The organism is Aliikangiella coralliicola (assembly GCF_007004725.1).
In the GTDB taxonomy this organism is placed as follows: Bacteria; Pseudomonadota; Gammaproteobacteria; order Enterobacterales; family Kangiellaceae; genus Aliikangiella; species Aliikangiella coralliicola.
Genome location: NZ_ML660161.1, coordinates 235,122 through 350,464, shown reverse-complemented (window position 1 = coordinate 350,464; position 115,343 = coordinate 235,122). Strand labels below are relative to the sequence as shown.

Genomic DNA, 115,343 nt, shown 5'->3' with positions numbered 1-115,343 from the left:
TGCTAAATCTGCTAGCTTATCTAGAGCACCGGGTAAATAATCTATGGAATTAACCTGCCAGCCTTGTTGCGCCAGATAAACAGAATCACGCCCAGAGCCGCAGCCAATATCTAATGCACTTTTTATCAAAGGAGGCTTCAAAAAATCTGTCTCTAAAAATTGACGATGAAACCTTTCAACAATTGGAGCCGGCGACCATAGTCTTTTCGACTGTATTCCTTGTACCAGTAAATCGAGTTTTTGTAGCCTTGCTGTAATTATCGTATTCCATTCCAGCTTAGCAGCAACCTGAAAACCTTTTTTTTCTAGCAAATTCTCTGCCAGCCGCAATTGCTCGGCACTACCACAAAGCCTTATCGGATGATTGCGCTTAGGCAATTCATGTAATCTTGTCGCGATTTCTGCAGCCGGAAAGTGGCTACTATTTTTGATATGCGCTTTAACGAAATCAGCTTCCGAACGTAAATCAACAATCGGCAAATCTGAGTGCTGATTGAACGCTGTTAACTGACAATCGACTGTCGAAGCTGATGCCATTGTTCGTCCTGAATATCCCCATTTTCATCTAACATCGGGTAACGAATTTGATGCTTGTTGCAAAATGCTTTTACCTGAGGGTGCAACCATTCAAAACGCAATCGGTCAAAAACTTCCTGGTCAATTTGCTGAGATTGATAAAGATTGGCTAATTCTCTTTGGCGCTGAGCTTCATAAAGTATCAACGCAGAAGCAACAGAAACATTCAGTGACTGAACCATTCCTAACATGGGAATCAAAATATGTTCGTCAGCTAATTCAGCTGCTTTTTCACTGACACCATACTTTTCAGATCCAACTAGAATTGCTGTCGGCTGGGTATAATCAATACTTCGAAAGTCAACGGCTCTCTCTGAGAAATGTGCAGCGAGAACTTTCATCCCTTGAGATTTTAGAACTTTAATCCCTGACTCTAAATCAGGATGAGTATGTGTAGTCACCCATCGGTTACTTCCCATTGAAGTACCATGGCAAGCTTTGACCATTCCCTCGGGATAAACTGCATGTACATCACCGATACCGACTGCATCACAGGTACGCACAATTGCAGCAAGATTGTGTGGCTTATGGACTTCATCCATAAAGACAGTGAGATCTTTCTGGCGCCTTTTTAAAAGCTCAACAATTTTCTGATTACGAGAACTCATTAATACTCAATCAATATAAACACTGGGATTTAATATTCTAAAGCGTCACTCAATATCCCTTAGAAACTATCGAGTTCAACCGTCAGCTTCAATCAGACTAGCTGTTTAATTCCATAACACCATCCATTTCCACTTGCGCGCCTTTTGGCAATTCTTTAACACCAATAGCAGCTCGCGCAGGATAAGGTGCGTCAAAATACTCAGCCATGACTTCGTTGACGATAGGAAAACAGCTAAGATCAATCAGAAAAATATTTAATTTAACAAACTCATTCAAAGAACCACCTGCCGCGTGAGCAACAGCTTGCAAATTCTTAAAAACCTGATGAATTTGTTCTTTAACATCATCACTAACAAACTCCATGGTTTCAGGAACCAGCGGAATTTGTCCTGATAAATAAACAGTGTTACCAGATTTAACCGCCTGAGAATAGGTACCGATAGCAGCTGGTGCATTTTCGGTGCTAATAATTTGACGAGTCATAATTTTTCCTTGTTGATAAATAAGACCGGAATAATGAAGAATAGCCGACAATTAACGATGACGCGATACCTTAATCACAAAATCGTATAAACGAATTTTTCGGATAAGATTGGCTAAATGCAATCGATGTTTTACATCAATTAAGAAACTTAACAGGTTCGTGGTACCGTCTCTGGGATCGATTTCGATATTGGCAATATTAACCCCGTCGTCGGCTATCAGGCTGGTCACTTTTGCCAGCACACCATGTTGGTTAACCACTTCAACACGAAGCTCAACACGAAACTCACCAACAATATCTTTTTCCCATTGAACAGGAACAAATTTATCAAGCTGATCACGGTGATTCGCGACATTGTTGCAGTCTTGTCGATGAAGAATAAAACCACCGCTATTACTAACAGTTCCAACAATTGGATCGCCAGGAATCGGATGACAACATTTCGCATACTCGATCATCATCCCTTCAGTTCCCTTTATTGCTAACGGGCGATCAGAGTCTTCATGTTTCTTTTCTGCCGTCTCAACTTTCGGATCCAGGCGGTGGGCAATGATTACGCTGGCAGTTTGTCCTAAGCCAATCTCAGCCAGAATGTCGTCAAAATTAGTATGTCTAATTTCTGTCGTTACTCGCTTAATAATTGATTGATCAATGGTATCAAGACTTACACCCAGAGCTTTTTCGAGCAATCTTCGGCCAAGATTTATTGCATCGTCTCGTCTGAGATTTTTAATAAAGTGTCGAATGTTGGTTCTTGCTTTACTGGTAGTGACAAAACTCAGCCAACCTGGATTGGGTTTTGCGCCCGGCGCAGTGATAATTTCAACGGTTTGTCCGTTACTAAGTTCGCTAGAAAGTGCTGATATTTTTCCATCAACTTTACAGGCAATACAGCTATTACCGACATCGGTGTGGATAGCATAGGCAAAGTCGACCGGTGTAGCGCCTTTAGGCAATTCGATAATATTACCGTTGGGCGTAAACAGGTAAACTTCGTCGGGGAAAAGATCGACTTTAACACTCTCAATAAATTCTAGTGAGTCACCGGTATTTTTTTGTAACTCAAGTAAATTACGCATCCACTCACGAGCCCGGATTTCGGCCCGGTTAATGTTATTGCCACTTTTATACAACCAGTGAGCAGCAACACCATTCTCCGCCATCTGATCCATAACAGTTGTCCTCACCTGGACTTCAATATGTAAACCATGAGGTCCGCGTAAAGTGGTGTGTAATGATTGGTATCCGTTGGTTTTAGGAATGGCAATATAGTCTTTGAATCGTCCAGGTACAGGACGGTACAGGTTGTGTAATTGCCCTAAAATGCGGTAGCAATTATCTTCGGTATCGGTAATAACCCGAAACCCGTATACATCCATGATGTCATTAAAAACACGCACTTTTTCCCCAACTTTCTCAAGCATCTTCTGATAGATACTAAACGGGGACTTTTCTCTACCGCTGACTTCCGCATCGATATGTTCCGAGTCAAGACGGTTTTGAATATTGTCACAAATACTGCTGATAATTTCTTTGCGATTGCCACGCGCTTTTTTTACCGAATCTCTAACAACTCGGCATCGCATCGGATATTTGGCTGCAAAACCAAGCTCTTCAAGTTCCATTCGAATAGCATACATACCCAGACGATTAGCAATTGGCGCGTAGATCTCGATAGTTTCCTGGGCAATTCGGCGCTGTTTATCAGGTCTTAATGATCCCAGGGTGCGCATATTATGTAGGCGATCAGCTAGCTTAATGAGAACAACCCGTAAGTCCTCAACCATCGCCATCATCATCTTGCGGAAGTTTTCCGCTTGAGCTTCTTCGCGGGAACGAAACTTAATCTGAGTTAGCTTACTGACACCTTCAACTAACTCGGCAACCCTATCGCCAAATTTTTCCGCTAATTCATCACGGGTGACTTCACAATCTTCAATAACATCGTGTAATAACGCTGCCATTAAAGTTTGTTGATCAAGATGGAGGGACGCCAGAATTTTGGTTACAGCGACAGGATGAGTAATGTAGGGATCACCGCTGGAGCGAAGTTGCCCGTCATGTGCGTCACGGGCAAATACGTAAGACTCCTCGATTTCCTTAACTTGAGATGGTTCTAGATAGCTCTGAAGCTGTTGTTTAAGACCGCTAAAAAGATACACCAAACACCTCGAGGAAAACTGATTGATTAGTCTTCGATAATTTCGTTTGCGTCTTCAGTTGGAGCAGCGCCTAACCGATCAACATTAGAAACGTTAACCAATTTCTCTTCAATTTCCCGTAAAGCAACAACGGTTGGTTTATCATTATCCCAATCAACCATTGGGTCTTTACCACCTGTGGCCAATTGTCTTGCTCGCTTTGACGCGACCATAATCAAATCAAATCGATTACCTATTGCATCTACTGCATCTTCAACCGTAACTCTTGCCATTGGCTACTCCAAAACTGATTAACTTAAAATTCTAAAAGTTTAACTGCGCATTAACGACTATTTTGCCCGTTTCTAAAGACCAGGACGACATTTTTTCTGCCTAAATTTCAGCTAGCGCGCAAAAAGGTCGCATAGTTTACCCTAAATTATGCGCTACTCCAAAAGATTGCTCAACAAATGAGCGTATTTTTGTTGCTGACGTGACAAATTTTGACGTTCTGCCAACAAAATTGCCCTCAATTCATCCAAAGCCGTGGCAAAATCATCATTAATGATCAGGTAGTCATACTCTGAGTAGTGGGACATTTCGTCTTGCGCAGCCAGCATTCGCTTTGCGATAACCGCATCATCGTCCTGACCACGCCCAACTAATCTTTCTTCCAGCGCTTCTTTTGATGGGGGCAATATGAAAATAGAGCGACTTTCCGGTTGTTGCTGTCGGATCTGGCGGGCGCCTTGCCAGTCAATTTCCAGAATAACATCAATCCCTTGTTGGAGTTGCTCCTTAATAGACGCTTTTCCAGTCCCATAAAAGTTTCCAAAAACTTCGGCATACTCGAAAAACTCGTCTTGCTCAATAAGCGACTTAAAGGTTTCGGGAGAAACAAAATGATAATCAACGCCATCTCGCTCACCATCTCTTTTCGCACGAGTGGTGTGCGAAACAGCGGTTTCAATCTGACTAAAGTCTGACATCAACTTTCTCAGTAAACTGGTTTTACCTGCCCCAGATGGTGCCGAAACAACAAACAGGGTACCTGTACTCGTTTGGGTTTGATTCATCAATTACTCAATTCTCTACAAAATCAACACAACTATCATCGCTCTGTTAAAAACTAGAACAATATTCTATATCCGTGCAACTTCAAATTATCAATGTGTATCACAACAGATTTATCAACAACACACTAACATCGAAACGCTCAAAACTAACCCTGTCTGAAACAACAATATACGCGTAACTAACACTTCAATCAAAAGAATTTACGAGCTATTCGATATTCTGAATTTGCTCTCTCATCTGCTCAATCAAAACCTTCAATTCTACCGAAGCATTGGTAGTTTTCACGCTAATTGATTTCGAACCTAATGTATTGGCTTCGCGATTGAGTTCTTGCATCAAAAAGTCCAGGCGTCGCCCAACAGTGCCGCCTTTATTCAAAAGTCTCGCGACTTCTTTAACATGAGTATCCAGACGATCCAACTCTTCATCAACGTCTGCTTTCTGTGCCATTAAAACCAGTTCTTGCTCTAAACGCTGCTCATCAAACTCCAATTGAACTTCTTCGAACCGGGCCAAAATTTTATCTCTCTGGGCTTGTAATAAAGCAGGCATTTCTTGCCTGACGATTACAACTTGTTCTTCCATTCCCGATAATCGTTGCTGAATAATTTCTGTTAAACTCTCCCCTTCACGACGGCGCATGTTGATCAACTGGTCAATCGCCTGATCCAGTCCCTCAAGTAGCTCCGCTTCCATTTTGTCGCTATCAACTTCCGCCGACTTGTTGATCCCAGGCCAAAACATTAATCGGGAAAGATCCGGTTGCTGCTGAATGCCTGCAAAATTTTGCAGCTCTTCATGGGATTTTAATAATCCAGACGCCAATTGACGATTGATAGAAAACTCTCCTTCAGCGGCACAAGAAGTATCAATTCTCAAATTGCAATCAACTTTCCCCCGCTTTAATTTTTTTCTTAACTTTTCCCTTAATTGACCTTCGAGATATCGAAACGATTCAGGCAATCTGAAGTTAGTTTCCAAAAAGCGACTGTTAACCGAGCGTAATTCCCAGGTACCATTCCCCCAGGATTTTTCCACAGATTGGCGCGCAAAGGCGGTCATGCTTAGTATCATATTGGTACCTTTATAGACTTTGAAGATGCTTTAGAAATTACAAACTAGTAAATTGTAACCTGAGCGATGATTAATTTCGATAAATCATACAAAATCTTAGTTTAATTGGTTAAAATCTGCGACTAACTTAATGATCGAGAGATAGACCTATGCGTCCCAGCGGCAGAACAAGTAATCAATTACGGCCAATTCAAATTACCCGCCAGTTTACCCAACACGCGGAAGGCTCAGTGCTAGTTGAAATTGGCGATACCCGTGTTTTGTGTACCGCCTCAGTTGAAGATAGCGTACCGCGTTTTCTGAAAGGTAAAAATCAAGGCTGGCTTACCGCGGAATACGGCATGCTTCCTCGCGCCACACACACTCGTAACAATCGTGAAGCGGCACGGGGTAAACAAAGCGGGCGCACTCAGGAAATACAACGCCTTATTGGTCGCTCACTTAGAGCAGCTGTCGATCTTGAATTGCTGGGTGAACATACTATTACTTTAGATTGTGACGTATTACAAGCTGATGGCGGAACTCGCACAGCTTCTATCACCGGCGCCTGTGTTGCACTGGTTGATGCACTCAATCATATGTTGCGTAAGAAAATGGTTAAAACCAATCCACTAAAACATATGGTTGCGGCAATTTCAGTTGGCGTTTATCAAGGCACTCCTGTACTTGATCTTGATTACGCCGAAGATTCTTCTGCAGAAACCGATATGAATATTGTCATGGACGAAAACAAAGGCATTATCGAACTTCAAGGTACTGCCGAAGGCGCAACATTTAGTCAGCAAGAACTGGGGGAGATGATGGCACTCGCTCAACAAGGTATTTCGGAATTAATCGAAGCGCAAAAAACAGCGCTAGGATAACTTTTCATCAGCCATTAATTCTGATGATGTTTAATTAATTCGAATAACTGGTCAAATTTAACAGGTTTAGTCACGTATTCATCAAATCCGGCGGCTAAACCTTTTCTAATATCTTCAGACATCGCATTCGCGCTCACCGCAAATACAAATTGATAAGCGTGAGAAAAATCCTGTTGCATTTTTGACAGAATATCGTAACCACTCATATCGGGCAGCGTAATATCTAACAACACAAAATCAAATATATCCTGTCGTAAACAAGAGAGCCCAGCCTCACCATTAATTTCCCGTTGGTAGGTAATCTGTGGATATCGTTGCATCGCTTTGGCCATGACTAGCGCATTAACATCATTATCTTCAACATAAAGAACACGACAATTCGCGATTTCATCCGGCAAATCCATTGAGTATTTTGGCGCCAGCTCTTGTTCACTGGCTTCATTCTCAAAATATAACGGAAGCGAAATACAGAAACTTGAACCTTTACCGGTTTCACTTTCAACCGTGATCTGCCCATCCATTATTTCAACCAACTTTTTCGTCACTGCCAGACCAATACCATAGCCATCAATATTACTGCCTTCTTTGTCAAGCCGGTTAAAAGGTTCAAAAAGTTGTTGAATTTTTTCCGGCGAAATACCATCACCGGAATCAGACACTTTCATTGAGCAATAGTTATCTTCGGTATGTTGTAACTGGATATCAACAATTCCCTGCGGGCAATTGTACTTCACTGCGTTGGTGACCAAATTGATAATAATTTGCTTCACTTTCAAACCGTCAGCAAACACCATGATTGGCCTGTCCGGCTTTTTTATATTAATTTGAATTTGACGTGATTGAGCCTGATTTTTCACAAGTAACAAAGACTGCTCAAGAAGTTCACCTATATCAACCCGCTCCCGATTGAGTTGTAACTCTCCCGACTCTATTTTAGATAGATCGAGAATATCGCTAATCAACAACATTAAGTGTTGAGAAGCAATGTAAATTTCGTCGGCCAGTTCTTTTGTTTCTTCTGTCAACGAAAGATCTCGTTTTAGTAGCTGGCTAAACCCAGATATTGCATTAAGCGGTGTGCGCAACTCATGACTCATTGACGACAGGAAATCCGATTTTGCTTCATTTGCTTTTTCTGCATCTACGCGTTTTTCATGATGTAGTTTTTCCGTCTCATAGGCTATCCTCAAACGCCTTTCTGCCGATTCATGTGCTCTAACCAGGGCAACCATTTCTGCAGGAACATAAGGAGAAATTGGGACTGGGGATACATCTTTACCGGATACTTTTAAATTAACTGTTCTATTCAATAACCAACTTATCGGGCCGTTAACCTGGTTGGAAAGAAATGCAGCTAATAAACCAATCACTAATATCACGATCACTAAAACCACGCTCAGATTTCGATAGCGTACTCGGGCAACTTCGGTAAAGTCATTAGCCGAATAAACAGTGATGACCGACCAATTATTTTTTAAGTCAGAGCGCTGCGATACCAGTGCATAATCGGTATAGTAAGTATTATAAAATTGGGGAAAGTCGAATGAAGCGGTTTCGATCCAGTCAATCGTTTGCAGAAAATCCAGTTTAAAGCCTGAAGTCACAAAAACAACTTTTTTATCGCCGTCTAATACCAGGGTTTTGGGTGTCAATTGAAGCTTTGAAAACTCATTGATATCTTGTTCTTCAACTAATAAGTTAAATTCATATAAATTGAGTGACCCCTCGAGAATACCATCAACTTGATTACCACTTTGTCCATCTTCAGCGGCAGCGTATATTGGCGCACTAATGGCGACTATCGGCGCAACGCCATAGGCCCTCCCTTTAAATGCAGGAGAAACAAAGGTTTTTCCGGAAATTGCTGCTTGAAAATAGTCACGGTCAATAATGTTGGCATTCATGATTTCAGGCTGATCAGTCACTGGACTGAAAGCTTTTATCGAACCTTGTGAATCAGCGACCAACATGGTGCTAAATGCAGTTGTCTCGCGATGAAAATCGGCTAATTTAGTTGAAGAATTTCGCTCCTGGAGTACCCTGAGGCTCATTAGCTCAGCTTGCTTTTTGATCGCCAACGTATTGGTTTCAAGAAAATTTTCTAACCGATGGGCAATTTGATCGGCATTATTTTTGAGCTGCTGGTTAACTTGACGTAAATGGTTTTTTTGCTCGTGATGGGCGTTATAAAGTAGAAAAACCATAATTGGTAGCATCATTGAAACTAACAGTATGGTGAAAATCTGAGTCCTTAAAGTGTAAGGTCGTTGGTAATTTAAGTTTAGCCAACGGGGGATGGTAAAAAACCACATACCTGCTGAGGCAATCAACACATATAAAAAACTATTCAGTAAATATTTACCAACCAGATCGAGGGCAAGCGCCGGTTGCTCGCGAACAAAGATTAATCCGACTACAAGAGGAACAGCTACAACCAGCCAATAGACGAAAACTGCAGAAAACTCGTTCCAATCTCTACGATATAGCCAACCGGCTATAAAAGCTTCTGGTACAAAAAGTAAAAAACCATACGCATGCCCCCAACTGACCATTAGCGCACTGGAAACAATCATCGCAACCAGAGCGCCAGCCCAGGGACCAACACTAAAAGCAACAAGCAAACTCAGCGCAGGTCCGAAAACTAGCGTCAATTTGCCAAAAAGAAAGATAGGAAATAAATTGAGGGTAAAACCGAAAGATGCTGCCAACAGCAAAAAAATAATGGTCCTGCGATGACCGACTTTCCGAAGATCAAATTTCAACCATCGACTGACCATCTTGCTCAAGCGCTTACCGACTAATATTTAATGGCGAAAAAGACTGACAAGTCGGCATAATTTCAATTCGGTTGATATTCACATGGGATGGCAAACTCGCACTCCAGAAAATACTTTCAGCGATATCTTCTGCCGATAAAGGTTCTAGCCCCTGGTAAATAGAATCTGCTTTTTCCTGATCACCGTGAAATCGCACCACCGAGAATTCAGTTTCTGCTAATCCTGGTTCGATATTGGTTACCCGTATTCCAGTGCCTGCAAGATCAGCTCGCAAATTCAAACTAAATTGCGCAACAAACGCCTTACTTGCGCCATAGGTATTACCGCCGGGATAAGCATATGTACCAGCAATTGAGCCGAGGTTGATAATATGGCCTTTTTTCTTTTCAACCATCTGCGGCAGCAACGCCCGCGTCATAAATATCAGACCTTTAATATTGGTATCGACCATGACTTGCCAATCGTCGTGCAAAGCTTTATCTGCAGATTCCAAACCAAGAGCAAGTCCTGCATTATTAACTAATAGATCAATTGAAATACCTTGCTGATCCAAAAATTGAGCAAATTCATCAATTTGTTGTTGCTCACAAACATCAAGCTGTTTGACATAACAATATTGCTCGCCAACTTCTTGTTGCAATTCCGATAGCTTTTCAGCCCGACGCGCTAGCGCGATGACGTTCCAGCCGTTTGCCACAAACTTGATGACACTCGCTCGCCCAAACCCCGAGCTTGCTCCAGTAATTACAGCAATTTTTCTGTTATTCTCAAACATATAACTCATCCAATGATTTCGTATCGTTTTAGTTTTTGGGTAACCCAGCTTGCCAACATAAATTCAATAAGCTTTTAGGCCAACCGATAAAATTGAGGTAAACTCAGCAAATCTTATAATTTGAACTTATCTATCAGGTTTTCAGATTTATGGCGACTTATGCCATTGGTGACATTCAGGGATGTTACCAGACTTTGCAAAAGCTTCTCAACAGGATTAATTTTGACCCCAAAGACGATACATTATGGCTTGCGGGTGACTTAATCAACCGTGGCAAAGATTCTCTCGCCACACTAGAGTTTATTTATCGCTATAAAGAAAATATTCGCTGCGTGCTCGGCAATCATGATTTACACTTTTTGGCGGTGGAGTCAGGTGCCCACCAACCGCGCCGCAAAGACACTTTCACCGACATACTTTCGTGCGAGAATCGTCACCTGTTAGCCGATTGGTTAAAACAACAACCCTTGTTTCATTATGATAAATCGCTCAATTTTGCCATGGTACATGCTGGGATACCGGTTAGCTGGTCGTTACAACAATGTCTGGCATATTCACAAGAAGTCAGCGATTTTATCCAGTCAACAGAGTCTCAGTCATTCTTTCAGGCAATGTATGGCGACCATCCCAATCAGTGGGATGAGCAATTAACAGGCCTTGACCGACTCAGATACATTACCAATGCCCTCACCCGAATGCGCTTCTGCTACGCTGACGGCGCACTTGAGCTCACCAACAAACTAGCGCCAGGTCAGCAAGCTTCGGAATTACAGCCGTGGTTTTCTTCAAAAAGGTGGTCTCAAAATGACGAGTCACAAAACTTTAGTCTCATTTTCGGTCACTGGGCATCTCTGGAAGGAAAGTGTCAACAAACCGGCCTTTATGCACTGGACACAGGTTGTGTTTGGGGGCAGTATTTAACGGCTTTAAGGCTCGAAGATAAAACTTTGTTTCAGGTAAAATCAATCGAATAGAAAACCTTAATTGTGGTTAATATAATTAATCTAAGTTCGGGATCATTAATCATGGCGCTTGCTCACTCGGCATAAAGCCGATTAAATAAGCGCTATATCCAAATCGACTTTTGTGCCAATTTTTTATGTCAACATCAATCAGTGTTTACGCAGGATCAAAAGCTTTAAAACAGATTCAGTCCGACGGCATAAGCCAGCAGCAATTTGAAGTTCTCGCGGGCGCTTCAGGTGGACCTAAATGGTTTACTTTATTCGGTCTGGATTGTTACTTATTTGGTGAGTTTTTCACTAATCGAAAAGAACCAATTCACACCATTGGTTCCTCGGCCGGTTCCTGGCGGCTAGCCTGTTTCGCCCAGGAAGATCCAGTAGGCGCGATTAAGCGCCTTGCCCATTACTATTCCAACGAAACTTATTCCACAAAACCTGACGCCGATGAAATCAGTAGTAAAGCTATTCAAATGCTCGATAAAGTCTTAGGAACAACTGGCGAAGAAGAAATCGCCAACAGCCAATTGGTGCAAAGCCATTTTATCGTCGCTAAAGCAAAAGGCCTCAATCGTTCGGAGAACCGCTTTATTCAAATGTCTGGGCTAGTAAGCGCAGCGGCAGCTAACATGATTTCTCGCAGTAAAATCAGTCAATATTTTGACCGCTATGTCTTTCACACTCACAATCAATATTTCGACCAGAGCTTTTTCAAATTCGACGATATGCCAACGCACTTCGTTAATTTGTCTACCCAAAATATTCATCAAGTGCTTATCGCATCCGGCGCGATACCACTCGTGCTAAGAGGCGTTGGCGAAATACCGGGAGCGCCCGACGGCGTTTACCGTGACGGTGGAATTATTGACTATCATCTCGATCTTAACTTTAATACCGAAAAACTGGTTCTCTACCCACACTTTTTTCCATCAATCAAACCAGGCTGGTTTGATAAGAAACTCAAAAAACGTAATGCCAGTCATCAAAATTACGAAAATGTTGTCCTTATCACGCCATCACCTCAACACGTTGCATCTTTGCCGTATCAGAAAATATCTGATCGCACTGACTTTGAAAAGATGGATGAAAAAAGTAGAATTCAATACTGGCAAAAAGTGTTAGACGAAAGTCACAAAATGGCCGATGATTTTAAGCAAATGGTAGAGCAAGGGATTGGGTTGAATTCAATTATTCCAATAGAAAATATTCTCTAACTTAGCAAGCACATTATTTAATATCTTATCGCGACTGAAAGCGGACTTAGGTGGCAGAAAATAAACAGTCAATCACCTTTCAGCCACGACAAGATAGCCGGGGACAACACCGTTTTGCAAATAGGTTATTGACAACTATCTGCGATAACCAAAACGCTCTCTCATGCGCTCCTGACGCTTAGCTTTCATCTCATCCAGCTGCGCCTTTTGTTCGTCTGTTAGTAACGCTATGGCCTGCTTCTTTAAATTTGCAAATAAAATTAATTGGTCAGCTTTTTGTGCCGCAATTGTTGTGCTTAAACTCTTTACCGCAGCTTCGTCAATTGTTTCAGCCATTAGTAGTGCTTTCATTTCCTTTTTCAAGGAACGCATCGCTTCGCGACCGGCCTGAATCGTTTCTTTATTGCTGTTCTTAAGTGATTTTAATGCGCTCTTTTGCTCGTCGGACAAATCCAGGTGTGAAAAGGCATGTCGAAGTCCACGTAAGCCAAAGCCGGGACCATGGCGGTGCATTCTCTCTTTGCTTGCATTACTTCTAAAATTATCACCGTCAAAACCGTCCCCCTCAAATTCTGGGTGTGCCTGTGCCGTCGCACTCATTAACAAACCAAATAATGCACCGACAACGGCAGACTTTTTAACTAAAACATTCTTTGACACTAATCGATTAAACATAGTTATTTCCTCATTAACACCGATATTTCAAAATTAACCGAGATCTTTTGTGATAACGGCAGCAATTAGTGAATTTTGCATCTTGCGGATTTCACCAGACAAGACCGATGATTAATCTTCAACATATTGAATTAAATCAACTCACTGGCATCCAGTTTAGCGGCTTCAATGCAAAGTGGCGTCAGTAGAATGTAAAGTTTATGTAAAGACCGGTAACAGAAATCTCAGGATCATTTCAACTATGTTAAACTTAAAGTAAATGCAGCGTTCCTAAGCAGATATTTCAGAGAGTTTAGATTTACCATGATTAAGTTATTAATTGTCGACGATGATATTGAACTATGTCAGCTTCTCCAGGATTATTTATCTCAAGAAGGCTTTTTTGTCGACACGGTGCATAACGGACTTGAAGCGATAAAACAGGTTAATCAAATTAACTATGACCTTCTTATTTTAGACGTTATGATGCCGCAAAAAAATGGCTTCGAAACGCTAACTGAGATACGCCAAGATTCGCAACTTCCAGTCATCATGCTAACCGCGAGAGGAGAAAAAGTTGACCGGATTGTCGGGCTGGAAATGGGGGCCGATGATTATGTTGCCAAACCCTGTGATCCACGGGAGTTAGTCGCAAGAATACGCGCAGTCACCCGCAGAACTCAGCATCAAGTCAACTCGAACAACAACGGCGAAAATAAGCTTATTAATCATGTTTCGTTAGACCAGGCCAACCGTCAGGTCACCAAAGATGGTCAAGCCGTTGAACTAACCTCAACCGAATTTGATTTACTCAAACTACTGATGGAAAACGCAGGTAAACTGGTTACCAGGGAAACAATAAGCGAAACCTGCCTGGGTAAAAAACTGCAGCCATTCGACCGCAGCATTGATATGCATTTAAGCAATGTGCGTAAAAAACTCGGTGACTTTGCGAAAGGAAAACCACGTATCAAAACCATTCGTGGTAACGGTTACCAGTACTTAATCTGGTCCGAGCAACAACCTGAGCAATAATGAGTGTTAAAGAGTCATAATGAATCAATCAGTCACCAGCGACGATAGTAACCCTTCTCAAGCTTCGGCCAGCACTAACAATTCAGTGAGTACCGCAGGTGCCGGCAAAAATACAGCTTCAAAAAAACGGTTTCGAATTTCACTTTTCTGGAAAATTTTGGGATGGTTTTGGCTCAGTATGGTCATTATCATCACCATTAATCTTTTTGTCGGTTATATTAACGGTGGAAAAATTCATTACCGTCCGTTACCTCCACCCTTAGAAAATGAACTACGAAAAATAACTAACAAAACACAAAACTTGTTTGATGGTTTCAGACGGATTAACCGCTCCCCCAGGAAGCGTCAATGGGAGATTTATCTACTCGACGAACAAGGTCAGGAATTTTCAAATAAAACATATCCTGAATTATTAGCAGACTTACATAGTCGCGTTCGTCGCCATAAACAACCATTAGTTGCATTTCAACGCAAACAAGCCTTTTTTGGCGGCAGTCTTATTCAGATCAAAGAGAAAAACTACTGGCTCTACTCTCGTCAAAGAGCACCATTGATAAACCGCCACCTGGTTGAGAGCTTCTTTCGCGACATTGCCAAAAGCATACTTTTCTCTATTTTTATTCTGAGCTTCCCCGTTAGCTTTTTGCTTTCCTGGTTGATCACCGGTCCAATCCGTCGTTTACAGCAAACCACTCGAAAAATGCGCCATGATCTGAGTAACCGCGAAGATCTTGAAAAGCTAATGCGACGTCGAGACGAGTTTGGAGAATTAGCGACTGATTTCGACAATTTGGCGAACCATCTTTCGCACACATTAGATTCACAAAAACAATTATTGAGCGATGTTTCTCATGAACTTCGCTCACCGCTCGCTCGATTGAAAATCGCGCTAGGAATGGCGGAAAACCAGGCAACCAGCGCAACCCAAGATAACCTTTCCCGAATTAAATTAGAATGTGATCGAATGAACGATATGCTGAGTAACCTGCTGACGTTATCCAAGCTGGAAGCACAAGAAATGAGCTCAGAAAAAGAGACTTTCGATCTATGCCAGATTTTTCAAACGGTTATTGAAGACGGCCGATTTGAAGCGGAGCAGTCTAACACAGAAATTCAGGTGGATATTCCAGCCCTCTGTCAATTTCACGGCGTCAAAGATCCGCTCATTAGCGGTATCGAAAATATCTTACGTAACGCGATCCGCTACGCAGGAGACAATGGCCTTATAAAATGCAGTCTTCACCAACAAAACGATTCAATCACGCTGAGCATCAGTGATAATGGTCCCGGTGTTCCCCAAGCACAGCTCGACAAAATTTTTGACGCCTTTTATCGGCCTGATCTGGATAGAGCGCGAAATAGTGGTGGTGTCGGGCTAGGGCTATCTATTGCCAAACGCTCATTTGCATTGAATGGTGGCGTAATCTCAGCAGAAAACTTAGAGCCGAGTGGGCTGAAGGTTACCGTTAAATTTTCAACATAACGCGTAATTTGCGACCATTACATCTCGAGAATTAAACGTAATAGACTGTTGATGTCATCACTTTTGACATCAAACCCATCATTTTTTTGACTGGCCCTGGTAACTCGGCACCGCCAGCCGCCAATGCTGCGGTCGCATGTTCTAATTCATCTTCGCGCATTTGTATCAAAATGGCGCGACTCTCGTGATCATTACTCGGCAGTTTCTGTAAATGGTCATCCAGATGTCTTACTACCTGATGCTCTGTTTCTGCGACAAAGCCTAAACTCCATTTATCACCGACAGCGCCGGCAATTGCACCGATTGCAAATGAGCCCGCATACCAAACCGGGTTAAACCAACTGGTGTGGCTGTCTAGTTGTTTAAGTCGACCGGCACACCATTCCAGATGATCATTTTCTTCAGCAGCCGCCTGTTCCATTTTCTCGCGCACTTCAGGTAGCCGAGCTGTTAATGCTTGCCCCTGGTAAAGCGCCTGGGCACAAACTTCACCACAATGGTTAATTCTCATCAATCCAGCAGAATGTTTTGCGTCTTCGGTCGTTAGTTCACCAGCATCTGATTGGCTGACCGGTTTTTCCCTGGGCGTCGTTTGGTAACCACCTGCCAGCGTTTTTAACGCATTATCGGCAAGCATTATGACTTTATCAGCTAAGTTAAGATGGCGCATTGGCTAGACACTCGAAAAAATAAGATTACAATAGTTAGGTTTTGCAATAGGTCACTTTCTCAGTAACCATAAAGAATGGCATTGCAAACTCAGATATTGGCAAATAGCGATACTTTTTAGTAGCGCGATTCGACAAAGACAGTCTATTTTAAAGAATTGACTGTCGAAAACCAAATGGAAACGATTTAACAATTAAAGTAAATGAGATATGAGCGGTAAAACTGACTTTAATGACTTAAACCTGTTAATCAAATCAGGGAACCCGATAATTACTATCGAAACTCACGAAGAATTAAGAGCACTCAACCTTCTGGGTGAAATTGCTAATTTCCTCAATAAACCTTTGTTCGGCTGGGACCATGTGGATGGCATGAGACGTACCGACCTGTCTCACGATTTAGCTGAAATCGAAAACACGCAAGACCCGTTAGAAGCCCTGGCCCAGATAAAAGCTTCCAATCGTTCGTGTATTTTTGCGCTCTGTGATTTTCACCCACACTTTGAAGATGCCCCTAAAATTGTCAGGCTACTCAAAGAAATTGCCCAAAATCATACCAATGTGAATCACAACATCGTCTTTATTTCTCATTCCATTGATTTGCCGGCAGAGGTAAAACGCTATTCAGCCAGTTTTCAATTGTCGTTACCCAATGAACAGCAGTTAGAACAATTAATTCGACAAGAAGCGAAAAAGTGGTCGCAAGCTCACCAGGGACAAAAAGTCAAAACTGACAATGCGACTTTAAAAAAACTGGTAAGAAACTTAACCGGAATGACTTACGCAGACGCACGCACTTTAATCCGCAATGTGATTGGCGATGGCGCTATTACTGAAGCAGAGCTTCCCGCCATTAATAAAGCCAAGTTCGAGCTTCTGGACATGGATGGCGTACTAAGTTTTGAATATGAGACCTCGAAATTTAGCGAAGTCGGCGGGTTAAAAAACCTCAAGAGTTGGTTACAGCATAGAGAGCATGTGTTTTTAGATAGAGACATTCCATTAGACCCACCAAAAGGGTTAATGTTAGTCGGTGTTCAAGGCGGTGGAAAAAGCCTGGCGGCAAAGTCAGTCGCCGGTATGTGGGGATTGCCGTTACTTCGCCTGGACTTCGGCGCACTCTACAACAAATATCATGGCGAAACCGAAAAAAACCTGCGTGAATCACTTAAAATGGCGGAGTTAATGTCTCCCAGCGTTTTATGGCTAGATGAAATTGAAAAAGGCGTTTCCAGCGGCGACAGCGATGGCGGCACTTCGCAACGCGTACTAGCAACATTACTCACCTGGATGGCTGAAAAGCAAAAACAGGTGTTTATTGTCGCAACGGCTAATGATATTTCTCGCCTGCCGCCTGAATTAATGCGAAAAGGACGGTTGGACGAAATATTTTTTGTCGACTTACCAGACTTCGAGTCTCGCATTGAAATTTTTGCGATCCATATTAAGCGAAGAGATCAGGATACTGCCAAGATCAGGTTAGCGGAATTGGCCAAGGCCAGCGAAGGTTTTACCGGATCTGAAATAGAGCAAGCGGTGGTATCAGCACTTTACCGTGCATACGCCGAAAAGAAATTACTTTCCACTGACGCTATTCTTGAAGCGGTAAAACAGACTCGACCATTATCTGTTGTGATGGCCGAAAAAGTTCAAGGGTTAAGAGACTGGGCAAAAGACAGAACGGTGATGGCAAACTAGTCACCCCCAACTTGTTCAGATCCTATTTATCTCACCAGTCTGACAAAAAAACTTGATTTGTGATTATAAAAAAAGCCGGTAATAACTACCGGCTTTTTGTTAGTGAATTTCAATTTTTTTGAGTTTCTCTTTCGGCTCATGCTTAGGCAATGTCAGGTACAAAATACCATCTTTACTTTCCGCCTTAATACTTTCTTCGCTAACATTTTCTGGCAATGAAAAGCTTCTTGAAAAACTGCCGTAAAAAGTTTCAACACGATGATGTTTTTCATCGGTAATTTCAGACTTACGCTCTCCACTTATTGTCAAAATATTTTTATCGATTTGAACTTGAATATCATCTTTTGGAACGCCTGCAAGTTCAGCTTTTATAAGAAAGCTTTTGTCGCTTTCAACAATATCAACACTTGGCTTCCAGTCTGCTGACAAAGGGTTTTCTTTACCTTGATTAGCCAAAGAACGGTTATAAGCATTAAACCAGGAATCCAATTCTCTAAATGGATTAAAACGTATCATAGTCATGATGAATCTCCTCAGTATTCAGTCTGTTTCTCATTGAATTTTCTGAGCAAAATCTTAAACCGGTTCAAGTGTTTCGCTGCTGCTGATTTCTATATGGTGGTGGTGGAAAATAATTCAAGGGCGAACAACAAAATTTTTGGTTCATTTTTTATTTTGCTGAGAAGATAACCATTCAATCACTCGGTTAATAATCGGTTCCGGCTCTTTCATCCAATTGAAATGGCCAAGAGAATTTTTCTCAAAATCTTTTGCTTCCAGATGATGATAAGTCACTTGGCCATTAGTCAATTTTTTTCCGAGATTTTTAGCCGACGCAGGCGGCGCGAGGATGTCATCATCAATGGTAATCATCATGGCATTTTTATTCAGCCGGCCGCTAAGACTTTCAAAGTCATGGGAGCAACCTTCAACGTAATATCGGCCGGTTGCCACTGATTTTTCCCAATCACTGATCAACTGACGTGCTTCTCTTCCGGCAAATCCGAGCTTTCGTCCTGGAAAATATCCCACACTCAAAGCCACCGCTCGCATCGCTTTTGAGACAAACCACAAGCCCCAATTGGTTGGAAATTCCCACGCTTTATAAAATGGCAATCCTGATGCAATTCCAATCAGACCGCTAATTTCTTCAGGCTTTAGGCTCATGTAAAGCAATCCCAGTTGACCGCCAAGAGAATGCCCTAACAAATAGATTGGGTTTTGTGGGTAGTGCTGCCGAATAAAATCTATCGCTACCGGCAAATCCAGACTTAATATCTCCCGATAACCAAAATTAACTTTGCGCGAAGCTCTTACACTACTGGTATCGATCCCTCGCCACTCAAAAATAGCACTAGTAATACCTTGATTGTTAAGGCTTTCAGCCAGAAGTGAGTACTTGCGCGCAGGAACGCCCATTGCGGGCAGGCACAATACTATCGGCTGCCGCGGCTCAGCAGGTTTTTTGGTGAGCGACAGGTCGAAATGAACGCCGTCGGCGCTGCTAAGTTGATGAGTTAAAATAGACATTCATTATTTTAATTGTTGATTGCAATAACTCGGTATTCTAGAGTAAAACAGCAACTCATCCAACCAGTTGCTACTTTATTTGGCTAAGCGGTGAGTTGGTGATAATTCTGTTTCGCTCATTCAAGCTAGCCAAACAACAGACAGGACATGATCTCCACAAGAGAAACACTTGCATTATAGGGACTTGATCGGTAAGATCCGCCGTCCCATTAAATGGTGTATGGTATTTGACCACGTTGCTAGCGAAGACTAAATGCTGGTGAGGGGCTCAAATGGCGATGCACAAACAGTTGAGTAAAATCATGAAACAAGATATTCATCCAAATTACGAAACCATCACTGCAACTTGCAGTTGTGGTAACAAAGTTGAAGTCGGTTCAACTTTATGCAAAGACATCAACCTGGACGTCTGTTCAGCTTGCCACCCTTTTTACACTGGTAAGCAAAAAATGGTTGATACTGGTGGTCGTGTTGACAGATTCCGTAAGCGTTTCGGTGCACGTTCACTCTCAAAATAAGCTCTATTTGCTCAAACGAATAAATAGGACTGAAAAAAAAGACGCTTTACAGCGTCTTTTTTTATGCCCGATTGATTTAGCTAAATCCTTCAGGCATAAGTCATAGCGACTAATTCCAAATTTGAAAACTGCCTAAAAAGAAGTCCGTCGATAGTCACGGTATTCCGGTAACCAGAAACTCTGCTCAACAGCTCGCTCAAGCACTTCTCGGTCAACTTTGGTGGCAACCCCCTGCTCCATAGCTTTTAATCCAACCTGAACCGCGATATAGCGACTTACCTCACGAATTTCACACAAATCAGGCAATAACGTATCCCCAGTTCCCTTAACTAGCGGAGAACAAGCGGCAAGTGCGTCACTTGAGGTCATAAACATTTCTTCAGTCACACGAGTTGCGCCACTGGCAATTACGCCAAGACCAACGCCAGGGAAAATGTAGCTATTATTGCACTGAGCAATTGGATAAGACTTATCTTGATAAGATACCGGGTCAAATGGGCTGCCTGTTGCAACAATAGCATTACCCTCAGTCCATTCAATAACATCTGACGGTAGCGCTTCAACTTTAGAAGTAGGATTCGATAGCGGCAAAACAATAGGCTTCGGGCAAGAAGCATACATCGTTTTAATGACCTCTTCGCTCATCAATCCTGCCACACCAGATACACCGATCAAGATAGTCGGCTTACTTTCGCGCACCAAATCAAGCAGGCTAATATTCTGTACATTACTGCTCCAGCCGCCAACTTCAGCTTTAGCTTTTGCAAATTTTTGCTGGAAATCACGTAGTGGCATATCGTCGGTTAGTAATCCCTTACTACTAGTAAGGTAGACCTGACTGATGGCTTGTTCTTCGCTGATACCGTCTTCTTTCATATGCGCCACTATCTGCTCTGCAATTCCACAACCGGCAGAGCCAGCTCCCACAAATACGACTCGGTGGTCTTTCAACTGGGTTCCCTGAGCATGGCATGCTGCTAGCAATGTCCCCACAGTAACTGCGGCTGTTCCCTGAATATCGTCGTTGAAGCAGCAAAGTTGATCCTGGTATTTTTTTAACAATGGAGTTGCGTTAGCCTGCGCGAAATCCTCAAATTGAATTAGTGCATTGGGCCAGCGTCTTCTGACTCCCTGGATAAACTGATCAACAAACTCAAAATACTCATCACCAGAGATACGTTTCTGTCGCCACCCCATATAAATTGGGTCATCTAGCAGTTCCTGGTTATTTGTGCCGACATCTAATACCACCGGTAAAGTATAGGCAGGGCTAATGCCGCCGCACGCAGAGTAAAGCGCCAGTTTCCCAATCGGAATTCCCATGCCACCGATCCCCTGATCACCCAAACCTAAAATCCTCTCACTATCGGTCACCACAATCACTTTGACATTTTGCTTGGTGGCGTTTTGCAGCATATCATCAATTCTGTCGCGGTCCGGATAGGAGATAAAAAGTCCCCGCTTACGGCGATAAATCTGTGAAAACTTCTGACAGGCTAAACCAACGGTCGGCGTATAAATAATCGGCATCATTTCTTCAAGATGATCGTTGATCAATTTGAAGTAGAGCGTTTCATTGGTGTCTTGAATATTTCTCAGGTAAATGTGTTTGTCGAGATCATTATTAAACTGAGAATATTGTTGGTAAGCGCGTTGTGATTGCTCTTCGATGGTTTCAATCGTTGCAGGCAACAAACCTTCCAGGTTGAACGCACGCTTTTCTTCAACAGAAAAGGCACTACCTTTATTTAATAAAGGCGTTTCCAGCAACACCGGACCTGCATAACGAATATACAGGGGTCTTTTTTTCTCGCTTTGGCCGGTCGAACTTGAATTAGTCATATTGGTCTCAGTCGAATTTGAGTCGATTTGATTTGAATTGGTCATAGTAAAGTTTTTTATGAATGGTCCGTAAGAATTATCTTAATTAATAGGTGATCGATATTAGATGTTCTAATAATGGTCTTGTTTGGCGGTATTATTTCAAGAATTAGTTACCAGGATTTGATGATTGAATTCTAGTCTATCGCATTCACATAAACAAAGTTATTCGCAATAAATTAGACTGACATAACCAGATTTTATGATACAGGTTAACCATTCAGATGTTCCTCCAGTGTTCAGCACATAATTGCACTACCATATAATAATCAACCAAAGTAATTTTCATCGTTTGACTTGTTAAATAGGCAGGCTTCACTCACAATGTCTCGTCCATGTCTTTCATTCAATAAAACCAATAAGGCTAAATAGTGGCAGGTATTGAAGCGCCGCAATTACCACTTTCTTCCGAAAACTACTGCATTGTTAAAGTTGCAGTACCGGTGCCACTGCGTCGTGTATTTGATTACCTGCTTCCAGAAAATTATCCGATCACACCACAACCGGGAATGCGGGTTCAAATCCCTTTTGGCCGCACGACTAAAATCGGCATTATCGATGAAGTTGAATCCCTTGATCATTCCGACCTCGATACTCAGCTGGAAAAACTGAAGCCGATTACGCAAATTCTGGATGACTCTCCTTTGATCACCGAATCATTGATATCGTTGTACCGATGGATGGGCCAGTACTACCACGCACCTTTTGGCGAAATCTGGCAGACGTTGCTACCAACCGCATTACTCAAGGGGAAACCGGCAAAGTTGTCTCGAAGTAGCCGTTGGACTATTACCGATATTGGTCGTGAATCACTCGAGTCCGGTAAATTAGCGAAATCGGCAGTGAAACAAAAACTGATTCTTGAGCAGTTGATTAAAAACCCGACAGGCATTGCCCACGACAAAATTAAAGATTTTGATATTCCCTACAGCAGCCTGAAAAACCTCGCCGGAAAAAAATGGGTTTCACGGGACTACATAACTGACAATGACAAAAACATAGCATCTCAAGTTAATTTGCCGTCCGACATTCAGTTAAATGATGAACAGCTGTCGGCGATTGAAACGGTTTCACAACACTTAGATCGATATACCGCTTTTTTACTGTTTGGCGTGACAGCCTCAGGCAAAACGGAAGTTTACCTGCGACTGATCCAACAAGTCATTGAACAACAGCGTCAGGCGCTGGTGCTTGTTCCGGAAATCGGTCTGACGCCACAAACCTTGCGCCGGTTTGAACAACGCTTTAATGTCAGCGTCGTCACTCTCCACTCAGGAATGAGCGAACAACAACGCTTACAAAGCTGGTTAAAAGCCAAAAATGGTGAAGCAAAAATTATTATCGGTACACGATCAGCATTATTTGCGCCGCTGAAAAACCCAGGCATCATTATTATTGACGAAGAACACGATCTCTCGTTTCGTCAGCAGCAAGGATTTCGCTATTCTGCGCGAGATGTCGCCATGGTCCGCGCTAATCTGGAAAAGATCCCGGTTTTGCTTGGTAGCGCATCACCGTCTCTGGAAAGTTTGAGTAATGTTTCCAAAGGTAAAATCAAGCAAATTGAACTCACACAAAAAGCGCAAAACACAGCGTCACTAAAATACCGTGTTATCGACCTGAAAAATCAACCGATGAACCAGGGATTATCCGCTGATCTGATAAAGTCGATTAAACAGCATCTTCAACAAAAAGGGCAGGTTTTACTTTTTCTCAACCGCCGTGGTTATGCCCCGGTTTTGCTATGTCATCAGTGTGGTTGGAGTAGCAGCTGCCAAAGATGCGATACCCATTACACCTATCATCATCAAAACGATTATTTGCAATGCCACCACTGTGGTTCAAGCCGCAAAGCGCCTCACCAATGTCCGCAATGCCAATGTGACCAAATGGTTCCTGTCGGGCTCGGTACTGAACGCTTAACTGAAAGTATCAAACATTTATTTCCAGATGCTAAAACCGCACGCATTGATAGAGATACCACCAGACGAAAATCGGCAATGCAAGATTTCGTCAGTTCAGTAAAAGCAGGAGAAATTGATATTCTGGTTGGCACCCAGATGCTGGCGAAAGGTCATCATTTTCCTGACGTAACACTGGTAGCTCTGATTGATATGGATGGTGCTTTATACAGCGCTGATTTTAGAGCACCTGAATATGCTGCCCAATTAATCACCCAGGTCTCTGGCAGAGCTGGGCGAGCGGACAAGCCTGGTGAAGTCCTTATTCAAACTCACCACGCTGAACATTCAATGTTGCATCAGATTATTCATTCAGGCTACGGAGAATTCGCAAATTCTGCGCTCAATGAGCGTGTTGAAGCAGAATTACCACCACACACTTTTTTAGCGATGTTTCAGGCCGAATCGCCGCAAATGGCGCACGTTAAGTACTTTTTAGCCGACGTTAAACAAATTTTGGACAGGTATAGCAATCTAAAAGTCGAGTTGCTTGGTCCAGCGCCGGCAGTTTACGTCAAAAAAGCCGGTAAATTTCGATACCAGCTTTTCTTGCAAACCAGCAGTAGAAATCAATTACACCAGTTATTAGAACTGACTCTTGGCGATATTGAAAAATTGAAAAGCGCCAGCCGGGTGCGGTGGCGCGTTGAGATAGATCCTGTAGGGGATTCTTAACAATCAAAATAATATTGATCCAGCAATAACCGAAGAGCCATCACTGAATTTTGCTGTGATATTTCGTTAATCGATCACAATCAAATCATTTTCAAATCAAGCTTGAGTAATTTTTCTTTCTAACACAAACCCGAAGATACCTGATAGCAAGAAAAATAGCCCCGTCACCATCAAGTAGCGGTTTTGCACTGCAGACTCTTCCTTACGAGCACGTAAACGATAGGTCCGAGATCCGCCTTCCTCCGGAACATTAAAAATTTCTCCACGGTAGCTGGAGAGTAATAAATATTTTTCGTTGAACCGCTTCCTCATTTTCATCTCGGTTTCTTGTCTGTCCACATTTTTACCAAAACCTGCGTGATAGTTATGAAATATCTCTTTAGACTCCCCGGATAACACCACGCCTTTCGAAATATACGTGTATTGGACATTGGGAAATATCAGGCCAAAATGGCTGGAAACAGCGAGAACGATGCCAACTATCGTCGATAATGCTGACAACATCAGCCAGCGTTTTCTTTGCTTCAGGTTCGTTGCTTGCCTGACTGATAAAAAATTGGCCACTTCAGGGATTTGACGCAATTGGCGATGAACCACCGCAGGGTCAATACCATCAAGTAATTCTAAAGTATCGATTTCATAGGCTTTTAAGATAAGCTGGAAAATATCAGCTGACGGTGTTGATTTTCCATTCTCTAATTTTGAAAGATATGATTGTTCAATCCCTATTGCCTCAGCTGATTGGGGCTGAGTCCACTCTTTCGACTTTCTTAATTGCCTTAATTTATCACCAAAATGCATCTTCGATTTCTCCTAGCTAACTGTTTGATTCAGCTAAATATTCTTGGAGATTCCTGAATAACTGAAAAGATGAATATCGACGAATATTAAAGCATATCAGGAATTTATCATGGGATTCTGATTGATTTGACTGAAATGTCAGCGACATTATCCTATCAAGCTTTAACAGGAGTCGAACTTCGTCGCTCCCACTTCAATCTCTTGGTGAATTAACGTCGCTGATGTAAAAGAGGGTTATTTCTGTTCCCAGAGCTGATAGATGGTCTCAGTTTCCTCAATAGAACTCGTAGTCACATCCAAGTCCTTCAATACGCCATTTTCAATGCCGTAAATAACGCCATGTACTGAAAGTTTCTGACCACTCAACCAGGCTCTTTGGACCACAGGCGTACGACAAATATTACGAACCTGTTCGATAGCATTAAGCTCACACAACAAGTCAACCTGCTCACTTTCGTTGTTCACTTGATCAAACTGCTTGTGGTTAATTCGATAAATATCTTTGATAGAGCGTAGCCAATTGTCAACGAGCCCATGCTCAGAATGTTCTAGTGCAGCTTTCACTCCGCCACAACCATAATGGCCACAAAGGATAATATCAGTCACCTTAAGCACATTAACTGCATACTCCAGGACAGACAAAATATTCAGATCCGAATGGTTAACCTGGTTAGCGATGTTTCGATGGACAAAAACCTCTCCCGGTTGTAAACCAACAATGGTATTTGCCGGAACTCGACTATCTGAGCAACCAATCCACAGATAATCCGGGTTTTGCTGCTTTGCTAGTTTATCGAAGATACCAGGGTTTGCCTGCTCAAACTGTTTCGCCCAATTTTTATTATTCTGAATTAATTGTTCTATTCTTTCGCTCATTGTCACACCGAGATTGTTAAATTGGCGTTATTTTAACCCAAAACTTAAAAATAAATCGATGGTTTTACGAAGAGGAAAGGCGGTAAATTAATACTTATTTGATACAAGACAACTTGGTGGAAAGTTGGATTTGGCTGCAAAACAGAAGAGGGCGACCGAAGTCGCCCTCATATGCTTTTTCTCTCATCCAATGAAAGAATTGCTCCCTGCTACGTCCTTGATAATCTACTCCTTGATACGAGGATCCTGTCCCGTTAATCCTTCTATTCCGACGTCATCCGTAACGCTTGATTGATAGATTACGCTCATTAGAACTTTTGACAAGCCGGTATTTACCAACTTTTTTTACCCTTTTTGTCTCACTATATTTCGCCCTGAAATAAAATTTAACAAAATCATTACCTTAGAAAATGAACTAAATACCTTCAGTAAATATCTCCGATAACGAAGTGACAATTACCGCGGAAGAAGGCAGATATTACTCACAAAGTATGTAGGAGATGTCGCACAAGAAATAAACCTGAGTTTTGGAAAATGGGATAAAACTCAATCAAAATTCTCCTACAGAGATAAAAAGCACAATCAAAAATCTCTAATTAGGATAAAAATCGATATAACCGACTATTTGGGACTCGACAAAAGCACATTAGAGGGATTCGATAAATTCCTTTACCTGATCGCCTTTTCCCTGAAATACAATTCTCTCTCGCTTTTTACTCAACTGATAACGATACATAGGATCATAGTAGTTATCTAATAGAGGCCGGATCCAATCACAATGAATATCAAAACGCTGCCGAGATTGTTGATAATCGATCGCCTTCAAAATTGTCGTTTGCAATTGCCCATAGAGTTCCCCACCCAGCCGTTTGCGAATTTTGTCGATAGCGCCTAGCAAATAGCCTTTGAAAGCCTCCACCGGGTCAACTTCCGGCAGCTCGCAAAAACCGTGATACATATCAATGACATACTCATTGAGAATATTGTCAACGCGCTTGTCTAGTGACTCCTGCAAGATAACAATGGGCGCTTTACCCATTGCCTGATGTAGCTCGATGGGAATTGAGCGCGATCCAATAAGTCTTGACTCATCTTCTAAAATAACCGGTGACAATGCGCCTTGTTCAAGTTTTAACAGTTGAATCGCCAGTTCATTTTCAAAATCAATCTGAGTTGGCTGAGGTGTGAGCTGTTTTCCGAAACTTGAACCACGATGATTCGCTAACGCCTCGAGATTAACTGAATTAGTCAAGGTTTCAATTAAAGTGGTTTTAGCTGATCCAGTTAATCCCGACAATAAATAAAAAGACATCTGCTGAGAAAATCTGACCGTTTCATCGATTAAAAATCGACGCATCGCTTTATATCCACCTTTAATCAGGGGCAAATCCACCTGCGCTTGCGCCAGCCAGGCCTGCACGGTTTGAGATCTTAAACCGCCTCGAAAACAGAACATGTATCCATTTCTCGAATTTTGTTCTGCAAATTTTCGCCAAGCTTCAATTCGGGTTTGCCGAACTTCCCCACTAACTAATTGATGACCCAGCTCAATCGCAGCTTGCTGACCATTTTGTTTATAGCAGGTTCCCACCTGGCTTCTTTCTTCATCACTCATCAGCGGTAAATTAACCGCTCCCCTAAAAGAGCCCTGCAAAAATTCACACGGCGCTCTCAAATCAATCAAAGGCGCGCCGGAAAGAAATATTTCTCGATAATCAGCAGTATCGGCTCGCATCCCGGTTCCTTATTCCTCGTTTCTAATCGCTAACCAAAATCAGTTTTTCAGCAGGTTCAATCAATTTGCCGAAACTGGACAACTCCAACCCGTTAGTTTTGGCGTGCTCAATAAATTCACCAACCGCTTCTGCAGCAACTGCGACTAACAGTCCACCGCTGGTCTGAGGATCACAACCATAGTGCATTTGACGGTCTGTCAACTTAGCAATATCAGCCCGGTAGCTTTCAAAATTTCGAAAAGTACCGCCGGGAATAGCGCCTTCTAGTCGATATTTTTCGGCCTCGGCAATCACTGGAACCTTTCTAAAATTGACTTCAGCGGATACGCCACTTCCTTTACAAATTTCGAGTAAATGACCAAACAGACCAAAACCAGTTACATCGGTCATCGCCTGAACCCCGTCAATTTGAGAAAATGACTCTCCCGCTTTATTAAGTTCACACATGTAACGCTCAGCCAGACCCACATCAGCAGGTTGTAGACATTTCTTTTTCTGCGCCGTGGAAACAATCCCAACGCCAAGCGGTTTAGTTAAAAACAACTCGCTCCCAACAGCAGCAGTTGAATTTCGCAAAATTTTAGCCGTATCAACAACACCGGTAACTGCTAAACCAAAAATAGGTTCCGGGCTATCAATACTGTGACCCCCTGCCAAACTGATCCCCGCCTCTTTACAGGCAAAACGTCCGCCATCAACCACTTTTTGCGCGATATCCGGCGTTAGTTTATCCACCGGCCATCCTAATATCGCTATTGCCATAATCGGCTTTCCACCCATGGCATAAATATCGCTAATCGCATTAGTTGCTGCAATGCGTCCAAAGGTATGCGGGTCATCAACAATCGGCATGAAAAAATCAGTTGTGCTGATAACAGATGTGCCATTACCAAGATCAAATACTGCCGCATCGTCGCTGGTTTCATTTCCTACCAGCAACTGCGGATGCTGAAAAATTTCTGTTTCAGACGTCAGGATTTGCTTTAAAACGGCTGGTGCAATTTTGCAACCACAGCCTGCACCGTGGCTATATTCGGTCAGTTTCACGCTCATGATTAGAATGTCACTCTCGGTATTCAGTAATGATTATGGAAAACTCATTAGCCTGTGTTTCAAATCAGAACAAAAGAAACACAGCCAGTTAAACCAGTTTGACTAATCAAACTCTATCCCAGCAAGTCTGTCGATAGCAATATTTATATTCACAGTTGAGGAAGTTTTATTGTAGGGTTTATCGCCTGATCGCTGCGCTATTTTCCTATCTGGTCCTTTCGATATTTTAACAAGCTGATACCAATAAAAATCAACCCGAACGCAATTAGCCCCGAATAATATCCTGTTATTTCATAGAATAGAGGGACAACATAAAGTACCAGTCCGCAGATTAGTAAACACCAGCCAAGAATGTTGATTAATTGATTTTTAGCTTGAGACATAATTGATCGTATTAATTAAAAAATAGAGAACAAGCTCAATAAATCGCGATAGTCTGTAAATCGGCGAGAATTAAACTAAACACATTATCAGCATTGATGATATCACGAAGAGGTCACCCTAAACACTCGTCATCTCAAGCAAAGCCGAGAGTTATCCCAAAGGTTTAGACGCACATTAAAACGAATACTGAGCTGGTTGGCGAGATAGGATTCAGACATTATCAAAACTAACTTTCTTGGGCTAGAATCTTAGTGACTTCCTCGACCGGCATCGGTTTGTAAAAATAGTATCCCTGAATAAAATCGCATTGTCTTTCACACAAAAAAGCCACCATTTTTTTATCTTCAACACCTTCGGCTACAACACTCAAATTCAAATTATGACCTAAAGAAATAATCGTATTGACTATTGATTTGTTGTTCGGGTTTTCTGCAAGTTCGCGGATAAAAGAACGATCGATTTTGAGGCTATCAATAGGAAGCTTTTGCAAATATTTTAAAGATGAATACCCGGTTCCAAAATCATCAATGGCAACGGTAATATCCATTTTTCGCAATTCTAGTAGCACCTCTTTGACGTTTTCCAGGTCTTCCAGCAAAATAGATTCGGTAATTTCAAACTCCAGCAGCCGACCTTCAATTCCATATTTTTTTATCAGTTCCTTCACATCCTCAACCAACTTTTTGCCAACGAATTGTTGCGCCGACAGATTAACCGCGACTCTGATATTTTCAATCCCGACGCTTTGCCACTCTTTGACCTGAAGACACGCTTGCTCCAACACCCAGTAACCAATTTTCCCTATGAGATGGGCTCTCTCTGCCACAGGAATAAAATCTGAGGGCGGTACAGGTTTACCATCCTCAGGAAACCAGCGAAGCAAAGCTTCAACTCGTCTAACCTTAAATTCGCGAATATCAACCTGTGGTTGGTAATACACGGAAAGCTCATGTTTTTTTATCGCAGCTCGCAACTTATTCTCAAGCTCCAATTGAAAGTGAGCCATTCTCTCTAGCGGCTTATCAAAAAACTCAAAATGACTACGCCCATTCTCTTTCGCGTGATACATCGCCAGATCAGCCTTACGTATTAGTTCTTCCGGCTCATCGTCGTCTCGTGGATAAATGCTGACACCAATGCTGGTGGAGATATGGAATACCTGTCCTTCAAGGTCGAAGGGCTTTTTCAACTGGTGAATAATTCTCTGACAAGTTTGCGAGGCAAACTGATGCGACTTGATATTTTCCAGCAAAACGACAAACTCGTCACCGCCAAATCGAGCTAAAGTATCATATTCCCTTAAACAACTTTTTATTCTCCTTGAGACTTCTATCAACAGTTCGTCACCTAACTGGTGCCCTGCAGTATCATTGACCTTTTTGAAGTGATCGAGATCGAGAAACAAAATCGCGACCAGGTCATTGGTTCTCCGACTTAACGCTATCGCATGATTAATTCTGTCCAGCATCAACACCCGATTAGGTAATTGCGTTAACGCATCATGAAATGCCTGGAACTGTATGGTCGCCTCATTTTCTTTTAGTTGCGTTACATTGCGAAAGCACCAGACTCGGCCAACTAATTGGTCGTTAGATAATTGCGGCGAAGAGTGATACTCAAATAGTTGTTGATCTTTTAGCGCAACGACACCAAATAAATTAGTGGTAGGATTCGCATTCAGTTTTCTGAGTTCGAAAAAAAAATTAGCAGGCTCTTTCAGTAATTTATACAACAATAATTTAATCTTACTATTTCCATACACTTCGCCGACTTTGGGTAAACTTAACAAGGATTGTGCCGCCCGGTTAAACCGAATTAAACGCCCATTGTTATCGAATGCAAATATCGCCTCGCCGGTCGCATCAAAAATACTGTCAAGCACTGCCATTGAGCTGCCGAGTTGATGAAATGTGTCTTCAAGTTCTAACAATCGATTCCGCAATTCCGCATTGCGTTGATTGAGTTCATCGGAGACTAACTCTAGTGACCTTTCGAGCAAAGTGCGCTCATTATCAAAATCACTATAAGCATCACTAATTGCTTGCGTTAATTCTTGAAGTTCCTGCGGCAATTCTGCAACCGGGTATTTTCTCTTAATTTGCCTTTTAAGCAGCTTATGCATCTAGTACTTCACTAATGGTTGTAATTGTCATGGTCTGGTTATGGAGTCGGCACTGTGCGTGTTCAACTAAAGGAGAAATTTCACCATAAGAATAAAACCCACAAAAAGGACAATCTTCGCCAACCACATCTGCCACCGCTTCCAGTTCTTCATAAACACGCTGACTTAATACGAGCCTTCGTCCCACACAGGAAATGAGTAACGCTATTTTTGCCGAGTCGCTTTTTAAGGACGCAACGGCATCTTTTGCAGCACCATTTGCACCATCGATCAATGTTTCAAAATTCGCTTTCATTAATTTTGCGGACGCTCCCTCGGGCATATCGCCAGCAAAAATCATACACTTTTCTTTTTCATCAATATTCAGAATGGTTCTGACAACGCTTTCCGATTCTCCCGGTAATTGTAAACTGAGTGGAAACCTGAGCGCAGACGAAGGAAGTTGCTGAGAAAACTCTCCAAGGTAACTCTTATACAAATCCAATGCAGGCTGACCATCCAACTCGTATAAAATATTGCCACGAGATTTTGTTATCGTTCTTTGGGGACCAAAGGTATCCCAACCACCTAACGTTCCATGCCCTACGCGGATCGAGTCGCCGTAAAATCCACAAAGCACTATTTTTCCGGACTCAACGGATTCATTGTGCCAAACCACCGTTTCCTGAAATCTATCACTGTCGCCAGCCATCCCGCCGGTCACTAAAACATTCTTTGGAAGTGCTTGTATCACGCCATCGACCAGCTCAGTTCCATTAACCAGCTGACCGTCAGATAACAACAGGACATACTTGAGATTTTCTTTCAGTAAGGCATCGGCCAAAGCCAATCCGGCATCAAAACTTCTTTGAAAATCAGCAACATTGCCGTCTAAAACCTCGACTTGTGTCTTGTCAAACGTAATCGCTGTTACGACAAAAGTGTCGTCGTAAACTTCAGTCGCCAGTATTTCTCCACTGGTGGTACAGCCGATGATTTCAGCGATTGGAAATGCACTGCGAAGCTGCTGTGAAAATTCAGAATTCTGGATAAGCGCTCGATCGCCAAAGGTGAGTAGAAGCCCTGCATAGTCGCTTTTTGGGAGTTGCGGAAACCACTGTTGATCGCGAAAGTGAAATTGGGAAACCTGCATTTTCTAATACTCCTGAAAACCCGGTCAATCTTAACGCGTATCCATTGATAACATTAAAATTCACTTTATCCTAAATTGAATATCTCTAAGAATAGTACAAGTTTTACCAAAATCAGATAGCACCCCGCAATTATTTAGTCATAACAAAAAAGACTATCTAGCCGTCATTTTGATTTTGCGATTGCAATAATAACAACAAGCCATCCTGAAATAAATGCAGTACCGCCGATTGGTGCTATCGCGCCAAACCACTTAATATTACTCAGGGCTATCAGGTAGAGTGCACCGCTAAATAAAAAAATCCCGGCGGTAAATAAGTAGGCAGCTACTTTTATCCACGATTCAGCACACAGCCTTAGTTGAAGCAAGACACCGCAAAATAATAACGCAAGAGCGTGGTACATTTGATACCTTGCCGCGGTATCAATCAATTTTAACCCACCTTCATCCAGTACCGATTTCAATGCGTGTGCAGAAAAAGCGCCGAAAACAACTGACAACATGGCAAATGCTGCCCCGACTATAAAAACCCAACGGTAGCTGATCGATTGATTCATATGAACTGGCTATCTTAATTAGCGATTTGATTACTCGTTATTTTTCTGATTAATCGACTCGATTATTCCGGTGGTGGAAACACCATCAACAAATTGTAAAATTTCAACTTGGCCACCGTTTTCAAGAACTTCTTTCGCCCCTGCAATTTGCTCAACTTTATAATCCCCGCCTTTAACCAACACATCGGGCATTATTTCAGTAATCAGGTTTCGCGGTGTATCCTCATCAAAAGATACCACCCAATCAACCGATCCCAATGCTGCCAGCACTGACATGCGTCGTTCGCAAGGGTTAACTGGGCGACCATCTCCCTTTAATCGTCGTACTGAGTCGTCATCATTCACAGCAACAATGAGACGATGACCAAGCGCTTTGGCTTGCTTTAAGTAAGCCACATGACCCGCATGTAAAATATCAAAACAGCCATTGGTCATCACAATCTTTTCCCCGTGGGCCTGGGCTTCCTCAACTGCAATTTGTAATTGTTGAGCAGTCATCACGCCAGTACCAGAATCGCCTGCGGTGCGTAGTTTGCGTCGTAATTCGTGCGCGCTGACGGTTGCCGTTCCCAGCTTAACCACCACAATACCGGCGGCTATATTGGACAGTGCGACCGCTTCCTCTAGTGGACTACCCGCAGCCAAGGCGCTGGCCAGTGTCGCAATCACAGTGTCACCGGCACCGGTCACATCAAATACTTCACGGCTGAGTGCAGGTAAATGAAGTTCCGGCTGCTCTTTTCTGAGTAAAGTCATGCCATGTTCACCACGGGTGACTAACAAAGCTTTCCAATCGTATTGCTCGAGTAACTGAAGGCCTTTTTCAACCAGAGTTTGCTCGTCGCTGCACTCGCCGACTATCGCCTCAAACTCATGCAAGTTAGGCGTGACAAGAGTTGCCCCCCGGTAGCGGACAAAGTCAGTGCCTTTTGGATCAACCAACACTGGTATCTGATTATCATTAGCAATTTTAATCAACGCCTGCACGTTATCTAGCGTACCTTTGGCATAGTCTGACAAAATGATGGCACCGCAACCGTTAACATGCTTTGTCATTTTCTCACTCAGACCGCTGTTACCTTTTCCTTGCAAACTCTCTTCAAAATCAAGGCGGATCAATTGTTGCTGGCGACTGATAACACGCAGCTTGGTAATGGTCGGTACATCATTAACTCGCTCAAAATCACAAGTTACATTGGCAGCAGTTAACCGTGTCTGCAAACTATCAGCGGCTTCGTCATTTCCAGTAATTCCAACTAGCGTAACCGCGCTGCCTAAACTGGCAATATTAAGTGCGACGTTTCCTGCTCCGCCAGGCCGTTCTTCAATTTGACCGACATTCACAACCTGAACAGGCGCTTCTGGAGAAATACGTGAGCTTCCCCCGTGCCAGTAGCGATCCAGCATCAGATCGCCAACAACCAGAACATTCGCATTATCAAAAGCAGGCAGAGATATTTTCATTTAATCAAACTCTGAGATAGTCATTAAAACTGGCTGGATCATACCATAGTTTCCTCAGCACTAGCCCTTTGAAAATTTGCAACCAAGATGATTCTAATTAACGCTCCCAAAAATATGGACATATTGTACTCAGAGTAATATTACCCCCCCACTCCATTGACAAAAATAGTCTTTCATACGTCTAAGCGACAGAAATGAAGCCATGGGATAGAACTAAATTTTGAGATAAAAAACGGAGCATCTCATTTCTAGGATTGATTTAAACCAACCCATAATATTGAATAATGTGTCGACTTTTTATCGAAAAGTTTCGGCTGTATTTTCTACCAAAAGTGGACGCAAAACAGTAGCAGTAAAACTCAATCTGTTGGTTTTCGTTGCGGTAACAGATTACCAAAATCAATTTTATAAAGGACTAATTGGTATGAAAACTCATTTTTCAAAAGTGTTATTTCTCACAGCTTTATTCGGCGTTAGTTTAATTTCATTTAGTGTACTTGCAGTCCCCCCGCACACACCTGGATTAACTACCGGCGCTCCGGTTGGCGCAACCTGGCATGAATGGGAAGTCAGAGCATACAACGATAGAAGCCCAACTCATCGATATATGGCCAGGCAAACCATTTGCTTTCGTTATGTTGGCACCGTAGGCACTCATGACAGTTATGAGTGGTATTCCAATTCTTATTTTAACTGGAACGGGCGTGCCACACAGGAAGGCGATCAAATTAGCATGCACGGAGATTTCTGGAATGAAGTAGGACATGATGGGATGACCTGGCAATTAACCACTCAAGAAAACGCGGCAAACTCTAAATTATTAGAGCAAGGCGCAGGACATTGGTACGAATGGATTGAAAACGCAGCACTTGGCTGGAGTGTTGGATTTGCAAATACACTCTGGACAAAAACTGGTAAAAAATGCGAAGACCCGGCAACTCATCGGTTTCAATCTGCCGCAGTGGAAGATCAAGAATATATCAGCCCGCAAAATATTGATCGACGAAATATAGAAAAATAAATCAGCCAAACTATAATAATTTCGAACTAAACTTAGAATCAGGGTATCAGCTATTTTCTAAATACTAATGCTCAGTCTTTAAAATGCGGTTAGCCAATAATTGCTTTTGGTTAACCGCATTTTTTATTACACAGCTTCTGCCTCAATCACGTTTTCCGCATAACTTTGATAAGCAGATTCGAATTCCTTAGCAACAGAATCAGGAAATAAATGGAAGCTGCCTGCTTTTAGCGCATTGACAATTCCCTCAGAAACCAATGATGTGGGCTCTGCTACCTCACCAAACCCAGCTTGATCGGACATATCTGTTGCAATTGGCCCTGGATGAACACTCAATACCGCAATTCCTCTTGGCTTAAAAGTCTCTTTCAATCCTTGCGTCACCGAATAAGCCGCCGCTTTCGATGCGGAATAACTTGTCAGATCAACAAAGTTTTTAATTGATGCAACGGAATTCAACTGCACTAACGCGCTATGACCATTTTTCTCGAGCACCGGTGCAAAAGCTTTTGCAACGCGGATCAAACCGAAAGTATTGACGCTAAGCTCTAAAGTTAATGCATCTTCAATTTCGCTACCCAACAGTGGTGTCTGTTTTAATACACCAGCATTATTCACCACAACTTGTACATCTGACGCAATTACCGCCAACTCGTTAATAGATTCAGCTTTCGTTAAATCAACGTAAACTGGTACAATTTTATCACCATGAGCCTCAACTAAGCCCGCTGCAGAATCGATATTTCTAACCGCCGCGTAAATTTTCCTGGCGCCATGTGCAATAAAAGACTCAACTATCGCTTTGCCGATTCCTCTGTTTGCACCGGTAACCAACGCGACTTTACCTTGAATATCCACTTTCATTTTATCTACCTCAATCTAGATGATGACTTAAGTTAATTGGACTTCTTCTATTTTCTTTGAATCAGACTGCTTTTGATCGAGCTACTGTTGTTCACGACAAACTCGAGCATGCTTCTAATAGAACTTAAATATGTACCGATCGGTACATTTGATTCTATTATACCGATCGGTATAATACTGTCAAGTCACTTAAGAAATCAGGTGCATGTCATGAAGGGCGGCAGGCAGAGAGAATTTGACAAAGAGCTGGCATTAGAAAATGCCATGTATGTTTTCTGGAAAAAAGGTTACGTTGGTGCTTCTCTGACAGACTTAACAACTGGAATGGGCATCAATAAGCCTAGCATGTACGCCGCATTTGGAAATAAAGAGTCACTGTTTATCAGCGCGACCGACCACTACCTGGAAAAATACGCAAAACCAGCCAATCGCTTACTTCATACCGATGGTGTTCCACTTAAACAGAGAGTCATTGACTATTTAACAGCGATTGTGGCAAATCAGTGTGACTCTTCAAAACCTTGTGGCTGTTTTATTTCGATGAGCGTGACTGAGGCCGCCGGTGAGACAATTCCAGAAAAAGCGCTGGAAGCGATTTCAACAGCAAGTGGTTTTAGCGAAACTTATCTGACTCAATTTTTTCAACAAGAAATTCAGCTTGATAATCTTTCTTCACAATACGATGCTAATGATCTAGCGGTTTACTTTCTCACGCTCCTTCACGGAACTGCAGCGCAATCCAGAAATGGAAAATCAGCCAAACAACTCCAATCGATCATTAACACGGCAGTCAATCAGTTATCATTCGAGCCAGACGCAAAAACTAATCCATAGCTTCTATCAGTTGTTTGATTTTTACTGCTTTCTCAAAGTGATCCAGCCGATGAGTCATAATCCACCACTGCGCCACTTCCATTAGTAGCTCAGGATTATCATTTTTATTGGAGAAAAAAGCGTAAAACGAAAGACCGACCTGTTCACCTTTACTCTCAATTTTCTTGTTACAAACCTGAATGATCTTATTTTTTATGGATTGATTCATCCGTATCCTAAATTTTTTATCAGTTAAATGTTGTGAATAACTTGCGGCAAGCCTAAATAGTGGATATCGATTAGAGCGTTTTAGTCATCGGAATAAATTGAATGGTCAGCCTATTTCCCAGCGGGTATTCAACGGCACTCTGCGCGATAAAACCGTGACGCTGGTAAAGTGGCTTACCTGGCAAGGTTGACATTAATTCCAGCCGCGTAAATCCTTTCTTACGCGCAGCTTGTTCGCAGTGATGCATGATTAATGATCCAATCCCTCTTCGCGCGTACTCCGGCGCTACAAAAAATGCTCTTATTTTAGCTGCGTCAACTTCCGGATTGAGTAATGATGAATCTCGCGCTGCTTCATCATTGTTTCCAAATAATGTTTTCCGATAACTCCAACCACCGGCACCAACTATTTGTTTATGTTGCTCTACCACAAAATAGGACTGGTCATCAATTAGCTGGGAATCAAGCCCCCAGGCAGATTTAAGCGCACCTTCTATTTGCGCTTGAGTGTAGTCTTTTATCGACAATTTTCTGACTGACCGTTCAATCAGTTGAGTAATAGCGTTTTCGTCAGCTCTAACGGCCAGTCGAATTGGATAGTTGATCATGATCGCTTCGTGTTAATCAAAAAATCAATCTAAACGGGTTAAATCAAATATCGCTTTATAACGCGGTTTTGCATGCCTTTCTAAATAATAGATGAAGTGCTTTTTATTTTCATCAAAACTAATAGTCCAGACATTAGTTTTTCCGGCGGGAACTAGTTTATGCGTCTCTTTGTCTGCCGGAAAGCTTTGTGACAACTCAGTTCCTCGATCATCTGAATGTCCGCCATACATGGTCAATTCATGGGGCGTTCCATCGTCATGGCGATGATCGTGTTTAAATAAAAGCCCTTTTTCCGTTTTAGTTAAAATCCAGGTTCTCGAAGTATCTTCACCCACTTTAAATGGAATTCGAATTTCTTTTTCGGAACAATCCTTGATATGCATCACAAGCTTTTTGCCCGCAAAACTATGATCGGGATCTTCAGGATAGACCGTCTTTCCGTTAAAAGTTTGTCCACAAAGCGACTTAACCACTTCAAAAAACTTTGCCTGGTTGTTTTTTGCATAACTGTTACTAACAAATAAAATAACTAAGATCAGAAGTATTTTTTTCATAGTGAAACGCTACTTTTTATTGGTTTATCAATATTGATTAGATGAATTTTTAAAGACAATGACTCATCGTTCGCAAGACTTTTATTAACTAAAACTTTGAAATCTACTTAGGAGACGAGCAAAACTGCCGACCTCATCCTCGCACAATTTTTTACTTAGTACCATAGCGGGTTGGCCACTATTGTGAGAATTTTAGTGAAACAACGATGGGTAAATGATCAGATCCCACATCAGGCCCGTTCAACATGCTTTCAACAACAAAGTGTCTGGAAATCAAAAAGTGGTCAATCGGAATACCAAGTGAAGAAAATTTAGCTGGCCATGTCGGTAGAATGCCGAAGCCTTGGCGGGTATTTTTAAGTTGGCTGTTTGAAAACATGCTGTAGTCACTCGACCACATGGTCATGTTGAAATCTCCGCCTAATATAACCGGCGTATCAACTGTTTTCAGTTCTTCCATCATCGCGTTCAATTGTTTGTTTCTAAGTTGATAATAGCGAGCACTTATCGGCGGCAATGGGTGTGTGCTCACTAGGTTGACGGTTTTTCCTGCCAACTTGAAGGTCACCCAGAGACTTGGCACACGCGTATTTCCCCAATCTTTTTCAATAATTGTATCGAGGGGCTTTTTACTGAGGATAGCAATTCCGAAGTTATCAGGGCGTGGCACAACGTAATTATAGGGATAAGCTTCTGTTAATTCCGCTAGCGCCTCCTGCCATGGAGTATTAACCTCTTGCGCCATAAAAATATCGGGTTTTTCCGCTTCGACAAAATCTATAACACCTTGGTAATTTTGATTAGAACTGAGCAAGTTCAGATGAATGAGTTTTATCTTTTGGCTAGCTTCCATTTTCAGCGAATTCTCACTGGAATAATACCAGGGTAAAACAAAGTAGCTGTTTAACGCCAAAATCCCTGTGGTAAAGAGGCTCAACACCCACTTTTTTCCTAACATAAATACCGATAAAAAAATTATCGAGCCGATCAAATATTGAAGTTTAAAATGGGACATTAATTCGAAAATTCGATGATGCCCCGCCAATAAACTTAAAATACTGAAAGCAAAAGTCAGCGATGCAAAAAATAGGATTAATCGCTGAACCGGCGTTTTTTTCTTAATAGAAGCGAGCAAAGTGAATTCTCATCTCGATTGATTAGTACTTCGTACCCATGACAGATACTGTCGAATAATTATCATAACTGAGTAGTGCACTTTAAAAAAGGTTTCGATAATATTTGAAGTCAAGACTTAAGCGTGTTTCCAATTTTGCGTAAAGCAGAGATTGGATTTTATTAACCAGGTAAGAAGCAGGTAATAGAAAATGTTCGAGCAAAAAGCGGCTGTTAACATCAGCGATGACAAATCACTCTTACAAATTGATATTATTCATGATTATTTATCAAACCAGAGTTATTGGGCAAAAGGAATTCCAAAAGACCTGATTATCAAATCAATCGAAAATTCTCTTTGCATTGGTGCATACGTTAATTCACAGCAAGTCGGCTTTTGCCGAGTCATCAGTGATTATGCAACATTTGGTAACCTGGTAGATGTTTTTGTTATTGAACAATATCAACGACGCGGCATTGCGAAACAACTCATGAGCGCAGTGATTGAACACCCGCTGTTGCAGGGTTTAAGACGCATAACGTTGATGACCATGGACGCCCATAAGCTTTACGCGAAATATGGTTTCAAACAACTTGCCAAACCTGAAGTTTTTATGGAACTACACCAACCGAATATTTATACCCGTTAGTTTTTCTCAACCAACAGGGCAGATTAACTGCCCTATAAGTAGAGATAATCACAATGATGGATATCGATATTTATTTCTGTGGAAAAACCTGCTGGTAAGTCTTTACACCATTTTTACGTCTTAAACTAATAAGACACCCAGACAAAATAATAACAATAAATCCAAAACTTCCACCACCGCCAGAACTGCTTTCTGCAGGTGGTGCGGCTTTAGTCGTTGAACTAAATGTGGTTGAGTAAGTACCGACCGTCAAGGTCGTCTGCGTAGCGGTGCTATTGGCTGACGAGCTGGTGTGTCTGACACAAATCGATTGTCCATCAGATAACGTCGCTGCAGTCGAGGTGAATGTACCGCTACATCCAATTGAATATTCTCCACCAGTTACACTAACCGTCACATCAACTGCGATTCCAGTCACTGTAATCGTATCAGAAGTTTGTACAGCAGAAAGTTCAACATCGGTAACATTGGTAAAATTGAAATCATCAGGGGTTCTATCGGGCATCGTCGTCGACACAAAATCTGCCGTCACGCCATTAACGTTAAGCGTGGTTGTAGTCTGCGTGACATAATCAGCGGCAGCAGTATGCCTTACACAAACAGACTCATCAGGCGAAATCTCGCCAGCGGTACTGGTAAAACTGTTAGAGTTGCAGCCGAGAGAGTACTCTCCGTTGCTCACGGAGATTGGAACTGGTGTTTGAATACCGGTAATAGTGATTGTCTCAGAAGTTTGGCTTGAAGCAATCTCAACGTCATCAATGGTATTTAAGCTAAAGTCTTCCGGCGTGGTGTCAGGCAAGGTAGTGCTGGTAAAATCTGCACTCACATCGCCAAGGGTTAACTGGCTAGTCGTGCCAACCCAATGTTGATCAGACGCCGTGTGTCGAACACAAATCGTTTCACCTAATTGAATAACGCCATTGTTTGAGGTAAAGCCATTAGCAGCACACCCGATAGAATATTCACCATCAACAATGGAAACATCAACCTGGTTGGTAATACCTTCGACAGTAATATTATTTGATGTCTGAGTGGAACCTAAATCAACATCCACTGCTGCTTCAAAGCTAAATGCGTCAGGTGTTGTATCTGCGATAGTGCGAGATTCAAAAGTGAAAGTTGAACTGCCGACTTTGACCGCCGTCGAAGTAACCGTCCAGTGCTCACTTGATGTTGTGTGCCGTAAACAAATCGTATCACCATTATTAACAGTTCCAGCCGATGAAGTGAAACTACCATTACAGCCAATAGAATATTCACCATCAGTGACAGAAATTTCTACCTGATCAGCAATACCATTGACCGTTTTTTCACTGGTTGTGAGTTCTGTTGACAATGCAGCATCATTAACAGTGTCGAAACTGATCGCGTCTGGCGTGTTGTCATTGACAGTCACTCTAAAGATTCCGCGCCCGTGAGTAGCGGCGTAGATAGTGTCGTCGCCATACCAGATTAATTCATCAACAGAAACATTCGCCGGCCCATCATTTTCCATATTCCAGGAAGCGCCACCGTCTTCACTGGTAAATATGCCAACTTCAGTACCGACATAAAGCAAATTAGTTTCCGCAGGATGAACCAATATGGTTCTGATCGGCGCTGTTGGAATTGAAGTGGAACCACTACCAACCGACGCATTGAAAGTCGCACCACCATCGGTAGACTTCCATAAATTATCATCTTCATATCCGCCATAGGAAACATAAATGGTATCAATATTCACGGGATCAATCGCGATACGCATAAGATAACGCTGTGGCATTTGTGCAGTCGCAATTTGATTCCAGCTCGGCGTGGCGGAAGTTCCATTAACTGTTTTATAGAGCGAGCCGTTATTGTGCCCCACATAAATTATGTCGCTGTTACCTGGCGCCACGGCGATAGCACTAATCGATGTGCTACCGCTGATTGCCGGTTTAAGGCTACTCCAGGAAGGCGTTGCATCTTTCACATTGTCGCTCACCCAAAGCTCAGCCGCCCCACCTAACAATCGGTTTTCATTATTAGGATCAAGAATGAAAGGCGCGATAAAGTTTGCGCCAGATTTCATCGCATCAATATAAATATTACTCGACCAGTTTCCGCCGTTAGTACTGCGATGAATTTGCAAGTAAACATATTCGCCGTAAAGATAATTAGAATCTGTTGGATCAGCGGTAGAAAATCCACCGTCTCCACCATAAGTTGTCGTCCAACCTTCGCTATCGCCTTTATAGATCAAAGTACCGTTGTCTTGCGTTCCACCAATCACGGTGCCGTCAGGTGCAACACCCATACCGTAAAATTGAGTGATTGAAAGACTGTTATTGAGTTCTTGCCAACCGACATTATCTGAAGCAACTTCAATATCCTCAGCGGTGTAAACCCCACCATCATTGCCAAAGTAAACCTGCTTATTATTAACACCGTCATAGTCAGGATGTGCAATCACAAAGTGGTGATCAGCGTGTGCTGAAGCAGGTGCTTTCCACCAGGTACTAATCTTGGTGAGTGTCGTTCCACCGTCGATACTACGCCATAAATCAAGGCCACCAACAATCACATGATCAGCATTTGTCGGGTCAACCCATAAGGCATTGTCGTACCACCCCTGGCTGCCAAGGTAGGAGTTACCGGTATTAACCATCGAAAAAGATTTGCCGCCGTCGGTGCTTTTCCAGATTTCGCCTGAGTTGTTATCAATGGACGCATAAACAATATCTGAATTTGACGGAGCGTAGGCGATTTCAATCCGATCATTGCCAATGCTGCCAAGCCCTGTCGCACTACTCCAGTTTTGACCACCGTCTTCGGAATAGTAAGCAGCACCACGACCACCTGCTACCAGTTTGGTGTCGTCATTTGGGTCTACGTCGACATCATAAGTTCTGCCCGAGCGTGCCTCACTCCAGCTAACACCGCCATCTTCCGAAATCCAGATACCAGTGTGAGTCGCGGCAACCAAACGACTTGAATCACTCAATGACGTTAATCGGTTGACCCAATAGAAATCGCGAGTATCTTTCGTGCTTTCTAAAACAGACCAGCTTTGACCTTTATCTGTTGACTTAAAAATCCCAAGTCCACGGACGTTATCGATATTAAAGGTACCTTCACCGGTTCCTGCATACATGGTATTGCTGTTGGTTGGATCAAATATCAATGTAGAGATAGCAAGGTTCGCCATAAAATCATCAACCGGCGCCCAGGATTGTCCGGCATTTTCAGTCAACCAAACACCACCGGAAACTGAACCCGCGTAAATTCTTGTACTATCATCGGGATCAAAAGCGATCGAACGAACCCTTCCCCCGATATTTCCAGGACCAATTGATTCCCAAATCGCCGAATTAATCCCAGCATCACGACGCGCAATTTTTTGCATTTGCTTAACTTGCTCTCGTGCTTTGTGCCAGTTTTTAACATTTAATTCTTGATTAGCGCTCATCAGTTGCAATTGTCGAAAAGCGCTCGCTTCGCCTGGATGATCGGGTTTTGGAAATGAGAGTCTTGCTAACGATCTTTCCAGTTTATCAGCAGGTATTTCGCATATATCTGACGGGCTAATACTTCGCTCATTGTTGAGGCGGGTGATCGTCTCAGGCGTTAAACTATCCAGCAAACTTTTGTGTGTCGAGTCAAATACCAGTCCACAATGTTGGTTGTGATTTTCATTAACAATGAAAGCGGTCAGCGGAACAAGCGCTGCTGCGGAAATAAATAAAAATTTATTGAGAGTTTGCATAAAAAAGGCTTCTTCTTATTTTAAGAGTCGTTCTATTCAACAACTGCAACCAGAGTGTGCTTCATTATATTCGGTGCGCCCCCGGTTTGATGTGATGTAAGTATGATTTGATATCGGCCAGGCTCAATAAACTGCAGTATATTTTGCTCGTTATTGTCAAATAATGTGAATTTGGCCGCTTTTATATCAATACGGCCTAAAGATGCTTGCCATGAAATTGAAGAAGAATTGGCATTAATCACGATGTTTTGGTTGGTTTTTACTTTAAACTCCAGGCTTCCCGTGTTTAAAATTGAGTCGATAGAAATAGACGAAATAGGATCCATTTTGTTGGTTTCTGTATTATTTGAGCAAGCGGCAATCGATATTAAAGCAGCTACCGCCAGTCCAGCTAATCGTATTAATTTAGATAAGTTTGTGAATTGGGTCATTAGTTTTAAGCGCTAAATAAAAAAAGTAATTATGTCGATATAAAGCCTAGTTGGTAAAGTAACCCTGTCAAATAATTCGTAACTAAGTTGATTTCTTACTCGCTTTTGGTTTACAAATTGGATAGCCATAAAGCAGGAAGTAATACAACGTTCTGTGAAGAAGCGGAATAATTCGAAAGTTACGTTTAAAAATTAAAATCTGACTGAAAGAAGTAAAGTAAATTGAAATTAGCAATCGATGTTCAATATGAACATAACTCATCCATTGTCGCCGGTGTACTTTTTCCTGACTGGAATTCAGACACAGTCCATAGAACGATAACCAAAAAGATAGAAGGAGTCGCTCCATACGAACCTGGCTCATTTTACAAAAGGGAACTCCCCTGTATTTTGTCATTACTCGAAGAAATCGAAGAAACACTAGATGCAATAGTTATCGACGGATTTGTAACCCTTGGCGCTGATCATTCAAAGGGGTTAGGCATGCACCTTTACGACGCGATTAACCAATCAACATCTGTGATCGGCGTGGCAAAAAAAACCTTTGCCGGCACACCTGAGGAATGCCAAATTTTTCGAGGTACTAGTCAAAAAGCCTTGTTTGTAACCGCGGTAGGAATTTCACTCAGTGAAGCAAAGAATTTGGTGGTGGCGATGCATGGCAAAAATCGAAACCCAACTTTACTTAAAAAAGCCGATCAGTTGTGTCGTGGAATAATCCCGAATTAATGTCATTTTATATTCATTCAATGCTAAGTAGTTAGCAGGTCATTTCGATCGACTAAATGAGTGCGATCGAAATGACACTATGTAACTTTTAGTTAATCAATTCTCAACTAAAAAGTGATTTTCCAACTATCGATATTTCCAGTATCAATATTGGCCAAATCTCTGACTCTTAAATTCCAGGTTCCAGCAGAATCTTTCGAACCAACATTAACCGAATAAGTCTGATTAATATTGTTAGCGCCACCGCCGCTACGATTGTGCAGGTTATAAACCGTTCCGTCAGGATGAATCAAGTCAACAATCAAATCACCTTTGTAAGTGTGAACAATATTCACTTCGACACTGACTGTGCCAGAAGCGCCCGATCGTGAAACGCTGATTGGGCTAGAAATACCGGTAGAATTGTTATCAGGAATACTGTAGTTATTGGTGTTCTCGAATGAACCACCGCTACTTCCTTCAGTATAAGTTCCGGTTAAAGACACGCCGCTGAAAGAGGAATAACCATTCAACATAACATGGTAAGTACCGGCTTGAATGTTGCTGATTGTGCAAGTTTCATTGTTACCATTTTTCCATGGACGACAATCGTAACTGCCTGTCGTGGGCGCCGAACCAAATTTCACATAGAGATCTGCATCACCGCTGCCACCATTGATCACAAATGATAAACTGTTAGCCGCTGCAGGAACATCCATCGTGTATCGTATTTGTGCATCCTTAGCACCGGAAAGGTTTGAAACTGTTACACCATTGGTTAACTCATTATCGCCGGGAGGATTAGTACCGCCACCCTTAAAGCCAGCCATAGTTGCCGCAGTCAGATTTAATACTCGCGCATTGTCATGACGACTGCTGGTTCCCATTGCAACACCATTACGCGTTTTATTTGGGTTTGACCACCAGTTAATTCGAGTACAACTTGGCGAGCAATTGTAGGCCATCACAGTTCTCCATCCACCACTGGTGTACTGGTAACCATGACCAAATGCGTAAGGCGAATTAGTTGGGTCAGCTTCAGGATTATGACGGGCTGATTGCAAGTGACCCAGCTCATGGCCAAATGAATAATAACCCGTTGCACAACCGTGATAAACCGCGGCAAAGGCTGTTGAAGAAGACGCACCAATCGCCGACGCTAGCCCACAATAGTCACTCACATTAGTGATAATGACGGCAATGTCAGCGCCATATTGATCACGCTTACCATGAACTTCGTCCATCACGCCATCGTTGTCATTTCTGAAATAAGCTAAGTCAGTGCTGAAATTACTTTCTGTGTAACTCACCTGGTAAGTGTGCACCAGCGTAACCGTCGCATCGACAGCCGAGTTGGTATAGCCGGTATTAGTTTCGGCAACCGCCAGTTCAATCAACCCCTGCATATCAGAAACCTGCGCATTTGCCGCCGCAGTATAAGCAACCAATATTTTGATATCCGGTGCATTTGCAGACGCTTGCGGTGCGATGGCAGCATCAAGGTTAAGACTATTGATCATCGCAGATTCATTGGCCGTTTGCTCCAAAACCTGCATTTCTCCAGGCGGATGCTCCATCGGCATATCAGCTTCATTGACTTCAATAATTTCGTGTATGCCGTTGGCCAATGGTCGAATTTTGAAAAGCTTTCCATCAATGCGAACGGAACCAGTAATACCACTGGCCCGCTTAACCAATACGGCATCATTAGAAAGCTGACTCTGGCGGTTACTTAATGTTCCCTGGCTGCTTTTTTTACCATGCCAGACCAGGCTGCCCTGGGCATTCGTTTGCGCGCTATGTTTATCAACGGTTAGTGATAATCCTTTGCGTAAATCAATTTTAATTTGCTGAGTACTCTGGGTAAGCACACCAGCGTTGAGTTGTACTCGGTTACTGGCAACTTCTCCAGGAAGGTTTGCCTGTGTCGATTGAGCAGTGTTACGTTCGTTGTCTATATTTTTAAACAAGGATTCGGCAGCCGATAACGACATGCTTCCTCCGAGTAGTAAGAGCATCGCAGCAATACTTTTTGTTGTTGATTTCATTTTGTAGCCTCTATAGTTTTATATTTATTATGGGAATAGAATACGGCAGGATTTCTAGTCCGCTTGAATTGCGTTTCTAGATTAATTAACCACGTCAGGGAAAAAATCAGTCATCCCGAATCGGATTATTTGAGAAGAATCGAATTCTGCGATTTAATTATTCAAAAATATAGATGGGAACCAAAGCGAATAATTCACACTTTAACTGTGAATTGTTCGCTTTTCGCGCAACTTAATCTCGCCAACAAATAAAATATGTTTTTATACCAATGTAAGAAAAAGTGCTTTGGTTTTTGAGATAATATTTACGGGTAAAATTTAAGCAAATCAATACTTCAAATTTAGATTAACCAAACCAGCATCTAGTAAATGCTCAACACACCCTGATATTAAGTTCTGATCTGTAAACTCTTTGCATGAAACTTCAACCCTTCAGCGTCGGCAATTTTCTGAGCGGCATTCGATAAATAAACTCTTCCATTATCACTGACGTTTTGTATTGTCGTAATTTTCAGGAATGCACTGACGCTTAGTCCTCCAGATTGCTTGGCGTAACCTAAAGTTGGCAATGTGTGATTTGGGCCTGAAATATAATCACCCAATGCTACAGCACTATTCGCGCCGACAAACAAAGAACCATAATTAGACAATTGCTCAGCGTTAATTTTTTGATGGCACAACATCAAATGCTCTGGCGCGTAACCCTCGCTAAAATCAACTAATTCCGCAGGCTGAGACGCAAAAATTAATTCGATTTGGCCATTATCAATAAGCGTTAGTGTTTCCTTATCGCTCTTTAAAAAATCAGACAAAGATTCCAACCATTTCTTATCATCACTCACGATTAACGAACAGGCTAAGGGATCGTGTTCTGCCTGAGCCAGCGCATCCAACGCAATCCAGTCTACTGGTTGTTCCCCATCACAAATTGCTAAAAGCTCACTTGGTCCCGCCAGACCATCAATTTTAACCCGGCTCTGAACTTGCTTTTTGGCTTCATTAACCCAGGCATTACCAGGACCAACGATAATATTAACTGGTTCAATCTCGTCAAAACCGAAAGTTAAAGCGCCAATAGCTTGAACGCCGCCAAGCCGAATAAACTCAGTCGCTCCCGCAAGAGATGCGGCAGCAAGTATCGCTGGATTATCAGAAGGAGAACAAGCAACGCGTACCGGACAGCCAGCAATTTTTGCCGGTATTAATGTCATTAATGCAGTAGAAATTAATGGATAACGCCCACCGGGAATGTAAGCACCAACCCGCTCAATTGGCGACACCACTTGTCCGAATGTTCCATAATCATCACTAAATGTTTTTGAAGTGAGTCCCTCTTTTTGAAAACTTGCGAATGCTTCTATTCTTTTCGCGGCCAACTTGATCGAATCGGCCAAATCGGGATCCAGTTGATATTCTTCAAAAGGTTTAAGTGCGATAACCTTAGGCTCACACTGATCAAACTTCAGCGAATAGCGAGTAATTGCATCGTTACCGTCACGCTCAATTTCAGCCAACATTTCTGCGACCGCTGATTGCACTTTGGCGTCATTATCAAACGCAGGCCGTCGCCAGTCTTTCGCATTAATTATCATTAAAACGACTCCGCAGTTCGTTGGTAATATCGCTGATATCAACATCTTTAGCCAGCGCATCAATCAGTGTAAAAAATAATAAATCGGCAGCTTCCCAGCGAACCTCATCAAAGCTCTGTGCCTCGATGATTTCTTCAGCTTCTTCGCGAATTTTCTCGGCACGAAATTCTGCCGACTGAAATAATTTAGTTGAAAAAGACTTTTCCGGTAGTTCAGCTTTTCGCCGACTCAGTAATTCAGTGAGCCGATCTAAATTAAAGGGGCGTTTCTGAGACGCAAAACAGCTATAACGATCAAAGTGACAAGCATTATTTTTTTGTTTAACACGAAAAAGTATGGTGTCTCCGTCACAATCCACATCGGCTTGAATTAATTCTTGCTGGTTACCACTGGTTAGCCCTTTTTCCCATAGCTCCTGTCGACTTCTACTCCAATAAATTCCTTTACGCTGAGCTAATGCCTGAGTTAAAGAATCAGCATTTGAGTAAGCTAACATTAAGACTTTCTCGGTATCGGCATCCTGTACAATCGTTGGCACTAAAGGCGCTTTATCAAAATCGATTTGAGTGAGAAAACAATCGCTCAATTTAAGTTTTCCCGTATAAATCGACATTCCTATCTGACCATTGGCGCCGAGTTTGGTGAACCATTGAATATCTTCCAGATCAGTGATACCGCCGGCGATCGTAACAGGTACATTCGAGGCCGCGACCACCGCCTCAATACGCGGCTTATCGATTCCTTGTAGCAGCCCTTCTTTTTCCACCTGAGTATATAAAAACTCGCTGCAATTTTTAGCAAGCTCAGGGATCAGGTCCAGAACTTTTTCACCTTCCGTGGTTTGCCAGCCTTGTGTTGACCAATAATCTCCTTTTGCATCAATTGCAAAAATCAGCGATTCTTTGGAAAGCTTTTTTACCCAGTCTTTGCGACAGTTGGTGCCAATGATAACCTTACTTGCGCCTGCTTTAATATATTCTCTGGCAGTTTCCAAATCACGAATGCCGCCTCCCACTCGACAGGGTCTTCGCTTAAGTAACTGCTTGATAAGTTCTTTATTGCTGCCCTTTCCCAAGGCGGCATCAAGATCAATAATCGCCACCTCGCCATAAACCGAAAACTCTTCCAGTAACTCGAACACATCATCACGTTCGAGTACTTTTTCTTTGCCTTGCTTAAGCTGAACGGCTTTACCATTCATTAAATCAATTGATGGAATTAACATAATGTTTTCCTAAAAAATATTTATTCATAGCTGTCATCTCGACTGCAGTGGAGATGACAAGCGTCGTTTACCTGGACACTTATTAAGTTCTAATGTTTAACCCGGCTTGTTTCAGGTATTGCTTTACCTGGCCGACGCTATATTCTCCTGAATGAAACATGCCTGCAGCCAAACAGGCATCGGCGCCTTGCTGAAATGCATCGAGGAAATGTTGTTCGTTTTTCGCACCACCCGAAGCAATCACTTGAACATTGACTTGTTCACTCACCTGTCGGGTCAGTTCCGCGTCGAAACCAGTCCCCGTTCCGTCTTTGTGCATGGCGGTTAAAAGAATTTCACCAGCGCCTCGTTCGGCAACTTCATTGCTCCAGGAGAAGAAATCATTCTCCATTAAGCGACGTCCGCCATTAATGTAAACTCCCAGAGTTCCATCGTCTTTTTTGTTGACATCAATCGCCACAACAACACACTGGCTACCATAAGCTTTTGCCGTTTGGTTAATAATTTCAGGTTGTAAAACCGCAGTCGTATTTAAAGCCACTTTGTCAGCGCCGGCATCTAAAAATGCTTTAACATCGTCTAACTTTTTTAGCCCGCCGCCAACGGTAAAAGGAATGGATAAATGGCTGGCGATATCGGTTACCAGCTTCAACGCCGTCGGTCGGTTTTCATTACTTGCTGAAATATCGAGAAATACCAGTTCATCTGCCCCTTGTTGTTCATAGGCTAACGCAAGTTCAACGGGATCCCCCATATCTCTGAGTTGTTTGAAATTGGTTCCTTTAACTACCCTTCCTTTATCAACATCAAGACAAACTATAATTCGTGGCATCAGGCTGGAAGTGGGAGAAAGCTCTTTTACTCCCTGACTTTTTACTCTCTGATTTTTTACTATTTGGTTCATTTTGCCGCTCCTGACAAACTCAATGCCTGCCGAATAATTTCACTGCCGGCCTCACTTGATTTTTCTGGGTGAAATTGGACGCCGATAAAATTATCTTTTTTAATCGCCGCACAGAAAGTTTCTCCATAACAGGTTTCTGCAATAGATAAATCACTTTGTTTTATCGCATAACTATTCACAAAATAAACCACAGAATCGGACCACATTTCACTATCCAGTTTCGCCCAGCCCACCATTGGCTTTTTAGGAAAATCCAACGCCTTCGCTTTGCCTTTAAACCAGCTCAAACCGGCAACATTAGAATCTTCTTCACTGGCTTCAAAAAAAACCTGCATACCTACGCAAATTCCTAAGATAGGTAAGTTTATTTGTCGGGCACTTTCCAAAAATACATCCCACTTGTTTTCGCGAATATTTTTCAATACCGTGCCAAAGCGGCCTTGCCCTGGAATAACGACACCATCAAATGTTTCGTCATTCGGTTTATCTAAAATAGTGACTGCAAAACCCAACCTTTCAATGGCAGCTTTCAGACTAAATAAATTACCGGCTTTGGTGTCGATAATTAGAATTTTTTTCATCGTTTTTTACTCTCTAGCCAACAACTGGCTTTATTAATAACAACGGCAACCAGCTACAGCATCCCTTTTGTCGTATTTTCTCCGGTCGCACTACCAAGGGCTTCTTTAAGCGCATAAGCAACCGCCTTAAAACACCCTTCCGCAAGATGGTGATTATTGCGGTAGTACATTGGGTTGATATGTAGTGTTATCGCCGCACTTGAGGCAAGTGTTCGAAAAAAGTGCTCAAACATTTCAGTGCTGACTCCGCCAAGATTCTCTCGACTAAACTCCAAATCACCGACATAAATTCCTCTGCCAGACAAATCAACTGCGCACATAATCAGCGCTTCATCCATCGGCAATAATCGCTGGCCATAACGCTGCATCGAAGACAAATTCCGCCAGCTTTGCTGGAGGGCATCACCCAGACAAATAGCAATATCTTCAACAGTGTGGTGATCATCAACTTCGAGATCGCCTTTCACTTGAATATCGAGATCCCAGCGAGCATGGGACGCAAGTTGTTGCAGCATGTGGTCAAGAAAACCGATTCCGGTATTAATATTAATTTGCTGACTGCCTGAAATATTAAGCGCTAATGCAATATTGGTTTCTTTGGTTTGACGCTCGATTTCAACGGTATTTGTTAATTGATTATTTAGCTGCGTTGACATAGCCATGCCTCCAGTTCGTTAATATTCTTTAACACAATATCCGCCCCCGCCTGGTAAAGCGCTGCTGCGTTTCTTTCGCCAATACCAACGGCGAGTGAATTCGAGGCGTTGGCGGCTTTCATATCGTCTGGATTGTCGCCGCACATCCAACTGAAACTTGAGTATTTGTTTTGTAATTTTTGAATTCCTTCCGGTGAGGGTTTAGGCTTTTCAACGTCATCAAGGCTGATCAGATCTAGTCGCTGCAGGTTCAACATTTGTTGGCCCGCAATGGCTTCATTTCTTGGTCGCCCGGTGACAATAGCAAACCGGCAGTTTTGACTTTCATTAATTCGCGCAATTAAACGATCACTTATCAATCGCTCTTCATTGGTAACCAGGCCGTCATTATTTTCACCAAGATAAAGTCGCTGGAAAACGTCAATGACTTGTTGTAATTCAAAATTGAGCCCCAGATTTTCAAGTAACTTTTGCGTAAGAACCCAGTCATTATTGAATCCGCCGGTATCTTTTAATCGGTCTATATCGGCTTGAGAAATTTTCTCACCGGCGAGTTCCAATACCGTTGCTTTAACTGATTCGTCATAACTATTACTGGTATCGATTAAAACGCCGTCCATATCCAGACAAATCAAATCAGGCCACAAAGCTTGTTTCAATTTATCAAATAATCTTTTGGTGTTGTAAGGAATGGTAATTCTTAAACAGTTAATCAATTCGTCAGACTGGAAGGAGCGAACTAAAATACCATTTTTTGCCAAAAAGGACTGAATTGCCTTCGCCTGATTAGGCGGCAGTTTTATCATAACAAAGTTGGCTTGACTTGGAACAAGAGAAAAGCCCGCTTCCACCAACCAACCAGTGATTTGCTGACGGTTTCTGATAATCGTTTTGCAATAATCAGTGGCATCTTTTCTATTTTCAACCGACAAAGCCTGAATACCGATTTGCAGACTCGGCTCAGCGACATTAAACGGCATGCAGCGTTGTTCAAATTCCTTAATCAATTTTTTTGAACCGAGTAGATAACCAAGTCGTATTCCCGCCAATCCATAAGCTTTGGAAAAAGTCCGCAAGACCACCAGGTTGTCATATTGATTAAGCAGTGAATAAACAGCGCTTTGTTCTTCACTAAACTCGATATAGGCTTCATCCAGAAAAATCCACCCTCCGACTGCTTGAGCGGTTTCCACCAGGTTTAATAAATCGCCCAACGGAATCATTTCCCCAGTTGGATTATTCGGGCGGGTTATTATTGTCACCGCTTTAGGATTAGCTTTGATAGCCTGTTGAGTTGCCTGAATATCAATAGCGAGATCAGCTTTCGCAGGTATCAGTGTTTTATTCAACTGCCAGCTTTCAACCCCCCAGGTATATTGGGAAAATGCGGGCAACGGTAAAATGACGCTACCAGTTTCTTTAACGATGCGCATTAGCAACATGATTGCTTCGTCGCCACCGTTAGTGCAAAGCACTTGTTCTGGTTGTAAATCATTAAGCTCAGCCAGCTTGGCTTCCAAACGCTGACGTTCGGGATAGCGCCACAATGTTTTGCCAAATGGTAACGTTTCTATTAATGGGCTAATCTGATCGCTACGCTCGTTGAAGTCGAGTTTTAGCGTCCCCGGTTCTTCAGACTTGTTATCTGAATTTTCAGATTCAAGCGGTGAGAAATTGGTAAAGTTGCTCATCGTCTCTGCTTCCAACTAAATTGCTTTTCGAATCGGGGTTTCTAAGATATCTGTCGCCCCTGCAGCGATTAGTTTCGGTAACAAATCTTTAATCTGACTTTTCTGCACCGCCGCTTTCACTGCGAACCCTTTTTCCTGGTAAAGTCTTGATACTGTCGGATAACGCATTGCCGGCAACAGCTCAACAATCGAAGTAATTTGATCGTTAGCACAGTTCATCTCCAACAACACTCGGTCACGTCCATTCATGACCGCTTGCATTAAGGTTAGTAAATCGTCAATCTGTTGGCGTTTGGTTGGATCTTCCAGCGCCTCAGCATTAGCAATAAACTGCGTCGAACTGGTCATCACAGTATCGACGATTTTCAATCGGTTGGCCCTGATTGTTGTACCGGTGGAGGTGTTGTCGATAACCATATCGGCATCTTCCGGCGGAAATACTTCGGTAGCGCCGTAGGAACGTAATAGCTGGTAGTCTAAGCCTAGTCGGTTGAGATAATCGGTGCTAACGTTTTTATACTCGGATGCAACAATTAACTTACGTTTTTGCATTTCCTGCCAGTCCCAGTCTTCTGGTATGCAGGTCACTATTTTTACCGGATCAAACTCAAGGTCTCGTAGTATTACCACCTCGGAGCGGCGCTCTTTAATCCAGTCTAAACCGGCAAAGCCGATATCGTGTTGGCCTAATTCAACCAGTGAAGGAATATTCTGGCTTTTTAGCAATTTTACTTCCAGATCAAAGCCATAGGCCTTAGGTCGATAGTTCCTTTCATCGCCGATTAACTCGATACCACAGTCGGAAAGCAGCTTAAGTACCTTAGTATTGATGCGCCCTTTAGGTAATACCAGTTTTAAAGTCATTTCTTTTGCCTCGATTAAATTTTAACAAATTAACGCTTGATAATTTCAGTTTTTAAATTCAGTGTTAATCCGTTTACTTTTCTCCAGGCATTAAAAAAGCCCCGGTTACTGTGGTAAACGGGGCTTTCGAATTTGTGTGCTAAGTTTTAAGTCACACGCACGAAACCACCGTCATCCTATGATGATGGTGGTGATGATGAACTCCAGCTGTCAGCGGACTACTCAACTCGGTTTTCAGTACCGAATCGAGATCTGAGCTCAAATTAAGGTTAAAGTTGGTCGTTTTCATGCCTTTTATCGTTCCAGATAATGATAAGGCTGGCCAATAACGAAAAGTTATATTAAGTTGATAGTAGGGCGTGTTTATCTTTCGTTCTAAGCATTCTGTCGATTCATAGCGGTTTTAGCAAACGAGAATCAATTCAAGGCGTCTATCACTAAATAGAGCTAAATCATTATAAAATGACAGGACAAAATCGGATGCGTTAATTTCAATTGAAAAGCAGTAGTTTTTGAATTGTGTCTCCGAATTGAAAGTCAGGTTGTTGTTACTATGCCGAATGTTGTAATTAGGGAACTATTTCAATGGTTAAGAAAAAAAGTCCGGCGAAAGCCACCGAGTACTCGGAAAAAGATTTTAAGGCATTTAAACAAAAGCTGGAAAAGTTAGATAGAGATTTAGTCAGTTGCCGCAAAGCAGCCCAAAATGTGCTCGGCGAAATGGATACCGATTTGCGTGCCCACCTGGACAAAATCGGCGTCAGCAAAAAACATCAAAAAAGCATTTTGGCGATAACGGCCAGAGGCTCCAAACGAGTCGATCAGGTTTACCTCGATGGCATTCAGCTTCAGGAGACGCTTGAGGAATTGCTTGAGATTTTGAAGTAACCGAGATCCATAAAGACAAACAGCAGGAGTACTCTGAATATCATTGGCACAGTTATCGTTCTATTAACGCTATACCAAACTCGACAATATTACTGGAGCAACAACTTTTCGACTTCGGTACCACGCTAACTGGTCGCAACGTTTGCATTGGATGTCATAAAACTGGTGAGGAAGCATCATGCAAGACATAGAATTAAACTCTAAAATAACCTGCCCGGAATGTGGTCATAGTAAGGTTGAAACCATGCCAACCAACGCATGTCAATGGTACTACGAATGTGAAATGTGCAACACGCTACTTAAACCATTAAAAGGTGACTGTTGCGTTTATTGTTCTTATGGAACGGTAAAGTGTCCACCAGTACAAGTCGGTAATAACTGTTGTAACAATTCCTAATATTTCATAAACGGCTTTTGCCACTAATGCGACAGCCAGAATTAGTTCAATTCTATAGATTAAATCTGGTGGTTCAGATGAAAATTTATTCAGATAAATCAAAACAGATAAGCAGTAGGGCCTAACAAAGGAAATTATAACTTTTACTTTTGTTCAATTTTTAGTAATCACTTCGCTTATTTTCTCCTCTTGATACAATTAAAGCGATTTATTGAGCTGTTTCGCGCTCAACAATTCGATCAAATAATTTCGGCAACCATTCAGGTTTGAAACTCTGACTCTCTTCAGATTTCATTGCTTCAAGAGACCACCACTTCCATTTTTGGATTGTCGTTTTTTCTTCATCAGTCCACTCGGCAGCGAAGACCTTGCTGTCAGATGAGCAGTTTACCAAATAGTATTTTTCCTGCCAAAGTGCAGGCACCGATCTCGCCACTGCGAAAATATCCTCGTTCTCTTTTAATAACTCTCCAATATTATTTCTTAACCCAGTTTCCTCATAAAGTTCTCTTTTCGCCGCTTCGCGATAAGTTTCTCCTTCCTTTAGTTCTCCGCCAGCAGTCGCCCAAAAAGGCTCAGCCTTGTGTTCATCTTTGTATTGAAACAATAAGAGTTCTTGCTGCTCGTTGACTATCATTAATCTTGCGCATTGTCTTGTTTTCAATTTTTCTCTCCGATGCTCCCTTAATTGCAAACTATTAACCGGTTAATTTGATCACCGCGTTTAGACTTGAGGTTAGATTTCAGTTTTACTCAAAAAGACTAGCCTGATCTACAACTGAAGCTGGCTTTGTTCAACGGGATGCACCTTAACATTGTCTCAAGTAAAAATCTCCCTTCGAACTTAATTTGTTTTTTAGAAAACGAACTACTCGCTATAAAAATCTACCGTTGAGTTATTTTAGCACGGCGCTTTTTTCTCACAGGTTCCATCAATAAATTTTATTGAAAATTATTATGATTACGAGATGTATGATTTACAGTAATTTACATTCATGCTAATTGCTTACTTCGGACTATTAAATGCCGAAAAGAAGTTTTACGAAAATATTAAAATGAAAATTTTGAGTAGCGCTAAAACCTTTAGCGACTAGTCTAATTTAATTCGACAGGAGAATTTTAATGAGCGTTAAAACTAGTTTTTTTTCTATGTTATGTAAACTCAGTTTGGTCTTTTTTCTATTTGTGCCGCACGCATTCGCAGGAGACACTCTCTCTAGTGGTCAATGGTTGCGAGTCAATCAAAAACTTGATTCCAATAACGGAGATTTCAAATTAATCATGCAGGGTGACGGTAACTTGGTCCTGTACCGAAACTCAGATAACAAAGCCTTATGGTCAAGTCGAACTCACGGTAACCCAGGGGCAGAAGCAATTATGCAAGGCGATGGAAACTTCGTAGTTTACCGCAACGGTAATCCTTTATGGTCGAGCCAAACCGATGGCAACCCTGGCTCGCGCGTGATCATGCAAACCGATGGCAACTTAGTGGTTTACAACCCATCGAACCAGCCGCTTTGGGCTTCGGACACACGGCAGCCCGAGTGCCGGATTGAACAGGTCGATGTTTGGGGTGGTAAATTTGAACTGGGATTTTGGCAAAATAAACCAGGAACTTGTTATGAATACGTTCCTTTGCAAGCTTCACCGGCGCCTTATTACCACTATGAAGGCATCTACTATTGTATCATTTACCCAACTTACTCAGGCAAAGTTCCAGTTGAAATATGTGAGTAATCATTTGTGAATGATAACGTCAATTATCGCGTTATTTGAACCTAGCCTCGCAAATTTGCGGGGCATTTTACTTTTATCGAACATCTTTTCTATCAATCACTATAGATAAACTTAAATTTTGACTATCGGAAAAAGAAAGCACTTTTGATTTTCCGATCAGATTATTTGGGCTCTTATGGTGAGGGTCGCTACTTTCAGAAGCCTTGGCAATTACGATGACTTCTTGTGCATTTTTTAGCGTTAAATCGGGAAGCAGATACATACTTTCATCTAGTGTAATTTTCATCGGTAAATCACCAAGCTTTGCTTTAAAAGATGAAAGTGGCAAGCGAGTATTTGGTCTGGCAGCATAAACATAAAGCGACCAATCTTTTTTGCTTTTCGTCATCAACTCTTTCTTAACTGACACAGTGATCTCTAGCGATTTAGAATTACTTTCTTTTTCTTGCGCATTCACAGGTAAGTTCAACGCGCTAAACACCAAAATCGATAAGAAGATTATCTTAAATACATTCACAACTACCTTTCTCCTGTATCACGTTCCACACAATTAAAAATCCGCTGAAAGTCTAATCATTAGACTTCGTCCCGGTGCTATCAACGTTTCCTTCGCGGGAGAGTATTTTTTGTCGAGAAGATTACTGAAATCTAGATTTAACTGATAGTTTTCTTCTGCTCCGAGATAACTACCTAACGCTAGATTGAGCGTTCCCCAGCCGGCAAATGTCTCTCGTTCGCCATTAGCATCACTCACTTTTGCACCGCTGGCTGCTCGAATATAGGTATCGACATAATAGTTGTTAAACCATTCACTTGCGCCTTTTACTTTAAGACCTAATCGACCAAACAATGAAGGCGACCCAGTATCTTTTGTTGTAAAGGAACCGAAAGTTTCTTCACGAGACAACCAGGTTAAACTCAAATAAGAAGAAACATCTTGCGAGACACCTTGCACTAAATTCAGCTCTATCCCTTTCGTTTTAGCGGCGTCTGCATTGATATAAATATCATCTTCTGGCGTTAGGCAGGTCAACGGCAATTCGGAACAACTTCGAGTAGTAATATAATTTTCCGCTTCGGTATAGAAAAAAACCGAATCCACCAGCCAATCGCCATTTCTTAAACGGTATCCGAACTCAAAATTATCTGAAGTCTCTGGACTCAGATCAGGGTTAGGATTTCTATATGTGCCAGCGGCGGTTGCACCGGTGGCAATTTGAAGCAACGTCGGATAATGGTATCCCTGGCTGAAAACAGCCCTCAAATTATTTTTGGAATTAACAGCGTAGTTGACAGCGAATGAACCAATAAGCTCGCTATCTTTATTATCGCTGGGGTTAAGCCCAGTTCTGCTTGAGCGAATTAAACTAGCATCAACAGAATAATGCCGAGCGCCAATAGTAATGATCCACTGATTGGAAATACGCCATTCGTCTTGTAAATAAATGGCGTTCGTTTCTAGCTCAGCACTTTCAAGACTGGACGACTCTCTTATTTGTGGCGTTCCGGCTATGCCACCAATTAGCATCGTCGATTGCGTAACATTAACAGTATTCTTATCGACTTTATCGCGAGTATTCTGCAGCCCCATGATAATGTAATGTCGTTCATTCAGACTGAAATCTACCTGGGAATTGATTCCTTGTGTATCAAGTTTCTCTTTGATCTCAGTATCAACAATCATATTCATGCTCATGGGCGGCTGAAGTGGAGTGTTCATTTCAAAATGTTGAAGAAAAGTTCTGTCAATCGTCTGATCATAAGCATCGAGGTGAATTTTTTTGAAGGTTTCGCCAATATCCTCTAACTGATAGAAAATGGAGAATTTGGTGCGGTCTCGTTGCGGCATATCCAATAAAAAATTGGGAATACTTGTTGCGATTTCACTTGATAAATTAAACTCATCATAAGTCAGGCCGATTAGATGCTCACCGACTTGTCTGGCTAAATAAATCATGAAACCATCATTGGCAAAACTTGAGTTGTTAATCGTTTCATCTGGCGTTTCTCTATCCTCGTGATCAGTGTCAGAGAATGAAACACGATAGTCGAATCCCGCCACTTCGCCATAAACCGAAGCGGCTAGCTGCTGTCCATTGGTCGCACTATGATAGCTTGAGGTAGCACTAAACTGGATCGGTTTGCCGCCGCCTTTTTTGGTAATAACATTAATTACGCCACCCAGCGCTTTACCGCCGTAGAGTACTGAACTAGTTCCCCGAATAACTTCGATTCTTTCCACCATCGAAGTGTCCAGAAGTAACGGTGCCCCATAGGTGCTGTGATCTGTGATCTCTTGTCCGTCAATCAGAATCGCAACTCTTAGAGAACTTTCTCCTCTCAAAGTTATTCTTTTCATGCCGGGGGTAGCGGCGTCATCTACCTGAATTCCCGGGACATCACGCAAAGCATCGGCAATATTATCAGCCGCACTCTGCTGAATGTCCTCTGCACTAATTTGTGCGCTCGACACCGGGCTTTCGATAAATGCTCTGGCGGTTCGAGTGCCCGTGATTGTGATGACGTTTTCTTGGGTATTATCGGAAAAACCATAAGCAAATTCGGCATTGATAAAACATAAGCACATTACGCTGACACGCAGGAAAATAAATAACTTATTCTTCATAACCTATATCCAGCGAAGGAATTTTTATTGAGAGTAAACGATTACTCCCAGCTTATGAGAATGATTGTCATTAGCTTTGATTTAGATCAATATCGAGGTTGGTTTATAAAAGCTCTTTTATAATTAACCAGAGATTAATTATCTTTGTCTAAGAAAGCCCCGACCTGGTCGAGGCTAATGGCAAAAAATCCTATCAACTTTACAAATCTGAATCTCACCTGCTAAACAGTCTGTTGATTTAATTGTTTAACGATAGCCTCACCAACGCCTTTGGCACTGGCAGGGTTTTGGCCGCTAATAACACGTCCATCTTCAATGACAAACTCTTGCCAGGGTTGTACCTTACTATATTTCGCAGCTGTGCGAGTTAATGACTCTTCGAGTAGAAATGGAATCTTACCGATGGTGTCATAGTCAATTTCCTCTTCACGACTAAACCCAGTAACGGCTTTAGTGGCGAGTAAATTGTCGCCATTACTCAAGGTAATTGGTAGGAAACCCGCAGGGCCATGGCACACCGCCGCCAGAATACCACCATCTTCATAATGCTTAGCGCTTAACTTCGCGAAATCTTCATTCGTAGCAAGATCTGACAACAAGCCAAAACCACCCGGATAAAAAACAGCATCATAGTCATCGATAATGATTTGTGATACTGGCACGGTATTGTTAACTCGGTTTTGAAATTCATCACTAGCTAATATAGCGCTATTGACTTCATCATTTTCAATGTCAGTGCCGTTTAGTGGCGCTTTACCACCTTTAATGGACGCTAACTCATATTCAAATCCCGCATTGAGAAATACGTGAATGGCATGAGTTAGTTCCGGCGCAAAGGTGCCATTTTCGTGGTCAGTATCGCCAATAGTGGCATGGTTGGTCAGCGGAATAAGTATTTTTTTCATGATCTGGTTCCTTCTTAGTGGTCGGTCAATTCGGTCAATGTGGAACCAGTATATTTGCTTATGTATCAGTTGATAATATAGTAAAATTGCAAATCATTATTGCTAAATAGCAACAATAAAAGGTCTATATGGATAGTTTCGAGGGTGTTGTCGAGTTTGTAACCGTAGCGCAAACTAATGGGTTTTCGGCTGCCGCCAAGCAATTAGGGTGCAGCACAAGTCATGTAAGTCGACAAGTGTCGAGGCTGGAAGCGCGGTTAGGCTGTGCGTTATTGGCGCGTACCACACGTTTGGTGAGTTTAACGCAATCTGGTACGGCTTATTATGAGCACTGCAAAGATTTAGTGCTGGGCTTACAACAGGCCAATGAACAGGTGAGCATGCAGCAGTTTCAACTCAATGGCACATTGCGCGTGAGTGGTGCAGGTACATTTGCGGAGCAATTTGTCGCGCCTGCATTAATGGAATTTGCGCTACAACACCCTGATTTAACAATCAACATGGATTTTAATAGTCGCATGGTTAATTTTGTTGAAGACGGCATTGATTTCGCTATCCGTTATGGAAAATTAACTGACTCGGGTTTAGTGGCACGTAAACTTCTAGACCGCCCGATGATGGCCGTCGCAAGCCCAGATTACCTAAAGCAACATGGCATCCCAAAGCGACCCGATCATCTCAAATATCATAGCTGTATTATTTCAAATAATGATCATTGGTCATTTGAACATAATGGTATTGCTAGCAATATCAGGGTAGATGGACGGTGGCGAAGCAATAATGCTCATTGTGTGGTTGCCGCTTGCGAGCAAGGTCTGGGAATTGCTTATATGCCAAAAAGCAGTTTTATCACATCGATTGAACGCGGCAAATTAACGCCCGTGCTCGAACCCTACTGGCGTAATGATGCGAGTAGTTGGATTGTCTACCAAAACCGCCGTTATTTACCCATGCGAGCACGATTGGCGATTGATTATCTGGTGCAGCACTTTGCCGATTGGCAGGAATGATATTAAAAATAAATCTTCAAATATCTTAACCATATGATTTTATTACCTAATTTTTCTATCCAATTTCTATATCGCCAAACAATAGAATTCGGTTAAGATTTGAAACCTGATCGTTCTGTAGTCTTCACAGCTTATTCTTAAGGAGACTTTATGAACTTGCTACTATCTAAATTCCGCAAATTTCCAACCGCTCAACTCTTTTTGACTGGGCTTTTATCGAGCAGCGTTTTATCCGGTAACGCTGTTGCAAACGCCGACACAAAACCGATTGAACCGGTTTTAGTTCCAATATCTAGCGCGGCCGATAATATCAATATTCAGATGGGAAAATACGAAGTCACGGTTGCAGAATTTACCAGATTCATCAACGCAACCGGCTATCAAGTGCCTAAAAAATGTATGTTATTCAGCTCCACAAGCTGGCCTTCACCCGAAACACCCGGCAGCTGGGACAACCCAGAGTTGATAGCAGATCCATACCGACCAGCTGTTTGTATCGGGACACTTGCTGCAATGGCTTATGCCGACTGGCTAGCAAAAACCACTGGAAAGCCTTACCGCTTAGCCGAACGAAACGAATGGAAATATGCGGCTTCGGAGGGTAAGGAGAGTCGATTTGCATTTGGAGAAGACGTAGCGCAAACGCAAATATGCGACTACGAAAACGTGGAAGATTTTGCGACTATTGCAGGGTTAAAACGAGACCATAAAGAAAGATATGACAGCAGCGCAAGTTGTAACGATGGCGCCGTTTACCAAACGGTCGTCGGCATGTATCGACCTAATAAATTTGGTTTGCATGACATGATCGGCAATGTGAAAGAATTATTGCAAACATGCCACAAACAAGATGAAAAAGATCCGTCGAGCTGCGTTGAATATGAAGTCGCAGGAGAAGCATGGCACTGGCAAGCAAGAGGTGTTGATACACCCGACTGGATAGCCGTTGATTTTATCGGCAGTATCGAAGGCTTTCGCCTGGTTTTGGATAGTCATGAAAAAGCAATAGAACCATCGAGCACCAAGGCTTTTACGCAAGAACTGCTCAAAGCACAAATTAAGGCGCGAAAAGCACACAATGTTCTTAAAACACTACCATCAACTCCTTCAGGCTTAACGGCAAAATTATCAAAAGGTAATAAAGTGAATTTGACATGGCTGCCAGTATCAGGTGATGGTGTTAGCTATTCCATTTATCGCAGTTACCTCGATCCAAAAGGACAGTTAAGTCGGAAGTCTGAAAAAATTGTTGAGGGCGTAAAAAACGCATACTTTGTAGACCAGCTACCCGCCAAAGGAGCCGCCAGTTATACCGTTTTCGCCAGTTCTGCCGTAGGAGAAAGTATGGGCAGCGAAGAAGCTTTTGTGGGTGAGCATAGCGTTTACAAAATTGGAGAGCGCATTCAAGCTGAACAATATAATCAGCAATTCAACACATGGATTAGAGATAAAAAGCAAGAAGAAAGTGTCGGCATTGCGGCCAGTGACGGCCATTACCCTACCGGTCGTATTCCTTTTGTTCCAGGTTGGTTAAAGTTTAACTTTAAGAGTGACTATACCGGTGAAGCAAAATTAAAAATGCGCATCCGCAGTCAGAAAGATGCTCTCGTTGAGATCTGGCAGGGCCATCATTTGGCAGGGCGGTTTTCTGGCGGAGATCAAAAAACTTTTTCTGAAATCGATGTCAAAGTGTCACTCATTAAAGGAGAGTTACCTCTTGAGATTCGAGCTGCTAACCAAAAGTGGAATGTAATCGATTGGTTTGAGTTTGAGCGAGAGGAGAAGTGATCTTAAGTTAAAAGAGAGTTAAGTTATTAGTCTTTTCGGAAAAACTACAGCCTACTCAGGCAGGCCAATTGAGAGTTCTGCTTGAGGATGCTAGTTGCAATCAACAATTTAATCGCCTGCCAACAGTTCATTATGTTGTTTCAACCATTCTGGCCTGGCATTGCTTTTAATATACGCTAGATATTCTGCGCGAATTTGGGGAACTGTCGAAAGCTGGTACAACATCAGCGCAGCTTGCAACCCAGAGCGCGTATCATAGTCTAAGCGAGCAAGTTCAAATGCCTTTTGTAAAAGAGGAATTGCCTCTGACGACTTTTCTTCTGCCAGGTAAACTTTCGCTTTTAGAATAAGTTTTTTCGGGTGATTGAGAGAGTCACCAAATAATTGATGTGCGCTGGTAAAATCCTTGTTTTCAATATTGTAATTAACCAGCATTTCAATTGCGTCGTCTTGAACCCAATAATTTTGAGCAGTTCGGGGTAGCTCTAATATTCGTTCCAGATAGGGAATAGCGGACGCATTATTTCCGCTAAGCGTTTTGTTTTCGATAGGCGTTTTATCTCGCGAAAACAAGGCAAAATGGAAGTAGACAATGGCTAAATTAGAATTATCAAGATTGTGTTTTAACAATAAAGCTTGCGCCTGGTTTAAATGAAAATACTTTTTATGATCGGCTGATGCTTTTTGTGCCAGAATAGAATACATAATGTGTAGTTCAAACAATGTTAAAGGATCGGCCTGACGCTCGCCAAGTTCTATTCCACTGTCTAAAACTTTAAACATAGTGTCATAGTCGGTTTGATCATAGGCTAACCACGCGTTAGTTTTGATATTATGAAAACTAAGCGGCCAGAGTGGTGTGTCAGATAAAATCGCTGACATCGTTTCTAAACTGTTTTTGGCTTGCAGATGCTGGCGGCGCATCTTATAAACTTTACCTTTGTACCATTGGGCTTGCGCCTGATACGCTCTAAAGGCATAGTTCTTATCCAAGCTTTCCAGTTTTTGTAAATAAGTAAGCGCAACATCCAGATGTTGAACGCTGATGTAGTGTTTGGCCAGTAACAGCAGTAAATCTGGATCATTGGGTGAAATTTGATGCATCGATGTCAAAGTATGAATGTCGAGTTTTTTATCATCAGTTTTATTGTCTGACACTGAAAAAAGTCCGATTGCCTGAAGTTCCTTTAGCCTTTGTGCCAGTTTTTGTTTTAATTGAGCCGCACTTTTCGCAAACAGATATCCTTGCCAACTTAAATGCTTCTTAGCTAATCCAAAATGCAAAAAAGTTCCTTTTTCTGATGAATAGGTGTCTCCCCAAATTAGCCAATCTTTGTTTGTCAGGCTTGCTTGTTGCCACACCAGTTTAGGCGCGGAGAACGCTTGTCTGACTGAGTTTTCTAATCTTTTCTGATGAAATAGAAATGATGAATTCTCACCAACCCCCTTATTTAAGATTTGGTTGAATTGTTGCTGAGAGCTGGTTAATTCAGGTTGGCTATACAGCACATGAAACGACACTGGTTCATTTTTTGATACCGGCTTTATGTCAGGCTGATTCACACCAGGTTCTTTTGTATCGATAATGCTTGTGTAAACGACTATGGCGATAGCTAATAAACTGAAAGCAATGACTAGCCACTTTAATAGCGTTTTACTATGAACAAGGGTATCAGGTGAAGTGATTTCTACAGTGGTGCTAGTTGAGTCGCCGGAAGAAATACTCAATTGCCATTTGTAACCTTTTTTAGGAAAAGTTTTAATGGCTTCATCTCCTAATATTGCTCTTAGTTGACTAATTGTTTGAAAAACAACCTGTTCAGAAACGACTTTACCCTGCCAAACAGAATCCATAATCGTTTCTTTACTGTGAATGCCCTCGGGATCTGACAAAAAGAAATCTAACAATACTGCCTGGTTGCGCTTAAGAGGAACCAATTCGTTACGTTTATACAAGACAAGTTTTTCACGCAAAAATCGGTAATCGGCAAATTTAACTTCCATACAAAAACTCAAGTATTGGCTCAAACTCTTACAAATGATTGTAAAATCGGTGGATACACACCGCAGGCTTGACTAAGCGGCAGGTAAGTATATTGGTTGAGACGGCCAGAATACCAGCCAAATGCAGTGTACTTTATGTAAATCGATGTTAATTAGGTCTAGTAGCGAAGATTATTTTTTTCTGAGAAACAAGTGTGACTATAATAACCTCTTTTACCCTCTCCAAAATAAGCCAGTCATTTCTATGGTCAATCACTCAGAATAGTCGCCAATAGCCCTACCCGATTTTGCTAAACAATCAATCTACAAGATTCGCCAGAAGCCTTTTTAATTGCTCACACTGCTTATCGGATAACCTGTCGCCGACCGCAGTATTAATTGCCTGAGAGTATACCTCCCACATCTTTGCGCGAATTTTTTTACCTGGTCGAGTAATGACGACTCTATGTCCACGACCATCTTCAGAACAAGGTAATCGTTCCACATATTCCGCCTTTTCTATTCGAGTAAGCAATCTCGAGAGACCATATTGCGATACCAATAATCGCTCCTCTAATTGAAACTGCCTTAGACCTACAGCATCTTCTTTTTCTAACTCCCATAGTACGTCATACCATGAAAAAGGTGGTAACCCGCCCTTTTTGAACATGGCTTCTACATGACCCATAGCGGCATTTTGGGCTTTTAATAAATAAACCCATGCCATAACAACTTCATCAGATGGTTTTTTATTCATTGGCGAAGTATACACCAATTATATGCAGTTGCATATATATTGACATTTACATGCAACTGCATATACAATCAATATACATGCAGTTGCATGCACATTTTTAAAGATACCTGCAGGAGGATCAAAATGACTACTTCATTAAAAATAAGCTTATTTCTAATAGTTACCCTTTTCAGTAACTTATCCGCCGCTCAAAGCACCAATACTCAGAAAATATCGGAAAATGTTTATAGTATTTTCTTAAACTATGTTCAAACTCTAGTTGTTATCGGAGATAAGGGTGTACTCATTACTGATCCGGCAAATTCTATTCGTGCCAAACAACTGAAAAAAGAGATCGCAAAGCTTACACCACTCCCTGTAACTGACATTGTTCTAAGCCACGAACATTACGACCATATTGGCGGTACTGAGGTTTTTCCTGGTGCCACTATTTACGCTCAGAAACATGCAGAAGCAGTATTTAGATTGGATATCACCGGTCAAGCACCAAAGAAAGTTGATCTGTTAGTCAACGAAAAAGAAACTATTAAGATGGGCAACACAAAAGTGAACTTATACCATTACGGTGCAGCCGACGGCGTTGCAATGATGGCGCTTCATTTACCAAAAGAAAAAGTTGTCTTTTCTGCTGATTTATATGAAGCCAACGAAATCACTAATAAACTGTGGCTAGCAGATTCAAACTATTTAGGTAGCCGTATTTTACTGAACAATCTTGTCGCTTTGAAACCTGAATATGCGATTACAACTCATTCAAAGAGCATTGACCCCAAACACCTCATTATGGGTGCTCGATTCTACAATGACCTCTACGATGCTGTCGAAGCTAAAACACTCGAAGCCCTTAGTCAAGGATTTCCTGCTCTGGTAAATGTTATGACCACGCTCCCGAATCAAGTTAAATTGGAACATTTCAAAGGCTTCAAAAATTATGATCATTTGCCAGCTCATGTTGAGAGAATGATTTTGTCAATATTTCACGGAGGATAAATCATAATTGGCCCGAACCTTAATCATTCCAAAGTTTTGTCGCGATGACAGATTCAAAGACCGCGAAAAACGATATTTCTAACTTTTATTAGTAAGAAGGTTCGGCATTTTTTCACACTAAGCTCCACTTAATAAACGTTCATTCGTCTAACAAGTTGAATCTCGCAATTTGGGTAAACGCGGGAAACCCACAAAATTATTAAGTTTGATTCGTAACATAAGAACTAAGTAATTCGTGTAGGCTAAGCCGACTACAATAATCCAAACGAACTGTTTAAATAAATCTCAAAACTTTATGATACGAGTCAATGACTCAATTTTTTTGATGAAGTAAGTCATCTCAAAAAGTAATCAAACCAAGAACAATTTTCAGAACCAAATTATCAACTCAATCACATTTTTTGTTTCACTGATGTCGTTTATTAGGAACGATAAGTATTAACTGTTAATCGGTCCTAAATTCTAAAAATAATGACAGTATTCTGAAATCAATTCTGCCTAAACATCCGTATCGTTAAATTGGGAATATCCGAAAGCACCCGCAGCACCATAAAAACTATAAACAATTACCAAACACTAAAACTATAAACGAATGATTTACAGGAGGTGTTTTATGCGATTAAAAAACATTGCTAATAAGGTCGCGCTCTCAGCATTGATGTTAAGCCCGCTGTTTGCACACAATATATTAGCTGCACAACGAGTTGATTTATCTGAACAAATCTCACTCAGTAATAACCAAATCAACATTCAAAATTTATTTACCCAACAAGGCGACAATACTTATCAGGCAAAGGTCGTATCAAAAGCAAGAAATGGCGATGAACGCTCTCGATATCAACAACACTACCAGGGAATTCCTATCTTCGGCGCAACCATAGTAGCCAGCCGTTCTGAAAGTGGTCAAATGTACGATTTATTTGGTCATTTTATTGCTAAGCTTGACGCTGATATTACCTCAACAAAACCAACCATCTCGTTGGAAGATGCCACTCAAATTGCACTCACAAATAACATAAAGCCAATTAATAAAGAGCAGTATTATAATCTCGAAAGTCAACTTTACATCTGGCTTGATAATAATAATAAAGCGCATTTAGCCTGGCTAATTTCTTATGTCGATAGTAGCGAACAAAAACCGCGCCGCCCTTACCGATTTATTGACGCACATGATGGCAGCATTCTGGATGAATGGGATGGAATGACCTTCGCCGATGCAACTGGCCCAGGTGGAAATCAAAGAACGGGTCGTTATGAATTTGGCCCGGGAAAAAAATATGAGTCTTTCCAAGTAACTGAAAGTGGTAACACTTGCCGAATGGATACGACCAATGTCATGACCAATGATTTAAATCATGGAACCAGCGGCAACGGAACCACCCATTCCTTTCCTTGTTACAACAATACAGAACGAGAAGTTAACGGCAGTTACTCTGCGCTAAACGATGCACATGCGTTTGGCCTGGTTACATTCGACATGTATAAAGACTGGTACGATCAATCACCATTGACTCAAAAACTGCTGTTGGTTGTTCACTATGGCAATCGTTTTGAAAACGCATTTTGGGACGGCCGGAAAATGACCTTTGGCGATGGTGCCAATACTTACCATCCATTAGTTAGCCTTGGTGTTGTTTCTCATGAAGTAAGCCATGGTTTTACGCAGCAAAATTCTAATCTTGTTTACCGAAATCAATCGGGTGGATTAAATGAAACTTTTTCTGACGTTGCAGCCGCGGCGGCCTATTACTATCTGGAAGGCACTTTTAGTTGGCAGATAGGCGACAAAATCAAAAAAAATAGCGGTGCGATGCGCTATATGGATGATCCACCGAGAGATGGTCGTTCCATTGGCCACACTCGTGATTATCGCAGTGGTATGGACGTGCATTTTAGTTCGGGTGTTTACAATAAAGCATTTTATTTATTGGCGACAAGCGAAGGTTGGGATATTCGTAAAGCTTTTGACGTTTATGTCAAAGCCAATCAACTTTACTGGACCTCCAATGCAACTTTTGACAGCGCAGGCAAAGGCGTTTACAGCGCAACAAAAGATCTAGGTTATTGTGTTGATGATCTGGTAGATGCACTTGAAGCTGTTGGCGTAAACAACCCAGGCGCAAAAGATGGTTCTGGATGTGGTCCTGCAGAAAACCAGCCACCGGTTGCTAACTTTACTTACAGCGCGGATAAATTGACTGTAATCTTTACCGATACTTCCACAGATGACAGTGGCGTTGCCAGTCACGAATGGGATTTCGGTGATAGAAATACTTCAACTGATCCTGATCCAAAACATACCTATGCTGCATCAGGAGATTACACCGTTTCGCTAACAGTGAAAGACAGAGAAGGTTTAAGCGACACTAAGACCGTGACCATTTCTGTATCAGATGTTGGGCAAGCACCAAATGCCAGCTTCACCTACCAGGCAGATAAATTGAGCGTTAGCTTCACTGATACTTCAAGAGACGATGGTCGTATTGTGAGCCACAACTGGGATTTAGGCGATGGTAATACATCAGCAGATGCTAATCCGAAACACACCTATGCAGCGGCGGGCACCTATTCAGTTACATTAACCGTTAAAGATGATGACGGATTAAGTGACACTGCTTCAATGATGGTGAAAGTTTCTGATGTGGTGGATAACTGCGACGGCATTGCTGCGTGGGATGCGTCAAAAAGTTACAAGATAGGTGATCAGGTTTCTTACGATGGTTATAAATACGAAGCAATCTGGTGGTCGACTGGCGCGAGACCTGACATTTTCAGCCAGGTCTGGAAGAAACTGGACAAGTGTACCGGTGGCGGCGGAAATCAACCACCGAATGCAGATTTCAAATATAGCGCTAACAAGTTGACTGTCAGCTTTACCGATAGTTCAAGTGACGACAAAGGTGTCACAAGTTATGCGTGGAACTTTGGTGATGGCAATAGCTCAACTCAGCAAAATCCAACTCACACTTACGCTGCTGATGGCACCTACTCTGTTCAATTAATGGTGACTGATGGTGACAATGCTTCAGATAGTACAACTCAGTCCGTCACGGTTTCATCAGGCGGTACTGGTAACTGTACTGCACCGGCATGGGAAGCAAGCAAAGTCTATCTTAGTGGTGATGAAGTTTCCCAAAACGGCAAAGAGTACCGTGCCAACTGGTGGACTCGAGGACAATCACCTGAAGATAACTCCGGACCATGGCAAGTCTGGACCCATCTGCGAGATTGTCGTTAATTTTCGACGCGGCCTGAAGTTAAGTTTATAGATGAATTTTATTAATTAAATTCAGACCGCGCGAAAATCGGATAAAGGGAGTCTCCCTTCCCCTTTATCCGACCCATATCTTTTTTCATTTCGCTGCTTGGTTAGTATAAAAAATTCAGTTGAACCAATAAAAAAACGCTAGAGACGTTAATGAGCTGCATTGACTAACAGCTAGACATTAACATTTTCATAGACGTTTGAAGATAGGGTTAAACCGCGGCTCGCTTGTCAAAAATAGGCGATGCAAAACTCAGTTCTAACGGTTTCATCCCACTTGCTTTCCAGCAGTGCCCAGGAGGAGCTTAACTATGAAATTACCGAAGAGTAAATCACTACTCGCACTTTATGCATTGTTGCCGATTGTCGGACTAACCAGTTTTAGTTCGTCGGCAGAGCAACCGACACAAGACAAAAAATTCTGGATCACAATTGGTAGTGACGCCGTTGAAGAAGCCAACGAAGTGGGCGCGCAACTTGCGCCTTCTTTACAAAATGTGCCGCTAGATCAAAGACCGGTACTCATCTACCAACTAGAGGAAAATCAACTTGGTAACCTGTCAACTTTAATGCATGACCGACATCATCGATGCGGTGGTTACATTGTGCATAATAGTTATCAAGAAGCGGTTAATTCACTCAAAGGCCCGAGCAAAATGCTGGCATTTGATCCACCGCCGATCCAACATCAAACCACCGTCAATAATTTACTACCCAACATCCAAGCGTCACAAATCCGCTCAACGATTGTATCTCTGAGCGAATTCACCAATCGATTTTATAACACCAGTACTGGTGAACAATCAGCAGACTGGTTAGCAGATCATTGGCGACAAATGGCAAACAGTCGAAGCTGGGCAACTGTCGAACCTTATAACCATTCCGGGTGGCGACAGGACTCGGTGATTCTGAAAGTTACCGGTAGTCAGTTTCCTGATGAAATTATTGTAATTGGTGGACACCTCGATTCAACTGCCGGTAGCGGTACTCGCGAAGGAACAAGAGCACCCGGCGCAGATGATGACGCTTCCGGTATTGCATCGCTAACCAATGTCGCCAAAGTTTTATTGGAAAATGGACACCAACCACAACGGACTATTCACTTTATGGGTTACGCGGCTGAAGAAGTTGGCTTGCGCGGCTCTCAGGAAATCGCCGGTGATTATAAACGCCAAGGCAAAAATGTGGTTGCAGTATTACAACTGGATATGACCAACTATCACGGCTCAACTAACGACATCTACTTTATGACCGATTATGTTGACGCCAGTTTTAACAGCTACATGCAAAGGCTACTCGACACTTATCAGCCCCAAGTGACTTACGGCACTGATCGCTGCGGCTATGGCTGTTCCGATCACGCTTCCTGGTACAACCAAGGCTTTCCAACCTCAATGCCGTTTGAAGCGTCATTTAACGGTAGAAATCGAAGCATCCATACGCCTAACGACACTTTGGCTCGTAGCGACTCAGATGCCAGCAACTCGGTACCTTTTGCAAAATTGGCTTTAAGCTTTGCGGTTGAAATGGGCAATCCTAGCGGCGGTAGTCAGAACACTCCACCCAGTGCAAACATTAGCAACAGTTGTAATGAACTGACCTGCCAATTTGACGGTTCAGCATCAACTGATCCTGACGGAAGTGTTCAATCATACGCCTGGAATTTTGGCGACGGTAGCAGCAGCACACAACAAAAGCCCACTCACACTTATCGAAGTGCCGGTAGTTATAACGTGACGCTGACTGTAACGGATAATGAAGGCGCAACTGGAGACGCCAATAAATCAGTGACAGTCAGTGACGGTGGTTCAAATGCTCCAACGGCAAGAATTGATGCAAGCTGCGATAAACTAGCCTGTCAGTTTACCGGTTCAAATTCTAGCGATGACGGTCGAATAGTTTCTTACGAGTGGAATTTTGGCGATAGCGCCACCAGTTCACAAACCGACCCCGCTCATTCTTACGCAACCAGCGGCAGTTACCAGGTAAGCCTAAAAGTAACCGACGACGATGGTCTCAGCGACACCGCAACACGAACTGTGAATGTCTCTGATGGAAGTAGTAATCAGTGTGACGGCATTGCACCGTGGAACGCAAGTGTCAGCTATTCAATCGGCGACAAGGTGTCAAAAAATAACAAATACTACGAAGCAATCTGGTGGTCTACCGGCGCCGACCCAGAAGTTTATTCGCAAGTCTGGAAACTGTTGGGCGAGTGTGATGACACCGGCACGCCAACCGCTCCTATCGCGAAGTTTAGTTATCAGGTAAACGGTTTATCTGTCACCTTTACTGACCAATCCAGTGATGACGTGAGCGTTGAACAACACGCCTGGGAATTCGGCGACGGGCAAACTAGCCAACAAGCCAACCCAAGCCACACCTTTGCCAGCGCTGGAAGTTACTCGGTTAAACTCACCGTGACCGATGGCGATAATCTGAGTGATAGCCAAACACAAGTAGTTCAAGTCACAGACGGCGGTAACAATTGCTCAGCTGATGTATGGCAATCTTCAAAAGTTTATTTGTCCGGCGATAAAGTGTCCCATCAGGGTAGCGAGTACACAGCTAAATGGTGGACACAAGGACAAGATCCTGCGACTAATTCAGGTCCGTGGGATGTGTGGAGTAAAGATGGAGACTGCCAATAACCAAATCCATAGTTTAACTTTTTGAAAAATATTCAGGCAGTCTGACAACACGCTGAAGAGACTTAAAACCGTTCCTGGTGTTGTGTTGTTTGGAAGGGGTTCCGGCTTAATCGCTATTCCCCTTCTTTTTTCTTTTTAAGAAAGTCATTCACATCATGTACGTTTTTATTTTATGTACACCTATACCTTTGGTAGATCTCTCGACTGCGCTCGAGATGACAGGTAAAAACAATTAGGATATTTCGAGTACAGCTAATTAAGAAAACTTATTTAACTTTCAAGCTCAATCCCATGTTTCTTAATCAGTTTGTAAAAGTCAGAACGATTACGCCCCGCCAGCTTCGCCGCTTCCGCAACATTTCCCTGGGTGATTTTTAATTTTTCGATCACATAATCCCTTTCAAACTGACGCTTCGCTTCTGATAACGAATCTAGAATGATGTCATTATTATCAATTTTCAACGCTGTTGATATTTGTGCCGCCGAAATCATTTCCCCATGATTTAACGCCACAACCTGTTCTATCAGATTTTGTAATTCTCGAATATTGCCCGGCCAGTGATGCTCAACCAAACATTGCACTGCGTCTGAAGAAAGGCGCACTTCAGGCGTGTTATTTCTTTGACAAACCAGCTCTACAAAATAATTCGCCAGTAGCGGAATATCTTCACGACGTTGACGCAACGCAGGCAACTCTAAGTTGACCACATTTAATCGGTAGAATAAGTCCTCGCGAAATGTTTTGTTCTCAATTTCTGATTGAAGATCACGATGGGTTGCAGAAACGATTTGCACCTCAATTGAAATTTCCTCATTGCTGCCAACGGGCCGAATACTTCTCTCCTGCAAAACCCGTAATAGCTTTACCTGTAGCGGCAACGGCATATCGCCGATTTCATCCAGAAATAATGTGCCGCTTTGTGCTTTTTGGAAGATTCCGACGTGGTCTCTCACTGCGCCGGTGAACGCTCCTTTTTTATGTCCGAACAATTCCGACTCTAATAATTCTGAAGGCACAGCACCGCAGTTAATTGGAATAAAGGGAGCATCTTTTTCACGTCGATGCTGATGAATGGCTTGTGCTAAAAGCTCTTTGCCGGTGCCACTTTCGCCGGTAATTAAAATATTGACATCGGTGTTCGCCAGCTTCTTAACCTGATCTAACAGGTGCAACATTGTGCGACTGCGAGTCAGAATACCTGAGCTATTTTCGTGTGAATAACTAGAACGATGATCGGCCCCCCCATGGATTGCAATTGCCTTTTCAATGTTCTCAAACAAACTTTCCTTATCAACCGGTTTCGTCAGGAAAGTAAAAATACCTCGTTTAGTCGCGGTTACCGCATCGGGAATTGATCCATGTGCAGTCAACATTATAACGGGAATAGAAGGATACTTAATTTGTATTTGCTGTTGTAGTTCCATGCCATCCATCGGCTCCATTTTTAAATCCGTTATTACCAGGTCAACATTATTCGACTTGAGAAAGTCGAGTGCGACTTGCGCTGAGTCTGCGGTGGTCACCTGATAGCCTGCCGACTCGATTCGAAGGGACAACAATTTTAATAAACTCGGGTCATCGTCCACGAGTAATATATGTGCATTCATGGGAAGTACCGGTCCTCACCTGATTGCTTTTTGTTGAGCGCTTTATTTTTGCCGGATGTTTTCTTTCTATCAGCCAATTCTTTTTTATCGGTCAATTCCTTTTTTCCAAAACCTACCTCTTTGTTGAGCGCGCCTTTTCCTAACTTTGGCTTTTCAGGTTGATTTTGTTCTACACCATCTTCTTTTTGAAAGTCTCGAATTAATAACTGTTGTTCGACTTTCGCTAACGCTGAGAGGGTTTTCTGCATATTTTTCTTCAATATTGCTGTCTGGTTATTAACTTGAGCGAACTGTTCTAAATGCCAGGAAAGTAATGAAAAATAATCCCGGTGAATTTCAGACCAGTCGAATTGCTTAGACAATTGAAGAAGTTTCTTCTTGATTTTTTCCGGCTGGGAACGGCTCTTCTTGCAGTAGGCTTCAAAAAAATAGGTTAGTGATTTTCTTTGAGCAGCAAGGAGTTCTTGTCTGTCTTTCTCAATTGTCGCGGTCTCGTCCTGCGTTTGCTGCGTTATCGGCGTGTCAGTACAAATGCCCTGATGAATATCGATCAATTGCGCCATTGCTACAATCGGTTTTTCCGGTTGGATCTTCTTATTCAGACAACCGCCCAAAAAGAGAGCGATAGGAATAAAAACAACTCGCCTGCTAATTATGTTCATGTTTACTGTCCATTATCACTTTTATTCCCTGCTGATATAGGAATAACAATGGTTATCTCACAGCCTTGATCGACCGATGAGCGAATTTCGATTTGACCACTAATATGCTGCACGCACTCATTAACAATTGCCAGACCTAACCCTGTGCCTTGCTGTGCATTGTTTTTACCGCTACTGCCTTGGAAAAAAGCATCAAACACGTAGCTCTTCTCTGCCTCAGGAATACCAGGACCTTTGTCTGCAACAGACAAAATTAACTCGGTTAACTGATTTTGAACTGAAACTGAGATATGCTCGTCAGGTGGCGAAAATTTTATCGCATTTGATACCAATTGGATTAAGATAATCTCTAGTTGCTCTATGTCCAAGTAAATCTTGTCAAGATTGCCAACTTGTTTCCAATTCAGCTGCTGATTTTTTGCTTTTAGGCGTTGTTCAAAGTGTTGTCTGATTTTTGACTCAAGCAAATTCAGATTGTTCCCCCGGGAATCTGCTCGACGAGCGCGAAAGCTGTTGTAACTCAAGAGGCTATCGATAAGATGGCAAAGTCGCTGACTTCCCTGATCAAGTAAGTCGAGTAAATCTTGTTGCTGACGATTTGTCGGACCGACAATGTCGTCTTTTAACAGTGAAGAACTTTCAATAATGGACGCAAGCGGCGTCTTTAATTCGTGCGTGACATGGCGAAGAAAAGTATCTTTTTGCTGCTCCAATCTCTGAAGTTGTAATCTCATCCATTCTAAACGTGATCCAAGTTCAATAATTTCTGTGGACCCCGTCACATTTATCGGCGATTGCCACTGCCCATCACCAAGTCGGTCAATCACCTTTGTGAGTCGCCCTAACTGCTTACTGATTAATCTCAGAAAAAAGCCGGCAAAGATTAATGATAAAGGAATAATTGCCACCAGGTAGCGAATAAAAGTTTGTTGTAGCTGCGTCAAGGAAGATTCCCTTGCCCGCATTTCATTTGACTTCCACTGGTTAAGCGAATCATCGGCCAGATTTAGCTGTGCATAAAGATCAGAAAAAGCTTTGGTCTCTTGTTGTTGCTCAACAAAAATAATTTCATGGGTTTTGTCAAATTGCATTTCTAACTGTCTCCATACCGAGACATGGTTTGCCGATTTGTTATTTACTCGATGATTCAAATCATGATTATTGGCAAATGCAATAATAGAAAACTCAACCTGTTGCCATTTTTCTTCAATCGTTTTACCGAGAGGTACATCCTTCAATAACCAGTTTTGGCGGATTGCTCTTTCCAACTTTTTTAAATCATCAGCAAGTTTTGAAAATTCATTGGTCAACTTTGAACTTTCAGTAACCACCTGCCTGGTCGTTTTCATATGCTGGTCGAGTTCTTGTAGAAAAATGGCGATGACTACACAGACCGGTATTAGCGCTAAGCAAATGCTGATAAAGAAATTAGTCAACAAAGAAGAGCGCCAGCGAGGCGCCGGTGAATGGGTCTGATAACTTTCGATTGTAGCCATGAATTACCTGTTTTGAGTAATCAGTTATTTATCAAACTTATCCACTGTTGCCAAAAAGCGAATTGCTAACTGTTTGATTAATTTAAATAAATTATTTTTTAATTTTTATTTGTTGCCAAATGGCAACAAATCTTCAAAGTTTTTTATCAAAAAAATAATGCCTTCACACCTACTAACCAACAACCTATTGATTTTATTATAAAAATAAAAGTTGGCATCAGTTTTGATAAGGGACAACTGGTGTCGGCAGTAATCAACAGATTTCAATAACCATAATTTAAATTTGTTGAAAGTTTAGTATTGATGAAATTAACGTGTAGCGCAGTTTAACAATTTGAATTGCATACCTCTAGAAAATTAAGTCAGGAGAAATTTATGAAATTAAAACACCTGCTCTCAATAGCGGCTATTGCACTTTCTGCGAATATTGTTGCTCTCGATAGCGAAGCATTATTTAAAAAACTAGACGTTGACGGCGACGGCTATATTAGTTTTGACGAATCGACCGAAGAGTCAAAGGTGATGCGTAATTTCAAAAAGCTAGATAAGGATAACGATCATAAAATTTCCAAAAAAGAATTTTCTGATCTCGTTCACTTAAAATAGCCATTTGAAGTAGTTCATTCATCTTGCACAGTATTCTCTTTACCGAGTAACTGTTTTAGTAAGAACGCTGTTTAAAACAGTCTATGAAACTTTTTAATTTGGAACTTTATTTTAACCACAAGTAGGAGTCTATATCATGAAAAAACTATTATTAACTACAGTATTTTTTACTTCATTTGCAGTTGTTGCTGAAACTAGTCCTGGCGAATTATTCAAGTCTCTCGACAAAGACGGCAATGGCAGCCTTAGCAAAACAGAGGTCGCTGGTGAAGTAGCACTTGCTTCAAAATTCAAAGAGTTCGATAGAGATGAAAATGGCGAAATTTCAACACAAGAATTCATCGCCTATTTCGAAAGCAAAAAGTAATCTTTATTTTTTGCATATATAAAAACTTGACTATAAAAACTTGACAGTCTTTCCTGTGGGCCATCATTTTTATGTGACTGAATGACGGTCTGCATTTTTCCTATTGCAAATAGAAACCAGTTAACCGGTATTGTACTGCGACAATACCGGTTAATTGGTTTTATATTCACGCCTTTTCCATCGCAGCATTTGAAGAACTTATATCGATAGCATGCTCTTTCGCTTTCGCCACACCAAAATCCTCCAAGATAGAATAAAGACAAGGGATCACAAACAAAACTAACAATGTTGAGGTAGCGATTCCAAATACAATACTGATTGCCAGAGGGATAAGCACCTGGGCTTGCAAACTCGTTTCCGATAATAGCGGCGTCATACCGGCAATTGTGGTTACGGATGTCAGAAAAACAGCTCTAAATCGATCATAACTCGCTTTCGCGGCCGCCTCATGGACAGACAATCCTTCCTTGACTCGCTTCTTAACAAACTCGACTAAAAGAATCGAATCGTTAACGACAATTCCGGCCAGCGAAACAAAACCTAGCATTGATGGCATGGTGAAGTTCATTCCCATTAACAGATGCCCCCAAACAACACCGATAAGTGCCAGTGGAATTGCCACTAACACAATGACGGGCTCTACATAACTTCTAAATTGAAATGACAACAATAGAAAAACACCGATGAGCCCCATCACGAAAGATTTCATCATAGACTTTTGTGTCACACCGGAGTTTTTCACTTCCCCTTCAAAACTCAAACTTAACTCAGGATACTTTTCAGAAAATTTTGGCAACCATCGTTTTTTAAGATCGTTAAGAACACTATTCGTATTATTAACCTGCAGGTCAATATCGCCATACACAGTCACGGTACGTTGGTTATTCACACGACTGATGCGAGAGTAACCACGAGTTGACTTGATATCAGCCAGATTAGAAAGTGGAATTAATGCACCGGTGGCAGTATTAACGATTGGAAAGTTATCGAAGTCAATAAACTCATCTCTCGATTCGGGCGCCAGCATCACTGTGACTTCAAAAGTTTCCAGGTCCACATTTGTTTCTAACACTTTAGTGCCCTGAAAAGCAGCTCGAACCTGGTTGGCGATTGTTTGCGCATCAAGCCCCAGGTTAAATGCGCCCTGTTTAAGGGTTAACGTATATTCAGGTTTTCCCGGCCTCAAATCGTCAAGAATATTATCAACGCCGGGATAACCAGAAAGCCAACGCTGCAATTCAAACGACGCATTTGACAGTTGAAGAAAATCGCTGCCACTCAAGCGAACTTGGATCGCTCGTCCACTCGGCCCAATCGCCGGCTCTTTAAATGATATCGCTAACGCATTGGCAATGACCCCGGACTCTTCTCGCCACAGGTTGATAAAGTCCTGCATTTTTGTATTGCGAATTTCAGCTGTGAGTAAATCGGCATTAATGGTTGCCAGGTGAGGACCGGCTTCGTAGGCATCACTATTCTGGTTGTAACTAACGGTGATGGTTTTAACTAATGGCGCCGGCTCATCAATTTCAAATGCTTTGTTGGTTTTATCCAACGCAGATAAAAGTTTCTCGACGACTAACTCTGTTTGTTTCAAAGGTGTGCCTGATGGCATCAGAATTCTGGCCTGTACCATATCTCCTTCAACATTCGGAAAAGCTGAAAATTTAACGATGCCAGAAATCAGCAAGCTTAACGACAGAAAAAAGAAAGCAAAAACACTACCAATAAATGCGTAACGAAATCGAATCAACTTCTCAACTAACCGGAAAACCTTATCGCGTAAATTTTCGAAGCGTTGCTCAAATTTAACTCGAAACTGAGACGGCTTCTTGTCATGAGCGTGATCAAGCGAGTGGTATAAATGGCTGGGCAAGATAAAAAATGCTTCAACTAACGAAACAGTAATCACCGATATCAATACGATAGGAATAACTTTAAGTATTTGCCCCAGATCACCTTCAATAAAAATTAAACCTACGAAAATACAGAGTGTCGTGGCGAAAGATGAAGCGACTCCGCGGGCAACGGTTTTAGTCCCTTCAATTGCTGCCTGTAGAGGTTTCAGCCCCTTTTTAATTTGACTGCCGATCGACTCGGAAATAACAATGGCGTCATCCATTAATATACCAAGCGCTAACAACAGAGCAACCATTGAGATCATATTGATAGTAATTCCAAGGTGTCCCAATACAAAAGCGCTCGCAAGAAAGGAAACCGGTAACCCCATGACTACCCAAAAGGCGTAACGAATCGTAAAAAATAGCCACATGGTGGCAAACACCAGCAACAATCCTTGCCATGCGTTGGTTCCCAGCATTTTGATTCGGTCTTTAACGATGCTGGTCGCGTCTTGCGTAATATCTAAAAAAACACCATCAGGTAATCGAGCCGACTCTTTTACGATAAACGCTTCGACGGCGCTTAATACATCCAGGCTGTCATCAATAGTATTTTTATTGACCTTTAACAATGCCGCTGGACGCCCATTAAACTCAACTTTGTCTTCAGCTAATTCGAAAGTATCAATGATGGTGGTGATTTCACCCAGCTTTACTTCGTTGCCCTGTTCCCCTTTCAGGATAACAAGTTCTGCTAATTCACTCGCACTGCGTTTTTCATCGCTAAATCTTAATTGAGTTTCAACCTGGTTTGTTTCAATTGAGCCCAAAGGTAAATCCAGATCCTGTTTATTAATCAGCCCCGCTAAGTCATGTAAACTTAATCCATACTGCCTTAAATTATGCTGAGTAACCAGTACTCTTAACTGACGCTCCGAAAATCCGCTGATTTCGACCAGCGGGATATTCGGATGCCGTAACATACGTTGTTTGATATCTTCGGCCAGACTCTTTAATTCAGCACGTGGAATGTCAGCAGTTAATGCGACAGCCACAACATTTTGTGTGCGCCCGGTTTCGCTGACTGTTGCCTCTTCGGCCTGATCTGGAAAATCGCTGATGCCATCCACTGCACTATTAACATCATCCATAAATTTATCGAAGTTTCCCTGCTCCAACATTTTCACGGTCATCAAACCTAAATTCTGACGCGCCTCGCAGCTCTTCTCATCAATAAAGCTGATTCCGTCAAGTGCATCTTCTAACGTCAAACAGATCCCTTGCTCCACATCCATCGGCGTAGCGCCTGGATAAGGTACTTTGATTTCCACCGAATAAGCTTTAACTTCAGGAAATGTTTCTCGCTTAATTTCAGGCAATGACGACAACCCCATGACAATGAACAAGATCATCAACAGGTTCGCCGCGGTGGGGTGTTTGGCAAAAAATCGAATCATTGCGCCATCTCCACTAACTCAGTTAGCGACTGTTGCGCTTTTGAATCCTCAACCGGCGTTACTTTCATTCCATTAACAGCCGGGAATACATCAGAGGTAATAATCTTGTCGCCGGCAGTTAATGTATTTTTAAACAATGCTAACTCCCCCTGCAATTGAACATTGCTAACATCAACTCTCTGCAGGGTGTTATCGCTATTGATCCGATAAACCTGGTTTTCATGCAGCGCGTAACGGGGTGCAACTAAAAATTGGTTGGCAGCACCAAATAAATTGACCTGCATATAATTGCCTTCAAGTAGCGGCGGTTTAGTCGCGGGATTAATATTTTTATAACTATCTGAAACGCTGACAACGACTCCAAGCGTGCGACTTTGTGGATCCAGGTTATCAGAAATTCTTTCAACTTTTGCTTCCCAACCTTCAAACTGGCTACCGGCAATATAAACTTTGGCGGACATGCCCAATGATGCAAATAGTTCACTCATTCTTGGAATTGATGCGGGATCAGAAAAATTAATTTTTTCGCGATCAAATCCCTGGGCTATCTGTCGAAACTGATTGATGGGAAACTGCGCATTAATAGTCACTTTATCTAAACCAGAAGCTTCAAATAAAAGCGAACCGGTTGCCGCATATTGATCGAGTTCTGCATCGACTTTACTGATGCGACCATTAAACGGTAATCTGATTTCTGTGCGCGCTAAATCCCGTTGACTCTGCTCAACCTTGGCTTTTGAAATATCAATTTTCGCTTTTAAAACTTCGATATCCGAAGGCAATGTCGTCAGTTGATTTTCAAGCTGCTGAACTTCTTGCTGTTGCTGTAGTTTATTTTGCCTTTCGGCATCCAGTTTCGATTGGGAAATCGAACCGCTCTTACGTAACCTTTCTAACCGGGTAAGTTCTTTATTTCTTACTTTCAATTTTTCAACCGCTAACTTTAAGTCCAGCTTTGTATTTTCAACGGTCAATTCCATTTCTTTTAAACTAGCCTGGTTTGATAACAAATCAGCTTCGGCTTGTTTCAATGCTAATAAATAATCTTTATCGTCAATTTTTAATACCAAAGTATCTTTCGGAATGATGGTCCCTTTTTTCAGTTCAGGGTGTATAAAAGTGACGCGCCCTGTGACTTCTGCTTTAGCCTGCAAACTGACATCTGGCTCCACCGTGCCAAAACCAACAATGGCAGGGCGCAACGAATGTTGATGAACGGTAACGAAATTGACGGGAATTGACGGCCTCGCCTGAGGATTGTGTTCCATCGCGGGCTGCAATTTAATAATTGCGACTGTGAGCAATATGCCGACAATAATGATGACTGGTAACGCGATTTTTTTTTCGAGAAATTGCTTCTTAATCAAATTAAACATTAACGATTCTCCCTGCTGTATCCGTACATAAAGGTTCGATAGAGATGTTCGACCCATTGTGGTTCTTTGAGCTCATCGGCTGATATTTTCCAAGCTTCTTCGCGAATTGGAGCCGCCATAAATGGGGTAACAATCAACCCCATTAGTGAAAAAGCTGCGTATTTCGGATTAATATCATCGCGAAATTTCTTCTGCTGAATTTGTTGTTCAATGAGGTTAGGTAGAAAAGTGGCCATTCGTTTAGGAAAGCGTTCTAAAAAAGCCGCTTTTAAAGCAGATTCCTCCGCAAGAATTTCGTCATGGATAATCCGAGCAAGACCACTATTCTGATTGAGCATCTGTAGCATGAACCTAATAAAATCTTTGATCGGATCATCGCTTTTCGTCAGACTCTGCATTTTCTCAAAGTGCTCACTCGACATTTGGCTAAGCAATGCAGTAAATAAGCCTTCTTTATTTTCAAAGTAGTAACGGATCATCGCAGAATTGACACCCGCTCGATCACCCAGCTCTCTGATAGTCACACTTTTATAACTCTTCTCTGAGAGTAATTCTGCCGCGACTTTAAGCAATTTCTGCTTTTGCTCTACTTGCTTATCTTTATCGACAGGTCTTCCGCGCGACTGCTTTGCTTCCTTTTGTTCAGGTTTGTCCATCTTGATGTTTTCTTCCGTTGTGTTTTTGGTCATGTTTTCAGTTGATTCGGTCATCGGGGCCAATCTTGCGTTATGAAATAAATAACACTTTAATTAATCATGCGAGTAATTAAATACTAAGTCGCTTTAAGTTTCAAGAAATAAATTAATCAATTGAGTAAAGAATTGTAAAGATGGTCTGTATTCAAGCACAATTGAACTGTGCGAACACTAGGCGAACACTGTGCGAACAACACTTTAATATCGAATAATTAAAAAATTATTCATTAAATTCAAAGAGTTAAAAGATGGCATACTTCTTGTTGTTAATTTAAGAATCGAACACTAACGTTGCCTAAGAAATTTATGACCGTCAGCCCATCAATATCAGCAATCAAAGACACTTCGGCTCAAGACCGACTGCTCAAACCAAAGCGCACTGCCTCAGTTAAAGCCTGGGTATTCGCTTTAGTTGGCATGATTTCGGTTACCTTGTTGGTGCTTTTGTTTGACAAGGTTACCCAACTGTTCAACTCCGACCTGAGTATTTCCAAGCGACAAATTCAAATTGCGAAAGTGGAAAAAGGAAATCTTCAGCGAGATGTGGCTGTTCAAGGCAGAGTAGTCGCGGCCAACAGTCCGACACTTTTCGCGCCCTCTAATGGCACCATCAGCCTGAGAGTTAAAGCAGGCGAAAAAGTGAACCAGGGCGACTTGCTCGCCGTGATCGATAGTCCAGAATTGAAAAATCAATATGAACAACAGAAGAATCAACTAGAAGAATTAGAACTTGAGTATGAAAGACAAAAAATTCAGATTAAAACCGCACTACTCGATAACCAACAGCGAATTGAAATGGCAAAAGTTGATCTTGAGCTAGCGCAAAAAAACATTCAACGAGCCGAATTGAATATCGAAATGAAAGTGATCAGCCAGGTTGATTATGAAACTCAACACGCCGAGCTGGAAAAAATTAAGTTACAACATAAACACGCCATCCAGAACGCTAAGCTGCAAAAAGAAAATTATGAATTTGAGCTAAAAGCACGTCAGTTTCAAATGGAACGGCAAAAATATGTCGTTGCGGATCTGGAAAGACAAGTGAATGAACTCGAACTGACCTCACCGATAACCGGCGTAATCGGCAGTCTGATGGTCGACGAAAAAGATTCGGTTAGCCAAAATAGCGAACTGCTAACTTTGGTAGATTTAACAGCTTACGAAATAGAGGTCAGCATACCAGAAACTTACGCCGATGACCTGGGAGTTGGGCTAGCAACCGAAGTCACACTTGAAGGTAAAAGCTATGTCGGTGAATTGGCCGCGATCTCTCCTGAAGTGACCAATGGTCAAGTATCAGGAAGAGTTAAATTTGTCGATAGCGTCCCTCAGGGGCTTCGCCAAAACCAAAGAATTTCCTCGCGTATTTTAATTGAGTCGCGTAACGACGTGTTGAAAGTCAGGCGCGGTTCTTTTGTCGAAACCGGCGGCGGTAGTATTGCCTTTGTACTTGAAGGTGATGTCGCTGTTAAACGCCCGATTCAACTGGGTGCTCGAAGTATCAACGAAGTTGAAGTGATATCTGGTTTGGACGTGGGAGAAGAAATTATCGTTTCATCCATTGAACAGTTTAATCAAAGCCAACAAATTTACTTATCTAACTAGGAGTTCGCCAATGTTAAAAATGAATAATGTGAGCAAGGTATTTCAAACGCAAATGATTGAAACCCATGCATTACGCGATGTCAATATCGAGATCAAACAAGGCGAATTCGTTTCGGTAACCGGCCCATCTGGATCGGGAAAAACGACTTTTCTCAACCTTGCAGGACTACTCGAAAACCTGACCGCGGGTCAATATATTCTCGATGGTGAAGACGTCAGTCAATTGTCCGATAATAATCTTTCGGAAATTCGAAACGAAAAAATTGGTTTTATTTTTCAAAGCTTTAATTTACTACCAGAACTGTCAATTTTCGATAATGTCGACGTGCCGCTTCGCTACCGAGGTTTCGCGCGTGCCGAACGCAAAAAGCGCATTGAAGAAGCTTTAGAAATAGTCGGCTTATCTTCGCGTAAAGACCATTCTCCAACCCAGCTTTCTGGTGGGCAACAGCAACGAGTCGCTATCGCCCGAGCAATCGCTGGAGAACCAAAGATAATCCTTGCTGACGAACCGACTGGAAACCTGGATTCTCTGATGGCTCGACAAGTCATGGAACTGTTGGAAAAAATTAATCAGAATGGCACAACAATTATTATGGTGACTCATGATCCCGCGCTGGCCAAACGCGCTCATCGAGAAATTCAGATCTTTGACGGCCAGGTGAATTCACAGGAGACGATAGACACAACCGGTGAAACAAACGAAGCTTTAGTTAGCGCATAAGGAGGCAAAATGTTTCTATATAGTTTAAAACTCGCTAAAGCAAATTTAAAAAATCGCCCGGGGCTCACGCTGCTCACCATTAGTGCGATAGCGATCGGCCTGGCCTTGCTAACCACCACCACAACGATGAGCTATCAATCGAGTAAAATTCCACTACTGGAAGAGAGCGAAAAAATACAAACCGTTCTGATTGACAGCCGCGACCAAAATGCCAGAGATATCACCGATGTTAGACGTACACCTCGGTTAACCTATCAGGACACACAAAATCTATTTACTGATGCGACCTTTCCGGTTGAAAAAACTTATCTGTGGAAGTCATTCACTTTCTTAAACGATGAAAACGGCGATGCGCACCCGCGCCAAGTGAGAACAATGGCGGGGCTCAGTAACTTTTTCACAATGTTTAAAGTTCCCTTTCTTTATGGTAGTGGCTGGTCTAAGGCTGACGACGAAAATGCTACACCAGTCATTGTTTTGTCTTACAAAATGAATCAGCATTTTTTTGGCGGTGAAAACAGCGTTGGTAAAACCATTCGAATTAATTCTTCGACATTAACGGTGGTTGGTGTACTCGCAAACTGGAAACTGGCGGCGCGATTTTATGACCGCTCTTTTAGTACCGCACGTTTTGATGATGTCTTTGTCCCATCTTCGTTAGCACTGGAAATTAATATCCCACGCCGAATTTCCTGTTGGGAAAAAGACTCAGAGTTTGTTCAGGATTTTTCTCGTGAAAATGTTAATGGACTAAAAGCATCGGAATGTACCTGGCTAAACCTGTGGGTCAAACTTGAAGATGAAAATCAGGCAAAACAATACATCGACTATCTCGCACAGTATGTTAGTGATCAAAAATCTTTCGGACGATTTCCCCGTGAACATCAACCGACTTTATTAAGCATCAAAGAATACTCTGAGTTAAATTCGACCAACAATACGACGCTATTTATTTTCGCTCTGTTATCAGTTCTCTTTTTCCTGGTTTGTCTAATCAATACCGTCGGAATTTTGTTAGCGAAATATATGGGCAAGGTTCCCGAAATCGCATTACGCCGCGCGCTCGGTGCAAAAAAACACGTTATCTTGATGCAATACCTGATTGAAATAGGACTCATTTCATTTATTGGCGGGGTAGTCGGGGTGATTTTGTCGTACTTCGGCTTAAAAGGCATGATGAAAGTTTACATCTATCAATCCGATTACACGGTAACAGCAGATGCAATTCAGCATTTGTATCAACTCGACTGGATAATGATTTCCCAGGCACTATTGATCGCCGTTGGTAGTTCGTTAATTGTGAGTTTGTATCCGGTTTGGAAAATGTGCAACACAGCCCCTGCTGGTCATTTAAAAGCGCAATAGTCAAAGTAGTTAACAAAATTCTACAGGTGATATGATGGAATTCGGACCAATTTTTAAAGCATTAAAAAAACGCAAAGCATTTGCCGCACTGATTATTTTACAGGTGGCGATTACTTTAACGGTTATGATCATTGCGCTGCTGGTAACACGGGCAACGCTGAAAGAATGGAACCTGCCTTCAGGTTTAGATCATGACAATATCGTCGCAGTGTACCCACAAATTTTTGAGGAATCTCTCAACTTAAAACAAACAGTAGAAGATGATCTCCATAAAATAAAACAGATCCCCGGCGTACAATTAATCACACCGGCGACTCAGATCCCGTTTAGCGCGGAAAACCTCACTGATGTCTTTATCGAGGACACTGAAAAAGCCCAGTCGTTTCAAACCAGCGTATTTAATCTGGATGTTAACGGCGTCGCAGTGCTCGGTTTACAACTCAAGCAGGGTCGTCACTTTGAAGATACAGAGGTGATTTACAATGACAATGGACAAAATACCCAACCAGCCGTGGTAATGATTAGCGAGCAAATGGCTGAGGCTCTATTCGCGCAAGAAAATCCAGTTGGACGCAGCATTTATCTCGGCAAAAACCAACCGCCGGTTGAAATAATCGGTGTCTACAGTAACTTTATGAATGGCGAACGATTGAACTTTGTCGGTCAATCTTATCGCTCAGTCATAAGACCAATGGTGGAATACATTCAAGGTGTCGATCCAAATTATCTTATTCGCGTTGAACCCGGACAAACCGAAGTATTGCTTGAAGAAATTCGAGGAAAGCTTTACCAAACTCAAGGCCGTTTTATTCAAGGTGTTGAATTTTTATCTCGCACTCAAAAACGCATGTACGATGGTCGTGGGAGTCGTTCGTTAATCATGCTGGCGGTCAGTTTTGTCCTGCTGATAATTACTGGCCTGGGAATTTCAGGTTTAATTTCGTTTTTGGTGGCACAACAAAAGAAACAGATCGGTACGCGCCGAGCTTTAGGTGCTAAAAAGTTTCAAATAATACGCTACTACCTGATAGAAAATTCGATGATTACCGGTATTGGCTTGCTGCTCGGCGTGATTCTCTCCCTGGTTTTTCTCATTATCATGGCCACACAAAGTAACAGTCAGTTAATACATGTTGGGTGGATAATAACAATCACTCTATTTATCTGGTTGATAAGCCTGGTGTCCGCATTGCACCCTGCAATGCGTGCCGCAAAAGTAGAACCAGCTATTGTCACTCGCGGCGCATAATTAAACTGCGATAAAATTGATGATACATAGAACTATCTATGGCGTAACCGACATGCGTCATAGGTGGTTCAGGTTAAACTTAAGTTTTTTATTTCGCCGCAAACTTCTATAATTCAAAATATTTGCATAACTATTAATTTCGGCCCTAAGGATTACCGATTGATGTCTCCTAATATTCTGATAGTTGATGATAATCACGATATTACCAAAGCCCTTTCTGTGATGTTAAAGCTCGAAGGTATTCGGTGTGATGTTGCCCACTCTCCCAATGAAGCCCTGGATAAGTTGAATCAACAACACTTCAACCTGGTCATTCAGGATATGAATTTTTCTGAAGATATGACATCTGGCAAAGAGGGCATCAAGTTATTTCATTCAATTCGCGAAATCAATACTGACATTCCGATTATCATTATCACAGCCTGGACCCACGTGGAAACGGCTGTTAGCCTGGTTAAACACGGCGCTGCCGATTATATTGGTAAACCCTGGGATGAAGACAAACTGATGGTTTCGATCAAGAACCTGTTGGAACTTGATGAACTAAGGGAACGCCAGGCAAATTTTCAACGTAATCAACAAAGTCAGGATGCTCAGCTCAGCCAGCAATTTGATTTGTGCGGCGTTCGTTATCGTAGCGATTTGATGTCACGTATGTTACAGATGGCCACTCAGGTGGCTCACTCCAATGTTCCAGTACTCATTACCGGTCCTAACGGGGCGGGCAAAGAAAAAGTTGCCGAAATTATTCAGGCCAATTCCGCGTGTAAAGATGGCCCATTCATCAAAGTTAACGTCGGTGCGCTCTCCAAAGAGTTATTAGAAGCCGAATTATTTGGTGCAGAAGCCGGCGCTTATACAGGCATTACCAAAAGGCGAATCGGCCGCTTTGAGGCTGCTGATAAAGGCACATTATTTTTAGATGAAATCGGCAATTTGTCCCACGAAGGTCAGATCAAACTTTTACGCGTACTACAAAGCGGCGAATTTGAACGAGTGGGTAGTAATCAAACCATCAAGGTTGATGTCCGCGTGATAAGCGCTACCAATAGTGATCTGCAAAGTGCCATTATCGACGGGACTTTTCGAGAAGATCTCTATTACCGCTTAAATGTGATTGAATTAAAAGTGCCTGCACTTAAACAAAGAAAAGAAGATATACTACCGCTGGTTAATTTATTCCTTGAATCAGGCTTTGAGATAGACGCAGAAGCAAGTAACTTACTTCAGCAATATGATTGGCCGGGAAATGTCAGAGAGTTGCAAAATGTCATTAAGCGCGCCATGTTGCTGTCAAGCAGTAAGATGATTACCACAGCATCTATCGGCATCGAGATTGAAGCGACAGAAAGTTCTGCGAAAAGCAATGATGTTACCCGGGAAATGATAGTGAATGCCCTCGCGGAAAATAACGGGAATATAATGGAAACAGCAAAGTACCTGGGCTTAAGTCGCTCAGCACTATACCGCCGTCTCAAAAAATTTGATATCTCCAACTAGGTTCTGCAGGCCTTCGGTAACTCATCACGAATGAATAAGAAAAAAGTCTCCTTAAAACATCGGTTGTGGTTCGCCATCTTATTGCCGACACTGTGTTTTTTAACATTCGTTTACGCCATCATCCGGTTTGAAGGCGATTTGATGATTTGGTTGCCCATTTGTTTTGTTATCATTCTGCTACTCAGTTACAGCTTGATTAACTATTTTTATCGCCCTTTCGCATCGCTAATCAGTTCGATTGAAACTGGGCTAAATTGTTTCCACGATGAAGACTTTAGTATCAATATCGCCGAGTATGACTTTCCAGAATTTCAGCTGAGCGTTGACACTTACAATGAGCTTTCAAAAATACTCAGAACAGAACGAATGGAGCTGCATCAGCGAGAGCTTTTACTCGACACCATTATACAAAATACACCAATGGCGATTTTACTAACAACGGACCGCGGTAACATTGTTTACAGCAATATCGCTTCAAAAAAGTTACTTCGCCAGACTAAAAACATTGAAGGTCTGAATTTCAATGAACTGATCGGTAACCTGCCGCCTGATCTGGCGAATGCCACACGCAATAAACAAGAAGGTCTCTATACTCAAATCACCGAGGATGAAAAAAAAGTCTATTTTCTCACTTTCGAAGAATTTAACCTGAATGCAAAAATTCACTACCTGTACCTGTATAAGAATATGACATCAGAGGTGCACAAAGAAGAAGTGCAGGTTTGGAAAAAAGTTATTCGCTTAATCAGCCACGAACTTAACAATTCATTAGCACCAATCCAGTCTTTAACTCGTTCAGCGACCAAAATACTGAACAGGGTTGAACACGATGAAATGTTAATGGACATTTTTAATACTATCGATCGAAGAACTAAACATTTACACCAGTTTATAGATAAATACGCGCGCTTTTCTCGATTACCTAATCCTGAAATTCGCGAGGTCAATATGCCCCAGTTTATTTCCGACCTGGAAAATATTTGCGACATAAAAATAAGCAATAATGTCGCGATAAAGCACTTCAGGTTTGATGCGACTCAAATCGAACAAGTAATGATTAACCTGATAAAAAATGCTCGAGAATCTGAAACTGATATAGATGCAATAGAAGTGAGTATCATGCATAACCAGCAATTCATTCGGTTTGTTGTCAAAGACAGGGGAAAGGCAATGAGCGAAGATCAATTAACCCAGTGCTTACTGCCTTTTTTCACAACCAAAAGTGGTGGTGCCGGACTGGGTTTAGCGCTGTGTAAAGAAATTATCAATGCCCATTCAGGCCATTTAAAATTGTTTAACCGCAAAAATGGTGGACTTTGTGCCGAGTTTTCGATTCCGGTGATTGATTAAATAACCTTGACGCAATTTTTTATTGTCTTGGCAACGTCATATTAGGATGCAGAATTAATAATCTGCTGATAAATATCCGGATCAGTATCACCCTCTGTGGAAAATAATAAAATTCTGGCGTTTGAATCGATTGCTAAACTCGACAAAACATCAGCATGCTGCGGATCTTTCAATAGCGTTTCGACAAGTCCAAGAGTGACTGCACCAGATTCGCCGGAAACGATCGCCGGGTCATCAGCAATGGGGTTCGCATACCGCTTCATTCCGCTCATACTCACTTCATCACTGCAGACGATAAACGCCGCGCAAATGGATGAGAGAATCGCCCAGGCTGATGAACTTGGCTCACCGCAAGCTAAGCCTGCCATTATCGTTTCAAGGTTTCCGGTTTCGGGGTCGCCAAAATACCGATGGGGTTTACCATCACCAATCTCCATTGATTCGTAAAAACAAGGCGCTCCCTCGGGCTCAACCAGAATTATTTTCGGTGTCGGTTTCGGGTGAAAAAATAGATAGGCAGCAATTGCCGCCGCCATAGAACCAACTCCAGCCTGCAAAAATACGTGGGTAGGCCATTCCTTACACTGACGCTCAAACTCAACCACCAGACTAAAGTATCCGCGCATAATATCCTGTGGAATTTCTTCATATCCCGGCCACGCAGTATCCTGCATTAAAATCCATTGGTTCGCCTTTGCCAGCTGACTTGCATACTTTACCGTATCATCGTAATTAAACTCGGTGATCTCTGCATTTTCTGCATATTGTTGAATCGCTTTCAGGCGAGTTATCGAAGAACCTGACGGCATATACACATGAGACTTGCAACCAAATAATTGCGCGCACCAGGCAACGGCGCGGCCATGATTACCATCAGTCGCAGTAACAAATTGGGCCGATTGATAAACGTCTCTTTTGGCATCAATCTGACGAAAGTCGATAACTTGATCATCATAGTCACCCCGCCTGGAACTTCGACTAATTATCTGATTGAGCTGTTTTGCCATTGCGTAGCTGGCACCGAGCATTTTAAACGCTTTGAGGTCAAATCGTTCACTTTCGTCTTTCACCAATATTTGCTGAACGCCCAGCTGACTCGCTAAATTATTCAACCGAATTAATGGTGATGCCTGATAGCCCGGAAGGGATTGATGAAACTGAATTACCTGTTTTATTTCTTGTTCAGAGATGAGTTGATTAATCTTTTGTTCGGCGATGGAAAATTCAGCGATACTATTTGATGAGCCTGGTTCTGAATTAGTAAAACATCGAATCTGATTTGTTGTGGAGTTTTTCATAGTTTAGCTCATTAACTTTGTTTCTTAGCTCGCTCATTCGAACTATTCAAAACAAAATAATAAATTGACGCCATCAAAGCTGCGATATCTAAATAAACGCGCTTACTTGATATCAACTTTATCATTTGGAAAACCGTTGAAACACTATATTTTCGACTTCAAACTCTCGCCCTCCTTTGCTAAAGGAGAGGGAGAGTTATTCAGAGCGGTTTAGATCTCTGCTTGCTCAATAACCGGTTTCTCTGCAATACCTTCCTCAATCCACTCCTGTATCGCTTTTAGATTAAGAATATTTTGCATATATTGCCTCGCCACAGAGCCGACCTCAATACCATAGCTATTAAACCTTAAAACCACTGGCGCAAACATGGCATCTGCAATCGAAAATTCTCCAAACAGAAAATCTCCCTTATCCTGGTAGTGCATGCGACAGTCTTGCCAAATCGAGTTGACTCGATTAATTTCCATGCGCAATTCGTCACTATCGACCTGAAAGTTCATTTTCTGACGACAGTTCATCGGTAACTGATTACGAATTAGTTGAAAACCAGAGTGCATTTCAGCGGAAATGGAACGAGCCAACGCGCGTGCCTGGAGTTCTTGAGGCCAACAATGTTTTTCTGGATAGGCTTCGGCCAAATACTCACAAATTGCCAACGAATCCCAAACTTTCACTTCGCTATTTTGAAAAAAGGGGACTAGCCCTGCAGGCGAATATTGCTTGAGTTTCTGTTTGCTGTCGGGTCGATATAAATAGATCTTTTCTTCCTCAAAAGGAATATCTTTGACTTTCAATAACAACCACGGCCTGAGTGACCAGGAAGAGTAATTTTTATTGCCTATGACGAGATGATTTTTCAAGGTGCATCCTTTGACTAAAATTGATTAATCGGAAGTTTTAAAAATTGAATACCAGTTTCACCAGCAGAAGGTAATCGACCCCCCTTAATGTTCACTTGCAAAGCAGGCAAGATTAACTTAGGTACTGGCAGTTGCGCGTCTCTTTCAGTTCGCATTTTGATGAAAGCCTGTTGATCAACGCCCTGATGAATGTGAATGTTATGATTTTTCTGTTCTTCAACCGATGCTTCCCACCTCAGCTCTCGCCCGCCCGGCATATAGTCATGACAGGTAAATAAACGAGTTTCATCAGGCAGTGCCAACAATTTCTGTATTGACTGATAGAGCTGTTCAGCATTGCCACCAGGAAAATCACATCTGGCGGTGCCAAAGTCTGGCATAAATATCGTGTCGCCCACAAAAGCAACATCACCCACTAAGAACGCACAACATGAAGGTGTATGCCCTGGTGTTCCGATAACGTCAATTGTCAGATTTCCCAGAGGCAAATTGTCGCCATCTTTAACCAGTCGGTCAAAATCCCCTTCAGATCCGGCTGACTCTCCCTCCAACTGGTATAGTTGGTTAAAAGTATTTTGGACCTCGATAATACCTTCACCAATAACGATTTTAGCGCCGGTTTTTTGTTTGAGCCAGTGAGCAGCGCTAAGGTGATCAGCGTGTGCGTGGGTTTCAATTATCCACTTTAAAGTTAAGTTCTGTGATTCGATTTCGCTGAGAAGGCTTTGTGCGCTCTGATAACCAACTCTCACTGCCGCTGGGTCGAAATCCATCAAAGGGTCAATAACCGCAGCTTCACCCGTTTGCGGATCTGAGACCAGGTAAGACAAGGTGGAAGTAGCCTGGTCGAAAAAGTTTTGTACAATCACTCGCATTCAGTTAATCCTATTCACTTATAAACAAATAGCTAGCGCGCCGAATGAATGCATTTTAGCCTCAACAATCTCAAAGAACAAAAGATAAACACGCCCAAGTTTAACCTAAATATCTCGTCCATTTTAGATAGATAAAGCGACGAGACTAAATATCGATAAGTTTGATCTCAACCTATGTACTCTGGTCAGTAAACCATCGCCAAGGTAAACTCCTTTAATTATCAGAAACATTGATGACCACCTAGAAAAATAAAGCCGATGTTCACAAAAACAACCCCATTTCGACTATTTAGTTTTGTCACCCTTTTAATAATCACTATTTCTCTTATTGGTTACTCAGTTTATTTTAGTGATCCCTATCGAAATTATCGCAGCTGGCAGTTTTCAGACTTGATTAACGCACAATCTGTATCAATCAAGCCGATTCAGTTGAACCATAACCAAAATATTGAAAAGCGCATTCGCGACGCTTTATCTCACGATCTGCCACACAAAGAAGCAGCTATTCTCTCAGGGCTTCACTGGTTACTTCAGTTTATTGATCAAGATACCAATTTTAACGATGTTTTTAGTGACTTCATTATCCTGGCTCATGAGCTTTCTCGCACAGATATCCGTTCCCATCAAGCCGAGATCGCAGGTCAGCTGTTAAAACAAAGCCTGCAAAGGGGACAAGAACACCTCGACTTGCTGTTTCCTGACGATGAAGAAGGCCGCTGGGACTTTATTGGGCTTTTGCCCATCATCGCGAATAGCCCAGAATTTCAAGAACCCTATTTTAAATTTTACCAACAACAATATGGAGAGCTGCCAATATCGCCGTATCGTAGTGGCGATATGGATTTCCAACAAGCCGTTACGAATAGTGATTATGAAGTGATCGGCGATTATTTAATCGACACATCTTTCCTGCATTACTATCTTAAGCAGATGTCAGAACACGCGTCCAATACAAATATACTACGACTCCCTGAAGATAATTTCTTGATGTACCTCAAGAGCTTCGAATCTTTTGATTATAATTTAGACCATCCGGTGGAAAGTGACGAATTCTCTGACCTCGCTTATCTGGCTACACATGTGGTGTTGGTGTTAACCAATTATGGCGAGTTCGAGATTTCTCCAAGTCTTAATAACAGCAAGGTCAATGACTATATTGAGCAAACGTATCCCCTGGTCAGACATCAACTCAGTGATCTCGATTTACTAGCTGAGTACCTGCAATGTTTGAAGATATTGAACAACGAAGATGACAAAAAAATAGCTTTGGCAGAGCAGTTTTTACTTTCGTTACAACGCAAAGATGGTTCATGGGGAACAATGAGTGATTTTAATGGCGAACCTTATATTGTCTTTCACCCTACCTGGGCGGTATTAACAGCGCTAAATCATTGATATTAAAATTTAAAGCAGGTTTTGCGCTACAATAAAATATATCAGGTTTAAGCTAAATCTAACCCAATTTAATAAACCGTTAGATGATACTTCAAGAGAGAAAAATGCCTGTTAATATTATCGCTTTTACCCTGCCATCTCATAAGGTAATATTACCTTGTTAAGATAAACAGGTCGAACGTAAACCAATTCACTGAAAAAAAGGGATTCAGTTGTTAAATAAATTTTTTATTATTTTTGGTTTGATGGATCAAACAGATAAGCGACGTCTGTTAATCATACTCTTCAGCTCAATTATTAATGGCCTATTTAGCGTTGTTGGCATTGCTTCTATCCTACCTTTTATCAGCGTTATTTCAGAGCCACAGTTAATAGAAAGCCATCGCTACATCATTGCTTTCAAGGAATTTACCGGTATCCAGTCGTACCAGGGTATTGTGATAGCTTTTGGCAGTTTGTCATTTTTACTTGTGCTATTTGGCAATATCATTAATGCGCTGGATGCCTGGATAGCGACTCGCTTTGGCTATCAGAAAGAACACCAACTCTCAGAGCGCTTGCTAAAGATCTATCTCAACAGCGATGAATTAGCGTTTGCCAGAAAGAAAAATTCAGAAAGAGTTAAGTCAATCCTGGCCGATATCGACCGAGTAATACTCGACACCCTGTTTGCCATGCTAGAAATGATTTCAGGTAGTATTGTCACTGTTTTTATCTTCGTGCTTTTACTCACCGTTGATCTCCAGGCAACCTTAGTGATTACCCTGGCAATCCTGGTGGCTTATCTGACAATTTACCGACTAACCTCTAACAAACTAGACAATCTGGGTAAAGAATATGCCGATCTTGAAACCGACATTTATAGCGAAGTTCTCGAAGCATTAAAACTTCAGCGGGAAATAAAACTTGCCCAGATTGGCGGTTACTTTATCAAACGTTATTCAAATTCCTTTGCGGCGATGGTCAACAATCGGCTTAAATACGAACTCATCAGCCTGATCCCACAGCGCGTTATCGAAGTGGTAGCCTACGGGAGCATACTGCTAATCGCGATGTTTTTCTCACTTTCAGATCAATCGGATCTATCAGCAATCACGATGATTGGCATGTATGCGTTCGCCGCTTACCGACTTTTACCGGCGGTAAGTGATATCTTCGATAGCTATGAACAAATTCAATTTGGCTCGGCTATTTTAAAAAAGCTGGCGGCAGAATTTAACAATGAGTTGTCATCCGGAAGTGACAATTACCCTACAGTTCGTTTAAGCAATCAACTCTGTCTCAAAAATATCGAATTTCATTTTAACGATAAATCGTCTTTTTGCTTTAAAGATCTTTCGTTAAAGTTTCACGCCAACCAGTTTCACTGTGTCACCGGAAAAACTGGGTGCGGTAAATCAACGCTACTGAATATTATTGCTGGATTATACCAACCAGGTAAGGGCAAGCTACTCGTTGATGATCAGCCGGTAAACTTGTATAACAATCCTAATTGGCAGTCGCAGCTTGGGTTTGTTCCACCGAGAGTGAACCTGATTGAAGCATCGGTTATCGAAAATATTGCGCTAGGTGAACCAGAAGACAGTATTGATCATGAAAAAATTGAGAAAATAGCCAAGCTGGTGGACCTCCATGATCACTTAATGTCATTACCTGATGGCTATCAATCAGTATTTGGCGACGAAGGCCTTAACTTTAGTACCGGGCAAACTCAAAAAGTTGGTATTGCCCGTGCGCTTTACCGAGATCCTAATTTACTATTATTAGATGAAAGCACTGATGCGCTGGATTTGGCCACTGAAAAAAAAGTGATTGAGAATATTAAACAACATTTTAAACTCACGGTAATTTTTGTTAGTCACCGACCCTCGGTACAGCAGTTTGCTGATCAGGTCTACAACCTCGAACAAACAGACTCAGGAAAGGGAAGTAAAATAAATGAGTTATAAAAATGGTTTGAGTAGTATGAGTGATTCAAAGGAAATTAATATTGAGAAAACCAGTACAGAAAATAGTCACGTTGACGAGTGTACCGCTAAAGCCAATATGATTAATTTGAGCAACATAAAACTTGAACGCGTTCCATTCAGCGAGCAACTATCCAAAATAGAAAGAGAATGGGATGAGTTACTGGCCAGCAGTACTCGACCTTCAATATACGCCAGCTACCATTATATTAACTTGTCAGTAAAATACTTTAGTCACGCCAGCGAAGAGACTTTCTGTTTGTTAATGCGCGACACGACTAGTGGCCGATTATTAGCAATATTTCCGATGAGCATCGGTATACGCAAAATCAGGAAAAAGCAGGTTCGTGTGCTGGAACACTGCATCACGACCAACCACAGCGATGTTGATAAACCCTACCCGGTTATCCACAATCGTTACGAAACCGAATGCTGGACCTTGTTTCACCGTTACTTTACGACAGAATATACTAATTGGGACTGGCTGGAATACGATGAACTGATCCCCGAGTCAAAACTCAATGGTTTACTAAAAAAGCTTTATAAGTTTCCTGATTATTTAGCCAGACAACAAAAAGGCCCGGTATCGCCGCTGGTTGATCTGAGCGGCAGCTGGGAAAATTTTCAACAACAACATCGAAACATGCGCAAAAAAGCCAAGCGTATGAAAAAGAAACTCGGCGATGGCTTTTCTTATAAGGTCTACAATAAACACGAGGATATGAGTCGGTGTATAGACCTTTACGTTAGCACCGAGTCTGCAGGCTGGAAAGCCAACAAGGGTGTATCGGAAAACAACAACCAAAAATTCTATCGCGAAGTACTGCCACTGCTGGCGAAAAAAGGACAGGTCTATTTCGGCATCTTATTCGATCATGACACCCCTGTTTCGGCGGAAATGTCGTATGTTTATCTCGATACAGTTTATTTCGCCCATGGAGCTTTTCACCCAGACTACAAACACCTTTCTCCAGGCAGTGTCAGCACTTCGATGTCCATCGAATATTTTCACGGAAAAAATTACCGCGACGGTGACTTCCTTGCAGGCTACGCTGACTATGTTAATCCACTGGCTTATAAGCAGGATCCGACCAAAGATACGGTCGTATTTAAAGTGAACTATATCTTTGTTTATTACCTGATTGATACGTTTTTTAGAAAAACAAAATCAAAGTTGAAAAGAATTATGCGGCGCATTTGGAACAAGAAGCAAAATAATGCGGATTAAAATTTTAACCAGAAACCAGGCTAACCAGATCGACTCAAAACAATGGGACGAACTCGCTAACAAGAGCCAGTTTGTTAATCCATTTTACGAGAGATGGTCTCTTCTTCCTGCACTGGAATTTTTGCAGAAGGACGATAAAGTTTACCTGGTCACTGCATCAATCGATGAAGAACTGGTCGCATTATTTCCAATCAAAATCGAACAGCATTCTTTAGGTATACGTTATCTGAGCGTCTGGCAACACGATCATTGTTTTATCTGTGATCCCCTCTGCAGCCAACCGTCTTTGCTAGTTGGAATTATTCGTCACGTCGTGCAAAAATTAAAAGTATTAGTCGTAGAAATTCAGCGTCACTCACGAGAATCTTATGGACACCAATTTGACCTTGAGAGCTGCACATTCAGTGAAACCCGCGGCGTAATTTTTAAAACCGATCAAATCAGTAATCATCTGGAAAGTTTGCCCAGAAAAGTAAGAGCCGAAAACCGACGCGTAAAAAAGCGCTTATTTAATCAGGCAAATGCAACCTATTTAACATCTAAAGAAGATCAGTCAAAAAATTGGTTGAAGGAGTATTGCCAACTTGAGCACACAGGCTGGAAAGGAATCGCTAAAGGATCCATCTTATCGAATGAAAATGTATACCGATACTACCAGACCATGTTTAATTCAGCCTGGCAATCAGGCAAAGTCGAATTCCAGGGACTATTCTCTGATCAAACCCCAGTGGCGATATCTTTTAGAATCATTTCCAGAAACCGAGCCTTCGAACTAAAAACGAGCTATCACGAAAACTATCGCCAATTTTATCCTGGCGTCGTACTCGAGTTAATGAACATTGAAGCGCTAGCAGGCACCGAATTTAAATTAGTGGATTCTTGCACCAGCTCAGAAAACTACCTGATTAATCGGCTCTGGCCTGATCAGCGGAATCTATACCGAAGCCTTTATTTTCATAATAGACTTTCCGGAAAGTTACTCAAAATGCTTTACAAATTAAAAAATAGAAATCGATTAAGTTGAGGCCTCCATTTTAAACGCACAACCCGTATAGACTAACCTAAATAAATCTTCTCCAGCTCTCGTTTGCGAAAGGAGGGAGCAAGACAAAACTGTCATCTCAGACAAAACATTTTAGCGTCGAATCTCCCATCCCAGCACAGCCAATCTGAGACAGGCTCAAATTGTCGATAAAATCCTTCTGATTATCGATAATGAATTGCCACTATCAATTGTTTTTTTGTTAAATCAAGGTAGGAGCTGTTGCTTGGAAAGACAGCTGAACAGCAAAGCTGTTATCAAGCACAAGCAAACGAATTACCAGCAACGAGGATAAATCGCTATGACATACCAAACTCAACCTATTTTATCCTGTGACATTCACACGGATAGCGGGTTTAGTCTGGATTTTTGTGAACAAAAAATCCATACAACCACGACGAGTATCCGCTTGAGATCAAAATTGTGGCAGGTGCTAGTACATATGTGTCAGAAGTCGGGTCGATTAATTAAAAGAGATGAACTTATCGAAAATGTCTGGGACGGAAATTATCTGACCGGCCCGCAAGGACTCAACCACACGGTTTGTCATTTGCGTAGAATAATTGCTAAAAACAATTTGCCAATAACGATTATCACAGTTCCCAAACGTGGCTATATTTTGCAAACCCAACAAGGTAATACATTGTTAACAAGCACCGAAAAACTAGCTGACTTTAATAGTGTGCCGATGTCATCAACTAATTTTTAGTTAGCCTGACTCTCGCTGCTATCCAACGAATATCGAGCAGGTACTTAAGAACTAAGATAACTTTATTTTTGCTAAGTACCTCCGTATGATTACCGGTTAATAATCGACTTGTTTGCCGAGAATATCATGAAATTTCTACACTCAATGATTCGCACTAACCAACCACAAGAATCAATTCACTTTTATACCAAAGGTCTGGGGTTAAAAGTCATTCGTCAAAATGATTATCCTGAAGGCAAATTTTCTCTTTATTTTATTGCTGAATCTGAAAATGCACCAATGATAGAACTCACTCATAATTGGGACGAACGTGAGTATGTGAATGGTGATCAATTTGGACACCTGGCATTTGCCGTTGATGACATTTATGCCACGTGTCAGCACTTGATGGATTTAGGTGTTACTATCAATCGCCCTCCCAGAGATGGACGCATGGCTTTTGTAAAAGATCCTAATGGTATTTCCATCGAGCTGCTACAAAATGGCGAAAGCCTGCCAATAGACTCTCCATGGAAAGACATGCCTAATATTGGTTCTTGGTAATTGACTTTACTGAGCCGTCAGGATGAGCACCTGTAATCACTGCCCTTAAACGCACTTAAAAATGGCACTATAACTCCATAATCGAATAAGGCGTTTTATCTTTAGACTATCTCTTTGCGTTATGCATAAGGTAAACGGAAAATTGTGCCTTTTCGGTATAGAATTATCTATATGTGAGTTACTTTCGGTGTATCGCTGTGGTTTTTATCGATAAAAAAAAACGAACCGACCTGATAGCCTTCACCTGCCTGGTAATGTTTTTTCTCGCCAATCTGAATAATCAAGCAGTCGCCGCTCAACCTACCTTTCCAGTTACACAGAAAACAGCAATTAATATAACGCATAAAATCAAATTGAATAAAGATTGTCACCTGACATTCTCATGGGGCCCATGGCGCCCATACCAATATATTAATACAAGGGGCGAGTTGGTTGGCTCACAAATAAGGCTGATTCACCACATAGCCGGGCGTATCGGTTGTAAAGTGAGCTTCAAAAAAATGTTTTTTTCCGATGCCCTTCAAGCCATCGAAGCAGGCAATATTGACGCAACCAGCCACGTAAAGAAAACCCCCGAAAGACAAAAATTTGCTCACTTTTCTGAGTTCTATTCGAAAGATTACTACGCAATTTACGTACTAGCAGATAAATTCCACCAATATAAAAATCAGACCATTGAACAAATGTTAACCAAAGGGTTTCGCTTAGGGATTACAAAAGCACACTTTTATGGCCGTGAATTTAAAACGATTCAGGAAAACCCCCTATTAAACAAAACCATATCTGAAGCCTCTGACTCGTACGATAATTACCCAAGGTTGATCAATGGGGAAATTGATGGGTTTATCGATAACCCTTTTATCGCGGCCTACGCCATTCGAAATCAAAAACGACAAAAACATATAGTGCGTCACCCCACCAATTTTTTTGGAGAATCCATTTCTTTTATGTTTAGTAAAAAGACTGTCGATTTAGAGGTGATCCATGCAATAAATGAGGTGTTAGCAGAGTTAAAAACCGACCCAGATTACCAGAAGAAGTGGAACTTTCGCCTCTGATCTCAGCGATAACAAAGCTATTGCGTACAATATGTATCGTTATTTTCGATACTCATTATTAAATAACTTGTCTTTGTGCAATATAACAAAAAGATCCGGTTATCCGAGTTCTCTTTACCGAAATTGATCTGTATAATCCGCCACCAATCAACACATCAGAACGATACCTCAGAGATTACGACTATGGGTAAACAAACATCACTATTTGAATGCCATCAACAGGCCGGTGCAAAAATTGTTGACTTTGGCGGTTGGGATATGCCGCTCAATTATGGTTCACAAATTGAGGAACACCATTCTGTTCGGCAAGATGCCGGTATGTTTGACGTTTCCCATATGACGATTGTTGAAGTAACGGGCGATGATGCTAAGTCATACCTTCGCTTTCTATTGGCCAATGATGTCGATAAATTAAAAGTCAGCGGCAAAGCGCTCTATAGCGGCATGTTGAATGAAAATGGCGGCGTTATTGACGATCTGATTGTTTACTATATCGACGAAACTAATTATCGCGTGGTTGTTAATGCTTCCACCCGTGAAAAAGACCTGGCCTGGATGGCCCAGCAAGCCGAAAACTTTTCAGTATCTATTGCTGAAAATAACGGTTATGCCATGATTGCGGTTCAAGGTCCTAATGCCATTGAAAAGACCAATAGCGTTCTTTCAGACACTCAAAAAGCCGCTGTTGAAGGGCTCGGTGTATTTGTCGCTGCCGATACTGAAGGCTATTTTATCGCGCGCACTGGCTATACTGGAGAAGACGGTTACGAAATTATGGTCCCGGTTGCTGAAGCCGCCAGCTTTTGGAATAAGTTGGTAGAAGCTGGGGTTGCACCTTGTGGACTAGGCGCCCGTGACACTTTACGCCTGGAAGCTGGCATGAATTTATACGGCAACGACATGGATGAAAATGTCTCGCCGCTAGAAGCCAATATGGGCTGGACCATTAGCTGGCAACCAGAAGAACGCGACTTCATCGGCAAGCAAGCCTTGTTAGATCAAAAACAAGCCGGCGTAAAAAATAAACTAGTCGGTCTGGTACTGGAAGGTAAAGGCGTTATTCGCGCCCATATGAAGGTCATTGCAGAAGGTGTTGGTGAAGGCGAAACCACCAGTGGAACCATGTCTCCAACATTGAAGAAAAGCATTGGAATGGCACGTATTCCTAAGGAAGCAGGCGAACAGGTGATGCTAGAAATACGTGGCAAACTAGTACCTGCAAAAGTGGTAAAACCCTGTTTTGTTCGCAAAGGCGAAGCATTGGTGTAAAATGTGCGCCAGGCACTAACCGAGTTAACTAATTTGAACTGAACAATCTGACTAATTTGAACTGATTGATAAGCATTTAAAGATTAAATTGAGGAAAATAAGATGAGCAATGTCCCAAACGAATTAAAATATATCAGCTCTCACGAATGGATTCGCCAGGAAGACGATGGCACCGTGACTATTGGTATTACTGACCATGCTCAGGAATTGTTAGGCGATGTTGTTTATGTTGAGTTGCCTGACGTTGACACTGATGTTGCTACTGAAGATGAGATCGCTGTTGTTGAGTCAGTTAAAGCGGCTTCTGATATTTATGCACCGCTTTCAGGTACGATTATCGCTATCAACGAAGCTTTAGAAGACGCCCCAGAAACCGTTAATTCATCTCCTTACGATGATGGCTGGATGTTCAAAATGAAGCCTTCAGAGCCTTCAGAACTTGATAACTTGCTCGATGCAGAAGCATACACCAACGAAATTGACGAATAAGCAGATTGTTGCGTCAACACGTTAAAGCCGTTTCGAATAACGTAAAGCAATTTTAATAGAGACAATAAAAAATGATTAGCCTCGGCGAGTGCCGGGGCTTTTTCGGTTTTTTTACGACCCATATCATAAAAATGTGGTCGACTTTAGACAGAGAAAGCGCATGAATAAAACCCTTCACGAGTTATCCAATCAACAAGAATTTATCCAACGTCATGTTGGCCCTGATGTTAACGAAACCCAGCAAATGTTGGAATATCTGGGTTTATCATCACTTGACGAACTGCTAGAACAAACGGTCCCTAATAAGATCCGACTGCCTGAAGAACTCAATATTCCGTCAGCACGTAGTGAACAAAGCGCGTTAGACGATATCGCACAATATGCGAAGATGAATAAGGTATTTCGCTCTTATATCGGCATGGGTTACCACCACACCAAAACCCCGACGGTTATTCTGCGCAATGTGCTTGAAAACCCAGGATGGTATACGGCTTATACACCTTACCAGCCTGAAATCGCACAGGGCCGACTGGAAGCGATTATCACTTATCAACAAATGTCTATTGACTTGACAGGTATGGAACTCGCCAGCGCGTCATTGCTTGATGAAGCAACCGCAGCGGCAGAAGCAATGGCAATGGCGAAACGCGTTTCAAAAAATAAAAAATCGAACCAGTTTTTTGTCGATGAAAACGCTTTTCCACAAACCATTGACGTGATTAAAACCCGCGCTGAACACTATGGATTTGAGCTAATTTTTGGCAACGCTAAAGATGCGGCGGAGCACGATGTGTTTGGTGCCTATGTTCAATACACTGACAGAACAGGTGAAGTTATTGACTTACAAGCAGTGATTGAAGCGCTTCACGAAAAGAAAGCAATTGTCTCCGTCGGCGCCGACATCATGAGTCTGGTGATGTTAAAGTCTCCTGGCGAAATGGGAGCAGACATTGTTTTAGGCTCATCACAACGCTTTGGTGTTCCTGTTGGATTCGGCGGTCCTCACGCAGCATTTTTTGCAACTCGCGAGAAATTTAAGCGAGCGATGCCAGGTCGTATTATCGGTGTCTCTATTGATACTAATGAAAGATCAGCGTACCGCATGGCCATGCAAACACGCGAACAACATATACGTCGCGAAAAAGCCACTTCAAATATCTGTACTGCACAGGTTCTACTCGCAAATATTGCCGCTTTCTATGCGGTATACCATGGACCTGAAGGATTAAAGCAGATTGCTTATCGTATCCACAGACTCGCCGGTATCTTAGCCCACGCGTTGCAAGACAAAGGTATTAAGCTGGTCAATCAGACTTACTTTGATACTTTGACAATCGATGCTGTCGACCAGCGTGATGAAATTATCGCCAGAGCAACCGAAGCTGAAATAAATCTGCGAATTGATAATAATGGCCAACTCGGCCTGAGTATCGATGAAGCTACCACTGAACAGGAAATTCAGGCACTTTATCAAGTATTGACCGGCGACGATTCAGCGCTTGATTTTGGTGATCTGGACCAGCGAGCCCAAGCCCACGAATCTTTCGAAAAAGGCCTGCTTAGAGAAACAGAAATACTCCAACACCCAGTATTCAACACGCACCACTCTGAAACTGAAATGTTGAGATTTTTGAAAAAGCTCGAAAATAAAGACTTGTCGTTGACCCACGCAATGATCGCATTAGGTAGTTGCACCATGAAGTTAAATGCAACTTCCGAAATGCTACCGATCACCTGGAAAGAATTTGCCAGCATTCACCCATTTGCGCCGGCAGACCAAACTCAGGGATACCAGAAATTAATCGAGCAACTAGAAGGTTGGTTAGCTGAAATTACTGGTTATGATGCAGTTACCGTTCAGCCTAATTCAGGCGCACAAGGCGAATACGCAGGTCTGTTAGCAATTAAAAAATACCATGAAAGCCTTGGACAAGATCACCGTAACATTTGCTTGATCCCTAGTTCGGCACACGGTACCAACCCAGCCAGTGCACAAATGGCCAATATGAAAGTCATGATTGTTAACTGTGATGAACAGGGCAACGTAGACTACGAAGATCTCAAAGCCAAGGCAGAGCAAGTGTCAGAGAATCTTTCTTGCTTAATGATCACTTACCCATCTACTCATGGTGTTTATGAAGAGCACATCAAAGATATCTGTGATGTAATCCATCAGCATGGCGGTCAAGTGTACATGGACGGTGCAAACATGAACGCTCAGGTCGGCATTACTTCTCCTGGATTGATGGGGTCGGATGTTTCTCACTTAAATCTGCATAAAACCTTTGCAATTCCTCATGGCGGTGGCGGACCGGGTGTTGGCCCAATCGGCGTTAAAGCGCACTTGAAACCATTTCTACCGAATCACTCAGTTCGCAAACTGACCAGTACAGGCGAAAATAACGGTGCAGTTTCTGCAGCACCTTTTGGTAGCGGCGGTATCTTACCAATCTCCTGGATGTACGTTGCTATGCTGGGTAAAGAAGGCTTAACTCACTCTACTAAAATGGCGTTACTCAACGCTAACTACCTGACGACAAAATTGAGCGAGCATTATCCGATACTTTACACCGGCCGAAACAATAAAGTGGCCCATGAGTGTATTGTTGATTTACGCCCACTCAAAGCCGAAACCGGTATTACCGAAGTTGATATCGCCAAGCGACTAATGGATTACGGTTTCCATGCACCAACCATGTCTTTCCCGGTTGCAGGCACTTTGATGATCGAGCCAACGGAAAGTGAACCTTTATGTGAAATTGAGCGATTTGCAACGGCAATGATTTCAATTAAGCAAGAAATCGAAAAAGTTCGTAGCGGTGAATGGCAAGCAGATAATAACCCTCTAACCAACGCACCACATACGCAGGTTGACTTGTTAGACTGGAACAAACCTTACTCTATCAAAGAAGGTGTGTATCCGGTTGATGGTCAGGAAAACAATAAATTCTGGCCAACGGCTAATCGTATCGATGACGTCTATGGCGATCGGAATTTAATGTGTGCTTGTCCTAGTCCGGAAGATTATCGGTAGTATCTCAAGCCCATGTAATTGAAAAAGGCGAGCTTAAGGTTCGCCTTTTTTGTGTTCGATTTGAAGTTTGATGTTTGAAATATTTGTTTATTGTAAGACTGACTTGGTCTTCCCCACGTTTTCCGGACACTCAGTTAGTGGACACCAGCAGCATTTTCAAATGTTGCTAGGCTCATATAGTTAATCGTTGAGTGTTTTCTTCTTCGATTGTAAAACAATTCAATATAATCAAACAGATTTCGTCTTGCCTGGCTCCGTGTTTTATAGTCTTCAAAGTTAACACACTCAGTTTTTAGTGTATGAAAGAAGCTCTCCATTGGAGCATTATCCCAGCAATCTCCTTTTCGACTCATGCTACAAGCAATTCCATACTCGGCTAATTTATCTCGGTAAACCTTCGACGCATACTGTATACCTCGGTCTGAATGCAACAGAACATTCCTGACCTCACCCCGTCGAGCGATAGCCATTTCTAATGCAGCGATAACTAACTGAGTATTGTGTCGATTGCCCATCGACCAACCGATAATCTTTCTTGAAAATAAATCCATCACCGCTGCCAGATATAACCAGCCTTCTCGAGTCGTTATAAACGACACATCTGATACCCACTTCTCATTTGCTTTTACAGCCTTAAATCCCCGGTTGAGCCGGTTAGGGGCGGCCGCTAGCGTGTGCCTCGAATTAGTTGTAACCACAAACCGTCGAAATACTTTTGACTGAATATCGTTTTGTCTCATTAACTTAGCGACGGTATTCACACAAACTTTCTCGCCTTGCTCTGCTAACTCGGCGTGTATTCGAGGAGAGCCATACACTTGTTTGTTTTCCAAAAAGATTCGACTGATTTGCTTGATAAGTTTTCTACGCCATCTCGTAGTAACACTCTCAACTCGATTACACCAGCCATAATACCCACTTGTCGACACCCCTAACACAAAGCACAAGCGAGTGACCGGATAGTGCGTCCTTTGCATCTGAATAAATCGATACTTCACTTCATTTCCTTCGCAAAGAACGCCGCGGCCTTTTTTAATATCTCGACCTCTTCCTTAGATTTTTTTAGCTCTTGCTTCAGGCGCTTAATTTCCTCTATCTGTTTATCTGAAGACGGAGGACGACCTTTACCTGGAAAAGCATTTTCGCCATACTGCTCTATCTGTTCTTTCCACTTATAAAGTAGATTTCGACGTATTCCTAACTCCCTGGCGATGTCTGAAGCTGGCTTCTCTCCAGCATCTAGTAATCTAACAGCTTCTAATTTAAACTCTTTGGTAAAATAAGTTCGCTTGACCATAAGACACTCCTTTTTAGACTATTGTCTATTTTTTGGAGTGTCCGTCAAATGTGGGGAGGTTCAACTTATCCCCTTGTCTGAAAAGATTGTGCGATGCAGTAAGCGTCTTATTAGCATGTATCGATTAGGAATAAAAAAGCTGATTAACGGAATAGCTAAGAATTAATTAGATGCAAGGTTAAACATTATCTGTACTTTCTTTATATAAGGAAACTTCTATCATTATTTCACTATATAATGTGAATAAAATTATTTTAAATCGAGTTTCGAGTGTAGTTATCCACATTATATAGCTACAAAGTTTAGATATTAAGAATAACTCTTAATCGAAATACTCCAACATGTAACTACTTAAATGAACAATAATTATAGCTAAGATTGACAATTCTAGTAACCAATGCTACTTATATAAGTAGTTATAGCGTTTTGTTTTTACTGTAATCTGTGCTATAGCTTAATGAATTAAAATATCGGAATGAGGATTAAGTCCTTGCGTACATCAAGTGCAATAGGTAATATTCGCGGTCCGTTGTAGTAGTAAAAATGAAGAAATCAAAAGGATGTAAATTATGGAATCTAAAAGTAAGATACAGTCCCAGCTAAGTTCTTCAAAAAAAAGAAAAAGTAATTCTAACGTCGCTTGTTTGTCAAAAGCGAGAGATTACAAGAAAAACAACGAAGCCAGAGAAAGAATCTATCGCGCTGCTGATAACTTGAACTGGTAGGAAATTCTTTGCTAACATAACTCATTATTATAAACAAAATAATGGATTATTATGTCAAACCCTTCTAGCAAAGTTGCCAAAATAAATTCGCCCATCATAGCTTCTGAAATAGTAAATAACCCCACCAAAGACATTAAAGATAGAAAATCGCAGGAACTCGTAATTGGGTTGTGTGGCGCTGTTGGGTCTGGGCTAAAATGCTTAAAAGAAAGTTTAACAACTCAATTGGAATCTCACGGCTATATCGTAGAACACATTCGATTAAGTGACTTGATTATCGAATTCCAAGAGGCTAAACCAAAAGGGGAATTAAAAGCGCTTAATGGATTTGAGCGCTATAAAAAATTGCAGGATTTAGGAGATCAATTAAGACTAAATAATAGAAGCAGTATTCTAGCTGAATTAGCAATTAATAAAATTATTTTTCTAAGAGAGAAAAGATTTGGCCATACACGAGCCGAAAATGATGATGGGCCTTTGAGAATCAAAGAAAAAATGGCTTATATTATCGACCAAGTCAAACATCCTGGAGAAATAGAAATATTAAATGAAATCTATCGCAACAATTTTTATTTAGTTGGATTGTTAAGAACAGAAGATGAGCGTAGAAAAAATTTGAAAGACGAACAAATGAGTGAAACGCAAATTGGAATACTCATTGAACGAGATCGAAAAGCTTCAGAAAAACATGGTCAACAAGTTCAAGATTCATTGCATAAAGCAGATTATTTTATTCGCAACATCGATATTGCTGAGAAGATAACTAAATCAGTAGAACGCTTTATTAAACTAATTCATGGTACTAATCATATAACTCCTTCGAAAGATGAGACAGGGATGTATACTGCTTACTCTGCTTCTTTACGCTCTGCTTGTTTATCTCGACAAGTAGGTGCTGCAATTACTGATGAAAATGGTACCGTAATTTCAACTGGCTGCAATGATGTACCTAGATATAGTGGCGGTCTCTATAACTCTGATGTATCTGAAGACAAAAGATGTTTTAATCATGGTCGCCGGTGCCATAATGATAAACATAAGAAGCTACTAGAGTTAGAAATCCAAACTATCTTGAATAATTACAAAGTGAACAATGCAAAAGAAATTGCAGCAAGTATCATTAATGAATCTAAAGCTAAAGCATTAATCGAATATTCTCGCGCAATTCATGCTGAAATGGATGCCATTACATCAATTTCAAGATCCACAGGCTCATCTACGGTGGGAAAGATACTCTATTGTACAACTTACCCTTGTCATATTTGTGCTCGTCATATAGTAGCGGCAGGGATTGAAAGAGTTGTTTATATTGAACCATACGAAAAAAGTTTGGCATTGCAGTTACACGGAGATTCAATTTGTCATCCCGAGAATCAGACTAAAGATCCTAAAGTTTTATTGGAAAACTTTGAAGGAGTATCACCACTTAGATATAAAAACTTCTTTGGATTTAATAAAAAACGCAAAGATGAAAATGGGGAAGCGATTTCTTACATTGTTGTTGATTCTGCTCACGTCGATCCTCAATATTTAGATAGTTATTTAAAGTATGAGTTAAAAATTGTGAAAGAGCTAAAAAGTGAGTTTCCTGATTATATTCCTGATTAATAAGGTGTGTGATTCATAGACATCGTTTTTCGGCCTAATAAGCCAGCTTCACCTCACTTGAATGGAAAGGTCGAGCGTTCACAGATAACAGATAAGACAGAATTTTATCCCACTATAGCTCTTAAATCAGAAGAAATCGATATGCTTCTCGCTGAATGGCAGCATTACTACAATTGGGAACGGCCTCATAGTACCCATAACGGAAAAACACCAATGGAGAAGTACATAGATTTATGCAATGCCCCCTTTTCTGATGAGGTGAGCTTGGACAATGATCCCGACTCAGAGCATATTCAGCTAGCCAACTACAAGAATGAATTAGCCTTAAAAAAATTGTAATAATGTATGTGAATCACACATCTACTCTAAAGAATTGATACAACACTCATACAAAATGGTTTAATAAACTTCTAATTAATATTCATCATCTGAAAATGGTAACTGGTCTGCTTTTAGTTCTATAGACTTCGCCAAACACTTTAACTTCCTTATAAATTTATACTATAAACAAATTGTTAATTTTGTGTTCTGGTTGTCAAATCAATTATTGCTATACATTTTTGTCACTACAATTTATTTAAGATAGAGTTTTTGAAAGATCTAGTCAGATATCTAATACATTAACAATAATCTATTAGACAATTAAGTAAATTGGTTGAAAACTACGATTTGACATCTAATCTACTCATAGCAGTTTAACGAATGTTCTGGCTCAATTATTAATATCCAAATAGAGCCACTTATGAACTAAAGGCTAAGACAGCTATGTAAGTATCGTGGCATAAGCCAGAGCTAATTAATTACCATTGTATTGGGCTTTCTGTACTTTGGCATTCATTAGAGATTTGCCAATTAATTTCTTTTCTTTCTCTATATATTATTCCCTAATGAGATTATACCGTTAAAACCTGACCTATTATCTCAAAACACATCCTTGTTTAATAAACGAGCATAGGCTAAATTGTATTATTGGAAGGGAAGCTATATAAACAATTTAATACTAAGGAATGCCCTACCAAATATACTTTACTAAAGTAACCGTCATTTTTGTTACTCTTTCTATCAATCAGAAGTCTTTGTATACATAAGGAGAATACTATGTATATTAAACTGGCTGTTATTACCTGTATCTTTCTTCTAAATATTTCCAACATTTCTAAAGCCTCTGTGGATTTAGCTATCGCCGATGATGAAACTTATAAGAGACCAAACGCATGGGCTCAAAATTTAGTTAGTCCACATTCTAATTCCAAGGTTTTGCTAACTAACGCCAATCATGTTTCAAGCAGACCAGGGGTTTCAATAGCATGGAGAAATGCTAATCAAGTAGAAGAGGTGGAAGTAAGAGTACTAAATTTTGGCGATGAACCTTCTATGGCCAAAGTCTACGTAGACATTGTCGATGAATCTGGCGCTCAATTACTACACTTAGAACCACCAGAGGAACTCAGGATAATTAGGGTTCCGGCATATTCTAGAGGAGGAAAAGAGGGTAAAATTTTGAGAATGAAAGCGGACTGGGGATTGAATGCATTAATCGATAGATTTGATATAGCTAGAATACGATATCATGTAAAAGCAACTGTTGAAGCGCAAGGAGTTGAAGATAGCAATTTATTGAATAACTCCAAAGTTAAGTCATGGAATATTCCTTTTAGGGTCAATCCTAATCAAACCAATAGTTATAACTACACTTTTACTAATCATCATTCTAAAACAAAGAAACTTAAATGGATGTTTGAACATACTCCTTACCCGCGAGGATGGTTTATTGAAGGAGTTCCCGAAGAAAACAATGAGATCACTTTAAAACCTGGGGAGTCTATCTATGGAACCCTAACAATGAAAGCCCCATCTCAAGTACAAGAAGGTGATTTTTTGGAAGCTAGACTTTCATTAGTCGATATGGATGAAAATAGAATATTCATGCAAAACGAGTGGTTTCAAATTTATGACACTAAGCCTCCAAGCGTGACCGATTATCGATTAATATCTCTAGATGATGGTACTTTAGCAATACAAGCACTCGTTTCAGATCATGGCTCAGGTATTCTAGAAGCAACTGGTGTATCGACAGAATTTTCAGTTGACGGTGGTAAAACATGGGCTCGCAAAGCTCATAACTACAAAGTTGGGAATTTTGTAAGGCCGACACTTTTCGAAACAGTTATAGGACCATTTAAAAGTGGAACGAAAGTACAATTAAGGTTCACGGCAAAGGATACTGCTGGTAATGCTGCAACGATTATACCAGAAGATGCTGTATCTTTTTTTGCTCCGCCTGGTGCAAACCAACTTTTAGAAAATGCTTACATATTTCCAAGAACGCAAAAAAATCCGATTTTCGAGATTGATAAACTGCAAGAAATTCAGGTCAATCTCAAAAAACTTAAAAAACAAGGCATTCCTTTAGAAAGTGTAGACTTTTCTAAACCAAATAAAACTGGCGTAGATCCAATACAATTATCCGCAATGGGGATTGGTCCTAGTAGATATCATGAGGTTATTGCTGACCTTAAACGTATAGAAGGTATTACACTTGACTTTTCAAAGGTCATTCCAATGAATATCAAGAGGCTTAATACTGATATCGACAAAATGTTAAATTTAACAACTATTGAAGTTGTAGCAAGATGAGTAAATTAATAACAAAATTATTCATATATTCACGTTTGACTCTTGTTTCAATTTTTTTATTAGTCGTTCCTTATTATGTCGAATCTAATGAATATCTAATAGAGATCCCTGTTGGGCTAATTGAACCAGACATCCCATTAAACAATAAGTTAAGTAAATTAAAAATAGAGCTTGGTAAAAAGATTTTCTTCGACAAAAGACTTTCATCATCTTCGAAGTTTAGTTGTGCAACTTGTCATGATCCAACTCATGGATTTGCCGAGAAAAGATCAATTAGTATTAATTCGAAAGGAGAATTACTTGAACGAAATTCACCTTCTGTATTAAATACTGGATATCAAGCGACACTGTCCTGGGACGGACGATTTAAATCATTAGAAGAACAAGCCCTTAACCCATTTACCAAAAACGGAGACATGGGAATCGAGATTGAAGATGCCATTAATAAAATAGATTCATTTCATGATTACGACGGACTCTTTGAAACAGCTTTTGGAAAAAAGGTTGATACACTTGGATTAGCTCAATCTCTAGCTTCATTTCAGCGTTCACTAATATCAGCTAACTCTCGCTTTGATGACTACCTTTTTAATGGAAACAAAAAAGCCTTGACGAAATCAGAATTAGACGGTTATGAAATTTTCATCGGTAAGGGAAGTTGTATTGCTTGTCACGATATTTTCCATCCATCAGTAAATTCTCTAGGGGGCGGAATTGCATTATTTACTGATCATAGATTTCATAATCTAGGAGTAGGATACAAAAATGGTAAAATGACTGATACTGGACGCTATTGGGTAACCAGAAAAAAAGAAGATTGGGGGGCATTTAAGACTCCTATTCTGAGAAATGTTGCACTAACTCCCCCATATATGCACGATGGAAGTCTGGAATCACTTTTCGATGTTGTTGAATTTTATAATAAAGGCGGTAACCCTAATCCCAATATCGCCCCGGGAATCAGGCCTCTTTTATTAAACGAAATAGAGATTAATAGCTTGGTTAGCTTCTTAAGAGCACTTACCGACGAAAACTTGATCAATAGTTCAATAAGTGAGCAACATAGACTTATATCTAGTATAAATGCTAGAAATAGTCTTACTGAATAAAAACAAAGGGATATTTATAATGTTTGCTAATACCTCAGTCCCTAAATAAATTAATTAATTCGCATTAGTAAAAATTATAAGAAAGAACTAAGTTTTGGATTTAGATATTGACATTATTAATAAACATGCAAGCAGGCCTAGTTATTGATATTTAGATAAATAAAGTAATTACCAAGGGAACAATTATAGTTTGATTATGACAAGCTCGCTTGGTAATTATAGAATTAAAGTTATCAAACTTT

At 41.6% G+C, this 115,343-nt stretch carries 96 protein-coding genes and 1 pseudogene (1 of these 97 only partly in view); 43 read left to right on the top strand and 54 right to left on the bottom strand.

The annotated features are described in order from the left end of the window. The 7 genes from FLL46_RS04470 to FLL46_RS04440 all read right to left on the bottom strand — a co-directional run. Positions 1–537 carry the 5' portion of a methyltransferase domain-containing protein gene (locus tag FLL46_RS04470; RefSeq protein WP_142892269.1) on the bottom strand. The gene continues 342 nt to the left of window position 1, outside the view, so 537 of the gene's 879 nt are visible here — the first part of the coding sequence; its start codon is at positions 535–537; its stop codon lies beyond the left edge, outside the window. Then, positions 504–1,184 (bottom strand): tRNA (guanosine(18)-2'-O)-methyltransferase TrmH, encoded by a 681-nt coding sequence (gene trmH, locus FLL46_RS04465; protein ID WP_142892268.1) that lies wholly within the window; start codon positions 1,182–1,184, stop codon positions 504–506. The genes FLL46_RS04470 and trmH overlap by 34 nt, the downstream gene beginning before the upstream one ends. Before the next feature lie 97 nt (positions 1,185–1,281). Then, positions 1,282–1,668 (bottom strand): RidA family protein, encoded by a 387-nt coding sequence (locus FLL46_RS04460; RefSeq protein ID WP_142892267.1) that lies wholly within the window; start codon positions 1,666–1,668, stop codon positions 1,282–1,284. Positions 1,669–1,719: 51 nt separating this feature from the next. Continuing rightward, positions 1,720–3,831 (bottom strand): bifunctional GTP diphosphokinase/guanosine-3',5'-bis pyrophosphate 3'-pyrophosphohydrolase, encoded by a 2,112-nt coding sequence (spoT, locus tag FLL46_RS04455; RefSeq protein ID WP_142892265.1) that lies wholly within the window; start codon positions 3,829–3,831, stop codon positions 1,720–1,722. Positions 3,832–3,857: 26 nt separating this feature from the next. Continuing rightward, positions 3,858–4,103, bottom strand: a complete 246-nt coding sequence (gene rpoZ, locus FLL46_RS04450; RefSeq protein WP_142892263.1) for a DNA-directed RNA polymerase subunit omega — start codon at positions 4,101–4,103, stop codon at positions 3,858–3,860. 153 nt (positions 4,104–4,256) lie between these two features. Further along, entirely contained in the window at positions 4,257–4,886 is a 630-nt protein-coding gene (gene gmk, locus FLL46_RS04445; protein ID WP_142892261.1) for a guanylate kinase, read from the bottom strand. 208 nt (positions 4,887–5,094) lie between these two features. Further along, positions 5,095–5,961, bottom strand: coding sequence for a YicC/YloC family endoribonuclease (locus FLL46_RS04440; protein WP_142892259.1), 867 nt, complete (start codon positions 5,959–5,961; stop codon positions 5,095–5,097). Positions 5,962–6,110: 149 nt separating this feature from the next. Between FLL46_RS04440 and rph the strand changes: the two genes are divergently transcribed. Further along, positions 6,111–6,824: a ribonuclease PH gene (gene rph, locus FLL46_RS04435; protein ID WP_142892258.1), complete on the top strand. Its 714-nt coding sequence runs from the start codon at positions 6,111–6,113 to the stop codon at positions 6,822–6,824. A gap of 14 nt (positions 6,825–6,838) precedes the next feature. On the opposite strand, the gene FLL46_RS04430 is transcribed toward rph, so the two are convergent. Next, entirely contained in the window at positions 6,839–9,601 is a 2,763-nt protein-coding gene (locus FLL46_RS04430; RefSeq protein WP_246119274.1) for an ATP-binding protein, read from the bottom strand. Positions 9,602–9,614: 13 nt separating this feature from the next. Continuing rightward, the gene (locus tag FLL46_RS04425; protein WP_246119262.1) at positions 9,615–10,376 is read right to left on the bottom strand and encodes an SDR family NAD(P)-dependent oxidoreductase; all 762 of its coding nucleotides are present in this window, start codon (positions 10,374–10,376) and stop codon (positions 9,615–9,617) included. A 149-nt stretch (positions 10,377–10,525) separates the two neighbouring features. Here FLL46_RS04425 and FLL46_RS04420 point away from each other — a divergent pair, with 149 nt between their 5' ends. Together FLL46_RS04420 and FLL46_RS04415 are read left to right on the top strand one after the other, a co-directional pair. After that, the gene (locus tag FLL46_RS04420) at positions 10,526–11,350 is read left to right on the top strand and encodes a symmetrical bis(5'-nucleosyl)-tetraphosphatase (protein WP_142892253.1); all 825 of its coding nucleotides are present in this window, start codon (positions 10,526–10,528) and stop codon (positions 11,348–11,350) included. Positions 11,351–11,475: 125 nt separating this feature from the next. Beyond that, a complete protein-coding gene (locus tag FLL46_RS04415) occupies positions 11,476–12,552 on the top strand; it encodes a patatin-like phospholipase family protein (RefSeq protein WP_142892251.1) in 1,077 nt (358 codons plus the stop codon). Between the two features lie 135 nt (positions 12,553–12,687). Here FLL46_RS04415 and FLL46_RS04410 read toward each other — a convergent pair whose 3' ends face one another. Then, positions 12,688–13,227, bottom strand: a complete 540-nt coding sequence (locus FLL46_RS04410; RefSeq protein WP_142892250.1) for a Spy/CpxP family protein refolding chaperone — start codon at positions 13,225–13,227, stop codon at positions 12,688–12,690. 303 nt (positions 13,228–13,530) lie between these two features. Between FLL46_RS04410 and FLL46_RS04405 the strand changes: the two genes are divergently transcribed. Both FLL46_RS04405 and FLL46_RS04400 read left to right on the top strand, forming a co-directional pair. Beyond that, complete coding sequence (locus FLL46_RS04405; protein WP_142892248.1) at positions 13,531–14,241, top strand: response regulator transcription factor; 711 nt, start codon at positions 13,531–13,533, stop codon at positions 14,239–14,241. Positions 14,242–14,260: 19 nt separating this feature from the next. Further along, entirely contained in the window at positions 14,261–15,724 is a 1,464-nt protein-coding gene (locus tag FLL46_RS04400) for a sensor histidine kinase (protein ID WP_142892247.1), read from the top strand. Positions 15,725–15,755: 31 nt separating this feature from the next. Here FLL46_RS04400 and coq7 read toward each other — a convergent pair whose 3' ends face one another. Beyond that, positions 15,756–16,394: a 2-polyprenyl-3-methyl-6-methoxy-1,4-benzoquinone monooxygenase gene (coq7, locus tag FLL46_RS04395; protein WP_142892246.1), complete on the bottom strand. Its 639-nt coding sequence runs from the start codon at positions 16,392–16,394 to the stop codon at positions 15,756–15,758. A gap of 208 nt (positions 16,395–16,602) precedes the next feature. Here coq7 and FLL46_RS04390 point away from each other — a divergent pair, with 208 nt between their 5' ends. Continuing rightward, a complete protein-coding gene (locus tag FLL46_RS04390) occupies positions 16,603–18,090 on the top strand; it encodes an AAA family ATPase (protein ID WP_142892244.1) in 1,488 nt (495 codons plus the stop codon). 99 nt (positions 18,091–18,189) lie between these two features. On the opposite strand, the gene FLL46_RS04385 is transcribed toward FLL46_RS04390, so the two are convergent. Further along, positions 18,190–18,612, bottom strand: a complete 423-nt coding sequence (locus FLL46_RS04385; protein ID WP_142892242.1) for an Hsp20/alpha crystallin family protein — start codon at positions 18,610–18,612, stop codon at positions 18,190–18,192. A 141-nt stretch (positions 18,613–18,753) separates the two neighbouring features. Beyond that, complete coding sequence (locus FLL46_RS04380) at positions 18,754–19,620, bottom strand: alpha/beta hydrolase family protein (RefSeq protein ID WP_142892241.1); 867 nt, start codon at positions 19,618–19,620, stop codon at positions 18,754–18,756. 302 nt (positions 19,621–19,922) lie between these two features. Here FLL46_RS04380 and rpmE point away from each other — a divergent pair, with 302 nt between their 5' ends. Further along, positions 19,923–20,138, top strand: a complete 216-nt coding sequence (gene rpmE / locus FLL46_RS04375; RefSeq protein WP_142892577.1) for a 50S ribosomal protein L31 — start codon at positions 19,923–19,925, stop codon at positions 20,136–20,138. A 132-nt stretch (positions 20,139–20,270) separates the two neighbouring features. Here the strand turns inward: rpmE and FLL46_RS04370 are convergent, their stop codons facing one another. Then, positions 20,271–21,980 carry an NAD-dependent malic enzyme gene (locus FLL46_RS04370; RefSeq protein WP_142892239.1) on the bottom strand — a complete coding sequence of 570 codons (1,710 nt, stop codon included), beginning with the start codon at positions 21,978–21,980 and terminating at the stop codon, positions 20,271–20,273. Between the two features lie 410 nt (positions 21,981–22,390). Here FLL46_RS04370 and priA point away from each other — a divergent pair, with 410 nt between their 5' ends. Next, the gene (gene priA / locus FLL46_RS04365; RefSeq protein WP_168204045.1) at positions 22,391–24,655 is read left to right on the top strand and encodes a primosomal protein N'; all 2,265 of its coding nucleotides are present in this window, start codon (positions 22,391–22,393) and stop codon (positions 24,653–24,655) included. A gap of 96 nt (positions 24,656–24,751) precedes the next feature. Here the strand turns inward: priA and FLL46_RS04360 are convergent, their stop codons facing one another. The 8 genes from FLL46_RS04360 to hldE form a co-directional block, all read right to left on the bottom strand. Continuing rightward, positions 24,752–25,456, bottom strand: a complete 705-nt coding sequence (locus FLL46_RS04360) for a helix-turn-helix domain-containing protein (RefSeq protein WP_142892236.1) — start codon at positions 25,454–25,456, stop codon at positions 24,752–24,754. A gap of 234 nt (positions 25,457–25,690) precedes the next feature. Next, positions 25,691–26,332, bottom strand: coding sequence for a carbonate dehydratase (gene can / locus FLL46_RS04355; RefSeq protein WP_142892235.1), 642 nt, complete (start codon positions 26,330–26,332; stop codon positions 25,691–25,693). A gap of 646 nt (positions 26,333–26,978) precedes the next feature. Next, positions 26,979–28,067 carry a tRNA 2-selenouridine(34) synthase MnmH gene (mnmH, locus tag FLL46_RS04350; RefSeq protein ID WP_142892234.1) on the bottom strand — a complete coding sequence of 363 codons (1,089 nt, stop codon included), beginning with the start codon at positions 28,065–28,067 and terminating at the stop codon, positions 26,979–26,981. A 22-nt stretch (positions 28,068–28,089) separates the two neighbouring features. Beyond that, entirely contained in the window at positions 28,090–29,121 is a 1,032-nt protein-coding gene (selD, locus tag FLL46_RS04345) for a selenide, water dikinase SelD (RefSeq protein ID WP_142892232.1), read from the bottom strand. A 610-nt stretch (positions 29,122–29,731) separates the two neighbouring features. Then, the gene (locus tag FLL46_RS04340; protein WP_142892230.1) at positions 29,732–31,627 is read right to left on the bottom strand and encodes a putative bifunctional diguanylate cyclase/phosphodiesterase; all 1,896 of its coding nucleotides are present in this window, start codon (positions 31,625–31,627) and stop codon (positions 29,732–29,734) included. Next, entirely contained in the window at positions 31,620–32,759 is a 1,140-nt protein-coding gene (locus FLL46_RS04335) for an FIST signal transduction protein (RefSeq protein WP_142892229.1), read from the bottom strand. Before FLL46_RS04335 ends, FLL46_RS04340 begins: the two co-directional genes overlap by 8 nt. A 164-nt stretch (positions 32,760–32,923) precedes the next feature. Then, positions 32,924–33,316 carry a DUF423 domain-containing protein gene (locus tag FLL46_RS04330; protein WP_142892227.1) on the bottom strand — a complete coding sequence of 131 codons (393 nt, stop codon included), beginning with the start codon at positions 33,314–33,316 and terminating at the stop codon, positions 32,924–32,926. A gap of 30 nt (positions 33,317–33,346) precedes the next feature. Then, complete coding sequence (gene hldE / locus FLL46_RS04325; protein WP_142892225.1) at positions 33,347–34,780, bottom strand: bifunctional D-glycero-beta-D-manno-heptose-7-phosphate kinase/D-glycero-beta-D-manno-heptose 1-phosphate adenylyltransferase HldE; 1,434 nt, start codon at positions 34,778–34,780, stop codon at positions 33,347–33,349. Positions 34,781–35,204: 424 nt separating this feature from the next. On the opposite strand from hldE, the gene FLL46_RS04320 reads away from it, so the two are divergent. Then, positions 35,205–35,801: a hypothetical protein gene (locus FLL46_RS04320; protein WP_142892224.1), complete on the top strand. Its 597-nt coding sequence runs from the start codon at positions 35,205–35,207 to the stop codon at positions 35,799–35,801. Between the two features lie 126 nt (positions 35,802–35,927). Here the strand turns inward: FLL46_RS04320 and FLL46_RS04315 are convergent, their stop codons facing one another. Continuing rightward, a complete protein-coding gene (locus tag FLL46_RS04315; protein WP_142892222.1) occupies positions 35,928–36,665 on the bottom strand; it encodes an SDR family oxidoreductase in 738 nt (245 codons plus the stop codon). Between the two features lie 210 nt (positions 36,666–36,875). Between FLL46_RS04315 and FLL46_RS04310 the strand changes: the two genes are divergently transcribed. Continuing rightward, positions 36,876–37,499: a TetR/AcrR family transcriptional regulator gene (locus tag FLL46_RS04310; RefSeq protein WP_246119273.1), complete on the top strand. Its 624-nt coding sequence runs from the start codon at positions 36,876–36,878 to the stop codon at positions 37,497–37,499. Here the strand turns inward: FLL46_RS04310 and FLL46_RS04305 are convergent. From FLL46_RS04305 to FLL46_RS04290, 4 genes are all read right to left on the bottom strand, one after another. Continuing rightward, positions 37,489–37,707, bottom strand: coding sequence for a DUF6500 family protein (locus tag FLL46_RS04305; protein ID WP_142892219.1), 219 nt, complete (start codon positions 37,705–37,707; stop codon positions 37,489–37,491). The genes FLL46_RS04310 and FLL46_RS04305 overlap by 11 nt on opposite strands. Positions 37,708–37,777: 70 nt before the next feature. After that, positions 37,778–38,314 carry a GNAT family N-acetyltransferase gene (locus tag FLL46_RS04300; RefSeq protein WP_142892218.1) on the bottom strand — a complete coding sequence of 179 codons (537 nt, stop codon included), beginning with the start codon at positions 38,312–38,314 and terminating at the stop codon, positions 37,778–37,780. 24 nt (positions 38,315–38,338) lie between these two features. Next, positions 38,339–38,869, bottom strand: coding sequence for a hypothetical protein (locus FLL46_RS04295; RefSeq protein WP_142892216.1), 531 nt, complete (start codon positions 38,867–38,869; stop codon positions 38,339–38,341). A gap of 178 nt (positions 38,870–39,047) precedes the next feature. After that, the gene (locus tag FLL46_RS04290; RefSeq protein WP_142892215.1) at positions 39,048–40,004 is read right to left on the bottom strand and encodes an endonuclease/exonuclease/phosphatase family protein; all 957 of its coding nucleotides are present in this window, start codon (positions 40,002–40,004) and stop codon (positions 39,048–39,050) included. 190 nt (positions 40,005–40,194) lie between these two features. Here FLL46_RS04290 and FLL46_RS04285 point away from each other — a divergent pair, with 190 nt between their 5' ends. Continuing rightward, the gene (locus tag FLL46_RS04285) at positions 40,195–40,632 is read left to right on the top strand and encodes a GNAT family N-acetyltransferase (protein WP_142892214.1); all 438 of its coding nucleotides are present in this window, start codon (positions 40,195–40,197) and stop codon (positions 40,630–40,632) included. 70 nt (positions 40,633–40,702) lie between these two features. Here FLL46_RS04285 and FLL46_RS04280 read toward each other — a convergent pair whose 3' ends face one another. After that, positions 40,703–44,359, bottom strand: a complete 3,657-nt coding sequence (locus tag FLL46_RS04280; protein ID WP_142892212.1) for a hypothetical protein — start codon at positions 44,357–44,359, stop codon at positions 40,703–40,705. Positions 44,360–44,391: 32 nt separating this feature from the next. After that, complete coding sequence (locus FLL46_RS04275) at positions 44,392–44,790, bottom strand: hypothetical protein (RefSeq protein ID WP_142892211.1); 399 nt, start codon at positions 44,788–44,790, stop codon at positions 44,392–44,394. Between the two features lie 222 nt (positions 44,791–45,012). Here FLL46_RS04275 and FLL46_RS04270 point away from each other — a divergent pair, with 222 nt between their 5' ends. Further along, positions 45,013–45,519, top strand: coding sequence for an endonuclease V (locus tag FLL46_RS04270; protein WP_142892209.1), 507 nt, complete (start codon positions 45,013–45,015; stop codon positions 45,517–45,519). Between the two features lie 107 nt (positions 45,520–45,626). On the opposite strand, the gene FLL46_RS04265 is transcribed toward FLL46_RS04270, so the two are convergent. The 8 genes from FLL46_RS04265 to hisG form a co-directional block, all read right to left on the bottom strand. Next, positions 45,627–47,546, bottom strand: a complete 1,920-nt coding sequence (locus FLL46_RS04265; protein ID WP_142892208.1) for a proprotein convertase P-domain-containing protein — start codon at positions 47,544–47,546, stop codon at positions 45,627–45,629. A 389-nt stretch (positions 47,547–47,935) separates the two neighbouring features. After that, complete coding sequence (gene hisD / locus FLL46_RS04260; RefSeq protein WP_168204043.1) at positions 47,936–49,138, bottom strand: histidinol dehydrogenase; 1,203 nt, start codon at positions 49,136–49,138, stop codon at positions 47,936–47,938. Beyond that, entirely contained in the window at positions 49,128–50,363 is a 1,236-nt protein-coding gene (gene hisI / locus FLL46_RS04255) for a phosphoribosyl-AMP cyclohydrolase (RefSeq protein WP_142892204.1), read from the bottom strand. The genes hisD and hisI overlap by 11 nt, the downstream gene beginning before the upstream one ends. Positions 50,364–50,445: 82 nt before the next feature. Further along, positions 50,446–51,195 carry an imidazole glycerol phosphate synthase subunit HisF gene (gene hisF / locus FLL46_RS04250; RefSeq protein WP_142892576.1) on the bottom strand — a complete coding sequence of 250 codons (750 nt, stop codon included), beginning with the start codon at positions 51,193–51,195 and terminating at the stop codon, positions 50,446–50,448. Positions 51,196–51,263: 68 nt separating this feature from the next. Next, entirely contained in the window at positions 51,264–51,848 is a 585-nt protein-coding gene (hisH, locus tag FLL46_RS04245) for an imidazole glycerol phosphate synthase subunit HisH (protein WP_142892203.1), read from the bottom strand. Positions 51,849–51,901: 53 nt separating this feature from the next. Then, entirely contained in the window at positions 51,902–52,504 is a 603-nt protein-coding gene (gene hisB / locus FLL46_RS04240) for an imidazoleglycerol-phosphate dehydratase HisB (protein WP_142892202.1), read from the bottom strand. Further along, positions 52,489–54,195, bottom strand: a complete 1,707-nt coding sequence (locus tag FLL46_RS04235; protein WP_142892201.1) for an aminotransferase class I/II-fold pyridoxal phosphate-dependent enzyme — start codon at positions 54,193–54,195, stop codon at positions 52,489–52,491. The genes hisB and FLL46_RS04235 overlap by 16 nt, the downstream gene beginning before the upstream one ends. A 15-nt stretch (positions 54,196–54,210) precedes the next feature. After that, a complete protein-coding gene (gene hisG / locus FLL46_RS04230) occupies positions 54,211–55,059 on the bottom strand; it encodes an ATP phosphoribosyltransferase (protein WP_142892200.1) in 849 nt (282 codons plus the stop codon). 585 nt (positions 55,060–55,644) lie between these two features. Between hisG and FLL46_RS04225 the strand changes: the two genes are divergently transcribed. Together FLL46_RS04225 and FLL46_RS04220 are read left to right on the top strand one after the other, a co-directional pair. Continuing rightward, a complete protein-coding gene (locus FLL46_RS04225) occupies positions 55,645–55,947 on the top strand; it encodes a hypothetical protein (RefSeq protein ID WP_142892198.1) in 303 nt (100 codons plus the stop codon). A gap of 178 nt (positions 55,948–56,125) precedes the next feature. Further along, positions 56,126–56,344, top strand: coding sequence for a GDCCVxC domain-containing (seleno)protein (locus tag FLL46_RS04220; RefSeq protein WP_142892197.1), 219 nt, complete (start codon positions 56,126–56,128; stop codon positions 56,342–56,344). A 208-nt stretch (positions 56,345–56,552) separates the two neighbouring features. Here FLL46_RS04220 and FLL46_RS04215 read toward each other — a convergent pair whose 3' ends face one another. Beyond that, a complete protein-coding gene (locus tag FLL46_RS04215; RefSeq protein ID WP_142892196.1) occupies positions 56,553–57,008 on the bottom strand; it encodes an NUDIX hydrolase in 456 nt (151 codons plus the stop codon). A gap of 458 nt (positions 57,009–57,466) precedes the next feature. Here FLL46_RS04215 and FLL46_RS04210 point away from each other — a divergent pair, with 458 nt between their 5' ends. Further along, complete coding sequence (locus FLL46_RS04210; protein ID WP_142892195.1) at positions 57,467–58,081, top strand: hypothetical protein; 615 nt, start codon at positions 57,467–57,469, stop codon at positions 58,079–58,081. A gap of 73 nt (positions 58,082–58,154) precedes the next feature. Here the strand turns inward: FLL46_RS04210 and FLL46_RS04205 are convergent, their stop codons facing one another. The 3 genes from FLL46_RS04205 to FLL46_RS04195 all read right to left on the bottom strand — a co-directional run bounded on the left by FLL46_RS04205 (position 58,155) and on the right by FLL46_RS04195 (position 61,612). Then, entirely contained in the window at positions 58,155–58,598 is a 444-nt protein-coding gene (locus FLL46_RS04205; RefSeq protein ID WP_142892193.1) for a c-type cytochrome biogenesis protein CcmI/CycH, read from the bottom strand. A gap of 33 nt (positions 58,599–58,631) precedes the next feature. Then, positions 58,632–60,707, bottom strand: coding sequence for a TonB-dependent receptor plug domain-containing protein (locus FLL46_RS04200; protein ID WP_142892192.1), 2,076 nt, complete (start codon positions 60,705–60,707; stop codon positions 58,632–58,634). Positions 60,708–60,928: 221 nt separating this feature from the next. Further along, positions 60,929–61,612 (bottom strand): type 1 glutamine amidotransferase domain-containing protein, encoded by a 684-nt coding sequence (locus FLL46_RS04195; protein WP_142892191.1) that lies wholly within the window; start codon positions 61,610–61,612, stop codon positions 60,929–60,931. 128 nt (positions 61,613–61,740) lie between these two features. Here FLL46_RS04195 and FLL46_RS04190 point away from each other — a divergent pair, with 128 nt between their 5' ends. Both FLL46_RS04190 and FLL46_RS04185 read left to right on the top strand, forming a co-directional pair. Next, positions 61,741–62,622, top strand: a complete 882-nt coding sequence (locus FLL46_RS04190) for a LysR family transcriptional regulator (RefSeq protein WP_142892190.1) — start codon at positions 61,741–61,743, stop codon at positions 62,620–62,622. Positions 62,623–62,772: 150 nt separating this feature from the next. Beyond that, positions 62,773–64,410 carry a formylglycine-generating enzyme family protein gene (locus FLL46_RS04185; RefSeq protein WP_142892189.1) on the top strand — a complete coding sequence of 546 codons (1,638 nt, stop codon included), beginning with the start codon at positions 62,773–62,775 and terminating at the stop codon, positions 64,408–64,410. 108 nt (positions 64,411–64,518) lie between these two features. Here the strand turns inward: FLL46_RS04185 and FLL46_RS04180 are convergent, their stop codons facing one another. Continuing rightward, the gene (locus FLL46_RS04180) at positions 64,519–66,414 is read right to left on the bottom strand and encodes a winged helix-turn-helix domain-containing protein (RefSeq protein WP_142892188.1); all 1,896 of its coding nucleotides are present in this window, start codon (positions 66,412–66,414) and stop codon (positions 64,519–64,521) included. Between the two features lie 298 nt (positions 66,415–66,712). Beyond that, positions 66,713–67,150 (bottom strand): MarR family winged helix-turn-helix transcriptional regulator, encoded by a 438-nt coding sequence (locus tag FLL46_RS04175; RefSeq protein WP_142892187.1) that lies wholly within the window; start codon positions 67,148–67,150, stop codon positions 66,713–66,715. A gap of 123 nt (positions 67,151–67,273) precedes the next feature. Here FLL46_RS04175 and FLL46_RS04170 point away from each other — a divergent pair, with 123 nt between their 5' ends. The 3 genes from FLL46_RS04170 to FLL46_RS27790 all read left to right on the top strand — a co-directional run bounded on the left by FLL46_RS04170 (position 67,274) and on the right by FLL46_RS27790 (position 74,056). Continuing rightward, positions 67,274–68,140: an MBL fold metallo-hydrolase gene (locus FLL46_RS04170; protein WP_168204042.1), complete on the top strand. Its 867-nt coding sequence runs from the start codon at positions 67,274–67,276 to the stop codon at positions 68,138–68,140. A 613-nt stretch (positions 68,141–68,753) separates the two neighbouring features. Beyond that, the gene (locus FLL46_RS27540; protein WP_168204041.1) at positions 68,754–71,378 is read left to right on the top strand and encodes a PKD domain-containing protein; all 2,625 of its coding nucleotides are present in this window, start codon (positions 68,754–68,756) and stop codon (positions 71,376–71,378) included. 338 nt (positions 71,379–71,716) lie between these two features. Beyond that, on the top strand, positions 71,717–74,056 hold the full coding sequence (locus FLL46_RS27790; protein ID WP_142892184.1) for a M20/M25/M40 family metallo-hydrolase: 2,340 nt from the start codon (positions 71,717–71,719) through the stop codon (positions 74,054–74,056). 270 nt (positions 74,057–74,326) lie between these two features. Here FLL46_RS27790 and FLL46_RS04155 read toward each other — a convergent pair whose 3' ends face one another. From FLL46_RS04155 to FLL46_RS04145, 3 genes are read right to left on the bottom strand one after another with little or no spacing between them, the layout of a single operon-like run. Beyond that, complete coding sequence (locus FLL46_RS04155) at positions 74,327–75,664, bottom strand: sigma 54-interacting transcriptional regulator (protein WP_142892183.1); 1,338 nt, start codon at positions 75,662–75,664, stop codon at positions 74,327–74,329. Next, a complete protein-coding gene (locus FLL46_RS04150) occupies positions 75,661–76,326 on the bottom strand; it encodes a hypothetical protein (protein ID WP_142892182.1) in 666 nt (221 codons plus the stop codon). The genes FLL46_RS04155 and FLL46_RS04150 overlap by 4 nt, the downstream gene beginning before the upstream one ends. 2 nt (positions 76,327–76,328) lie before the next feature. After that, a complete protein-coding gene (locus FLL46_RS04145; protein WP_142892181.1) occupies positions 76,329–77,822 on the bottom strand; it encodes a HAMP domain-containing sensor histidine kinase in 1,494 nt (497 codons plus the stop codon). A gap of 375 nt (positions 77,823–78,197) precedes the next feature. On the opposite strand from FLL46_RS04145, the gene FLL46_RS04140 reads away from it, so the two are divergent. Both FLL46_RS04140 and FLL46_RS04135 read left to right on the top strand, forming a co-directional pair. Further along, positions 78,198–78,428 carry an EF-hand domain-containing protein gene (locus FLL46_RS04140; protein WP_142892575.1) on the top strand — a complete coding sequence of 77 codons (231 nt, stop codon included), beginning with the start codon at positions 78,198–78,200 and terminating at the stop codon, positions 78,426–78,428. 136 nt (positions 78,429–78,564) lie between these two features. Beyond that, positions 78,565–78,795, top strand: coding sequence for an EF-hand domain-containing protein (locus tag FLL46_RS04135; protein ID WP_142892180.1), 231 nt, complete (start codon positions 78,565–78,567; stop codon positions 78,793–78,795). Positions 78,796–78,961: 166 nt separating this feature from the next. On the opposite strand, the gene FLL46_RS04130 is transcribed toward FLL46_RS04135, so the two are convergent. Genes FLL46_RS04130 through FLL46_RS04120 form a run of 3 tightly spaced genes read right to left on the bottom strand, consistent with a single transcriptional unit; the run spans position 78,962 to position 84,179 of the window. Continuing rightward, positions 78,962–82,093 carry an efflux RND transporter permease subunit gene (locus FLL46_RS04130; RefSeq protein ID WP_142892179.1) on the bottom strand — a complete coding sequence of 1,044 codons (3,132 nt, stop codon included), beginning with the start codon at positions 82,091–82,093 and terminating at the stop codon, positions 78,962–78,964. After that, positions 82,090–83,469, bottom strand: coding sequence for an efflux RND transporter periplasmic adaptor subunit (locus FLL46_RS04125; protein ID WP_142892178.1), 1,380 nt, complete (start codon positions 83,467–83,469; stop codon positions 82,090–82,092). The genes FLL46_RS04130 and FLL46_RS04125 overlap by 4 nt, the downstream gene beginning before the upstream one ends. Beyond that, positions 83,469–84,179 carry a TetR/AcrR family transcriptional regulator gene (locus FLL46_RS04120; RefSeq protein WP_142892177.1) on the bottom strand — a complete coding sequence of 237 codons (711 nt, stop codon included), beginning with the start codon at positions 84,177–84,179 and terminating at the stop codon, positions 83,469–83,471. Before FLL46_RS04120 ends, FLL46_RS04125 begins: the two co-directional genes overlap by 1 nt. A 276-nt stretch (positions 84,180–84,455) precedes the next feature. Here FLL46_RS04120 and FLL46_RS04115 point away from each other — a divergent pair, with 276 nt between their 5' ends. The 6 genes from FLL46_RS04115 to FLL46_RS04090 all read left to right on the top strand — a co-directional run bounded on the left by FLL46_RS04115 (position 84,456) and on the right by FLL46_RS04090 (position 91,957). Next, positions 84,456–85,769: an efflux RND transporter periplasmic adaptor subunit gene (locus FLL46_RS04115; protein WP_168204040.1), complete on the top strand. Its 1,314-nt coding sequence runs from the start codon at positions 84,456–84,458 to the stop codon at positions 85,767–85,769. A gap of 10 nt (positions 85,770–85,779) precedes the next feature. Then, the gene (locus FLL46_RS04110) at positions 85,780–86,493 is read left to right on the top strand and encodes an ABC transporter ATP-binding protein (RefSeq protein WP_142892175.1); all 714 of its coding nucleotides are present in this window, start codon (positions 85,780–85,782) and stop codon (positions 86,491–86,493) included. Positions 86,494–86,502: 9 nt separating this feature from the next. Continuing rightward, positions 86,503–87,858 carry an ABC transporter permease gene (locus tag FLL46_RS04105; protein ID WP_142892174.1) on the top strand — a complete coding sequence of 452 codons (1,356 nt, stop codon included), beginning with the start codon at positions 86,503–86,505 and terminating at the stop codon, positions 87,856–87,858. A 31-nt stretch (positions 87,859–87,889) separates the two neighbouring features. Continuing rightward, positions 87,890–89,107 carry an ABC transporter permease gene (locus tag FLL46_RS04100; RefSeq protein ID WP_142892173.1) on the top strand — a complete coding sequence of 406 codons (1,218 nt, stop codon included), beginning with the start codon at positions 87,890–87,892 and terminating at the stop codon, positions 89,105–89,107. Between the two features lie 162 nt (positions 89,108–89,269). Further along, positions 89,270–90,607, top strand: coding sequence for a sigma-54-dependent transcriptional regulator (locus FLL46_RS04095; protein ID WP_142892172.1), 1,338 nt, complete (start codon positions 89,270–89,272; stop codon positions 90,605–90,607). Between the two features lie 30 nt (positions 90,608–90,637). Continuing rightward, positions 90,638–91,957 carry a sensor histidine kinase gene (locus FLL46_RS04090; protein ID WP_142892171.1) on the top strand — a complete coding sequence of 440 codons (1,320 nt, stop codon included), beginning with the start codon at positions 90,638–90,640 and terminating at the stop codon, positions 91,955–91,957. 41 nt (positions 91,958–91,998) lie between these two features. Here the strand turns inward: FLL46_RS04090 and FLL46_RS04085 are convergent, their stop codons facing one another. The 3 genes from FLL46_RS04085 to FLL46_RS04075 all read right to left on the bottom strand — a co-directional run bounded on the left by FLL46_RS04085 (position 91,999) and on the right by FLL46_RS04075 (position 94,991). After that, positions 91,999–93,255 carry a diaminopropionate ammonia-lyase gene (locus FLL46_RS04085; protein ID WP_142892170.1) on the bottom strand — a complete coding sequence of 419 codons (1,257 nt, stop codon included), beginning with the start codon at positions 93,253–93,255 and terminating at the stop codon, positions 91,999–92,001. A gap of 210 nt (positions 93,256–93,465) precedes the next feature. Beyond that, positions 93,466–94,116: a glutathione S-transferase family protein gene (locus FLL46_RS04080; protein ID WP_142892169.1), complete on the bottom strand. Its 651-nt coding sequence runs from the start codon at positions 94,114–94,116 to the stop codon at positions 93,466–93,468. A gap of 14 nt (positions 94,117–94,130) precedes the next feature. Continuing rightward, positions 94,131–94,991 (bottom strand): MBL fold metallo-hydrolase, encoded by an 861-nt coding sequence (locus FLL46_RS04075; RefSeq protein ID WP_142892168.1) that lies wholly within the window; start codon positions 94,989–94,991, stop codon positions 94,131–94,133. A 258-nt stretch (positions 94,992–95,249) separates the two neighbouring features. Here FLL46_RS04075 and FLL46_RS04070 point away from each other — a divergent pair, with 258 nt between their 5' ends. The 10 genes from FLL46_RS04070 to gcvP all read left to right on the top strand — a co-directional run bounded on the left by FLL46_RS04070 (position 95,250) and on the right by gcvP (position 107,725). Further along, the gene (locus tag FLL46_RS04070) at positions 95,250–96,386 is read left to right on the top strand and encodes a DUF6895 family protein (RefSeq protein WP_142892167.1); all 1,137 of its coding nucleotides are present in this window, start codon (positions 95,250–95,252) and stop codon (positions 96,384–96,386) included. Between the two features lie 212 nt (positions 96,387–96,598). Continuing rightward, positions 96,599–98,335 carry an ATP-binding cassette domain-containing protein gene (locus tag FLL46_RS04065; protein ID WP_142892166.1) on the top strand — a complete coding sequence of 579 codons (1,737 nt, stop codon included), beginning with the start codon at positions 96,599–96,601 and terminating at the stop codon, positions 98,333–98,335. Beyond that, entirely contained in the window at positions 98,325–99,581 is a 1,257-nt protein-coding gene (locus FLL46_RS04060; protein WP_142892165.1) for a GNAT family N-acetyltransferase, read from the top strand. Before FLL46_RS04065 ends, FLL46_RS04060 begins: the two co-directional genes overlap by 11 nt. Then, positions 99,571–100,605 (top strand): GNAT family N-acetyltransferase, encoded by a 1,035-nt coding sequence (locus tag FLL46_RS04055; RefSeq protein WP_142892164.1) that lies wholly within the window; start codon positions 99,571–99,573, stop codon positions 100,603–100,605. Before FLL46_RS04060 ends, FLL46_RS04055 begins: the two co-directional genes overlap by 11 nt. A gap of 319 nt (positions 100,606–100,924) precedes the next feature. Then, entirely contained in the window at positions 100,925–101,332 is a 408-nt protein-coding gene (locus tag FLL46_RS04050; protein WP_142892163.1) for a winged helix-turn-helix domain-containing protein, read from the top strand. Between the two features lie 126 nt (positions 101,333–101,458). Further along, the gene (locus tag FLL46_RS04045; RefSeq protein ID WP_142892162.1) at positions 101,459–101,875 is read left to right on the top strand and encodes a VOC family protein; all 417 of its coding nucleotides are present in this window, start codon (positions 101,459–101,461) and stop codon (positions 101,873–101,875) included. Between the two features lie 173 nt (positions 101,876–102,048). Beyond that, the gene (locus FLL46_RS04040) at positions 102,049–102,933 is read left to right on the top strand and encodes a transporter substrate-binding domain-containing protein (protein ID WP_142892161.1); all 885 of its coding nucleotides are present in this window, start codon (positions 102,049–102,051) and stop codon (positions 102,931–102,933) included. Positions 102,934–103,116: 183 nt separating this feature from the next. Next, a complete protein-coding gene (gene gcvT, locus FLL46_RS04035; RefSeq protein ID WP_142892160.1) occupies positions 103,117–104,202 on the top strand; it encodes a glycine cleavage system aminomethyltransferase GcvT in 1,086 nt (361 codons plus the stop codon). A gap of 102 nt (positions 104,203–104,304) precedes the next feature. Continuing rightward, positions 104,305–104,691, top strand: coding sequence for a glycine cleavage system protein GcvH (gene gcvH, locus FLL46_RS04030; RefSeq protein ID WP_142892159.1), 387 nt, complete (start codon positions 104,305–104,307; stop codon positions 104,689–104,691). Positions 104,692–104,851: 160 nt separating this feature from the next. Then, entirely contained in the window at positions 104,852–107,725 is a 2,874-nt protein-coding gene (gcvP, locus tag FLL46_RS04025) for an aminomethyl-transferring glycine dehydrogenase (protein ID WP_142892158.1), read from the top strand. A 134-nt stretch (positions 107,726–107,859) separates the two neighbouring features. On the opposite strand, the gene FLL46_RS04020 is transcribed toward gcvP, so the two are convergent. Together FLL46_RS04020 and FLL46_RS04015 are read right to left on the bottom strand one after the other, a co-directional pair. Further along, positions 107,860–108,723 carry an IS3 family transposase gene (locus tag FLL46_RS04020; protein ID WP_168204039.1) on the bottom strand — a complete coding sequence of 288 codons (864 nt, stop codon included), beginning with the start codon at positions 108,721–108,723 and terminating at the stop codon, positions 107,860–107,862. Further along, positions 108,720–109,022: a transposase gene (locus FLL46_RS04015; RefSeq protein ID WP_142892156.1), complete on the bottom strand. Its 303-nt coding sequence runs from the start codon at positions 109,020–109,022 to the stop codon at positions 108,720–108,722. Before FLL46_RS04015 ends, FLL46_RS04020 begins: the two co-directional genes overlap by 4 nt. 569 nt (positions 109,023–109,591) lie before the next feature. Between FLL46_RS04015 and FLL46_RS26910 the strand changes: the two genes are divergently transcribed. From FLL46_RS26910 to FLL46_RS03995, 5 genes and pseudogenes are all read left to right on the top strand, one after another. Further along, positions 109,592–109,747: a hypothetical protein gene (locus tag FLL46_RS26910; RefSeq protein ID WP_168204038.1), complete on the top strand. Its 156-nt coding sequence runs from the start codon at positions 109,592–109,594 to the stop codon at positions 109,745–109,747. Between the two features lie 51 nt (positions 109,748–109,798). Beyond that, complete coding sequence (locus FLL46_RS04010) at positions 109,799–111,355, top strand: anti-phage dCTP deaminase (RefSeq protein WP_142892155.1); 1,557 nt, start codon at positions 109,799–109,801, stop codon at positions 111,353–111,355. A 21-nt stretch (positions 111,356–111,376) separates the two neighbouring features. Beyond that, positions 111,377–111,694 (top strand): annotated as a pseudogene (locus tag FLL46_RS04005) (integrase core domain-containing protein); the annotation flags it as partial. Positions 111,695–112,453: 759 nt separating this feature from the next. After that, entirely contained in the window at positions 112,454–113,992 is a 1,539-nt protein-coding gene (locus FLL46_RS04000; RefSeq protein ID WP_142892153.1) for a hypothetical protein, read from the top strand. Further along, the gene (locus tag FLL46_RS03995) at positions 113,989–115,101 is read left to right on the top strand and encodes a cytochrome-c peroxidase (protein ID WP_142892152.1); all 1,113 of its coding nucleotides are present in this window, start codon (positions 113,989–113,991) and stop codon (positions 115,099–115,101) included. The genes FLL46_RS04000 and FLL46_RS03995 overlap by 4 nt, the downstream gene beginning before the upstream one ends. The last annotated feature ends 242 nt before the right edge of the window (positions 115,102–115,343 follow it).

Bases quoted from the DNA above. Each gene is read 5' to 3' on its own strand.
- FLL46_RS04380 (WP_142892241.1), bottom strand. From the start codon at position 19,620: ATGTCTATTTTAACTCATCAACTTAGCAGCGCCGACGGCGTTCATTTC.
- FLL46_RS04400 (WP_142892247.1), top strand. From the start codon at position 14,261: ATGAATCAATCAGTCACCAGCGACGATAGTAACCCTTCTCAAGCTTCG.
- FLL46_RS04145 (WP_142892181.1), bottom strand. From the start codon at position 77,822: ATGGCTACAATCGAAAGTTATCAGACCCATTCACCGGCGCCTCGCTGG.
- hisB (WP_142892202.1), bottom strand. From the start codon at position 52,504: ATGTCAACGCAGCTAAATAATCAATTAACAAATACCGTTGAAATCGAG.
- selD (WP_142892232.1), bottom strand. From the start codon at position 29,121: ATGAGCGTGAAACTGACCGAATATAGCCACGGTGCAGGCTGTGGTTGC.
- FLL46_RS04220 (WP_142892197.1), top strand. From the start codon at position 56,126: ATGCAAGACATAGAATTAAACTCTAAAATAACCTGCCCGGAATGTGGT.
- FLL46_RS04070 (WP_142892167.1), top strand. From the start codon at position 95,250: ATGTTCACAAAAACAACCCCATTTCGACTATTTAGTTTTGTCACCCTT.
- FLL46_RS04335 (WP_142892229.1), bottom strand. From the start codon at position 32,759: ATGCAGGTTTCCCAATTTCACTTTCGCGATCAACAGTGGTTTCCGCAA.
- hldE (WP_142892225.1), bottom strand. From the start codon at position 34,780: ATGAAAATATCTCTGCCTGCTTTTGATAATGCGAATGTTCTGGTTGTT.
- FLL46_RS04340 (WP_142892230.1), bottom strand. From the start codon at position 31,627: ATGCATAAGCTGCTTAAAAGGCAAATTAAGAGAAAATACCCGGTTGCA.
- FLL46_RS04170 (WP_168204042.1), top strand. From the start codon at position 67,274: ATGACTACTTCATTAAAAATAAGCTTATTTCTAATAGTTACCCTTTTC.
- FLL46_RS04280 (WP_142892212.1), bottom strand. From the start codon at position 44,359: ATGCAAACTCTCAATAAATTTTTATTTATTTCCGCAGCAGCGCTTGTT.
- rpoZ (WP_142892263.1), bottom strand. From the start codon at position 4,103: ATGGCAAGAGTTACGGTTGAAGATGCAGTAGATGCAATAGGTAATCGA.
- FLL46_RS04235 (WP_142892201.1), bottom strand. From the start codon at position 54,195: ATGAGCAACTTTACCAATTTCTCACCGCTTGAATCTGAAAATTCAGAT.
- FLL46_RS04185 (WP_142892189.1), top strand. From the start codon at position 62,773: ATGAACTTGCTACTATCTAAATTCCGCAAATTTCCAACCGCTCAACTC.
- FLL46_RS04140 (WP_142892575.1), top strand. From the start codon at position 78,198: ATGAAATTAAAACACCTGCTCTCAATAGCGGCTATTGCACTTTCTGCG.
- FLL46_RS04045 (WP_142892162.1), top strand. From the start codon at position 101,459: ATGAAATTTCTACACTCAATGATTCGCACTAACCAACCACAAGAATCA.
- FLL46_RS04285 (WP_142892214.1), top strand. From the start codon at position 40,195: ATGTTCGAGCAAAAAGCGGCTGTTAACATCAGCGATGACAAATCACTC.
- FLL46_RS26910 (WP_168204038.1), top strand. From the start codon at position 109,592: ATGGAATCTAAAAGTAAGATACAGTCCCAGCTAAGTTCTTCAAAAAAA.
- rph (WP_142892258.1), top strand. From the start codon at position 6,111: ATGCGTCCCAGCGGCAGAACAAGTAATCAATTACGGCCAATTCAAATT.
- hisF (WP_142892576.1), bottom strand. From the start codon at position 51,195: ATGCCACGAATTATAGTTTGTCTTGATGTTGATAAAGGAAGGGTAGTT.
- FLL46_RS04210 (WP_142892195.1), top strand. From the start codon at position 57,467: ATGAGCGTTAAAACTAGTTTTTTTTCTATGTTATGTAAACTCAGTTTG.
- FLL46_RS04075 (WP_142892168.1), bottom strand. From the start codon at position 94,991: ATGCGAGTGATTGTACAAAACTTTTTCGACCAGGCTACTTCCACCTTG.
- FLL46_RS04305 (WP_142892219.1), bottom strand. From the start codon at position 37,707: ATGAATCAATCCATAAAAAATAAGATCATTCAGGTTTGTAACAAGAAA.
- FLL46_RS04110 (WP_142892175.1), top strand. From the start codon at position 85,780: ATGTTAAAAATGAATAATGTGAGCAAGGTATTTCAAACGCAAATGATT.
- FLL46_RS04150 (WP_142892182.1), bottom strand. From the start codon at position 76,326: ATGAACATAATTAGCAGGCGAGTTGTTTTTATTCCTATCGCTCTCTTT.
- FLL46_RS04000 (WP_142892153.1), top strand. From the start codon at position 112,454: ATGTATATTAAACTGGCTGTTATTACCTGTATCTTTCTTCTAAATATT.
- FLL46_RS04275 (WP_142892211.1), bottom strand. From the start codon at position 44,790: ATGACCCAATTCACAAACTTATCTAAATTAATACGATTAGCTGGACTG.
- gcvT (WP_142892160.1), top strand. From the start codon at position 103,117: ATGGGTAAACAAACATCACTATTTGAATGCCATCAACAGGCCGGTGCA.
- FLL46_RS27790 (WP_142892184.1), top strand. From the start codon at position 71,717: ATGAAATTACCGAAGAGTAAATCACTACTCGCACTTTATGCATTGTTG.
- FLL46_RS04015 (WP_142892156.1), bottom strand. From the start codon at position 109,022: ATGGTCAAGCGAACTTATTTTACCAAAGAGTTTAAATTAGAAGCTGTT.
- FLL46_RS04105 (WP_142892174.1), top strand. From the start codon at position 86,503: ATGTTTCTATATAGTTTAAAACTCGCTAAAGCAAATTTAAAAAATCGC.
- FLL46_RS04405 (WP_142892248.1), top strand. From the start codon at position 13,531: ATGATTAAGTTATTAATTGTCGACGATGATATTGAACTATGTCAGCTT.
- coq7 (WP_142892246.1), bottom strand. From the start codon at position 16,394: ATGCGCCATCTTAACTTAGCTGATAAAGTCATAATGCTTGCCGATAAT.
- FLL46_RS04265 (WP_142892208.1), bottom strand. From the start codon at position 47,546: ATGAAATCAACAACAAAAAGTATTGCTGCGATGCTCTTACTACTCGGA.
- mnmH (WP_142892234.1), bottom strand. From the start codon at position 28,067: ATGCGAGCCGATACTGCTGATTATCGAGAAATATTTCTTTCCGGCGCG.
- FLL46_RS04385 (WP_142892242.1), bottom strand. From the start codon at position 18,612: ATGACTATGATACGTTTTAATCCATTTAGAGAATTGGATTCCTGGTTT.
- FLL46_RS27540 (WP_168204041.1), top strand. From the start codon at position 68,754: ATGCGATTAAAAAACATTGCTAATAAGGTCGCGCTCTCAGCATTGATG.
- can (WP_142892235.1), bottom strand. From the start codon at position 26,332: ATGAGCGAAAGAATAGAACAATTAATTCAGAATAATAAAAATTGGGCG.
- FLL46_RS04425 (WP_246119262.1), bottom strand. From the start codon at position 10,376: ATGTTTGAGAATAACAGAAAAATTGCTGTAATTACTGGAGCAAGCTCG.
- FLL46_RS04460 (WP_142892267.1), bottom strand. From the start codon at position 1,668: ATGACTCGTCAAATTATTAGCACCGAAAATGCACCAGCTGCTATCGGT.
- FLL46_RS04125 (WP_142892178.1), bottom strand. From the start codon at position 83,469: ATGTTTAATTTGATTAAGAAGCAATTTCTCGAAAAAAAAATCGCGTTA.
- FLL46_RS03995 (WP_142892152.1), top strand. From the start codon at position 113,989: ATGAGTAAATTAATAACAAAATTATTCATATATTCACGTTTGACTCTT.
- FLL46_RS04090 (WP_142892171.1), top strand. From the start codon at position 90,638: ATGAATAAGAAAAAAGTCTCCTTAAAACATCGGTTGTGGTTCGCCATC.
- hisH (WP_142892203.1), bottom strand. From the start codon at position 51,848: ATGAAAAAAATTCTAATTATCGACACCAAAGCCGGTAATTTATTTAGT.
- hisG (WP_142892200.1), bottom strand. From the start codon at position 55,059: ATGACTTTAAAACTGGTATTACCTAAAGGGCGCATCAATACTAAGGTA.
- FLL46_RS04300 (WP_142892218.1), bottom strand. From the start codon at position 38,314: ATGATCAACTATCCAATTCGACTGGCCGTTAGAGCTGACGAAAACGCT.
- FLL46_RS04360 (WP_142892236.1), bottom strand. From the start codon at position 25,456: ATGCATTTTGGTGATAAATTAAGGCAATTAAGAAAGTCGAAAGAGTGG.
- FLL46_RS04430 (WP_246119274.1), bottom strand. From the start codon at position 9,601: ATGGTCAGTCGATGGTTGAAATTTGATCTTCGGAAAGTCGGTCATCGC.
- FLL46_RS04180 (WP_142892188.1), bottom strand. From the start codon at position 66,414: ATGGAAGTTAAATTTGCCGATTACCGATTTTTGCGTGAAAAACTTGTC.
- FLL46_RS04050 (WP_142892163.1), top strand. From the start codon at position 100,925: ATGACATACCAAACTCAACCTATTTTATCCTGTGACATTCACACGGAT.
- FLL46_RS04390 (WP_142892244.1), top strand. From the start codon at position 16,603: ATGAGCGGTAAAACTGACTTTAATGACTTAAACCTGTTAATCAAATCA.
- hisI (WP_142892204.1), bottom strand. From the start codon at position 50,363: ATGTTAATTCCATCAATTGATTTAATGAATGGTAAAGCCGTTCAGCTT.
- FLL46_RS04085 (WP_142892170.1), bottom strand. From the start codon at position 93,255: ATGAAAAACTCCACAACAAATCAGATTCGATGTTTTACTAATTCAGAA.
- gcvH (WP_142892159.1), top strand. From the start codon at position 104,305: ATGAGCAATGTCCCAAACGAATTAAAATATATCAGCTCTCACGAATGG.
- gmk (WP_142892261.1), bottom strand. From the start codon at position 4,886: ATGAATCAAACCCAAACGAGTACAGGTACCCTGTTTGTTGTTTCGGCA.
- FLL46_RS04175 (WP_142892187.1), bottom strand. From the start codon at position 67,150: ATGAATAAAAAACCATCTGATGAAGTTGTTATGGCATGGGTTTATTTA.
- hisD (WP_168204043.1), bottom strand. From the start codon at position 49,138: ATGATAATTAATGCGAAAGACTGGCGACGGCCTGCGTTTGATAATGAC.
- trmH (WP_142892268.1), bottom strand. From the start codon at position 1,184: ATGAGTTCTCGTAATCAGAAAATTGTTGAGCTTTTAAAAAGGCGCCAG.
- FLL46_RS04420 (WP_142892253.1), top strand. From the start codon at position 10,526: ATGGCGACTTATGCCATTGGTGACATTCAGGGATGTTACCAGACTTTG.
- FLL46_RS04440 (WP_142892259.1), bottom strand. From the start codon at position 5,961: ATGATACTAAGCATGACCGCCTTTGCGCGCCAATCTGTGGAAAAATCC.
- FLL46_RS04135 (WP_142892180.1), top strand. From the start codon at position 78,565: ATGAAAAAACTATTATTAACTACAGTATTTTTTACTTCATTTGCAGTT.
- FLL46_RS04010 (WP_142892155.1), top strand. From the start codon at position 109,799: ATGTCAAACCCTTCTAGCAAAGTTGCCAAAATAAATTCGCCCATCATA.
- FLL46_RS04320 (WP_142892224.1), top strand. From the start codon at position 35,205: ATGAAAACTCATTTTTCAAAAGTGTTATTTCTCACAGCTTTATTCGGC.
- FLL46_RS04120 (WP_142892177.1), bottom strand. From the start codon at position 84,179: ATGACCGAATCAACTGAAAACATGACCAAAAACACAACGGAAGAAAAC.
- FLL46_RS04200 (WP_142892192.1), bottom strand. From the start codon at position 60,707: ATGAAGAATAAGTTATTTATTTTCCTGCGTGTCAGCGTAATGTGCTTA.
- FLL46_RS04310 (WP_246119273.1), top strand. From the start codon at position 36,876: ATGAAGGGCGGCAGGCAGAGAGAATTTGACAAAGAGCTGGCATTAGAA.
- FLL46_RS04130 (WP_142892179.1), bottom strand. From the start codon at position 82,093: ATGATTCGATTTTTTGCCAAACACCCCACCGCGGCGAACCTGTTGATG.
- FLL46_RS04060 (WP_142892165.1), top strand. From the start codon at position 98,325: ATGAGTTATAAAAATGGTTTGAGTAGTATGAGTGATTCAAAGGAAATT.
- FLL46_RS04155 (WP_142892183.1), bottom strand. From the start codon at position 75,664: ATGAATGCACATATATTACTCGTGGACGATGACCCGAGTTTATTAAAA.
- FLL46_RS04330 (WP_142892227.1), bottom strand. From the start codon at position 33,316: ATGAATCAATCGATCAGCTACCGTTGGGTTTTTATAGTCGGGGCAGCA.
- gcvP (WP_142892158.1), top strand. From the start codon at position 104,852: ATGAATAAAACCCTTCACGAGTTATCCAATCAACAAGAATTTATCCAA.
- FLL46_RS04095 (WP_142892172.1), top strand. From the start codon at position 89,270: ATGTCTCCTAATATTCTGATAGTTGATGATAATCACGATATTACCAAA.
- FLL46_RS04415 (WP_142892251.1), top strand. From the start codon at position 11,476: ATGTCAACATCAATCAGTGTTTACGCAGGATCAAAAGCTTTAAAACAG.
- FLL46_RS04295 (WP_142892216.1), bottom strand. From the start codon at position 38,869: ATGAAAAAAATACTTCTGATCTTAGTTATTTTATTTGTTAGTAACAGT.
- FLL46_RS04190 (WP_142892190.1), top strand. From the start codon at position 61,741: ATGGATAGTTTCGAGGGTGTTGTCGAGTTTGTAACCGTAGCGCAAACT.
- FLL46_RS04315 (WP_142892222.1), bottom strand. From the start codon at position 36,665: ATGAAAGTGGATATTCAAGGTAAAGTCGCGTTGGTTACCGGTGCAAAC.
- FLL46_RS04370 (WP_142892239.1), bottom strand. From the start codon at position 21,980: ATGACTAATTCAAGTTCGACCGGCCAAAGCGAGAAAAAAAGACCCCTG.
- rpmE (WP_142892577.1), top strand. From the start codon at position 19,923: ATGAAACAAGATATTCATCCAAATTACGAAACCATCACTGCAACTTGC.
- FLL46_RS04100 (WP_142892173.1), top strand. From the start codon at position 87,890: ATGATGGAATTCGGACCAATTTTTAAAGCATTAAAAAAACGCAAAGCA.
- FLL46_RS04410 (WP_142892250.1), bottom strand. From the start codon at position 13,227: ATGTTTAATCGATTAGTGTCAAAGAATGTTTTAGTTAAAAAGTCTGCC.
- FLL46_RS04225 (WP_142892198.1), top strand. From the start codon at position 55,645: ATGGTTAAGAAAAAAAGTCCGGCGAAAGCCACCGAGTACTCGGAAAAA.
- FLL46_RS04055 (WP_142892164.1), top strand. From the start codon at position 99,571: ATGCGGATTAAAATTTTAACCAGAAACCAGGCTAACCAGATCGACTCA.
- FLL46_RS04195 (WP_142892191.1), bottom strand. From the start codon at position 61,612: ATGAAAAAAATACTTATTCCGCTGACCAACCATGCCACTATTGGCGAT.